General features: G+C 36.2%; 105 protein-coding genes and 1 riboswitch (2 of these 106 cut by a window edge). Of the genes, 58 read left to right on the top strand and 47 right to left on the bottom strand.

Going from position 1 to position 115,343, the window contains the following annotated elements:
* The 5 genes from pgi to WH267_RS07755 all read right to left on the bottom strand — a co-directional run.
* Positions 1 to 498, bottom strand: the 5' portion of a protein-coding gene (gene pgi / locus WH267_RS07775; protein ID WP_340007093.1) for a glucose-6-phosphate isomerase. 1,143 nt of this gene lie to the left of the window's left edge; only the first 498 of its 1,641 coding nucleotides appear in the window; its start codon is at positions 496 to 498; its stop codon lies beyond the left edge, outside the window.
* Positions 499 to 705: 207 nt separating this feature from the next.
* The gene (locus WH267_RS07770; RefSeq protein ID WP_340007090.1) at positions 706 to 1,311 is read right to left on the bottom strand and encodes a hypothetical protein; all 606 of its coding nucleotides are present in this window, start codon (positions 1,309 to 1,311) and stop codon (positions 706 to 708) included.
* Positions 1,301 to 1,810, bottom strand: a complete 510-nt coding sequence (locus tag WH267_RS07765) for an RNA polymerase sigma factor (RefSeq protein WP_123321051.1) — start codon at positions 1,808 to 1,810, stop codon at positions 1,301 to 1,303. Before WH267_RS07765 ends, WH267_RS07770 begins: the two co-directional genes overlap by 11 nt.
* A 24-nt stretch (positions 1,811 to 1,834) precedes the next feature.
* Positions 1,835 to 2,716: a TraB/GumN family protein gene (locus WH267_RS07760; RefSeq protein WP_340007087.1), complete on the bottom strand. Its 882-nt coding sequence runs from the start codon at positions 2,714 to 2,716 to the stop codon at positions 1,835 to 1,837.
* Positions 2,717 to 2,869: 153 nt separating this feature from the next.
* Positions 2,870 to 3,784, bottom strand: coding sequence for a DUF4349 domain-containing protein (locus tag WH267_RS07755; RefSeq protein WP_123321053.1), 915 nt, complete (start codon positions 3,782 to 3,784; stop codon positions 2,870 to 2,872).
* A 210-nt stretch (positions 3,785 to 3,994) separates the two neighbouring features.
* On the opposite strand from WH267_RS07755, the gene WH267_RS07750 reads away from it, so the two are divergent.
* Entirely contained in the window at positions 3,995 to 5,353 is a 1,359-nt protein-coding gene (locus WH267_RS07750; RefSeq protein WP_115969795.1) for an acyl-CoA dehydrogenase family protein, read from the top strand.
* 59 nt (positions 5,354 to 5,412) lie between these two features.
* Here WH267_RS07750 and WH267_RS07745 read toward each other — a convergent pair whose 3' ends face one another.
* Positions 5,413 to 5,790, bottom strand: coding sequence for a MauE/DoxX family redox-associated membrane protein (locus WH267_RS07745; protein ID WP_115969797.1), 378 nt, complete (start codon positions 5,788 to 5,790; stop codon positions 5,413 to 5,415).
* A gap of 154 nt (positions 5,791 to 5,944) precedes the next feature.
* Between WH267_RS07745 and WH267_RS07740 the strand changes: the two genes are divergently transcribed.
* On the top strand, positions 5,945 to 6,199 hold the full coding sequence (locus tag WH267_RS07740) for a bacteriocin-like protein (protein ID WP_340007083.1): 255 nt from the start codon (positions 5,945 to 5,947) through the stop codon (positions 6,197 to 6,199).
* A 91-nt stretch (positions 6,200 to 6,290) separates the two neighbouring features.
* On the opposite strand, the gene WH267_RS07735 is transcribed toward WH267_RS07740, so the two are convergent.
* On the bottom strand, positions 6,291 to 7,403 hold the full coding sequence (locus WH267_RS07735; RefSeq protein WP_115969801.1) for an AI-2E family transporter: 1,113 nt from the start codon (positions 7,401 to 7,403) through the stop codon (positions 6,291 to 6,293).
* 192 nt (positions 7,404 to 7,595) lie between these two features.
* A complete protein-coding gene (gene lon, locus WH267_RS07730; protein ID WP_340007080.1) occupies positions 7,596 to 10,001 on the bottom strand; it encodes an endopeptidase La in 2,406 nt (801 codons plus the stop codon).
* A 260-nt stretch (positions 10,002 to 10,261) separates the two neighbouring features.
* Between lon and WH267_RS07725 the strand changes: the two genes are divergently transcribed.
* The 5 genes from WH267_RS07725 (at position 10,262) to WH267_RS07705 (ending at position 16,300) form a co-directional block, all read left to right on the top strand.
* Positions 10,262 to 12,415 carry a peptidylprolyl isomerase gene (locus tag WH267_RS07725; RefSeq protein WP_340007078.1) on the top strand — a complete coding sequence of 718 codons (2,154 nt, stop codon included), beginning with the start codon at positions 10,262 to 10,264 and terminating at the stop codon, positions 12,413 to 12,415.
* A 128-nt stretch (positions 12,416 to 12,543) separates the two neighbouring features.
* Positions 12,544 to 13,494, top strand: a complete 951-nt coding sequence (locus WH267_RS07720; RefSeq protein ID WP_115969808.1) for an MlaD family protein — start codon at positions 12,544 to 12,546, stop codon at positions 13,492 to 13,494.
* A gap of 8 nt (positions 13,495 to 13,502) precedes the next feature.
* Entirely contained in the window at positions 13,503 to 14,834 is a 1,332-nt protein-coding gene (locus WH267_RS07715; RefSeq protein WP_123321057.1) for a (Fe-S)-binding protein, read from the top strand.
* An 86-nt stretch (positions 14,835 to 14,920) separates the two neighbouring features.
* On the top strand, positions 14,921 to 15,706 hold the full coding sequence (locus tag WH267_RS07710; protein WP_115970023.1) for a (Fe-S)-binding protein: 786 nt from the start codon (positions 14,921 to 14,923) through the stop codon (positions 15,704 to 15,706).
* 102 nt (positions 15,707 to 15,808) lie between these two features.
* Positions 15,809 to 16,300, top strand: a complete 492-nt coding sequence (locus WH267_RS07705) for a hypothetical protein (protein ID WP_340007074.1) — start codon at positions 15,809 to 15,811, stop codon at positions 16,298 to 16,300.
* 80 nt (positions 16,301 to 16,380) lie between these two features.
* Here WH267_RS07705 and WH267_RS07700 read toward each other — a convergent pair whose 3' ends face one another.
* Positions 16,381 to 17,190 carry a class I SAM-dependent methyltransferase gene (locus WH267_RS07700; protein ID WP_340007072.1) on the bottom strand — a complete coding sequence of 270 codons (810 nt, stop codon included), beginning with the start codon at positions 17,188 to 17,190 and terminating at the stop codon, positions 16,381 to 16,383.
* Between the two features lie 60 nt (positions 17,191 to 17,250).
* Here WH267_RS07700 and WH267_RS07695 point away from each other — a divergent pair, with 60 nt between their 5' ends.
* The 5 genes from WH267_RS07695 (at position 17,251) to WH267_RS07675 (ending at position 22,324) form a co-directional block, all read left to right on the top strand.
* On the top strand, positions 17,251 to 18,399 hold the full coding sequence (locus WH267_RS07695; protein WP_340007069.1) for a glycosyltransferase: 1,149 nt from the start codon (positions 17,251 to 17,253) through the stop codon (positions 18,397 to 18,399).
* On the top strand, positions 18,396 to 19,640 hold the full coding sequence (locus WH267_RS07690) for an oligosaccharide flippase family protein (protein WP_340007067.1): 1,245 nt from the start codon (positions 18,396 to 18,398) through the stop codon (positions 19,638 to 19,640). The genes WH267_RS07695 and WH267_RS07690 overlap by 4 nt, the downstream gene beginning before the upstream one ends.
* Before the next feature lie 28 nt (positions 19,641 to 19,668).
* A complete protein-coding gene (locus WH267_RS07685) occupies positions 19,669 to 20,190 on the top strand; it encodes a hypothetical protein (RefSeq protein WP_340007065.1) in 522 nt (173 codons plus the stop codon).
* A gap of 63 nt (positions 20,191 to 20,253) precedes the next feature.
* Positions 20,254 to 21,522: a serine--tRNA ligase gene (gene serS / locus WH267_RS07680; protein WP_340007063.1), complete on the top strand. Its 1,269-nt coding sequence runs from the start codon at positions 20,254 to 20,256 to the stop codon at positions 21,520 to 21,522.
* A gap of 193 nt (positions 21,523 to 21,715) precedes the next feature.
* A complete protein-coding gene (locus WH267_RS07675) occupies positions 21,716 to 22,324 on the top strand; it encodes a hypothetical protein (RefSeq protein ID WP_340007061.1) in 609 nt (202 codons plus the stop codon).
* A gap of 99 nt (positions 22,325 to 22,423) precedes the next feature.
* Here WH267_RS07675 and WH267_RS07670 read toward each other — a convergent pair whose 3' ends face one another.
* The 9 genes from WH267_RS07670 to WH267_RS07630 form a co-directional block, all read right to left on the bottom strand.
* Entirely contained in the window at positions 22,424 to 23,167 is a 744-nt protein-coding gene (locus WH267_RS07670) for a hypothetical protein (protein WP_115969826.1), read from the bottom strand.
* A gap of 19 nt (positions 23,168 to 23,186) precedes the next feature.
* Positions 23,187 to 23,912: a sulfite exporter TauE/SafE family protein gene (locus WH267_RS07665; RefSeq protein WP_115969828.1), complete on the bottom strand. Its 726-nt coding sequence runs from the start codon at positions 23,910 to 23,912 to the stop codon at positions 23,187 to 23,189.
* On the bottom strand, positions 23,903 to 24,355 hold the full coding sequence (locus WH267_RS07660) for a FixH family protein (RefSeq protein WP_115969830.1): 453 nt from the start codon (positions 24,353 to 24,355) through the stop codon (positions 23,903 to 23,905). The genes WH267_RS07665 and WH267_RS07660 overlap by 10 nt, the downstream gene beginning before the upstream one ends.
* Before the next feature lie 9 nt (positions 24,356 to 24,364).
* Positions 24,365 to 25,819: a cytochrome c oxidase accessory protein CcoG gene (ccoG, locus tag WH267_RS07655; RefSeq protein WP_115969832.1), complete on the bottom strand. Its 1,455-nt coding sequence runs from the start codon at positions 25,817 to 25,819 to the stop codon at positions 24,365 to 24,367.
* Between the two features lie 95 nt (positions 25,820 to 25,914).
* Positions 25,915 to 26,796, bottom strand: coding sequence for a cbb3-type cytochrome c oxidase N-terminal domain-containing protein (locus WH267_RS07650; RefSeq protein WP_115969834.1), 882 nt, complete (start codon positions 26,794 to 26,796; stop codon positions 25,915 to 25,917).
* A gap of 10 nt (positions 26,797 to 26,806) precedes the next feature.
* Positions 26,807 to 27,007 (bottom strand): cbb3-type cytochrome oxidase subunit 3, encoded by a 201-nt coding sequence (locus tag WH267_RS07645; protein WP_045501410.1) that lies wholly within the window; start codon positions 27,005 to 27,007, stop codon positions 26,807 to 26,809.
* Positions 27,008 to 27,025: 18 nt separating this feature from the next.
* Positions 27,026 to 29,287, bottom strand: coding sequence for a cytochrome-c oxidase, cbb3-type subunit I (gene ccoN / locus WH267_RS07640; protein ID WP_115969836.1), 2,262 nt, complete (start codon positions 29,285 to 29,287; stop codon positions 27,026 to 27,028).
* 21 nt (positions 29,288 to 29,308) lie between these two features.
* Positions 29,309 to 29,518 (bottom strand): cbb3-type cytochrome oxidase assembly protein CcoS, encoded by a 210-nt coding sequence (ccoS, locus tag WH267_RS07635; RefSeq protein WP_340007050.1) that lies wholly within the window; start codon positions 29,516 to 29,518, stop codon positions 29,309 to 29,311.
* Between the two features lie 109 nt (positions 29,519 to 29,627).
* Positions 29,628 to 32,006, bottom strand: a complete 2,379-nt coding sequence (locus tag WH267_RS07630; protein ID WP_340007048.1) for a heavy metal translocating P-type ATPase — start codon at positions 32,004 to 32,006, stop codon at positions 29,628 to 29,630.
* An 89-nt stretch (positions 32,007 to 32,095) separates the two neighbouring features.
* Here WH267_RS07630 and WH267_RS07625 point away from each other — a divergent pair, with 89 nt between their 5' ends.
* The 13 genes from WH267_RS07625 (at position 32,096) to WH267_RS07565 (ending at position 44,059) form a co-directional block, all read left to right on the top strand.
* Positions 32,096 to 32,809 carry a Crp/Fnr family transcriptional regulator gene (locus tag WH267_RS07625; protein WP_076356973.1) on the top strand — a complete coding sequence of 238 codons (714 nt, stop codon included), beginning with the start codon at positions 32,096 to 32,098 and terminating at the stop codon, positions 32,807 to 32,809.
* Positions 32,810 to 32,872: 63 nt separating this feature from the next.
* Positions 32,873 to 33,688 carry a 3-methyl-2-oxobutanoate hydroxymethyltransferase gene (gene panB, locus WH267_RS07620; RefSeq protein ID WP_115969843.1) on the top strand — a complete coding sequence of 272 codons (816 nt, stop codon included), beginning with the start codon at positions 32,873 to 32,875 and terminating at the stop codon, positions 33,686 to 33,688.
* Between the two features lie 9 nt (positions 33,689 to 33,697).
* Complete coding sequence (locus tag WH267_RS07615) at positions 33,698 to 34,021, top strand: hypothetical protein (protein ID WP_115969845.1); 324 nt, start codon at positions 33,698 to 33,700, stop codon at positions 34,019 to 34,021.
* Positions 34,022 to 34,026: 5 nt separating this feature from the next.
* A complete protein-coding gene (locus WH267_RS07610; protein ID WP_340007041.1) occupies positions 34,027 to 34,704 on the top strand; it encodes an RluA family pseudouridine synthase in 678 nt (225 codons plus the stop codon).
* A gap of 13 nt (positions 34,705 to 34,717) precedes the next feature.
* Complete coding sequence (locus WH267_RS07605; protein ID WP_340007039.1) at positions 34,718 to 35,530, top strand: hypothetical protein; 813 nt, start codon at positions 34,718 to 34,720, stop codon at positions 35,528 to 35,530.
* Between the two features lie 182 nt (positions 35,531 to 35,712).
* Positions 35,713 to 37,749, top strand: coding sequence for an Ig-like domain-containing protein (locus tag WH267_RS07600; protein WP_340007037.1), 2,037 nt, complete (start codon positions 35,713 to 35,715; stop codon positions 37,747 to 37,749).
* A gap of 111 nt (positions 37,750 to 37,860) precedes the next feature.
* Positions 37,861 to 37,956, top strand: a riboswitch (TPP riboswitch).
* A gap of 57 nt (positions 37,957 to 38,013) precedes the next feature.
* Positions 38,014 to 38,220: a sulfur carrier protein ThiS gene (thiS, locus tag WH267_RS07595; protein WP_340007035.1), complete on the top strand. Its 207-nt coding sequence runs from the start codon at positions 38,014 to 38,016 to the stop codon at positions 38,218 to 38,220.
* 24 nt (positions 38,221 to 38,244) lie between these two features.
* Positions 38,245 to 40,056 (top strand): phosphomethylpyrimidine synthase ThiC, encoded by a 1,812-nt coding sequence (gene thiC / locus WH267_RS07590; RefSeq protein ID WP_340007033.1) that lies wholly within the window; start codon positions 38,245 to 38,247, stop codon positions 40,054 to 40,056.
* Positions 40,053 to 40,640 (top strand): thiamine phosphate synthase, encoded by a 588-nt coding sequence (locus WH267_RS07585; RefSeq protein ID WP_340007032.1) that lies wholly within the window; start codon positions 40,053 to 40,055, stop codon positions 40,638 to 40,640. The genes thiC and WH267_RS07585 overlap by 4 nt, the downstream gene beginning before the upstream one ends.
* A 111-nt stretch (positions 40,641 to 40,751) precedes the next feature.
* A complete protein-coding gene (locus WH267_RS07580; protein WP_340007030.1) occupies positions 40,752 to 41,369 on the top strand; it encodes a thiamine phosphate synthase in 618 nt (205 codons plus the stop codon).
* A gap of 50 nt (positions 41,370 to 41,419) precedes the next feature.
* Positions 41,420 to 42,196, top strand: a complete 777-nt coding sequence (locus WH267_RS07575; protein WP_340007027.1) for a thiazole synthase — start codon at positions 41,420 to 41,422, stop codon at positions 42,194 to 42,196.
* Positions 42,197 to 42,207: 11 nt separating this feature from the next.
* Positions 42,208 to 43,326: a 2-iminoacetate synthase ThiH gene (gene thiH / locus WH267_RS07570; RefSeq protein ID WP_340007025.1), complete on the top strand. Its 1,119-nt coding sequence runs from the start codon at positions 42,208 to 42,210 to the stop codon at positions 43,324 to 43,326.
* Between the two features lie 22 nt (positions 43,327 to 43,348).
* Positions 43,349 to 44,059, top strand: coding sequence for a HesA/MoeB/ThiF family protein (locus tag WH267_RS07565; RefSeq protein WP_340007023.1), 711 nt, complete (start codon positions 43,349 to 43,351; stop codon positions 44,057 to 44,059).
* A gap of 192 nt (positions 44,060 to 44,251) precedes the next feature.
* On the opposite strand, the gene WH267_RS07560 is transcribed toward WH267_RS07565, so the two are convergent.
* Positions 44,252 to 46,483, bottom strand: a complete 2,232-nt coding sequence (locus WH267_RS07560; protein WP_340007022.1) for a TonB-dependent receptor domain-containing protein — start codon at positions 46,481 to 46,483, stop codon at positions 44,252 to 44,254.
* 287 nt (positions 46,484 to 46,770) lie between these two features.
* Here WH267_RS07560 and WH267_RS07555 point away from each other — a divergent pair, with 287 nt between their 5' ends.
* Together WH267_RS07555 and WH267_RS07550 are read left to right on the top strand one after the other, a co-directional pair.
* Complete coding sequence (locus tag WH267_RS07555) at positions 46,771 to 47,061, top strand: hypothetical protein (RefSeq protein ID WP_123321080.1); 291 nt, start codon at positions 46,771 to 46,773, stop codon at positions 47,059 to 47,061.
* Between the two features lie 36 nt (positions 47,062 to 47,097).
* Positions 47,098 to 47,568: an Hsp20/alpha crystallin family protein gene (locus tag WH267_RS07550; RefSeq protein WP_340007020.1), complete on the top strand. Its 471-nt coding sequence runs from the start codon at positions 47,098 to 47,100 to the stop codon at positions 47,566 to 47,568.
* A gap of 198 nt (positions 47,569 to 47,766) precedes the next feature.
* Here WH267_RS07550 and WH267_RS07545 read toward each other — a convergent pair whose 3' ends face one another.
* Positions 47,767 to 49,893 (bottom strand): outer membrane beta-barrel family protein, encoded by a 2,127-nt coding sequence (locus WH267_RS07545; protein ID WP_340007018.1) that lies wholly within the window; start codon positions 49,891 to 49,893, stop codon positions 47,767 to 47,769.
* 180 nt (positions 49,894 to 50,073) lie between these two features.
* Between WH267_RS07545 and WH267_RS07540 the strand changes: the two genes are divergently transcribed.
* Together WH267_RS07540 and WH267_RS07535 are read left to right on the top strand one after the other, a co-directional pair.
* Positions 50,074 to 51,081, top strand: a complete 1,008-nt coding sequence (locus WH267_RS07540) for a sensor histidine kinase (RefSeq protein WP_340007015.1) — start codon at positions 50,074 to 50,076, stop codon at positions 51,079 to 51,081.
* A complete protein-coding gene (locus WH267_RS07535; protein ID WP_340007013.1) occupies positions 51,074 to 51,748 on the top strand; it encodes a LytR/AlgR family response regulator transcription factor in 675 nt (224 codons plus the stop codon). Before WH267_RS07540 ends, WH267_RS07535 begins: the two co-directional genes overlap by 8 nt.
* A gap of 72 nt (positions 51,749 to 51,820) precedes the next feature.
* On the opposite strand, the gene WH267_RS07530 is transcribed toward WH267_RS07535, so the two are convergent.
* The 4 genes from WH267_RS07530 to WH267_RS07515 all read right to left on the bottom strand — a co-directional run bounded on the left by WH267_RS07530 (position 51,821) and on the right by WH267_RS07515 (position 59,451).
* Positions 51,821 to 52,249, bottom strand: coding sequence for a nuclear transport factor 2 family protein (locus tag WH267_RS07530; RefSeq protein WP_340007011.1), 429 nt, complete (start codon positions 52,247 to 52,249; stop codon positions 51,821 to 51,823).
* A 308-nt stretch (positions 52,250 to 52,557) separates the two neighbouring features.
* Positions 52,558 to 53,625, bottom strand: coding sequence for a helix-turn-helix domain-containing protein (locus WH267_RS07525; protein ID WP_340007009.1), 1,068 nt, complete (start codon positions 53,623 to 53,625; stop codon positions 52,558 to 52,560).
* 460 nt (positions 53,626 to 54,085) lie between these two features.
* Positions 54,086 to 56,353 (bottom strand): aconitate hydratase, encoded by a 2,268-nt coding sequence (locus tag WH267_RS07520; RefSeq protein ID WP_340007007.1) that lies wholly within the window; start codon positions 56,351 to 56,353, stop codon positions 54,086 to 54,088.
* Positions 56,354 to 56,667: 314 nt separating this feature from the next.
* Positions 56,668 to 59,451 carry a bifunctional aconitate hydratase 2/2-methylisocitrate dehydratase gene (locus WH267_RS07515; RefSeq protein WP_340007185.1) on the bottom strand — a complete coding sequence of 928 codons (2,784 nt, stop codon included), beginning with the start codon at positions 59,449 to 59,451 and terminating at the stop codon, positions 56,668 to 56,670.
* A gap of 291 nt (positions 59,452 to 59,742) precedes the next feature.
* Here WH267_RS07515 and WH267_RS07510 point away from each other — a divergent pair, with 291 nt between their 5' ends.
* The 8 genes from WH267_RS07510 (at position 59,743) to WH267_RS07475 (ending at position 69,234) form a co-directional block, all read left to right on the top strand.
* On the top strand, positions 59,743 to 60,516 hold the full coding sequence (locus WH267_RS07510) for a WG repeat-containing protein (RefSeq protein ID WP_340007005.1): 774 nt from the start codon (positions 59,743 to 59,745) through the stop codon (positions 60,514 to 60,516).
* 310 nt (positions 60,517 to 60,826) lie between these two features.
* Positions 60,827 to 62,962: a TonB-dependent receptor gene (locus WH267_RS07505; protein WP_340007003.1), complete on the top strand. Its 2,136-nt coding sequence runs from the start codon at positions 60,827 to 60,829 to the stop codon at positions 62,960 to 62,962.
* A 180-nt stretch (positions 62,963 to 63,142) separates the two neighbouring features.
* A complete protein-coding gene (locus tag WH267_RS07500; RefSeq protein ID WP_340007001.1) occupies positions 63,143 to 63,895 on the top strand; it encodes an HU domain-containing protein in 753 nt (250 codons plus the stop codon).
* Positions 63,883 to 64,434, top strand: a complete 552-nt coding sequence (locus tag WH267_RS07495; protein WP_340006999.1) for an acyl-CoA thioesterase — start codon at positions 63,883 to 63,885, stop codon at positions 64,432 to 64,434. The genes WH267_RS07500 and WH267_RS07495 overlap by 13 nt, the downstream gene beginning before the upstream one ends.
* A gap of 142 nt (positions 64,435 to 64,576) precedes the next feature.
* Complete coding sequence (locus WH267_RS07490; RefSeq protein WP_340006997.1) at positions 64,577 to 65,506, top strand: 2-hydroxyacid dehydrogenase; 930 nt, start codon at positions 64,577 to 64,579, stop codon at positions 65,504 to 65,506.
* A 197-nt stretch (positions 65,507 to 65,703) separates the two neighbouring features.
* Positions 65,704 to 66,966: a serine hydrolase domain-containing protein gene (locus tag WH267_RS07485; RefSeq protein ID WP_115969893.1), complete on the top strand. Its 1,263-nt coding sequence runs from the start codon at positions 65,704 to 65,706 to the stop codon at positions 66,964 to 66,966.
* Positions 66,967 to 66,991: 25 nt separating this feature from the next.
* Positions 66,992 to 68,770 (top strand): Ig-like domain-containing domain, encoded by a 1,779-nt coding sequence (locus tag WH267_RS07480; protein ID WP_340006994.1) that lies wholly within the window; start codon positions 66,992 to 66,994, stop codon positions 68,768 to 68,770.
* A gap of 5 nt (positions 68,771 to 68,775) precedes the next feature.
* Positions 68,776 to 69,234, top strand: coding sequence for a heme-binding domain-containing protein (locus WH267_RS07475; protein ID WP_340006993.1), 459 nt, complete (start codon positions 68,776 to 68,778; stop codon positions 69,232 to 69,234).
* Between the two features lie 195 nt (positions 69,235 to 69,429).
* Here WH267_RS07475 and WH267_RS07470 read toward each other — a convergent pair whose 3' ends face one another.
* The 5 genes from WH267_RS07470 to WH267_RS07450 form a co-directional block, all read right to left on the bottom strand.
* Entirely contained in the window at positions 69,430 to 69,942 is a 513-nt protein-coding gene (locus WH267_RS07470; protein WP_340006991.1) for an NUDIX hydrolase, read from the bottom strand.
* A 36-nt stretch (positions 69,943 to 69,978) separates the two neighbouring features.
* Entirely contained in the window at positions 69,979 to 70,893 is a 915-nt protein-coding gene (gene xerD / locus WH267_RS07465) for a site-specific tyrosine recombinase XerD (RefSeq protein ID WP_115969901.1), read from the bottom strand.
* Positions 70,894 to 70,899: 6 nt separating this feature from the next.
* On the bottom strand, positions 70,900 to 71,322 hold the full coding sequence (locus WH267_RS07460; RefSeq protein WP_115969903.1) for a deoxycytidylate deaminase: 423 nt from the start codon (positions 71,320 to 71,322) through the stop codon (positions 70,900 to 70,902).
* 52 nt (positions 71,323 to 71,374) lie between these two features.
* Complete coding sequence (locus WH267_RS07455; RefSeq protein ID WP_115969905.1) at positions 71,375 to 72,142, bottom strand: enoyl-CoA hydratase/isomerase family protein; 768 nt, start codon at positions 72,140 to 72,142, stop codon at positions 71,375 to 71,377.
* Between the two features lie 105 nt (positions 72,143 to 72,247).
* Entirely contained in the window at positions 72,248 to 73,735 is a 1,488-nt protein-coding gene (locus WH267_RS07450) for a catalase (RefSeq protein ID WP_340006986.1), read from the bottom strand.
* 133 nt (positions 73,736 to 73,868) lie between these two features.
* Here WH267_RS07450 and WH267_RS07445 point away from each other — a divergent pair, with 133 nt between their 5' ends.
* From WH267_RS07445 to WH267_RS07405, 9 genes are all read left to right on the top strand, one after another.
* Positions 73,869 to 74,819: a LysR substrate-binding domain-containing protein gene (locus tag WH267_RS07445; RefSeq protein WP_115969909.1), complete on the top strand. Its 951-nt coding sequence runs from the start codon at positions 73,869 to 73,871 to the stop codon at positions 74,817 to 74,819.
* Between the two features lie 233 nt (positions 74,820 to 75,052).
* Complete coding sequence (gene metK, locus WH267_RS07440) at positions 75,053 to 76,333, top strand: methionine adenosyltransferase (RefSeq protein WP_115969911.1); 1,281 nt, start codon at positions 75,053 to 75,055, stop codon at positions 76,331 to 76,333.
* Positions 76,334 to 76,418: 85 nt separating this feature from the next.
* Entirely contained in the window at positions 76,419 to 76,910 is a 492-nt protein-coding gene (locus WH267_RS07435; protein ID WP_340006982.1) for a hypothetical protein, read from the top strand.
* A gap of 195 nt (positions 76,911 to 77,105) precedes the next feature.
* Positions 77,106 to 77,696 carry an RNA polymerase sigma factor gene (locus tag WH267_RS07430; protein ID WP_115970026.1) on the top strand — a complete coding sequence of 197 codons (591 nt, stop codon included), beginning with the start codon at positions 77,106 to 77,108 and terminating at the stop codon, positions 77,694 to 77,696.
* A gap of 202 nt (positions 77,697 to 77,898) precedes the next feature.
* Positions 77,899 to 78,594: a YjjG family noncanonical pyrimidine nucleotidase gene (locus tag WH267_RS07425; protein WP_115969915.1), complete on the top strand. Its 696-nt coding sequence runs from the start codon at positions 77,899 to 77,901 to the stop codon at positions 78,592 to 78,594.
* Between the two features lie 196 nt (positions 78,595 to 78,790).
* Complete coding sequence (locus WH267_RS07420; RefSeq protein WP_115970027.1) at positions 78,791 to 79,240, top strand: PepSY-like domain-containing protein; 450 nt, start codon at positions 78,791 to 78,793, stop codon at positions 79,238 to 79,240.
* 33 nt (positions 79,241 to 79,273) lie between these two features.
* Entirely contained in the window at positions 79,274 to 79,480 is a 207-nt protein-coding gene (locus tag WH267_RS07415; protein WP_115969916.1) for a hypothetical protein, read from the top strand.
* A gap of 182 nt (positions 79,481 to 79,662) precedes the next feature.
* Positions 79,663 to 80,334, top strand: a complete 672-nt coding sequence (locus tag WH267_RS07410; protein WP_340006976.1) for a response regulator transcription factor — start codon at positions 79,663 to 79,665, stop codon at positions 80,332 to 80,334.
* Positions 80,334 to 81,617 (top strand): sensor histidine kinase, encoded by a 1,284-nt coding sequence (locus WH267_RS07405; protein ID WP_340006974.1) that lies wholly within the window; start codon positions 80,334 to 80,336, stop codon positions 81,615 to 81,617. The genes WH267_RS07410 and WH267_RS07405 overlap by 1 nt, the downstream gene beginning before the upstream one ends.
* Positions 81,618 to 81,673: 56 nt before the next feature.
* On the opposite strand, the gene trpS is transcribed toward WH267_RS07405, so the two are convergent.
* The 8 genes from trpS to ileS all read right to left on the bottom strand — a co-directional run bounded on the left by trpS (position 81,674) and on the right by ileS (position 89,375).
* Positions 81,674 to 82,642: a tryptophan--tRNA ligase gene (gene trpS / locus WH267_RS07400; RefSeq protein ID WP_115969922.1), complete on the bottom strand. Its 969-nt coding sequence runs from the start codon at positions 82,640 to 82,642 to the stop codon at positions 81,674 to 81,676.
* 50 nt (positions 82,643 to 82,692) lie between these two features.
* On the bottom strand, positions 82,693 to 83,697 hold the full coding sequence (locus WH267_RS07395) for a hypothetical protein (RefSeq protein ID WP_340006972.1): 1,005 nt from the start codon (positions 83,695 to 83,697) through the stop codon (positions 82,693 to 82,695).
* Positions 83,698 to 83,707: 10 nt separating this feature from the next.
* Entirely contained in the window at positions 83,708 to 84,352 is a 645-nt protein-coding gene (locus WH267_RS07390; RefSeq protein WP_340006970.1) for a SanA/YdcF family protein, read from the bottom strand.
* 14 nt (positions 84,353 to 84,366) lie between these two features.
* The gene (locus tag WH267_RS07385) at positions 84,367 to 85,005 is read right to left on the bottom strand and encodes a lipoprotein signal peptidase (RefSeq protein ID WP_340006968.1); all 639 of its coding nucleotides are present in this window, start codon (positions 85,003 to 85,005) and stop codon (positions 84,367 to 84,369) included.
* Positions 85,005 to 85,199, bottom strand: a complete 195-nt coding sequence (locus WH267_RS07380; protein ID WP_115969932.1) for a DUF2683 family protein — start codon at positions 85,197 to 85,199, stop codon at positions 85,005 to 85,007. Before WH267_RS07380 ends, WH267_RS07385 begins: the two co-directional genes overlap by 1 nt.
* Positions 85,200 to 85,216: 17 nt before the next feature.
* Positions 85,217 to 85,462 (bottom strand): DUF6576 domain-containing protein, encoded by a 246-nt coding sequence (locus tag WH267_RS07375; RefSeq protein WP_123321102.1) that lies wholly within the window; start codon positions 85,460 to 85,462, stop codon positions 85,217 to 85,219.
* Positions 85,463 to 85,540: 78 nt separating this feature from the next.
* The gene (locus WH267_RS07370; protein WP_045501318.1) at positions 85,541 to 85,921 is read right to left on the bottom strand and encodes a TraR/DksA family transcriptional regulator; all 381 of its coding nucleotides are present in this window, start codon (positions 85,919 to 85,921) and stop codon (positions 85,541 to 85,543) included.
* Positions 85,922 to 85,979: 58 nt separating this feature from the next.
* The gene (ileS, locus tag WH267_RS07365; RefSeq protein ID WP_340006961.1) at positions 85,980 to 89,375 is read right to left on the bottom strand and encodes an isoleucine--tRNA ligase; all 3,396 of its coding nucleotides are present in this window, start codon (positions 89,373 to 89,375) and stop codon (positions 85,980 to 85,982) included.
* Between the two features lie 451 nt (positions 89,376 to 89,826).
* Between ileS and WH267_RS07360 the strand changes: the two genes are divergently transcribed.
* The 3 genes from WH267_RS07360 to WH267_RS07350 all read left to right on the top strand — a co-directional run bounded on the left by WH267_RS07360 (position 89,827) and on the right by WH267_RS07350 (position 93,573).
* Positions 89,827 to 91,515, top strand: a complete 1,689-nt coding sequence (locus WH267_RS07360) for a M23 family metallopeptidase (RefSeq protein WP_340006959.1) — start codon at positions 89,827 to 89,829, stop codon at positions 91,513 to 91,515.
* Between the two features lie 85 nt (positions 91,516 to 91,600).
* Positions 91,601 to 92,893, top strand: a complete 1,293-nt coding sequence (locus WH267_RS07355; protein ID WP_340006957.1) for a phenylacetate--CoA ligase family protein — start codon at positions 91,601 to 91,603, stop codon at positions 92,891 to 92,893.
* Positions 92,894 to 92,964: 71 nt separating this feature from the next.
* Complete coding sequence (locus WH267_RS07350; RefSeq protein ID WP_340006954.1) at positions 92,965 to 93,573, top strand: hypothetical protein; 609 nt, start codon at positions 92,965 to 92,967, stop codon at positions 93,571 to 93,573.
* Positions 93,574 to 93,610: 37 nt separating this feature from the next.
* Here WH267_RS07350 and WH267_RS07345 read toward each other — a convergent pair whose 3' ends face one another.
* The gene (locus WH267_RS07345; protein ID WP_115969944.1) at positions 93,611 to 94,861 is read right to left on the bottom strand and encodes an NAD(P)/FAD-dependent oxidoreductase; all 1,251 of its coding nucleotides are present in this window, start codon (positions 94,859 to 94,861) and stop codon (positions 93,611 to 93,613) included.
* 98 nt (positions 94,862 to 94,959) lie between these two features.
* Here WH267_RS07345 and WH267_RS07340 point away from each other — a divergent pair, with 98 nt between their 5' ends.
* The 9 genes from WH267_RS07340 to WH267_RS07300 all read left to right on the top strand — a co-directional run bounded on the left by WH267_RS07340 (position 94,960) and on the right by WH267_RS07300 (position 108,944).
* On the top strand, positions 94,960 to 96,480 hold the full coding sequence (locus WH267_RS07340; protein WP_340006951.1) for an HAL/PAL/TAL family ammonia-lyase: 1,521 nt from the start codon (positions 94,960 to 94,962) through the stop codon (positions 96,478 to 96,480).
* Positions 96,481 to 96,553: 73 nt separating this feature from the next.
* Positions 96,554 to 97,285: a 3-oxoacyl-ACP reductase FabG gene (gene fabG / locus WH267_RS07335; protein ID WP_340006949.1), complete on the top strand. Its 732-nt coding sequence runs from the start codon at positions 96,554 to 96,556 to the stop codon at positions 97,283 to 97,285.
* A gap of 76 nt (positions 97,286 to 97,361) precedes the next feature.
* Positions 97,362 to 98,582, top strand: a complete 1,221-nt coding sequence (locus WH267_RS07330) for a beta-ketoacyl-[acyl-carrier-protein] synthase family protein (RefSeq protein ID WP_123321109.1) — start codon at positions 97,362 to 97,364, stop codon at positions 98,580 to 98,582.
* Positions 98,583 to 98,586: 4 nt separating this feature from the next.
* Positions 98,587 to 98,841, top strand: a complete 255-nt coding sequence (locus tag WH267_RS07325) for an acyl carrier protein (RefSeq protein ID WP_047377388.1) — start codon at positions 98,587 to 98,589, stop codon at positions 98,839 to 98,841.
* 102 nt (positions 98,842 to 98,943) lie between these two features.
* Positions 98,944 to 99,828: an LpxL/LpxP family acyltransferase gene (locus tag WH267_RS07320; protein WP_115969952.1), complete on the top strand. Its 885-nt coding sequence runs from the start codon at positions 98,944 to 98,946 to the stop codon at positions 99,826 to 99,828.
* Between the two features lie 177 nt (positions 99,829 to 100,005).
* Positions 100,006 to 101,523, top strand: coding sequence for a phytoene desaturase family protein (locus tag WH267_RS07315; protein WP_115969954.1), 1,518 nt, complete (start codon positions 100,006 to 100,008; stop codon positions 101,521 to 101,523).
* 12 nt (positions 101,524 to 101,535) lie between these two features.
* A complete protein-coding gene (locus tag WH267_RS07310; protein WP_228438554.1) occupies positions 101,536 to 103,227 on the top strand; it encodes a C45 family autoproteolytic acyltransferase/hydolase in 1,692 nt (563 codons plus the stop codon).
* 217 nt (positions 103,228 to 103,444) lie between these two features.
* Positions 103,445 to 106,093, top strand: a complete 2,649-nt coding sequence (locus WH267_RS07305) for a T9SS-dependent M36 family metallopeptidase (protein WP_340006945.1) — start codon at positions 103,445 to 103,447, stop codon at positions 106,091 to 106,093.
* Between the two features lie 193 nt (positions 106,094 to 106,286).
* Positions 106,287 to 108,944: a T9SS-dependent M36 family metallopeptidase gene (locus WH267_RS07300; protein ID WP_340006943.1), complete on the top strand. Its 2,658-nt coding sequence runs from the start codon at positions 106,287 to 106,289 to the stop codon at positions 108,942 to 108,944.
* 79 nt (positions 108,945 to 109,023) lie between these two features.
* Here WH267_RS07300 and WH267_RS07295 read toward each other — a convergent pair whose 3' ends face one another.
* From WH267_RS07295 to WH267_RS07255, 9 genes are all read right to left on the bottom strand, one after another.
* Positions 109,024 to 110,196 carry a DUF2062 domain-containing protein gene (locus WH267_RS07295; protein ID WP_340006941.1) on the bottom strand — a complete coding sequence of 391 codons (1,173 nt, stop codon included), beginning with the start codon at positions 110,194 to 110,196 and terminating at the stop codon, positions 109,024 to 109,026.
* Positions 110,197 to 110,200: 4 nt separating this feature from the next.
* Positions 110,201 to 110,677, bottom strand: a complete 477-nt coding sequence (locus tag WH267_RS07290) for a hypothetical protein (protein ID WP_123321115.1) — start codon at positions 110,675 to 110,677, stop codon at positions 110,201 to 110,203.
* A 4-nt stretch (positions 110,678 to 110,681) separates the two neighbouring features.
* Positions 110,682 to 111,053 carry a 3-hydroxyacyl-ACP dehydratase gene (locus WH267_RS07285; RefSeq protein ID WP_115969963.1) on the bottom strand — a complete coding sequence of 124 codons (372 nt, stop codon included), beginning with the start codon at positions 111,051 to 111,053 and terminating at the stop codon, positions 110,682 to 110,684.
* Positions 111,054 to 111,057: 4 nt separating this feature from the next.
* Positions 111,058 to 111,669 carry an outer membrane beta-barrel protein gene (locus WH267_RS07280; protein ID WP_123321116.1) on the bottom strand — a complete coding sequence of 204 codons (612 nt, stop codon included), beginning with the start codon at positions 111,667 to 111,669 and terminating at the stop codon, positions 111,058 to 111,060.
* Between the two features lie 7 nt (positions 111,670 to 111,676).
* Positions 111,677 to 112,312: a hypothetical protein gene (locus WH267_RS07275; protein WP_115969967.1), complete on the bottom strand. Its 636-nt coding sequence runs from the start codon at positions 112,310 to 112,312 to the stop codon at positions 111,677 to 111,679.
* On the bottom strand, positions 112,278 to 112,904 hold the full coding sequence (locus tag WH267_RS07270; RefSeq protein WP_115970029.1) for a LolA family protein: 627 nt from the start codon (positions 112,902 to 112,904) through the stop codon (positions 112,278 to 112,280). Before WH267_RS07270 ends, WH267_RS07275 begins: the two co-directional genes overlap by 35 nt.
* A complete protein-coding gene (locus tag WH267_RS07265; protein WP_340006934.1) occupies positions 112,901 to 113,653 on the bottom strand; it encodes a polysaccharide deacetylase family protein in 753 nt (250 codons plus the stop codon). Before WH267_RS07265 ends, WH267_RS07270 begins: the two co-directional genes overlap by 4 nt.
* Before the next feature lie 149 nt (positions 113,654 to 113,802).
* A complete protein-coding gene (locus tag WH267_RS07260) occupies positions 113,803 to 114,864 on the bottom strand; it encodes a beta-ketoacyl synthase N-terminal-like domain-containing protein (RefSeq protein WP_340006931.1) in 1,062 nt (353 codons plus the stop codon).
* Positions 114,861 to 115,343, bottom strand: the 3' end of a protein-coding gene (locus WH267_RS07255) for a beta-ketoacyl-[acyl-carrier-protein] synthase family protein (protein WP_115969971.1). The gene runs 717 nt beyond the window's last position; the window shows 483 of its 1,200 coding nt (coding positions 718-1,200); its start codon lies beyond the right edge, outside the window — the gene reads right to left on this strand; it ends in the stop codon at positions 114,861 to 114,863. The genes WH267_RS07260 and WH267_RS07255 overlap by 4 nt, the downstream gene beginning before the upstream one ends.

Here is a 115,343-nt window from a genome sequence, read left to right as displayed (position 1 = left end):
CGAACAAACCATTACTGGTCCTAAATCTGAACCTCCGATTCCTATGTTTACAACATCTGTAATTTCTTTTCCACTGAAACCTTTATGTTCTCCTGAAATGATTTTTTCAGAAAAAGCTTTCATATGATTCAGTACTCTTTTAATCTGCGGCTTAATATTTTCGCCATCAACAAGGATTTCACGGTCAGAGAAATCTCTCAAAGCCGTATGTAATACTGCTCTTCCCTCTGTCTCATTGATCTTATCTCCTGAAAACATTTTGGTAATAGCGTCTTTTAACTGACATTCTTCTGCCAGCTGTAATAAAAGAGTTTTTGTCTTTGCATCGATCAGGTTTTTAGAATAATCAAAAAGGTAATTGTCCTTTTTCAGAGAAAACTCTTCAAAACGGTTCGGATTGTACTGGAAAAGACTTCTTAGTTCAAGATCATTCGATGCGAAATGTTCATCAAGGGCTTTCCAGCTGTTGGTTTGTAGAGGATTTATTTTTGATAGCATGTTGTCGAGAATTTATAGTTCACAGAATAATGTTTCGGATCAAAAAACTTTAGAAATCCATAACGATTTATTTCTGATCTGCAAATTTAAGGAAAAATAAAACCTCAAATAAATTTGAAGATGATAAATAACGTTTTTTTAAAAAACAAAACCCCAGAAATGATCTGAGGTTTACTTTTTATAAGGTTAAAGATACTTTTTTGAATATTATTCATCTATTTCATTCAGAATATTTTCCAATTGCTTAGCATGGCGTCCGTAAATATACTTTGTCCATAAAACAATATTAACTATAATTGCGATGGTTCCAATAAGAACAGAAATAATAAGAGTCTGCTGATAAGAGTTGGTTACACTTTCAAAGGTCATCCCTTTTTTCGCTAATACCTTATAGAATTCGAGTCCTAATGTGATCATGAAGTGGGGGAGGAGCAGGAAGCCGAAAGACTGATATCTTTCCATATTAAGTTTTAATTCGTGGTATATTTTCCAGAGGCTGTTTTTAGTATTGCCAGTATAAAGTTCAGTCTGCTTGTAAAATTTGTAAAAACCAAATAAATAATAAGAAGATATAACGACAAGCATGGCATAAGAGGTATAATAAATAACATATTGTGAAATGGGAAATTTCAGTATTTGAGGAAAGAATGCTATAAGAATAATAGCAATGACCTGCATTGGGAATTCTTTTTTCATACTTTTCTGAATTTTTTCGATAGGATGCTTGCTTTCTTTTAATTGTTTTATGCTGTCAGGAATATGGACATTACTGTCTTCATTATTCCACTGTTCTTTTAATTGATCAAAATTCATAACCTGATTTTTTTATGATTTGCTGTATTTTTTCTTTAGTTCTGTTGAGTTTTACACGGGCATTTCCTTCACTAAGCCCTAGATTGTTTCCGATTTCCTTATGTGACATTCCTTCCATGAAATAAAATATAACAGCTTTTTCAAGAGCATTTAATTCCTGAACGGCAGTGTAAAAAATTTCAAGTTGTTGGTCTTTGTTAGGATTGTAGTCTTCTTGATGTACTTCAAAATGGTGCGGTGTGTCTGTATGATTTTTAGATCGTTGCTTTTCCTTTTTTAAATAAGTGATTGCTGTATTGATAGCAACACGATACATCCATGTAGAAAACTCGCTGTTTCCCTTGAAGTTCTGATAAGATTTCCACAGCTGGATAAGGATTTCCTGTTGGAGGTCTTCCCGGTCTTCTATAGAATCGGCATAGATCCGGGAAGCTTTGTATAAAATGCCTTTGTGCTGATTAACAAGCTTTAAAAAGGCTGCTTCAGTTGGAGTACTCACAATAGTTTCATGGTTGGGTTATTGTTATAAGTTTGATACGGGTTTTACAGTGTATCCTTTTGCCTTCAGGAGATTAATTAATCCATTTTCTCCCCAAAGATGGCCACTTCCAACAGCAAAGAAAGAACTTTGATTTTTCATCATTTCCGGCATTTTTTCTGCCCATTTTTTATTTCTGTCAGTCAAAACCAATTTCTCCTGGCTCTTGTTCATGAACTTTGGATCTTTAATGAGTATATCCAGATTTTTCAGATTTTCATTTTTAAAGGCCTCAGTCATTTTTTGTGCTGCAATAGCATATTCATTACCTAATTTAAGCTGGCTGATTACTTCTTTCAGATTATATGCTTTGCCAATTGCGTAGATCTGATCATCCACTTTTTCCAGGCCGTTTACACTTTTCTTGTTTTTTAGAGCGGTTTTAAGAAGTTCAATTTCATACATTTTCACTTCATTTGCAGGGCAAGGGATGGCTTTGGTAGCAACAAGAGCATATAAAGCTTGTGTGCTTTGACCGTCTACATTTTTTAGATTCGTACCATAGTCAGCAAGTGTTTTGTTTAATTCTGTGGCTTCTGCAGGAGTTAACTGTTCAGAAATTTTTTTATCAGCAGCCATCATTTTTTGCATGGCCATCATTTCATTCTGATCTGTATAGTTGATTTCCATAACAAAATTCTCTGATGCATTGAGAGCGTTCCAAATCTTAGGCTTTATATCAAAATCCTTGTTGCATAAGATATGAAATGTTCCGGTAATATAAGATGGCTTAGAGAGTCCGTTTCCAGATACCTCCCATAGCAGGCTGTTGTCATTGTCTGTGTTTTTGTTTTTGTTCTGTGCCGTAGCAGTCATGAAATGCATTGATAATAGTGCAGTGAATCCAAGTTTTATTACATTTTTCATAGTATTGATTTTTTTGATTTTCTGTTCTTTTAAACAGTAGGTAAGGGTACCGTTACAATCGTTACAGTTTTTTTTTCAAAAAAATAAAAACCTCCTGAAAACAGGAGGCTGTAAAATCTAAAATTATGATGATAACCATTTGGTTAGGAATTTTTATTCCTGGTTTTTAGGAAGCACAGGCTTTGCCATTTTTCTTTTTCTTAGAAAATAGATTACTCCACCTGCAATCAATACAATCGGCCAGATGTTGATAAGCCCTACAATAATTCTCTGAATCAAATAAAATCCATAGACAAATCCATCTTTTGCATCATATATAAAGTTATATCTATACTTATTATCAATGCTGTTTATATTGGTAACTGCGATTTCTGCGATGCGTAATTTGGGTTCTTTGATGAAAATATCAACGGTGCTGTATTTCAGATTATCGGCAATGTTCATATTGGTTAGCTTCTGAAGGTTTCCTTCAGACATATTTTCATCATCAAGAGTAACTTTATCCTTATTAGTCTTTATTTTTTCAATATTTTCAGAAGTTTTCTGGTTTCTTTTTGTCTCCAGCTCAGAATATTTGATGTTAGCTGTTACGTCTTCCGCATTGATAGTTCTTGAGTTAAGAAAAAGCTTATTCGTATTAATGAATGTTAAAAGCTCTCCCAGTTTTTCAGTGGGTACTCTTACCTGCATCGTATTTTCGGTCTTATATTTTTTGATCAGCATAGCTTCAGTATCAGACGTATTATAAGTATCTTCAGAAACCACATTGCTCTGAAGATTGCTTTTTGTAACAAAACCTCCAAGGTCCTGGACAGACTTTTCAATAGCGATAGTAGCATTATACACATCTTTTACTTCCATATTGACATCTGCTGTTTTGATGAATTTTTTGTCCTTTACTTCCATACTCGCAACAGACGAAACACTGTCTTCCGAAACAGCCGCAGAATCTGTTGTTGCTTCATAGCTTTTAAGTTCACTGCTGCTGGTTGCTTCTCCTTTTTTACATGAATAGATTCCCAGTAAAAGAACAGCTGATAATGATAATCTAATGTAAGTCGTTTTCATAGCGTAATATTTTTGAGGTTTTGCTTGAGTCAAAGTTCTGCAAGGATCCTTTGTAATGCTTGAAAATCGAAAGTAAAAAACTTGTAAAGAGAATATTCTGTTTTAAATTACTGAATATTAGTACTTTGTAAAATAACATGAAAGGGTGGGGTTTGCTTTCGGAGTAATTTTTGCTTATCTTTTTACAAACCAAAATCACAATATATCATTATGTCAAATACCTTTTCTAAAATCAGGAATGCAATAGGACTATTCACGTCTATAGATTTTGATCAGCTAAGTGCTATTTCCCAAAAAGTAGATCTACCGAAGTTGATGCACAATTTTTCGAAACTGGATGATAAACAGCTTTCCGGGCTCATGAAAATGCTTGATCCGGATAAGAAAAAGAAAGAACTTCCTCCCATTGATGGAGATTTTTACGATATCTACCATACTTTAACTCCTGAACAGAGGGAAATTCAGCTGAAAGTAAGAGCTTTTATGGAAAAAGAAGTTAAGCCTTTGGTCAATCACTACTGGCTTAGGGATGAGTTTCCTTTCGAACTGATTCCGAAATTTCAAAAGCTGGATATATGCGGAGTGACCTATGAAGGATATGGCTGTCCGGGAATGCCTTTTCTGATGGAAGGGGTTATTGCCATGGAAATGGCAAGGATTGATGCTTCTATTGCAACATTTTTTGGGGTGCAATCAGGGTTGGCAATGGGTTCTATCTATATATGTGGATCAGAAGAACAAAAACAAAAATGGCTTCCGCAGATGCAGAAGTTTGAAAAAATTGGTGCCTTTGGACTGACCGAACCTGAAGTGGGCTCCGGAGCTGCAGGCGGCCTTACCGTAACTTGTAAGAAAACAGATGAAGGTTGGGTTTTAAATGGTCAGAAAAAATGGATCGGAAATGCAACGTTTGCAGATCTTATCATTATTTGGGCAAGAGATTTGGATAGTGGAGAAGTAAAAGGATTTATTGTAGAGAAAGATAATCCGGGATATTCTGTAGAGAAAATCAAGGGAAAGATGGCATTACGTATTGTTCAGAATGGTTTGATTACCCTGAAAGACTGTATTGTTACTGAGGAAAACCGTTTACAGAACGCCAATTCTTTCAAAGATACCGGAAAAGTACTTCGGATGACAAGGGCCGGAGTAGCCTGGATGGCAACCGGATGTGCAAGAGGAGCTTATGAAAGTGCCTTAGCATATACCCGGACAAGAGAGCAGTTTGGGAAACCTATCGCTTCATTTCAGATGATTCAGGGGCATCTGGTGGAAATGTTATCCAATCTTACCGCCATGCAGACCATGGTCTTCAGGCTGTCTGAGATGCAGGATGAAGGAATTTTAAAAGATGAACATGCTTCATTAGCTAAAGTTTTCTGTACCTTAAGAACGCGGGATATTGTTTCCAGAGCAAGAGAAGTGATGGGTGGAAACGGTATTCTCCTGGAATATGACGTTGCCCGTTTTGTAGCAGATGCCGAAGCTATTTACTCTTATGAAGGGACAAAGGAAATCAACTCGCTCATCGTGGGACGATCGATTACGGGATTCAGTGCTTTTATATAAAGTGACGGATAAAAGGCAATGGCTAATATCAACCGCTGTTATCCGTGGGTTTTCATTTACTATCCGACAAGGTTTTTATATTTCTCTCTGTTGTCAATCAATATCCAGATATTAATCAGGAATAGTATTCCGGAAATGCAAATGCCTGTAGTCGAAGGATCTCTGTATACATTATGAATCAAAATCCCCGTCAGTACAGGCAGAATAATGATGGCACCCAGAGCTCTTGTTTTTGGAAAAATAAATAATAGTCCCCCTATTATTTCTACAACTCCTACCAAAGGTAATAGCCAGCCAATTTCTCCGAATGCTGCATACAGCTTCATTTGTGTTTCAGTGAGTTGAGGAACTGGGTTGTAATGAAAGAACTTGTCTAATCCTGCATTGATAAACATGATCCCAAATAAAATACAGATGATGAGTTTAATGATTTTCATAATAAATATTTTATATCAAATGTAGAATAAAAATATAATTCTATTATGATTTTGAGAATTAAAAATAATATTGTTTGTGTTAATGGTAGGTTAATGTGGGATTTTGCATCATTTTATTATTTATATTTGAGTATAATCCAAACTCATAATTATTATGTTGAAAAATCTTAAAAAATTAAACCGCACAGATTTAAAAGAAGTTCAGGGCGGGATTGGTATTGAAAAATGTGATATAGGACCAATAGGTTGTCCATGTAAAATTCCTCCTGGTGATCCGTGTTTAGGAGGAGGCTCCGGAGGAGGTCCGGTTAATCCTAGTTTAGGATACTGTCCGGATAATCAGTCTTATATTCCATGTGAAGAATCCTGTCCAAGTGGAATGAGGCCACTTTGCGCTCTTATTATGTAAAGGAAACAAAAATAAACAAGGCTGCTTTTTAAAGCAGCCTTAGTTTTATTAAGTATTTGATTTTCTATTACTCATTACTTATCACCAATATCTAATCCATCTCCTTCAAAGTAATATTCTTTGAAATCTTGTAGCTTTTCTTCTTTTTGTTCGGTTTTTCCTCCTCTCCGAGTAACCTTCCCCATGGTTTTAGGTCATCCACTCTTTCGCAGATGATTTTAATAATTGCAATAGCCGGGATACACAGAAACATTCCGGCAATTCCCCAAAGATGTTCCCCTAAAAGAATCCCTATAAAAGAAAATAAAGCATTGATCTTTACTTTTGAACCTACTACAAACGGTAAAACAATATTTCCGTCCACTGCATGCACTGCAATATATCCCATGGCTACGTAAATGCAGGTAGACGGAGTAGAAGTGGCAAATGCTATAAAGCAGGAAATTAAAAGGGAAATGAAAATTCCCAAATAAGGGATAACATTTAACAAACCGGTCAGAACAGCTAAAAGGATTGCATATTTTACTCCTAAAACGGTAAGAACAATAGAGGTAAGGACAGATACAATGATAACCTGAAGAAAAAGCCCGAAAATATACTTTTTGGTCATTACCCGGATCTCATTTACCGCTTCCTGAACACTTGCTTTATGTCTTTCACTGAAAACGGTAACAATAAAATTATTTAAAAGCCTTCTGTAATTTAAAATAAAGATAAAAAACAGGGTAAAGAATATAATAAATCCAAATCCCGTTGAAAAGATTCCAAAAGTAAAACCTAGGATCGCTCCCGAAGAAGATAAAAGCTTATTCAGTCCCTGATTGAAATAATCTACCTGTTCATCCACTTTTACGTTGAATGTTTTTGAGATCCAATGCTGTAAATTATTAAAAACGGTGGTAAATTGTTCTCTTAGATGCGGAAGATCCTTGCTGAAATCAGACAATTGATTGGTGAAGAAATAGATGATTCCAGCCAAAATCATCAGCATAATGAAAACTGATGTCATGGTTGATATAGATCTTGGAAGCCTTAGTTTTCTTTCCATGAAAGTAGCTGCCGGTAAAAATAGCATAGCCATCAGGAATGCCAGAAAAAAAGGAGCTAAAATAGTTTGTCCCAATGCTAAAAGGTAACCAAGGCCAATGATGGAAATCACAACAAGGGTAAGCTTGACAAGGAAAGGAAGTCTAAGAAAGTTCATAATCTAAAATCTGCAGTGTGGAATAAAAATAAGAAAAACCCACCGAACTAAAGAACTTTTTATTCAAACAGTGTGGATTTTTCTTTCTGCGTATCAAATTTCATTCCCAAAAGCTGTCTGTAAAAGCAGGAACACGCTCTGGTTACCAGAACGTGTTCCTATTGAGAAGTTGATATATTAATAAATTACTGTTTAATCTTCAATGGCGATGTCAATAACTTCTTCCATTCTGTTGACATAGTGTACTGTCAGATTCTTTAAATAATCTTTCTTGATTTCCTCTACATCTTTTCTGTTCGCTTCGCAAAGAATAACATCTTTTACCCCAGCTCTGGTTGCAGCAAGAAGCTTTTCCTTAATTCCGCCTACAGGAAGTACTTTTCCTCGTAAAGTAATTTCTCCCGTCATAGCCAAGTGAGGTTTTATCTTTTTGTTTTTAAAAGAAGAAACCATTGATGTCAGCATCGCAATACCGGCGGAAGGGCCATCCTTAGGAGTAGCTCCTTCAGGAACGTGAACGTGGATGTTTTTCTTATCCAGATCTTCCTGGGCAATTCCCAATTCATCGTGTTTAGCCTTAATATATTCCAAAGCAATCGTTGCAGATTCTTTCATTACAGTTCCCAGATTTCCGGTCATTGTTAAAGCTCCCTTTCCGTTGCTCAGAATACTTTCAATATATAAAATGTCACCTCCTACACTCGTCCAGGCCAATCCTGTTACTACACCAGGAACCCCGGTGATTTCAGATAAGCTTTTCGGTCTCGGTACACCTAAAATCTCATCTACTTTTTCCAGTGAAATCTTTGGATCATACTCTTTTACCAGAGCGGTCTGCAATGCTACCCATCTGGCAACAGAAGCAATTCTTTTTTCTAAAGTTCTTACACCGCTTTCAGAAGTATGTGCCTCAATAATATGTTTCAGTTCCGGATTTCCAAGTTTGAATGATTTGGTATCCAGACCGTTTTCTTCCTGCTGTTTCTTAATTAGGTGTCTTTTAGCGATCTCAATCTTTTCTTCCAGTGTATATCCTGCAATCTGAATGATTTCTGTTCTGTCCAAAAGCGGTGTCTGAATCGTTGAAAGTGAGTTTGCTGTTGCGATAAACATTACTTTAGACAGGTCATACCCCATTTCAAGGAAGTTGTCATAGAAAGATTTATTCTGTTCAGGATCAAGGACTTCTAGTAATGCGGAGCTTGGGTCCCCGTGAAGTCCCTGTGCGATTTTATCAATCTCATCCAGAACAATCACTGGATTAGAGGTTCCGGACTTTTTGATAGACTGAAGAATTCTCCCAGCCATGGCTCCAATATAGGTCTTTCTGTGTCCACGTATTTCACTTTCATCATGAAGACCACCCAAAGATAACCTTACATATTTTCTTCCTAAAGCATCAGCAATCGATTTACCTAAAGATGTTTTACCTACTCCCGGAGGACCTACCAATAATAGGATAGGAGACTTCATGTTGTTTTTCAGCTTTAAAACAGCCATATGCTCCAGAATTCTTTTCTTAATATCTTCAAGCCCAAAATGTGCTTTATCAAGTACTTTTTCGGCCTTAGCAATATCAAAAACATCTTTGGTATAAGTTTCCCACGGAAGATCTGTAAAGAAATCAAGATAATTTCTCTGTACATTATAGTCCGGAGAATTAGGGTTCTGACGTTGTAATCTGCCTATTTCTTTCTGGAAATGATCTTCCACTTCCTGGTTCCACTTTTTTGTTCTTGCCTTAGCAATAAGATCTGCTATGTCACTTTCAGGTCCGCCCCCAAGCTCTTCCTGTATCGTTCTGATCTGTTGGTTCAGGAAATATTCTCTTTGTTGCTTGTCAAGATCTTTTGAAGTTTTCTGATGGATCTGATTTCTCAATTCCAGTTTTCTGAAATCCTCGTGCATCATTTCATAGCACTTGTTAGCTCTTTCCATCAGGCTTTTCTCCTCAAGTAGCTTTTGCTTTTCCAGGGATGGGAAACTTGCGTTGGTGCAGATGAAATTCAGCAGGTCATCATTATTATTGATGTTTTTGATTGCAAAATTAGCGGCATTGGGAATATTCGGATCCAGCTCAATAATCTTTAAAGCCAGTTCTTTAACGTTTTCTAATAAGGCTTCATATTCCTCCTGATTTTTAGGCTTGTTGTCCTTTAATTTTGTTATTTCAGCTTTAAAATAAGGTTGATTATCAATGATTTTCTTGATTTTAAATCTGTGGAACCCTTTCGTAATTGCCGTAATGTTGCCTTCAGGAAGTTTTATAATTTTAATAATCTTCGCTAATGTACCGGTGGTATAAATATCCTTTTCTGTGGGCTGTTCCAGATCTGAATTCCTCTGGCTTACAATTCCAATGAAATCTCCGTTTTTCTGTGCCTCCTCAAGAAGTTGTATCGATGTTTTTCTCCCAGCAGTAATAGGAATTACCACATTAGGAAACATTACCATATTTCTTACAGGAAGTATCGGGAATATTTTCTGTTCGGAATTCTTTTCAGTCTCCCCAAAGTCGGAAAGATTGATTTCTTCAGTGACAATATCGAAACCGTCGCTGATCATTTCTTCTAAACTTATATCTTCAAATTCTGTCATAATGGATCGAATGACAAATTGTCATTTTCGTTTTTAATCGTTAAATGGATTTTTTATAATATGCGCTGAAAACGTGTGGTATATTATAATGTACTAGAATGCACAATACTTATGCCATTTGTTTTTTGCTAAAAAATATGGTCAAAATTTCCTTTTTTAGATAATCTTTTGGATTTAAAATTAAAATAAAGAACTTCTGCTTCTCTAATTTCTTAAAAATGTGTATTTTCGCAAACTGATAAAAAACTATAATTTATAAAATGGCAATTTTAGGACAGATTAGGAGTAAGCCTTGGCTTTTAATGGGAGTAATAGCCTTAGCGCTTTTGGCGTTCTTGGTGAACCCAGACAGTATCGATAAGGTTTTTGGTAAGAATCCTGACATTTTAGGAAAAGTAAATGGTGAGAAAATCACCCGCGAAGAGTTCAATGATCAGCTTTTCGTGTTGCAGCAACAGGCTGAACAACAGGGTCGTCCAAAGAACGGTCTTGAAGAACAGGCTTGGCAGTTACTTGTTCAATCTAAACTTATCAAGCAGCAGTTTGAGAAATTGGGCTTTGAAATGACTGATGATTATTTCTGGAATCAAATCCAGTATGATCAAATGTTCGCTCAAAATCAACAGTTCTTTGATGAGAAAGGGAACTTTAAAACTAAAGACCTTCAAAAACAAGTTGAAACAATACAGAATACTGACCCTCAGGGATATGCTCAATGGTTGAAAACCAGAAAATCAATTGAGTACAGACTGATGGCAAGACAGGTGTTTACCAATGTTTCAGCGGGTATTACTACCGGTAAGAAAGAAGCTGAAGAATTGATGAAAGAAAGAGATCAGCTTGCTGACATCGACTTTGTAAAGGTAGACTATGCAGCTTACCTTCAGAAAACAAAGATCAATGTTACTACTGAAGATCTTGCTAACTACATCAAGCAGCACCCGGTATTGTTCAAAGCTGAGCCTAGCAGAAACTTAGGTGTTGTGTTTTTCCCTTCTAAACCAAGTGCAGCAGATGATGCAGCCGCTTTAAAGGAAATTACAAAACTATACTCAGGAGGTACAGATGCTAGTGGAGGTACAGAAAACTTCCAGAATACAAAGAATGACTCTATGTTTGTAATGGCAAACTCAGATTCACCTTTCAATCCTCAGTATGTAAAACCTACACAATTGCCTGCTACGATACAAGGTCAGATTACAACAGCTGCGGTAGGACAGACTTTCGGACCATATAAAGAACAAAATTTCTATGTAGTTTCTAAACTTGTAGGGAAGAAAACCTCAGATTCTACATTGTCAAGACATATTCTGATCGCTTTCAAAGGAAGCCCTGCAGGAGAAGGAGTAACAAGATCTAAAGAGCAGGCTAAAAAATTGGCAGACTCTATTGGAGCGATCGTAAAAGCAACACCAGCTAAATTTACAGAGTTCCTTAAGCTTTCTAATGATCCAAGCTCTGCTGCACAGGGAGGTAGCCTTGGTTGGACAACTCCGGAAACGCCTTTTGTTCCAGAATTCCTTACATATCTTGCAAACAATCCTAAAGGAGCAACAGGTGTTGTGGAAACTCAGTTTGGGTACCATATCATCAATATTGAAGATAAAAAGTCCGGATCAATGGGATATAAGGTGGCAAATCTTGTAAAAGAGATCAAACCTTCAGATGCTACAGAAGCTGAAACAGATAAAAACTCTAGAAAATTCATTCAGCAGGTACAAGGGAAATCTTTCAATGATTTTGTGAACATTGCTAAGAAAGGAAACTTCCAGTTTACTAATCCTAAGGCTGCGAAGAGATTCGAAGGACAGCTTCAGGGCTTAGGTACTGAAAAAGACGGTGATATTCTTACTTGGGCTTTTGATAAGAAAAGATCTAAAGGAGATACAGAATTGTTCAATGTAGACGGAACAGGAGACAAAATCGTAGTATTCCTGAACGGAAAACAGGAAGCGGGTCTTGCCGATCCTGAATCTGTAAGAGACCAGATTGAAGTAATTGTTAAAAATAAACTGGCTGCAAAACAAATTTCTGATAAAATTGCAGCAGCAAAAGCGTCAGGTTTAGATCAGATTGCTACTATGTTTGCTGCAACAAAACAATCGGCTCAGGTAAATATGCTGAATCCTTCAGTAGCTGGAGCTATGGAACCTAAAGTTGCCGGTGCTGCATTTGGTGTTGCAAAAGGTAAGCTTTCTAAACCAGTTGAAGGAGGAACAGGAGTTTATGTACTGATTAAAAAATCAGAAACAGTAAACAAACAACCTGGTGATGTTAAGCAGTTCACTGAGTCTATTTCTCAGAGAAATGCAGGAATGTTCGGACAGGCTTGGTTGAAGAGTCTTCAGGATAACGCAGATATCCAGGACTACAGAATTGAGATCTGGGGTAAGCTGGGAAATCAGCAACAATAAGAGATTCACATCTATCAATATAAAAGCGACAATTTTTTTGTCGCTTTTTTTTGTATTTAACGCAGAATAATAAAGGAAAAGATTTATTTAAAATGTACTATATTTGCTTATTAGAAAAAAATTAGCAAGTGAAGTTCAGTAAAGAATTAAAAGCTGGTGTGATTGCACTTCTAGCTATCGTAGGCTTTGTGGTGTTGTTTCAATTTATGAAAGGGAAAAGCCTTTTTACTACCGACAATATATTTTATGCAAAATATGACAATGTAGAAGGTCTTGCACAGTCTTCGGCAGTGTCTATTAACGGTCTTAAAGTAGGACAGGTTGATAAGATTATACCTCAGACAGCGAAAGACGGTAAGATCAGTTTTGTTGTAAAGATTACGGTTGATAATAAATTTGAATTTTCAAAAAACTCAACCCTGGAAATTTTTGAACCGGGATTAATGTCCGGTAAAGAAATGAGAGTAAACCTAATGTATGGCGGAGTTACAGCAAAAGATGGAGATACTCTGAAAGGAGCTTTCAAGCTGGGAACGCTGGGAAGTCTTTCTTCTCAGGTAGGTCCGGTGAAAGATCAATTGCAGGTGGTTCTCCACAGAGTAGATTCTCTAATGGCGAATGCCAATCTGCTTGTTGATGCACAAAACAGAGCTGAAGTAAAAGCTCTATTATCCAACCTTAACAAAACAGTAGGAGCATTACAAACAACTGCAGGAAATGTAAATAATCTTGTAGGTCATAACGATCCAAAATTACAGAAAGTATTGGATGATGCCAGCCTTACTATGCAAAGTGGAAAGGTTACTCTGGATAAATACGGAAATCTTGCACAAAGCATTGACACGAAGCAATTGAACACAACGATTGCCAACCTGGATGCTACTGTAGGAAAACTGAATCAGGTGATTGGCGGAATAGATAAAGGAGAGGGTAGCTTAGGTAAGCTGATGAAGGATGAACAGCTATACAATAATCTGAATTCAGCATCTTCTAATTTGAATTCTTTGATTGAAGATATGAAAGCGAATCCTAAGAGATATATCAATTTCTCAGTTTTCGGTAAAAACAATAAAGACTAATACGCCTTATGCAGTACATCGATAACATTATTTTCCTGATTTTATTAGTGGCCGGATTTGGATTGTTTGCCAAAAGCCTGCTGAAGATCTATAGAAATATCAGACTTGGTCACGAAATCAATAGAAACGACAGAAAATCTGAACGCTGGAGTACCATGGCTAGAGTAGCTATGGGACAGAGTAAGATGGTAAAACGCCCTGTAGCGGGTATTTTACACCTTTTCGTGTATGTTGGTTTTGTTATTATCAATATAGAACTTATTGAGATTATTGTTGATGGACTGTTTGGAACGCACCGTTTCCTGGCTTCAGTTTTCGGGAATGGATTCTATAGTTTCTTTACGGCGACATTAGAAATTCTGGCACTTCTTGTTGTAATTGGGGTAGTCGTGTTTTTCATCAGAAGAAACTTTTATGGTGTGAAGAGATTAACCATGAAAGAACTTTTCGGATGGCCAAAGCAGGATGCCAACTGGATTCTTATCATTGAGTTTGCCTTAATGATGGCCTTCTTTAAAATGAATGCCGCTGATTGGGTACTACAACAGAGAGGTGTATTGGAAGAGCTTGGAAGCTTCCCGATCAGCTCAACGATTCTAGGACCTGTTTTCAGTAATTTCGGTGACGGATTTTTACATTTTACAGAAAAAGGGGCTTGGTGGTTCCACTTTGTAGGGATTCTTTTCTTCATGAATTATCTGTATTATTCAAAACATTTACACATTATTTTAGCTTTCCCAAGTACTTGGTATGCTAATCTTGATAAAAAAGGAAAATTCAATAACCTTGATTCAGTAACAAAGGAAATCAAATTGATGATGGATCCTAATGCTGACCCTTATGCCGCCCCGGCAGAAGGAGCTGAAGCTGATGTTCCTTCTAAATTTGGAGCTGAAGATATTTTTGACCTTAACCAGGTACAGTTACTGAACGCCTATTCCTGTACAGAATGCGGACGCTGTACTTCGGTTTGTCCTGCTAATGTTACAGGTAAAAAACTGTCTCCGAGACTGATCCTGATGAAGACCAGAGACAGATTGGAAGAAGTAGGAAAAAATATCGATAAAAACGGAAAATTTGTAGACGACGGCAAAAAGCTGTTGAATGACTATATCACTAAAGAGGAACTTTGGGCCTGTACCACATGTAATGCATGTACAGAAGCCTGTCCAGTATTATTGGATCCGCTTTCCATCATTTTTGAAATGAGGAGGTTCCTGGTAATGGAACAGTCTGCTGCTCCACAGGAACTGAATCTGATGATGACGAACGTTGAAAATAATGCTGCACCTTGGCAGTATAATCAGGCAGACCGTCTGAACTGGGCTTCAGAAAATTAAAAACTAATCAATTTGAAAATTTGAAAATTGGTTAAAGCTAACTCATTTTCAAATTTCCAGATTCTCACATTTTCAAATTGGAAGAAATGGATTTCAATATAAAAACAATGGCAGAATATGCTGCCGAAGGAAAATCCCCGGAAGTTTTATTTTGGGTTGGATGTGCCGGAAGTTTTGATGACCGTGCCAAAAAAATTACAAAAGCATTTTGCAAGATATTAAATAAAATAGGGGTAGAATTTGCTGTTTTAGGACAGGAAGAAAGCTGCACCGGAGATCCTGCAAAAAGAGCCGGAAACGAATTCGTTTTTCAGATGATGGCGCTTACCAATATTGAAGTATTGAATGCTTACGAGGTAAAAAAGATCGTAACAGCATGTCCACATTGCTTTAATACTCTTAAAAATGAATACCCTAGTCTTGGAGGGCATTTTGATGTAGTTCACCACACTCAGTTCCTTAAAACTTTAATGGAAGAAGGAAGGCTGAAGATTGAAGGCGGAGCGTTCAAAGGAAAGAAAATCACATTCCACGATCCTTGTTACCTTGGACGTGCCAATGATGAATATGAAGCACCAAGAATGCTTCTTGAAAAACTGGATGCTGAGCTTGTAGAAATGAAGCGTTGCAAAACAAACGGCCTTTGTTGTGGAGCAGGTGGAGCACAGATGTTTAAGGAGCCGGAAAAAGGAAATAAAGATATCAATATTGAAAGAACAGAAGAAGCTTTGTCTTTTGAGCCTAAAGTAATTGCTACAGGATGTCCATTCTGTAATACAATGATGACGGATGGTGTGAAGCATTTCAATAAAAATACAGAAGTTGCCGTAAAAGATATTGTGGAACTTCTTGCAGAAGCAGAGGATTTATAAGCTTACATTTAAAATATAAATGGAAACTCAGGCTTTGGCCTGGGTTTTATGCTTTATAAACTCAGGAATATTTCTTAATTTTATACTTTAAATTGAGCAACAATGAAAATTGAAGAATCAACCGTTGTAGAAACGAACGACTATAGAGTCATTATATACCCGGCATCAAGGCCATTTGAAACTAAAGAGGCAAAGGCTATCACAGAAAAACTATTTGATTTTCTGGCTACCTGGGCAGCCCATGGAAAACCACTTTCATCATCCTTTAAAATTGAAAAAAATCAATTTATTATTATATGTGTGGATGAAGAGAAAGAAATGGCTTCAGGATGCAGCATTGATGCTTTAGGTAAGATCATGAGAGAACTTGATGAAGAGTATCAACTGGGATTATTCGATAGAATGAAAGCCAGTTTTGTGGAAAATGGAGAAGTGAAAACCTTGAAACTTCTCGATTTTAAGAACAAATTAAAAAATGGTGAATTGCCAAAAGACATTCAGGTTTTTGACTTTTCTAAAAATACTTATCTGGACTTTTTAAGCCATTTTCTTCTTCCATTGGAGAAAAGCTGGGCTGGAAGTTATATCAGCTAAATATTTTATCAGATTATTAAGGATGGCTTTTGTCATCCTTTTTTATTATATCGAAAAGATAGATGATGATGTATTCCCTGCTAAGAAGAGAATTCTTCCGAATGAATTTTTACATTGAAAACTTTTGAAGGGATGGCCATATCATCAAAAAGAGTTGTAGGAAATTTTCCTTTGATAAAAATAGCACACATAGTATTCTGAGGATGGTAAAGATATCCGTGATTTTCCTTTCCCACCCCATCAAGAATAGCCTGGAAAACCTCATAACGGATTTTTCGCGGACTGTAGGCGTAGTCATGCCAGACAACGATAGAGTTTTCATGCAAAAGGTTTTCAAAAACTTTTTTCGTGTCATTTAAAACCATCTCATAGCTATGATCTCCATCAATAAAAACCAGGTCGTATTTTTTGTTTAAAGCACTGAAATCAAAAAATTTTGTATTGGCTTCAAGGTGGATTATTTGTGGATTCTTTTGTGAAAGAATACCATGTTGATCAGCATATTTTACATTGAGCCCCATTTCTTTCATCTCTTCTTTAGACAAATTGATAGTGGTACAGTCTTCCACATGTTTAGCCACATTATAGACACTTTCTCCACGCCATGTACCAATCTCAATATAAGAATTGATATCATCTCTCATGGAAAGTGTTTTAAGGAGTTGCAAATCAGTGATTAAAGAGCTTCCGTCCAGAATGAAGGTGTCAATATCTCCGGCAATTTCTTTCCCAAGAAGTTTTAAATCTATCTGTGGTAAAGAAGAAATTTCTGTATATTTCTTTTTAAACTTTTTTTCTGATTCAAATGAGCTATCCAGAACAAGGTTGATTAAGCTTGGGGTTTCAAGAATAGTTCGGATAAAAGACAGAAATTTATTAACTTTAGCCATTTGTTTGCGGGGATGTAGATTACATTTAATGATCAAACAAAGATACAACTAAATAAAATTTTGGAAAGAAAAAGAATACTCTTCATCTCATCATGGTTTCCTAATAAAATAGAGCCTACCAACGGCAATTTTGTACAAAGACATGCGGAAGCTGTTTCATTATCATGTGATGTTGAAATACTGCATGCTATCGGTAATTTTGAGCAGGAAGAGCAGTATGTTTATGATGACCGGGTCATTAATAATATCAGAACCTTAATTATTTATTATAAAAATTCAAAAAACCCGGTTCAGAATTTTGTAAGACGAATGAGAGCCTATTTAAAAGGCTTTGAAAAAGTGAGCAGACCTGATTTGGTTCATGCCAATGTTCTGCACAACAATATGCTTTTTGCGGTTTATCTGAAAAAGAAATATAAAATTCCATTCGTTGTTACGGAACACTGGACGGCTTTGCAAAAACAGAATCTATCCAAAACATCTGATAGTATTAAAAGGATCGCTAAGTATATTGCAAAAAATGCAGAATATATTTTACCGGTAAGCTATAATTTGAAAGACAGCTTGAAACAGTTAGGAATTACTACTTCAATGAAAGTGATTTCAAATGTTGTGGATACTGATGTTTTTACCATTAAACCTAAAACAGGAATAGCTGATCATGTGAAATTTCTCCATGTATCAAGTTTAATTCCCCGGAAAAGGCCTCAGGATATTATCAGGGCTGTTCATTTATTACACCAAAATGGCTTTCCGGTAAGTTTGGAAATAGGAGGTGATGGCGATTCTGAATCTTTGGATGCTTTGGTTAAGAATTTAGAGGCTGAAAAATATATCAATGTTTTTGATGCCATAAGCTATGCTGAAGTTGCTGAGAAAATGCAAAACTCTGATTACTTTATCTTATTCAGTGAAAATGAAACTCAGGGATGTGTTATTCTGGAATCGTATGCTTGTGGAAAGCCTGTAATTTCAACTCTGGTTGGAGGTGCTGCCGAATTTATTATAGAAGGCTTGGGGGTAGGAGTTGAAAAAGATAATACAGATCAGCTTTATCAGGTCTTGGAGAAAATATGCAGAAAGGGATATGCTTTTAAAAGTGAATCTGAGATCAGAGGCTTTTCTGTAGACAGATATTCCCGAAAGGCTATTGCTGAGCAGTTTACAGAAGTTTATAATGAAGTTCTTTCTAAAAACAAATTATCGTGAAAAGCCTGCAGGATTTTTTAAGGAATTTTTTCAGCAATAGTGGGCATCATGTTTTCTTTTCCTTCCTTATTGCGAAGGTCTGTAGTTTTCTAGTATCTTTGTTGATTATCAGGTTGTTGCCTGAGAATGAATTTGGGGTTTTAAGTATTGTTCTCTCCGTTGTTACGATTTTTACACCGTTTACAGGATTTGGAAGCAGTCAGAGTTTAATGAGGTTTGGATCCATATCATTGGATAAAGATGAGAAACTGAAAATCTCATCTTACTTTTTTTTCAAAGGGATCCTGTTTGAGCTGATCCTTATTATCCTGTTTTTATTTGTTTCTGTTTTCTATTTTAATAAATATGAAGATATCTTTATGATCTTCCTGTTTTGTGCTGTAAGACTTGGTGGATTTTATTTTCTGAATCATATTCAGGTTTTTTATCGGATTACAGGTCGAAATCAGACATTTGCAAAAATCAATAATGTCGTTAATATTGGTGGGTTGCTGTTGGTTTTGTTTCTGACTTATTTTTTTAAATTTTACGGTTATCTGATAGCCATCAGTATTACGCCGTATTTATCGTTATTATGGCTAAAGAAAGATATATATTCCCATCGGGATGTTATATCCGGAAATTATAAAGAGATGTGGAGATATGGGATATTTACAGCAATGACTTCCCTGACTTCCGATGCTCTGTACTCACTGGATATTTTACTACTAGGCTTTATGCTGAATGAAAATGCAGTAGCTAATTACAGGATCGCGATTCTTATCCCTTCTAACATTATTTTCCTGGCCACCAGTTTTCTGCAAAGTGATTTTCCAGTGCTTTCCAAGAATTTTAAGGATAAAAAGTTCCTTAAATCCTATGTTGTTAATTTTAATAAGTTCTTTTTCCCGATTTGTCTGGGAATACTTGTTTTCTTTTATGCATTCAAAAAGTATATTATTATTTTGTTCTTCGGGGAAACTTATGTGGAGAATACAACTTTATTAATGATCTTATCAATAGGTTTTACGTTGGGAATGCTTACCAGAAACCTCTATGGCAATCTTTTACCGGCAGTAGGAAAAATTGAAATTAATACGTGGCTTAGTATAGGTTCTTTACTATTTCTGGCTGTGCTTGCCTATATATTGGTTCCCGTTTATGGTGTGATCGGGATGGGAATTGCAATGACTGCCACACTGCTTATTTCAGGGCTAGGCTATCTGTTTTTTTTCTTTTCCTATTTAAGGAAATTGCCTTAATGATAAAATCTTTTTTATCTTTGTTAGAATGAAAAATATCTTTCTTTATATCTTATTGATAAGCTTTACGGTTGTCAGTTGTGGAAGTGATGAGGAATCTTTACAAAGGATTGATCAGGTTCTTAATATCTATATGAAAGACACTAACCAACAGGACCTTTTGAACAGTAAGAAAGCAGGTTCCTATACTGGATATTCAGTAAATGATGTGTTTGGAAGCAAGGATATTTCTCCGGTAACCGTTTCTTTGAGAATGAGAACAGATTCTGTATTTTATATGGAGTATATTGGAGGAGCTAAAAGAAGAAAACTGGATTCTACAGGACCTGCCAATCCGGGAAGTGGAAATGCCTATGTTTCTAAAATGGCAATTACTTTTACGAAGACAGTAAATAATACTGTGGAAAGAACCGTTGACCAGCTGGAAATTCATTATCGTAAGAGTCCAACATTATTTCAGGTTTCAGAGGTTTTATACAATGGGAAATCAGAATTTTCCAAAGAAGCTGATGCTCCTACTTCGATAAATAACGTAACTATCACAAAATAGTTTTAAATTTGTAAAATTGTTAGCCTATATTAGGCTAAATTTAATATCTAACATCTAAATAAAATGTTACAAGTCAATTTTTTACGCGACAACAAAGAACGCGTTTTAGAAGGTCTTAAAAAAAGACAATTCAAGAATCTTGAGTTGGTAGACAATGCTATTGCTACTGACGAAGAAAGAAAAAGAATCCAATTTGAATTAGATTCCCAGCTTTCCGAGATCAATAAAATCTCCAAGGAAATTGGACTTTTAATGAAGGAAGGAAAGAAAGAAGAAGCGGAATCAGCAAAATCTAAAACAGCACAGTACAAAGAGTCGAGTTCAGAATTGAAATCTCAGTTGGAAGTAAAAGAAACTGAATTATTGAACATTCTTTACCAACTTCCCAACATTCCGAATGAATTGGTGAAAAGTGGTTCTTCTGCTGAGGATAATGAGAATATTTTCCAGTCTCATACTGTAGAAGGTCTAGGTGAAGGAGCTATTCCTCACTGGGAACTGGCTAAAAAATACAACCTGATTGATTTTGAATTGGGTGTAAAAATCGCTGGAGCAGGATTTCCTGTTTATTTAGGAAAAGGAGCAAGGTTACAAAGAGCCTTGGTTCAGTATTTCCTGGATAAAAACGTTGAGAAAGGATATACAGAAGTAAACCCACCTCACGTAGTGAATGAAGCTTCAGGTTTTGGGACCGGACAGTTACCTGACAAAGAGGGACAAATGTACTATATCAATGAAGATAAATTATACCTGATTCCTACAGCAGAAGTTCCGGTAACGAATCTTTACCGCGATGTATTACTGGATGAAAAAGATCTTCCGATTAAACATACAGCCTTCTCTCAGTGTTACAGAAGAGAAGCTGGTAGTTATGGAGCTCACGTAAGAGGTCTGAACCGTCTTCACCAGTTTGAAAAAGTAGAAATCGTAAGAATTGAAAAACCAGAAAACTCTTATGCTGTTTTAGAAGAAATGGTAGAGCATATCAAGGAAATTCTTACAGATCTTGAACTTCCATTCAGAGTATTAAGACTTTGTGGTGGTGATACAGGTTTTGCTGCTGCGATGACATATGACTTTGAAGTATGGAGTGCTGCACAGGAAATGTGGCTGGAAGTAAGTTCTGTTTCAAACTTTGAAACTTTCCAGGCTAACAGATTAAAATGCCGTTACAAAGCAGATGGTAAATCTCAATTGGTACACACACTGAACGGATCTGCAATGGCATTGCCAAGAATAATGGCCGCTTTATTGGAGAACAATCAGACTGCAGAAGGAATTAAACTTCCTAAAAAGATTGCTGAGTATGCAAGATTTGATATCATCAACTAGAATATTTTACATATAAACAGATCCCCTTTCAGTACTGAAAGGGGATTTTTATTTGTTGAGAGTTTCTTTATTTTTTATATATTCGTGATAAGTCTTGCAGAAAATGTGAACAGAAATAGGCATATACTGACCATTTTATTTGCGAATATTATGATAAAAGAAAATATACTTTGTAACTGTAATCTCTATACTAATGAATGGTTTACTTAAAATTATAGCCGTATTATCTCTGCTTTCACTGATAAGCTGTAAAAATTATTATTATTTCAAAGGACAGGAAAATGTGGAGACTGATCATCCGGACAAGTATAGTAAATTTGTTTTGACCTTTGATAATGGAAATCAGCATATACCATTCTATACTTATGGAGATTATCAGTTTAAAAAAATAAATAAGCAGTATATCTTTTTTAAAAATCCTGAAATGCATAAGCTGCTGCATGATAAGCTTCCTCAAATAAATGGAGAGCAATTTCTATTCATGTATACTAACCAGCCTACATTTTCAAATATTTTAGGTTTTTTTTATAAAGATATGAGCATTGAGGACGTTAAAAAATTATATACGGCAGTCCAACATAGAGAAGATGAAACGCAACTTTTTTCCCGATATAATTTTGGAAAATTTCAAGTTTATGATTTCTACAAAACGATACAGGGGGGAGTTGTAAGATTTATATCTGTCAATAACCCTGACTATTCTAAAGATCCGGATTATAAATGGTTTAACAGAGAAATTAACACTGTTTTTTTTGATATTAATCGTTCTTTATGGGATGGTTATGTTGATCCTATTAATTAATATGATTGGATTATCAATGTCTTGAAACTAATACTTCAGATCATTTTTCGGGCTGTGCTTTAATAAATATCCCACCGTAATTCGGTGGGATAAGTTATTTTATTCAGTGACGATAACGATCTTTTTATCTGTATTTTTCAATTTTGCATCCTTATCATTCATCGCTTTCAAGTCATATACTATCCTTACCGAATAGTCGTCAATCTGTTTCAGCCAGTCATGTTTTCCGGTGATCGATTTTATTTTATTTTCAAACTTTAAAGTCGTTCCGATATTTTTGAAAAACATCATCATCATCCCCTCCATTTTTTCTGTTTGTTCATCTGAACCTTTAGATTTAAGTACCTCTTCAATATTTTTAAGATTAAAAAAATCTGTGTTAATGGTCAGCGTTTTGCCATCCCAGATATTGAGTACATTTTGATCAAAGGGTAGCTTTTCGCCTTTATTGAAGTTTTTAATTATTTCATAATCATTGGGAGTGAAATGATCCATTTTAAAGGAAAATCCTGCAGGGATAGCATTTTTATCATCTTTTGTGGATTTTAAAAAGACTTTTTTCAGTATTCTGATAGTATCCTGATTTTCAGTTTTCAGTTTTCCTTCTTTCTTTATAAGATCATACATGCTTGTCCAGACTGTTGGAAATCGATCTATATCCTTAAATTTTTCCTGTTTCAATGAATCAGGAGTCATAGCTTGCATTTCTGCCATAAATTCTCTGGTATCCACATCAGTAATCATAGATGTAGCTGAGTCTTTATGATAGAGTACTTCAGTATTGATGCTGCAGGATTGTAATGTAAACAGACTTATTAAAAATAAGACGATCGTTTTCTTCATGGTATAGTATAAATTCTAATTAGTGGCAGTTAACGGCTTCATTAGGATCTTTGGAAATAGTCATTGATTCTGCTTTCGGAGAAACATAAGGAATACCTAGTTCCAAGCCTCTGAGAATGAAAAGTCCGCCCAAAATAATCATGATAACAGGAACTGCTTTTAAAATTTTTGCTCTAAAAGCCTGATTCATGAGATTTCCGGCCAGAACGACAGCAAACATGAACGGAAGGGTTCCCAGACCAAATAAAGCCATATATAAGGCTCCCTGCCATATTCCTCCTCCAGCAAGACTTGCTGTAAGAGCCATATAAACCATCCCGCATGGTAAAAATCCGTTGAGAATACCTGTAGTAAATCTTGAACGGTAATCTGCCTTTTGGAGTATCTTTCCTAAATTTGATTTTACCGAATATAAAAATTTGGACAGGAAAGGTATTTTTGAAGCAAAATCCTTTCCACCAAATGAAAATAAAGCCATAACAATTAACAGGACACCAGCTATGATAGTCAGATATTTCTGGAATCCTGCCATCTCAAATCCCTGTCCTATAATTCCAAGAAGTGCGCCTAATAATGAATAGGTAAAGATCCTTCCGAACTGATAGGTAAGGTTCTGAAGATAAAAATTGGCAGCCTGTTTTTTGGTTAATCCCATCGATAAAGCAATAGGACCGCACATTCCGATGCAATGAAAACCGGAAGCAAAGCCTAAGGCAATAGCCGATACCACAAGTCCTATTTCCATATTACATCATAATCCATTCTATAGTCTGTTTTGTCCTTCGTCCAACTTAGTCTTAAAGTATAATTACCCATTTTCAGTACCTGTGCAGGGATAATGAAAGTGTGGTTGGCATCAAGTTCTACAGATTTTTTGATATCTAAATTCTGGTCGTCGGTTCTGTTTAAAACAAATTTAACCGTAGTGTCAGAGTTATTATAATTTTGTGGGAATGTGATTTTAATTCCATTGGTATCCTGTGAGTATACAGGTTTTTCCTGGAGCTCATCCGCTCTTTTTTTAGAATCAATTACATCCTGATATTGTAGCTCTTCTTCATAATAATTATCGGTTACCATTTCTGAGTTTTTCTGCCCGTTCGGGAAAAGAAACATCATGGATAATATAAAAACTATGAATGCAAATAATGCAATTACAACACCGTGTCCCCAACTAAAGTTCTTCATTTTGTCTAATTAAAATTGTAATTTGAATGGTCCTTCAAAATAAGTCTGATAAGAGTCTACGAGTTTACCTTTCATATCATAAACCCCGATTGTAATGTTCTGCTTAGAAAGCTTCATTTCATCTTCAGGGAAGCTTATATTGATGGTTCCTTTGGTAATTTTATCTCTGTCTACCTGAATTTTACTTGATGCACTGTAAGTGATTTCACCATGTGCAGGATTCATTACTTTGATGGTAACGATTTTCTTATCATTGGTTTTATTCAGGAATGTATAATTATAAGTATTGATAATCTTTCCTTCTTTTACAAAGAATGTACTACCTGCCGGTTTAATGAATTTAGCTTCCATTTCACCACGGCTGTACAACAGGTATCCTAAAAATCCTACCAGAAGGAATAAGAATATACTGAATCCTTTCATTCTTCCGGTAAACTTGAATTGAGTTTCTTTCTCAATTTCATTTTCAGAAGCATATCTTACCAGGCCTTTTGGAAGACCTACCTTTTCCATAACCTCGTCACAGGCATCAATACATGCGGTACAGTTGATGCATTCCAGCTGCTGTCCGTCTCTGATGTCAATTCCGGTAGGGCATACCACCACACACTGATGACAGTCAATACAGTCTCCTTTACCTGCTGCTTTTCTGTCTTCTCCTTTTCTCCATTTTGATCGGTTTTCCCCTCTTTTGAAGTCATAGAAAACATTGATCGTATCTTTATCAATTAAAACTCCCTGAAGCCTGCCGTATGGACAAACCAATGTACATACCTGTTCTCTGAACCACGCAAATACAAAATAAAATGCAGCAGTAAGGAGAATCATTACAATGAAATTGGTAGGATGGGTAAACGGGCCTTCAGAAACAATTCTGAATACTTGCTCATACCCCACAATATACATAAACATAAAGTGGGTGATGATGAGTGAAATAATAATATAAACAGACCACTTTAAAGTTCTTTTCCAGATCTTTTCGCTGTTCCACTCCTGTCTGTCCAGCTTCATTTGCCTGTTTCGGTCACCTTCAATCAGATATTCGATTTTACGGAAGATGGATTCCATAAAAATTGTCTGAGGGCAAATCCACCCGCAGAAAATTCTTCCGAATGCAATCGTAAAAACGATAATAAATATTAAAGATGCGATGGCACCCAAAGTAAGGATAAAAAAGTCCTGTGGATAGAAAGGCTGTCCAAAAATGAAAAACTCTCTGTCTATTACATTGAATAATAGTAATGGATTACCATTGATTTTAATGAATGGTAATGAAAAATAAATAATTAATAAAAGATAGCTTACAATGTTTCTATAGTTGGTATATTTTCCTTTTGGTTTTCTTGGAAATACCCATCTTCTTTTACCGGATTGCTCCATTGTCCCGATAGAATCTCTGTAAGTCTCAGGGTCCAGAACCTGTCCCTGTCCGCCGCGTACTTCTATTTCTTCTATGTCTGACATATTGTAATGTGTTTAAAAAAGAAAAAACATAATTCGTTACTATTTTTAAGGTAATAACAAATTATGTTTTTTTCATATGTTTCTAATTTTCTAAATTATTCTTTTTCCCAGTGCGCTTCAGTTCCTTGAGGAGCAGCTCCTCCCTGAGCCTGAGTTACTGGTGGTAATTCCTGGTTGATGTGATATACATAGGCTGCAATTTTTTCAATTTCAGCTCCAGAAACTTCTCCGTTTTTACCAAATGCTCTCATCGCAGGGTTAGTAGGAGAACCATTCCAGTCCATATGGAATACGTTTTTGAATAACGTCTTCTCAGGCATGTTGATCCAGTGGTTATCCGTTAAGTTCGGACCAATACCTCCACTACCGTCTTCTTTGTGACAAGATGCACAGTTTGTTTTGAATAATTCTTTACCTTCTGCAATATTATCAGCTGAATATTTAGCTGTTTCAATCGTTACAGGAGGTTGGGTTGCTTCATAAGCTGCAATACTCGCCAATTGCTCTTTATATTCTTTTTCATATTCGCTTAATGGGTGAGCGAAATCTGTAAATGAATAGGCTGCAATATATACAATACAAAAAGCAGTCCCAAAATAGAATAAACCTACCCACCATTTTGGTAATTGGTTATCCAGCTCCATAATTCCATCGAAACCATGGTCAATAAGGATATCTTTTTCTTCTGTATCAGACTGCTTTTTGAAGGCCGCTTCATACATTCTTTTGAAGAAAGGGATTTTCTTTTCAGCTAAATAAGCCGCTTTCTCTTCCGGAGATAATTTTTTGAATTTGTTATTTTCAATCAAATCTCCAATAGCACTGTGGATAAAGGCAAGGATACCAGCTATCACAACAGTTCCCCAGAAGTAAGGCGAAGCTAGGAACGCGTAGCTCTGCACAAACAAATAATAAAAAACTATTAAAAGTCCAATTATTATCAAGATGTTTACAACAACAGGTGTTCTTTGTTTCATAAAAAATAGTTTAATTTTTTAAATTAAAATCATCGTCTTCATCCTCTCCAAGGGGAGCTTCTTCTTCCTCTTTGTAATATTTCTTAGGTTTGCTAAAAACATAAATTACCAGAGCAACGAAGAACAGCATAAAGAAAATCAGAGCCAGTGTCTGGTAGAAGCCAGCATTTTCTGTATTGGATAATATATCTTTAAAATTCTGAGGAATCATACTGATCTTTTAATGTTTTTAGTTATTACTTGCTGTTTTAATTTCAGTTGTTTTAATATCTGTTCCTAATCTCTGAAGATAAGAAATAAGAGCAATAATTTCTTTTTTCTCTAATTCTCCCTGAGGTCTCTTAGCATAAGCCTCTTTCAAGTCATTTGCTTCAGAGAAGATATCTTTTACAATTTTCTTAGCCTGGTTGTCTGCCCATGCATTTGCAGAATCAATTTGAGGTTTTGTATAAGGTACATCAAACGTATTCTTCATAAGCTTTAATTTGTCTACCATTTTAGATCTGTCTAAATCAGTAGCAATTAACCAAGGATAACGAGGCATGATAGAACCTGCAGAAGTAGATCTTGGGTTATACATGTGTTTGTAGTGCCAAGAACTTGGGTTTTTACCTCCTTCTCTATGTAAATCCGGTCCGGTTCTCTTAGAACCCCACAGGAATGGTCTGTCATATACGAATTCCCCAGCTTTAGAGTACTGTCCGTTTTTACCGTTGAATCTTGTAATCTCATCTCTGAACGGTCTGATCATCTGAGAGTGACAAGCGTTACAACCTTCACGGATATAGATATCTCTACCTTCAAGTTCAAGCGGAGAATAAGGCTTCACAGCTGAAATGGTAGGTACACTTTTCTTAAGAGATAGAGTAGGAATAATTTCTACCATACTTCCTATTGAAATTGTACATAATGATAATACTGTTAAAAGTAATGGCATTCTTTCAAGCCAAAGGTGGAATCCTTCTCCTTCTTTACGTTTGTTTCCGATGTTTGCTAATGCAGGTGCTTCAGCAGGAACTTCTTTCTGGAATGATCCTTTTCTTACCGTAGCAATTACGTTAACAATCATTAGGATAGCTCCTGAAATATAGAAGATACCTCCTAAGAATCTCATTTTGAAGTAAGGAATGATCGCCGTTACAGTATCCAACCAGTTTTTCCATAGTAATGTTCCATCCGGGTTGAATTGCTTCCACATTAATCCTTGTGTGAATCCAGAAATATACATTGGTACTGCATAGAAAATAATTCCTAATGTCCCTAACCAGAAATGCCAGTTAGCTAATTTTACAGACCAGATTTTTGTTCTCCACATGATTGGTACCAAATAATAGATAACCCCAAATGCCATGAAACCATTCCATCCAAGAGCTCCTAAGTGTACGTGACCGATAACCCAGTCTGTAAAGTGACCAATTTTGTTGATGTTTTTAGTTGCTAAAAGCGGACCTTCAAACGTTGCCATACCATAACAGGTAACAGCTACTACGAAGAACTTAAGGATAGGATTTTCTCTTACTTTATCCCAAGCTCCTCTTAAGGTAAGAAGACCATTTAACATTCCTCCCCATGATGGTGCGATAAGCATGATCGAGAAACCAGTTCCTACTGCCTGTGCCCATGCCGGAAGAGCGGTATACTGAAGGTGGTGAGGACCAGCCCAGATATATACGAAGATTAGTGACCAAAAGTGAATAATAGACAGTTTGTATGAGAATACAGGTCTGTCTGCAGCTTTTGGTAAGAAGTAATACATTAAACCTAGAACCGGCGTTGTCAATACGAATGCCACTGCATTGTGACCATACCACCATTGTACGATGGCATCTTTTGCTCCCGCATATGCAGAATAAGATTTCCAGCCAGAGAAAGATAATGGAACTTCAAGGTTGTTGAAGATGTGAAGCATTGCTACTGCTACCCAGGTTCCAAGATAGAACCAAATAGCAACATAAAGGTGTCTTACTCTTCTCTTTGAAATAGTGAGAATCATGTTTGCTCCGAAAATGATCCATGAGAATGCAATCAGAATATCGATCGGCCACTCATGTTCAGCATATTCTTTAGATGTATTAATACCCATAAAGAATGTAATGAACGTAGCAACAATCATAAATTGCCATGTCCAGAAGTGAATCCAAGATAATGTATCACTGTACATTCTTGTCTTCAATAATCTTTGCGTAGAGTAGTATACCCCTACATAAACAATATTACACACGAACGCAAAGATCACGGTGTTGGTGTGCAACATTCTGATTCTACCAAAACCAAACGCTCCATGAGTGTTTATTAACCCTTGAATATTACCCGATGCCAAACTATTAATGGTTGTATCATCTGTACCGAATAAGAATTCAGGTAATTCTGGGTAGAAAAGCATTAATGCCGCCGTAAGCCCGAACGTAAATCCTATGAAACCAAAGATAATGGTCGCATAGAGGAACGCACGGACAATACTATTGTCATAACTAAACTTTTGTGTTTCCATATCAACTATTCACTATTTTTCTCAATTTTTATTATTTTCTCCTATTTCTTTTTCGTCTTTATCCTTGTTGCCAGTTTCATTTTTTTCTTTGACTTCATCATCGAAAAGAATTCTAACAGCCGGAGATTCATCATCTTCGAACTGTCCTTTTCTGGCATACACTATAAATACGACCAGGAAGATCACAGCTAAAGAAACACTGCAGACGATCATTAAATATAGAATATCCATTGGACAACAAAATTAACCTATTTTCGGGGTTCAAATTTAGTGAAAAATAATGACATTCATCACGAAATGCCGATTTCAGCTAATTTAAAATCAGTCTAAATAAGCGCATTTAAGCCTGTTTTTTGAAGTATTTGCGACCCAGTATCCATGTTGAAACTGTTGTAAATGTAACTACCGTAATAGAACTTACAGGCATGATGATAGCTGCAAAAAGCGGATGCATGTGTCCTGTAACTGCGTAACTTAACCCAACGATGTTGTAAAGAAAACTGATTATAAATGTCATTTTCACAATCGTAATAGAACCCTTACAAACGTTCAGGTAGTTGTCTAAAGTAACTACTTTTTCACCGTTCATGATCACATCGGAAGATGGTGTAAAGCTGTTGGTATCATCAGCAATAGCAATTCCTACATTACTTTGTTTTAATGCTCCGGCATCATTCAGTCCATCACCAAGCATGGCTACTTTCATGTGCTGATCCTGAAGGTTTTTGATGTAATTCAGTTTGTCTTCGGGGCTTTGGTTAAAGGCCATTCCTTTGTAGTTTGGAATAAGCTCTTTAAGCTGGGTTTCCTCTGAGGAGTTATCTCCACTTAGGATAAATATTTTGTAGTGGGTGAGTTTGTTAAATAAGTCTTTAAGTCTTGGTCTGTATTCATTCTTAAAGATAAATTTTCCTAAAAATTCGTCGTTTTTGCTGATATAAACAGCGGTTTCAAGATTCTTGGGCTCTTGGTTGTTATAACGTGCAGAGCCGATCTTATAAGCGTTTCCTCTAATGTTGGCAACATATCCTTTTCCTGAAATTTCCTGGAAGTTTTCAACCGGGAAATAGTTGTCATTAAACTCAATGTATTCATAAAGAGATTTAGACAGCGGGTGGTTTGAGTTCTTTAATAAGGTTTTGATATTCAGTTGATCGAATTCATTGATTTCGGTTCCTTCGTATCTGATGTTTGATTTTTTCCGGTGAGTAATAGTTCCTGTTTTATCGAAAACAATCGTATCTAATTTTGCGATTTTTTCAATCGTTAAAGTATCTTTTACGTAAAACTTATTTCGGCCTAAAATTCTCATAATGTGTCCGAAAGTAAATGGTGCGGATAATGCAAGTGCACAAGGGCATGCAATAATCAGAATGGCTGAAATAACCTGGAACATCTTCTCTAAATCAATGAACGCCCAGTAAATTCCGGAAACAAGAGCGATGCCTAAAATAATGAATGTGAAATATTTGCTGATGTTGTTGGTCAGAGTGTCAAGACCTGTTTCGTGTTTCTTGAAAGCTTCTTTATTCCAAAGTTGGGTAAGGTAGCTTTGATCTACATTCTTAATAACCTCCAGTTCTAAAGAGGATCCTATTTGTTTACCACCTGCGAAGATTTTATCACCTGGCTGTTTGCTGATGCTTTCGCTTTCTCCGGTAATGAAGCTGTTGTCAATATTTCCTTCTCCGTTGATAAGAATAGCATCTACCGGAATGATTTCCTGGTTTCTAACTAAAATTCTGTCACCTACTTTTACTTCAGAAAGAAGAATGTTGTCCTGTTTTCCTTCGAAGTCTACTTTTGTTACGGCAATAGGATAGAATGATTTGTAGTCTCTGTCATATGAAAGAGCACTATAGGTTCTCTTCTGGAAAAGTTTACCCATCAGCATGAAAAACAGAAGCCCGCAAAGGGTGTCGAAGTACCCGGGACCGTAATCTGTTGCCACTTCGTAGATGCTTCTTCCGAAAAGAACCAATATTCCTAAGACAATAGGGATGTCAATGTTGACGATTTTATTTTTTAACCCGTACCATGCGGATTTGTAATAGTCTGAAGCGGAATAAAATACAACAGGGCAGGCCAATAGAAACATTAATACTCTGAATAATCCTTTGTAATGTTCCATCCAGTAATCTTCACCTCCTACATATTCGGGGAATGCTAAAAACATCCCGTTTCCAAAAGCAAAACCTGCAATGGCGAATTTTACAAGAAGCGATTTGTCAAGATGATCAACGTTTTTTTCAGCAGTTTCAAGGCTGATAACAGGTTTATATCCTAAATTGGTTAAGAAATTAGCTAGTTCGCTTAATTTCAGATCTTTGTGGTTGAATGAAATCTGTAGGGTCTTTCTTGTGAAGTTAACCTGGGAATATTTGATATAAGGATTCAGGGTATGAAGGCTTTCCAGTAACCAGATGCAAGAAGAACAATGTATTACAGGGATTTTGAAAGTGACAAGACTGGTGTTTCCTTCAGAAAAATCGGTCACTTTCTCGAAAATTTCAGGAGTGTCCAAATAGTCGAAATGGGTAGAATTTTCATCGTTTGGACGAATTCCTGCCCCTTTATTAAGTTCATAGAAATTACTTAAATTATTCGTATTCAGAATTTCATAAACAGACTTACAGCCATTGCAGCAGAAAATCTTTTCATCAAACAAAATTCTCTCTTTTTCTATACCTTGACCACAATGAAAACAGTTCTCGCTCACCTCCCTAAAATATTGAACTACAAAATTATAACAATTTTTTTTGTTTATCGAGTTAAAAAGTTCTATTTTTGTGATAAATATCATATAAAATGCCGCAGGAACAACAGATAGCAATTGAAGAGAGGTTCGCCAGAGTTTTTAATGATAAATCTTTTAAGGAAAGACTTTCTAGCGCAGATTTTGAAAAATATATTAACGGTAAAAAAAGATTGAGTTTTCAGAAACACGATACTATTTTCGAAGATGGGGAAACTCCGAGAGGAGTGTTTGTCCTAGAAAAAGGAGCCGCTAAACTTTCAAAATCCGGAGCGTTCGGGAAAGATCAGATTTTAAGATTTATCAAAGAGGGGGATATCATCGGCTATCGTTCTTTGCTTTGCGGGGAAAATTTCCAAGCCAAAGCAGAAGCTATGACAGACATTGAATGTGTTTTCTTACCAGCAGATATCTTTATGTATCTTCTGGAGGTAGATCCGCAATTGTCTTTCGTAATGCTTCAGAAAATTTCTTACGAATTAGGAGAATCTTCCAATACCATTACTTTCCTTGCCCAGAAAACGGTAAGAGAAAGGCTGGCGGAAATATTACTTCTTTTGGAGCAAAAATTAGGAGTAGATCCAGAAGGGTTTATCAAAATCTCATTAACAAGAGAAGAAATTGCCAACATTATTGGTACTGCCACAGAAAGTGCCATCCGTCTGATCTCAGAATTCAAACAGGATAGCCTGATAGAAGTGGATGGACGAAACATCAAGATTCTAAATCACGACAAACTCATGAAACTCGGTCACGTAGTTTTATAAAAATCATAAAAACTTAAGTCGGCTCAATGGCCGACTTTTTAACTTTTAAAAAATAGATAAATTATGTCTGTTCACTCTGAAATTAAAAAAGTTACGACTGAAACCTTGCGTAAAATGAAATTCGACAAGGAAAAAATAACAATGCTTACTGCTTATGATTTCACCACAGCAAAAATGGTGGATGCAGGTGGTGTAGACGCTATTTTGATTGGAGACTCTGCAGCCAATGTAATGGCAGGTTTTGAAACTACATTACCTATTACATTAGACCAAATGATTTACCATGCTCAAAGTGTAGTGAGAGGTACGGACAGGGCTTTGGTAGTAGCAGATTTGCCATTCGGAACTTATCAGAGTAATCCTGAGAAAGCATTGGAGTCAGCAGTAAGAATGATGAAAGAAGGAGGTGCTCATGCCGTAAAAATTGAAGGAGGGAAAGAGATCTCAAAATCTATTAAAAAAATTATCAACGCCGGAATTCCGGTAATGGGACACTTGGGGTTGACTCCACAGTCTATTTACAAATTCGGAACTTATAAAGTAAGAGCAAAAGAAGAGGCTGAAGCTGAGAAACTGATTGCTGATGCCCAGCTTTTAGAGGAATTAGGATGTTTTTCTGTTGTATTGGAAAAAATTCCTGCAGAACTTGCTAAAAGAGTAACTGAAAGTATTTCTATCCCTACAATTGGAATTGGTGCTGGAGCAGACTGTGACGGTCAGGTCTTAGTATATCATGATATGGTGGGAATGAATAAAGGTTTCAGTCCGAAGTTCTTAAGAAGGTATCTTGATCTTTACACCGAAATTACAGGAGCAGTATCTCAATATGTAAAAGATGTAAAAAGTGTAGATTTCCCCAACCAAAACGAAAGTTATTAAAATTAATTCATGCAAAATCAACAACAATCTATTCAGGGAATTTTATCTATTGCAGCATTGGTATGCCTGGCTATTGGCTGGTTTAACTTATTTTCTCCTGAGATCAATCATTTGCTTTCCAGAAAGGTGTTTTATGTTCTGATAGGAGCCAGTTTCTTTATTCAGGCACCTTTACTTACCAATAAAAACTTTATGTATGCCATGTATGCGGCAGCGGGAGTTTGTGTAATTGGAGCGTTTTTACCAGACAGTTCAAACCTGGCAATGCTTAAAACGATTGGTCTTTTGGCAGGAATTGTTCTTTCAATGACAAATAGAAACAGAAACAGATAGGCTGAATGAAGGAACAGATTGTATATGAAGATAACCATCTTCTGGTGATCAATAAAAAAGTCGGTCAGCTTGTACAGGGTGATAAGACCGGTGATGAGTCACTATTAGAATCTATAAAGAATTTTATCAAAGTAAGAGATACTAAGCCGGGAAATGTTTTTCTCGGCTTGGTTCATCGTATAGACCGTCCTACTTCTGGCTTGGTCATTTATGCTAAAACCTCGAAAGCACTTTCCCGTCTTACTCAGATGGTAAAGAATCGTGAGGTTAAAAAAACGTATTGGGCAGTAGTAGCCAAAGAAATGATCCCACAAAGCCAGCGGCTGGTTCATTATTTAAAAAAGAACGAAAAGAATAACAAGGCAATTGTTTTTCCAAAGGCTACAGAAGGAGCCAAGGAAGCTATTTTGACTTATCATGTTATTAAGACATTGGATAATTATCTTCTTCTTGAAATAGATCTTGAAACAGGAAGGCATCATCAGATCAGAGCACAGTTATCGAAAACAGGAGTTCCGATTAAAGGAGACTTAAAATATGGTGCCCCACGTTCCAATCCGGATGGTGGAATTAACCTTCATGCCAGAAAACTGGAGTTTATTCACCCTGTCACCAAAGAAAAAATTGAAATTATAGCTACTGTTCCGCAGAATGATGCTATTTGGAGGGCTTGTGAAGAATAAAAAACAATAACCAATGAAGCTTAAATTATTTTTTCTAGCCACGATCTTGCTGGCTTTTACATCTTGCTCCAGTAGTAATGATGAAATTGAAACAGAAAAAGAGCAAGAGCTGGGCAATATAACGAAGCTGTCATCGTATTTTCCTTTTTCATACGCCACTACAGAGTTAAGTGATCCTAATTATTATTTTGAATATGATGCTCAGAATAGGGTAATCAAAAAAAATGGGATGAAAATGCGAATTACTGAAGGTGGATTTGATCGCTATTTTATTTCAAATAAAGTTTACACACAGGTTACTTATAATGGTAATTTCATTACTACTTCTAACCATAGCTCGGGGCCAGGAACTGGATTTGTACCACTGCAAAAAAAAGTATTTGAACTTGATAGTAAAGGAAAAATAAAGAAATGTGTGGTATTTCTTGATGAGAATATTGTAGAGAGAGAATTAATTTATCAATACCAGTTGGATAAACTTGTGGCTATAGTGACGGAATTTCCTAAGTATAATTATCCCAATAAAAATGTAAATAGGTTTACTTACTACAGTGATGGAAATTTGAAAAGTGTAAAAACTGTAACTATGCAGAATAATGTTGACATTTATATACAACAGGAAGTACAGTTTAGTAACTATGATAAAGCTCCAAACCCATTAAAAAAGCTATATATTTTTGATGAATATATTCATTCATCATTATCTAAAAATAACTATCAAAAGATTGTTACTTTGAAATATATCGACAATAAATTAGTTTCTCAAGATGAATCATCTTGGTTTAACCAATACAATGCTGATGGAACGATAAAGCTATTTTATTAAAATGCTTATTTTTAAAATATATGAAGACCGACTTAATTAAGTCGGTCTTTTATTATTTAAACTATTTATGTTTTATTTATTGTGATTGCTTTGTTTTTGTGTTTATTATTCATTAATATTTAAATTTTAACAGATTATTATCAAAAAACATTATCTTAGCTAGGAAACAAAATTAACTAGCTATGATGTATTTTTACAAAATTTACAAGAAGTATTTGAAAGCTGCTTTCAGTCTTGCTCTGCTGGTAGGCTCTTCTTCCGCTTTTGCACAGGTAAGTGCCTATAGTTTTGCACAGGAGACGGGTACTTATACCCCGATAACAGGAACCATCCTGGAGGCAGCTACAGATAATACTTCTACAACTAACCTTAACAGTAATGTATATCCTGTAACATTGCCATTTAACTTTATATTTAACGGAACTTCATATAGTTCTCTGAATGTGTCAACGAATGGTTTTATTACATTTGGGACTACAGCTCCTTCTGCAACTAATACTTCACCTTTGTCTACAGCAGCAGCCTATGATGGGGTGATTTCTGTTTTTGGAAGAGACCTGAGCAGTGTGTTTGATGTTAATGGGGTTACCGGAGATATCAGCTGGATAACAACAGGATCAGCTCCCAACAGAGAAATAGTTATCCAATGGAAGGATTTCAGGCCTAATAGTTCTATTTCTGCTACTGCAGCTTATACTTTTGGATTTCAGGCTCGTTTAAAAGAAACTTCTAATGTAGTTCAGATGGTATACAATAGCGGGTCTTACCTGGCTGGAAGTACAAATGTTACAGGAACAGCTCAGATAGGACTAAGAGGAGCTTCAATTATTGATTTTAATAACCGCCTGAACGCAACAACATTGGAGTTTGTAAATTCTACAGCAGGAACAGCAAACAACAGTTCACAGGCCTTTAATGTTAATAATTCTGTTCCGGGAATGCCGGCTGCCGGGTTAACCTATACCTGGACTCCTCCAATATGTTATATTCCATCAGGGTTAGCCGCAGGAGCCGCTACTCATAATAGTGTAGCACTATCATGGATGGCTTCTCCATCATCTCCTGCAGGATATGATATCTATTATAGTAATTCCAATACTGCTCCAACGGCTTCTACTCCTCCAACTATTTCTAATTTTTCAGGAACTTCCACTATATTGTCATCATTGTCTCCTGGTACTGTTTATTATATATGGATCAGATCAAATTGTGGCAGTGGAAATACCAGTGTATGGTCTTTTCAGCCTGTACGGGCTGCGACTTTATGTTTACCGCCAACAATTCTTACTACCGGGGCAACACTTTGTCCCAATACTACAGCTACATTATCTGCTACCACAGATTCAGGGGCTGTTATTACCTGGTATGATGCGGCTACAGGAGGAAATGTTGTAGGTACAGGAAATACTTTTACAACTCCTGTACTTAGTAATACAACGTCTTATTATGCGACCTCTTCAACAGGAGAAACAGCGGTAACGGGATTTTCTGATGCCACATCTGCCTCAGGATATACTTTAATTGCCGGTTTGTTTTTTGATGTTTATTCTACGATGACCATCAAAGGAGTATATGTGTATCCGATGGGAACAGGAAGTGGAACAGTCGAAATCGCTTTACAGGACGGAAGTGTTTCTCCTGCTGTAACATTGCAGACCATTACCGTTAACCTTACGGGGACTTCTGCACCATTTGTAAAGACCTACGTTCCGCTAAACTTTGTAGTAGGACCGGGGAGTAATTATAAGCTGATGATGCTAACCAGATCAGGGGAGGTTACAGGTTTGGTAAGAGAATCGGGTTCAACCTGGGGAACGTATCCATTTACAGTTCCTGGAATAGTTTCTATTACGGGAGGAAATCTTACGGGAAATTCAACAAGTTCATCCTATTATTATTTTTATGATTGGGAGGTAAGCAATAAATGTGAAAGTGAAAGAACTATGGTTACTGCAACGGTAAATTGCCTGGGAACATCGGAAGTGGAGCAAAGAGATCAGATGAAGGTTTATCCGAATCCCTTTAAAGAGACCATTATCATTTCCGATATCGAGAAGGCAAAATCGCTTCAGGTGCTGGATGTGTCAGGAAGAATCATAAAAACAATTGATAACTTAACTAAAGAAATCCACTTAGGAGATCTGAAATCAGGGGTATACATTCTTAATCTGAATATGAAAGATGGAATGCAAAAGCAGACTAAAGTCATAAAACAGTAAATTATTTATTTTTCATTTCAAATATCCATGGCTGGAAACCTTAAGGGTTCCAGCCTTTTTTGTTCCTGTAAAATTTGATTTTGCCTATTCTTAAAAAATAACTAACTTCGTCCCATACTTTAGGGGTGTCTGTTTTTACAGACTGAGACTTTACCCTTTGAACCTGATCTGGATCATACCAGCGTAGGGAAAAGTAGGTGACTTTTGCTGTACATTCTATTGTACAATAATGGCCATTCCTAAAGTATATTTAAATAATTAGGAATGGAACTTATAATCAACCACACCCGAAAAACATTTAATGTACTTCCCGAAAATCTGGAAGCATTACTGGCTATGGAATTACCCGGAAAAAAGAAAGGTATTGCCGTAGCACTCAACAATCGCATTATTCCGCTGTCTGCCTGGGCGGAAACTTTCCTTAACAATCTGGATTCAATTTTAATCATTACTGCCACTCAGGGCGGATAATTCTCATATTTAATACCAATATTTATGGCTCACTCCATTACATGTTCGCCATTTCCGAACTCAAAGAAAATGTATGTTGAAGGAAAAATTCATCCTATCAGCGTAGCAATGCGTGAAATACAGCTTAGCCCTACAAAGCTTAACAACGGAAATTTTGAAGAAAATGCTCCGGTAACCATTTATGATACTTCCGGTCCTTACACGGATGAAAATGCATCCATTGATATTCAGAAAGGGCTTCCAAGAATCAGAGAGCAATGGATTCTGGATAGAGAAGATGTCAATGTTCTGGAAGGAATTACGTCAGAATATGGGAAAGCCCGTCTGGCAGATCCTAAACTTGATGAATTGCGTTTTTCCTACGATCACAAACCTAAAGTAGCACAGGAAGGAAAGGAACTTACCCAGCTTTATTATGCAAAACAGGGAATCATTACTCCTGAAATGGAATATGTGGCAATCAGAGAAAATCAAAGGATAGAACAGCTTGAAACGGTCCCTAAAGAAATGGCTTGCCAGCATATTGGAAACAGTTTTGGTGCCAATACTCCCAAAAGCAAAATTACCCCGGAGTTTGTAAGAGATGAAATTGCTGCCGGAAGAGCGATTATCCCGAATAATATCAATCACCCGGAAAGTGAGCCCATGATTATAGGGCGAAACTTTTTGGTAAAAATCAATGCCAATATAGGAAACAGTGCAGTTTCATCAAGTATTGATGAAGAAGTGGAGAAAGCTGTTTGGGCTTGTCGATGGGGTGCAGATACCATTATGGATCTTTCTACGGGAAAAAATATTCATGAAACCAGAGAATGGATCATCAGAAATAGCCCGGTTCCTATTGGTACCGTTCCGATTTATCAAGCGCTTGAAAAGGTAAAAGGAGTACCGGAAGATTTAACATGGGAAGTTTTTAAAGATACCTTGATTGAGCAGGCCGAACAAGGAGTCTCTTACTTTACCATTCATGCTGGCGTTTTATTGAGATATATTCACCTTACAGCAAACAGAGTAACAGGAATTGTTTCCAGAGGAGGGTCTATTATGGCTAAATGGTGTCTTTATCATCATAAAGAAAACTTTTTATATACTCATTTTGATGAGATTTGCGAGATCATGAAGAAGTATGATGTGGCTTTCTCTTTAGGAGATGGTTTACGTCCGGGTTCTATTGCTGATGCCAATGATGCGGCTCAGTTTGCAGAACTGGAAACCTTAGGTGAACTGACTAAAATTGCTTGGAGGCACAATGTACAGGTGATGATTGAAGGGCCGGGACACGTTCCGATGCATATGATCAAAGAAAATATGAAAAAGCAATTGGAAGTATGTGACGAAGCACCTTTCTATACCTTAGGGCCCTTAACTACAGATATTGCACCGGGTTATGACCATATTACTTCAGGAATTGGGGCCGCAATGATCGGATGGTTCGGATGTGCAATGCTTTGTTATGTAACACCAAAAGAACATTTAGGTCTTCCAAATAAAGACGATGTAAAAGTGGGGGTAATTACCTATAAGCTGGCAGCTCATGCTGCCGATTTAGCAAAAGGACATCCGGGATCGCAATACAGGGATAATGCATTAAGTAAAGCGAGATTTGAATTTAGATGGGAAGACCAGTTCAATCTTTCATTAGATCCGGATACCGCCAGAGCTTACCATGACGAAACACTTCCTGCTGATGGAGCCAAAATTGCCCATTTCTGTTCTATGTGCGGGCCGAAATTCTGCTCTATGAAAATTACTCAGGAAATCCGTGAGTCTGCAGAGAAAGGAATGTTTGACAAATCGCAGGAGTTTATTGAAAACGGAAAGGAAATTTATATATGATTCTCGTCATCACTCCTGAAATCATAGTTCCTAACGAGTCAGAAATCATCAATCAGATGTTTCATGATGGACTGGATTTCCTTCATATCAGAAAACCATGGATCAGCCGGGAAAAAATGACTGAATTTATCAATAGTATTGATGCTTCATTCTATCCTAGGCTGGTACTCCACAGTCATTATGACCTTGGAAAAGATTACGGGATTTCCAGACTTCACTTTAGAGAAGAAGTTCGAAAGGAAGGGAAGTATAAATCTTTGATGAATGGCAATACAATTTCAACCTCTGTTCATGAGATTACCACTTATAATGCTTTAGAAAAAGAATGGGAATATGCTTTCATAAGCCCATTCTTTCCAAGTATTTCCAAAAAAGGGTATGGAGTTGATTCAACAGTAATTGAAAGTTTGATTCAAAGGAATAATCCACATGTAAAACTGATTGCCTTAGGTGGAATTGATTCCAGTCATATTCAGGAAGTTTTTGATCTTGGAGTAGATGGTGTGGCTTTGTTAGGAGCTATTTGGGAGAGTAATGAACCTTTACATGTTTTTAAAAAATGCAGAAAGAACATTCTTTTGTGATTTTATAAAGAGAATTTACAAAAAGAAACAGTCTGTAGAAATGAGAAATTAGATATAGAAATTTTTTTAAAAGTAATCCCTCTTTCTATTGGGAATACATTCCTAGTCAATATGGAAAAATTACAATACATCTCACAAGGAAATACAAAAAATGAACAAGAGCTGAATATCCGTAAAGCCTTGGATAATGGGATAAAATGGGTGCAGATCCGTTGGAAAAATGCCCCTGAAAATGAATTAATAAATCTTTGTGAAACTTCAAAACAGCTTTGCTCAGAATATCAGTCAATGTGTATTATTAATGATCATGTTCAATTGGCAAAAACAATAGATGCTGATGGAGTTCACTTAGGATTAAGTGATGGTTCCATTGAAGAAGCAAGAAGTATTTTAGGTGAAAATAAGATCATCGGTGGAACAGCCAATACGATTTCAGATGTTCTTCAAAGAATGAAGGAATCGTGTGATTATATTGGTTTGGGACCATTAAGATTCACTTTTACAAAAGAAAAACTCAGCCCTGTTCTTGGATTTGAAGGCTATCAGGAAATTGTAAATCAGCTTAATGAAAAGTCGGTTGCTATTCCAAAAATATTTGCGATTGGAGGAGTTGGTCCTGAAGATATTCAGTCTTTACAAAGGATTGGAATTTATGGAGTAGCAGTTTCTGGACAGATTACCAACCAGCCAGCCATTATTAATGAGTTAAAAGCCTTGTCAAGGTTTTAAACCTTGACAAGGCTCAGGCAATAACGTCGAAAAAAAATAAATAATTACCTATGCATAATCAAAAATTAATAATTGCAGGCAGAACCTTTGAATCCAGATTGTTTTTAGGAACAGGAAAGTTCGGAAGCCTTGAAGATATGGCAGCCTCTGTGGTAGCTTCAGAATCCAATATGGTAACGATGGCTTTAAAGAGAATTGATGCACAGTCGACAGGAGATGACCTATTAGATTCCTTAAAAAGCACAAATGTTCATCTTTTGCCCAATACTTCAGGAGCCAGAACAGCAAAAGAAGCGGTTTTAGCAGCACAGTTAGCCAGAGAAGCTTTAGAAACTAACTGGGTAAAGCTTGAAATTCATCCTGATCCGAAATATTTATTACCAGACCCTATTGAAACACTATATGCAACAGAAGAACTGGCAAAATTAGGATTTGTCGTGATGCCTTACATCCATGCTGATCCGGTTTTATGCAAACGTCTTGAAGATGCAGGAACAGCAGTTGTAATGCCTTTAGGAGCACCTATTGGAACGAATAAAGGATTGAGAACATTGGATTTCTTAGAAATTATCATCAGCCAAAGCAATGTTCCTGTTGTTGTAGATGCAGGAATTGGAGCACCGTCTGATGCGGCAAAAGCAATGGAGATGGGAGCAGATGCTGTTTTGGTGAATACAGCCATTGCAGTAGCACGAAACCCTTTAAATATGGCTGTGGCCTTTAAAGAAGGAGTCATTGCCGGAAGAAGAGCCTTTGAATCAGGATTGGGAGCTATAGCGAATCATGCTGAAGCATCAAGTCCATTGACTTCATTTTTGTTTGAATAAAAATCAGAATCATGAATAGTTTTAAGGAGGTTTTCGAACTACACCAATGGGATGAGGTAAAAACCAGACTTGAAAAAGTAACCATTTCCGAGGTCCGAAATAGTCTTCAGAAAAGAAACAGGACACTGGATGATTTTTTGAATCTGCTTTCGCCGGTAGCTTCACAGGAGCTTGAACTCATGGCTAATATGACGAGAACGCTTACCCAGAAACGTTTCGGAAAGACCATCCAATTATACGCGCCATTATATCTCAGCAATGAATGTCAGAATATCTGTACTTACTGTGGATTCAGCCTGGATAATAATTTGAGGCGAAAAACACTTTCTGATACAGAATTGATAATAGAAACTTCAGTGCTGAAGTCTATGGGGGTTAACCATGTTCTTTTGGTAAGCGGAGAAGCTAATAAAATAGTGGGAGTCCCTTATTTTCAGAATGCAGTTCGTTTACTGAGACCTCATTTTTCCAATATTTCCATTGAAGTACAGCCCTTAGAAGAGGAAGAGTATAAACTTCTTCATGAAGAGGGAGTTCATTCGGTGTTGGTATATCAGGAAACTTATCATCAGGAAGTCTATAAAGAATATCACCCGAAAGGTAAAAAATCCAATTTCCATTTTCGCTTAGATACTCCTGACAGAATTGGCAGGGCTGGAATTCATAAAATGGGACTCGGTGTGTTGCTCGGACTGGAAGATTGGCGTGTAGACAGTTTTTTCAATGCTCTTCACATTGATTACCTGCAGAAACAATACTGGAAAAGTAAGTTTTCAGTATCATTTCCAAGGCTTAGACCAGCAGAAGGAATTATTGAACCTAACTTTATCATGGAAGATAAAGACTTGCTGCAGCTGATCTGTGCCTACAGAATATGGAATGAAGATCTTGAAATATCTGTATCTACGAGAGAAAATGAAACCTTTAGAAATCATATTGTTTCACTGGGGGCTACTACTATGAGTGCAGGTTCAAAAACAAATCCTGGGGGATATGCAGTAGATCAGGAATCTTTGGAGCAATTTGAAACCAGCGACGAAAGAAGTATGGAAGAAATTAAAAATATGATTAAAAAATCAGGGTATGATCCGGTGATGAAAGATTGGGATTCTGTTTATAGTGGTGCTTAAGTTTCAAGAATAAATGTTTACTATGCAAAGCGAAGATATTTTTAAAAGATACAGCCGTCAGATCTTTATTGAAGAAATAGGACTGGAAGGACAAAAGAAAATCATGGCTTCAAAAGTTCTTGTCATAGGTGCCGGAGGATTGGGAAGCCCTGTGATTCAATATCTGGTAGCAGCAGGTGTAGGAACTCTAGGCATCGCCGATTTCGATCATGTGGAACTTCACAATCTGAACCGTCAGGTTATTCATAATGAAGACAGAGTAGGGGAGTTGAAGGTGAAAAGTGCTGAAAAATTTGTAACCCATCTTAATTATCAGGTAAAAGTAATTCCTATAGAAGAAAAAATTACTGCATCTAATGCTTTAGAAATCCTTTCCCAATACGATATTATGGTAGATGGTTCAGACAATTTCTCAACAAGATATCTGGTGAATGATACCTGTGTAACATTGGGGAAAGCATTGGTGTATGGAAGTATTTTAAGCTTTACTGGTCAGGTAGCTGTATTTAATCATCAGGGAAGTAAAAACTTACGGGATATCTTTCCTGAACCTCCTTTTGATGAAGAGATGCCGGATTGCGACAGCCTAGGTGTTTTAGGTGCTCTACCGGGAATTGTAGGCAGCATGATGGCGCTTCAGACTTTGAAACTCATCACAGATCTTCCTGTACATCTGAATCAGTTAACATTAATTGATACACTGAACTGGAAGTTTCAGACTTTAGATTTTTAGCCTGCTAAGCGGATGGTTTTTGTTTCTCGCAGATCACACAGATTTCGCAGATCTTATGCAACAGCTTTATTCTTTAAAAGAAAGAATCTGCGGTATCAGCTAAACCTGTGTGAGATATGTAAATCAATAAAAATAAAAAATGAGGCAGTAATACTATTACGGCCTCATTTTCGGTTATTATATCATTTAAATCTATTGCTGTCCCTGCTGCATAACTCCACCATTATCGTCTTTCTTGGTTTGGTTCAGGATATTTGGATCCTCTTTTGCCAGTTTATTTCTTGTTGGAATCTTATAATTAATGGAAATTCCAAAGTTTCTTGAATCATATTTCGTTCTAAGCATTACACTTTCTCCTAATGGTGGATTGGAACGTACCTGCATGATCTGACCATTGAAAATATCATTCGCAAAAACTGACACTGTGAGACGATTGTTCATAAACTTTTTCGTCAGGGTAATATCTAAGTTATTGCTAAATGGTTTTTCCGCAGTGAAGTAAAAATACCCTGCTTTTGGTGTCAGGTAGCTGTAATTTGCTGTAAGCTTAATATCTTTTGGAAGGATCAGCTGAGTCATCAGGTTAAAAATCCAGAATCCTTTATTGTTGAGGTTATCAATCTCATGCTTCTGATATCCTGCATAAATGTACATGAAATTCATTTTGTCAGGATTGAAGTTCGACTTCATAATCTCACCTATGGACTTGGTAAAAATCTGGAACGGCACAGGAAGACCAATATTGAAATTATGAATTTTCATATTAGAGATATTAACCTGTTGATTGTAAAGGTTTTTCCCTTCTTTTTTAATGATCTGTGCCACCTGGTTGCTGGCTGAGCTTACGCTATATCCAATGAACGCATAATCAAAAGCAGAAATTTTCAACTCATAGTTGTCAAAAATGGTCGGCTGAAGATTGGCATTACCTGTAATTTGAGTATTCGGGCCTCCAAATGTGGTATTATTGGGGTTTAGGGCAGAAATACTTGGTAAGCTAATCTTTTTGTTGTAATTCGCAGCCACATATACTTGGTTCATCAGGTTATACTGTATGCTGGCATTCGGAAAGAATTTAAACTTATTAAATGGAAGCAAATCATCCTGAACAAGTTTTCCATCTTTATCAAAATATCTGGTGATTCCTGAAATGTCATAGTTTTCAAAACGTGATCCCAAAGTGAAATCAAACTTTTTCAATTTTGCCTGAAACTCCAGGTAAGTAGAGGCTGTCTGTCTCTGGTATTCTAGATTGGTAAGCCCAAGGCTTTCTGTGTCATAATTTTGTTTTTCATATAATCCTCCGGCACTTACTTTTCCTCCATCAAGAAGCTTGATGGGTTGAGAATAATCAACCTTAAAGTTAGCAATTCTCATATCAGAATTATTACTTAGCACACTTCCCAGGTTCGTTGTTGGAAGAGGTTCTATAGGATTTTCATAAGTCTTGTTAAAGAATATATTATCCTGTCCAAATTTAGTGTAGGCTTTTGTATAACCAAATTGGAAATCTAATTTCTGAGATTTATCAGAGAAGCGTTTCTGATAGGTTACTACAGCTTCCTGTCTTACCGTATTGGTTCTGGCTACATCTGAAGATCCGAAAGTATAGTCCCTTATATAAACCTTATTAGGTGAGTTCTCATCCCGGGTTCTGTCACCTATACCATCACTTAAAGTATAATTATCATTGTTATTGTGATAAATATCGTAGTTCAGTAATAATCTGTCCTGTCCAAGGTCAAAAGTTACTCCTGCCTTAGCAAAATAAGTACGGGCAAATCGATCCGTATTACCGTTCAATAAGTCATCCTGCTTTGTATTCATCATACTTTCACGATAATTCTGTCCCACATTAAGCTGCCATCCAAAATATTTATTTCTTGCATTTAAATTCACAGAGTTTGTGGTTCTGCTTCTGTATTTATCGTAATTGGTGAAGGTGTAATTTCCGGAATACGTAGCGCTTAAGTATTTATTGGCGTTTTTATTCGTAATAATATTCATTACAGCCCCTCCTGATGTAGCAGGAAACTCTGCTCCGGGCTGTGTAACAACTTCAATTCTCTCTACAGAATTGGCCGGCATGCTTTCAAGAAAAGAATTCAATTCATTGGACGTGATATTGAGAGGCCTTCCGTTAAGATATACTTCCAGCATTTTTCCTTGATACATCATTCCTGCAATATCTGTAGCAACAAGACCCGGAAGCTTTTTAATTCCTTCAAGAACATTCCCGTTATTTAGCTGAGGTTGTTCAGAAAAATCAAAAACAGTACGGTCTGCTTTTTGTTCAACGGCTTTTTTAGTTTTAGTGATAACAATGCCGTCAATTTGTTTTTCTTTGTTGCTATTATTGCCTTTTTCCTGGGCAAAAGTAAGTATAGAACTTACCAGCGATATGGCGAATAGAGTTTTTTTCATAATGTTTTTTACTACTATCTGGTTAGACGCCCAAAAAAGAATTTTGTTACAATAGGTCTAATTTATAGTTGATATTTTATTTAAAAAAGAGTGTGCCCATCGACTATTAATGATTGAAAAAATATTTTGTTATTTAAAAAAATAAAAAAGAATAAAGTAAAATTAAATTGATTATCGTCTTGTACCATGTAAGAGGTTTTAGCGCTTAAACAATTGAAAATGAAAAAGTAAATTCGGATTTACTTCATCTTACATCAGAAGAAATTAACATTTAATAAGTAACAAAAATGAACAATAAAATAAAATTTATCCTGCCGAGATTACTAGGAATTACAATAGTAGTAGGTGCAGCAGTGTTAATCTTATCCATAGTTTTTAAACTATTGCTTGCGGGATTGGTATTAACAGGAATCGGAATGTTTGTAGCAAAAATGATGGGAAAAAGACATGAAAAACAAATCGCATATGGAAAAGAGACAATGGAGTTTCTTCCTTATTCAAATACCTTTCAAAAACAGCAAAAAACAGCCTATTCACATATGAGAAAAGAGGATTTAGCTATTATCCCAATTCAATAATTAATCATAACAACACCTAATCAAATAATTAAAATTATGTATACACAACACAACCATACACACAATCCATTTGGAAAACAAGGTCAATGCAATGCATTTGAAAGAAGCGGCTTTGGAAAGAAATTTAAAGAACATTTTATGGGAGGGAATGACCCTTTTAAAGAAATGTTCAATAAAAAGATCAATAACTATAAACCTGTAAATATTACTGAAAATGAAAATAATTTTACAGTACAGCTTTATGCAGCCGGTTTACATAAAGAATCTTTTAAAATAGCCATTAAGAATCAGGCTCTTACAATATCCTATACCCATGAAGAAAAAGATCCAGACTCTAAATTAATTTATCAGGAATTTTATGAAAGTTCTTTTGAGCGTCGCTTCCAATTAACAGATAAAGTTTTTGATGATCAGGTTTCGGCACTTTATGAAAATGGTATTTTAACGGTAACGTTGCCTAAAAATCCGGAAAAGAATAAACCGGAACAAAAAGTAGATATTAAATAATCTTTTTATCAAGTTAATCTCATAGGTTTTAAAACCTATAAGATTTAGACGAGAGATGTCTAAAAAAGCCATTGGGATTGTTATTGATTATGAAAGCGGACCAAAGTCTGCTCCTATTGAATTTTAAGTCTAATATTTCAAGAATAAAAGCCTCACAATCTTTGTGAGGCTTTTATTATATCCGGTATTATTTTTTGATTACTGGGCTCTTTGTTTCTCTTCAAAATTAACAGCTCTGGTATTGGATTTTATTTTCTGATTTCCAAAATTATAAGTCACACTTACATTCAGTCTTCTGGCATCCCAATAATTATTAAATGACTGGGTGTTATCAGCATAATAAGCGTCTCCTATGAATCTGCCTTGTTTAAAAATATCAGTCACAGAAAGATTAATCTGTAAAGCTTTTTCCATAAAGCTCATTTTCACTCCGGCATCCAGGCTACCCATGTTTTTTTGATAGGTATTTCCCTCTCTGGACGGTAATGTTTCCCAATAATTGATGAATAATAAGAATGTTTTAGCCTTATTAAGCTGAAAAGTATTTTTCAAAGAGTAATAAAATGATTGTCCGCTCTTTGGGATAAGGTTGAACTTTGTAATCTGCGTTTCATTATAACTGAAAGAAGTAGAAATATTACTTTCCCAGAATTTAAAAAACGTATCAGTATAGTTGAAGTTAATACCATAAGTATCCTGATTGTAATAATTATAATAGCTGCTGGTTACAGCTTCCTGATCCAGAAACAAAATCTGTCCAAAATTATTGGTTGTTCTTTGATAATATACGTTGGCAGAAAACTTATTTTTAAAAATATAATTAAGCTCAATATTGTCATTGAAAGAAGGCTGTAACTCGGGGTTTCCCGTAGAATAGCTGCGCGGATTGGAATACCATCTGAAAGGATTCAAGGAATGGAAATTCGGACGGTTAATCCTTCTGGAGTAGTTAATACTGAACTGATTGCTGCTATTGGCTTTATAAGACAGATATGCAGAAGGAAAGAACTTTCCATAATTGTTTTCAGTCTGGGATTGTGCAGTAGGAGAGATGCTGCTGGTCTGAACATATTCATAGCGGAGTCCTGCCTTAGCTGACCATTTTTCCCCAAAATCTTTACTGGCACTTATATAGGCAGCATAATTTTTTTCATCATATTCAAACTGATTGGTTTTACCCGGATCAATTTCATAATGATCATTTTTAAGATCAAAATATTGAATGTCTGAATTGTTGGAAAATTGGCTGTATTTTGCTCCGGTTTCCACCTGTGTTTTTTTGAAATTTAAGGTAAGATCTGCCTGTGCAGATGAAATTTTATAATCTACAGCAGACAGATTTCGAACCGTTTCTTTAGACTGATCAGAAAGATCTGTGGTGATAAAGTTGACCTGAGTATCGGGCACATTTCCATAATAATTATACCCAAGGCTCAATTTATGATCGCCAAATTTATGATCGAAATAAGTATTCAACATTTGTGTGGTAAAAGCAGAACGGTGTTTAGAATCCGTTTCCGTAAATAACGTTGGAGTATTTCCGCTGAAATAATTTTGTGTTGAATAGATATCCATATCAATATCACCTTTGGTAATATCATAGATGAATCCTATTGTAGATTTATCAGAAAGAGAATAATCAACATTGGCATTAAGTCCAAGTCCTTTATACATATCTCTTCTTTCGTCTCTACTGAATACTGATTCTTTCCCCATGATCTGAAAGTTTTCTACAGAACGTTTTGCCGTATCAAATCCCTGAAACTTTAGAATGGCTTTTACTTTTTTATTCTGATAATTGATTCCTGTTGCCCCTCCAAAGCTGCCATACGTTCTTTGGGTATAATAAGTATTTAAATAACCGCTCCAGCCAAGATCTACATTCTTTTTTAATACAATGTTGATGATTCCGCTATTTCCCTGAGCATCATATTTTGCCGGTGGAGTAGTGATTACCTCAATCTTCAGGATATTTTCAGAACGGAGATTCTTCAGATAATTAGTAAGTTCTGTTCCTGAAAGATTAAGCATTCTGTCATTTACCATCACTGAAACACCATTTTTTCCGGCAATTGAAATAATCCCTTTGTCTTCATCTATTTTAAGCAGGGGGGTACTTGCCAGTGCTTCAATTCCGCTGCTTCCGTTTGATAGCATAGAATTTTGAATATTATAAACAAGACGGTCTACCTTACGTTCAACTAAAGCTTTTTTGCCGTTTACGGTTACCGTTTCAATTGTTTTTACCTGGTTGGTAGAATCTTTCGTTTGCCCTGCAGCAAACGTACTTAATAAAGCGGTGATAAGAAGAATATGCTGTTTCATTTGAGGATCAGGTTTTGTTTTTGTTATTTTTCTGAAGCAAAGGTATTAGCAATGCTTTTTCCTTGAAATGGCCTTTAGATAAAGGAGAAAATTTAACCTGTGAACTTATTTTCATCGATAAAATGACCCGGTTTATCGAAAATTGAGCTTTTGATTGGGTGGATCAATTATTTTTGTGCTATGAAAAAAAAACAATTGCTTTTTCTGCATGTCTTTTATTGGGCTATGTTTTTAGTAGGAACAATCATTGTTCCTGCTTTTGTGTATAAGAAAGGATATATTGCATTTAAACTAACTTATCTTCTGACCAGTTTTGTGTGTTTCTATTTCAATTACTTTTTTATTGTTCCTAGGTTTTTTGATATCAAGAAATTGTATAAGGCTATTGTTGGTTTTTCTATTAGTGTAACCTGCTTTGTTGTGATTCGCTATTTTACAGAAGAGGTCTTTCTTCCCCTCTTTTTCGGGATCCGGAACTATCCTGAAGGAACAGAGTTTGGCTATTATTTTTTCGATAATATTTATAATAGTGTGACCTCTATTTTCATCAGTACGGTTTTCTGTTTATTTAAAATATACTCTTCTCTCGATGCAGAAAGGCTTCAGCTGGTAGAAGAAAAGAAAAATGCAGAACTGAAAGCCTTAAAAACCCAGATTAATCCTCATTTTATCTTCAATACATTAAATAATATTTATTCATTGGTATATCAGAAATCAGAAAAGGCATTGCCTGCTATAGAAGAGCTCGGACAGCTATTGAGATACAGTACAAAAGACCTTGAAGAAGATTTCATTTCTCTGGATAAGGAAATTGGATATATAGACAGTTTGATTGAACTGGAAAAGCTGAGACTCAGGAATCCGGAGCTTATTCTTGTAGAAAAAGATCTTCAGTATTCTCATTTGAATATTTCACCTATGTTACTGGTACCATTCGTTGAAAATGCTTTTAAACACGGAGATCTTAGGGGTAAAGGATTCGACCTGAAAATTTCCGATCAGAATAAAGTATTGCATTTTTACCTTTTGAACTTTAAAAAAGATAAAATGAAAGACTCCGGTTCTGGGATTGGGATTCAGAATGTGAAAAAAAGACTGGAAATATTATATCCAAAACATGAGCTAAGCATCAAAGATTCGGAAACAGAATTTGTTGTAGATTTAAAAATTGATTTGCGGGATGAATAAAATAAAATGTATCATCGTTGATGACGAGCCTCTGGCTATTTCACTTCTTGAACAGTATGTACAGAAAATTCCTTTTCTTGAGTTGGTCTTCTCTACAGAAAACCCTATTGAAGCGCTAGAATATATTCAGAATAATGATTCGGATCTTATCTTTCTGGACATTCAGATGCCGGAGCTTACAGGAATCAATTTCATGAAAATTGTAGGTGCCAAACAAAAATATATCTTAACAACGGCCTATTCAGAATATGCACTGGAAGGATATGAGCATAATATTGTTGATTATCTTCTGAAACCTGTCTCCTTTGAACGATTTCTGAAAAGTGCAATGAAGGCTCAGGAACGGTTTTCTTTCCAGGAAGAAGATGCTCATTTCTTCGTTAAATCATCAGGGCAGCAGCATCGCATCAACTTTAATGAAATCCTTTATATTGAAAGCATCAAAGACTATGTGAATATTCGAACCGCCGGAGAAGAATATATTGTGCTGGATACGCTTAAATCTATGGAAAATCAGCTTTCTGAAAGCTTTGTAAGAATTCATAAATCCTTTATCGTTAATCTGGACAAGGTCAAAAGTATCGGGGCTAAAAAAATAAGTCTGCACGAATTGGAGATCCCAATAGGAGATAGCTATAGAGCTAATTTGTTGGATAGGCTGAAATAAATCTGGAGAATTCAAACCTTATAGGGTTTTGAAGCCTATAAGGTTTAATATCTTGGAATAAGTCTATAGTTTCTACTTTTCTTTTGATATTTCTTTTCTGGTCGAAATTTTGTCAACAATGTACCATCTGCCTTCTGTATACATGAGGTTAAAGTAATCTATGAAAATATATTTTGCTGTTTTTATCTCACATTTTGCAGCGGCTATATTTCCGGTGACATCAAGGTTCAATATTTTAGACTCTATGTTTTCGACAGTGGCTTTAGGTCTAAACCCACTTAAGTAGGTTTTCCTGTCAAAGACAACTACTTTATCTTCTTTCACGTTTTTAAGTTTGCAAGTACTGTGCATTGCTTTTCCCACCTTCAGGGTGTCTCCTTTCTTCCAGCCGTCAAAGTACATTTCTATAGTTTCTTTGATGAGGGCTTTAGAATTGTTTTGTGAATAAACATTCATAAAACAAAAAAGAGTTAATACGAAAATCAGGTTTTGTTTTTTCATTTTTATAGTTTGTTTAAATTCTATTCAAATATTGTCACATATATCATTTTCAGCTTCTTTTAATGATCTTGAAATTCTGAATTGGGTATGAAATTATACTTTCTTCCCAAAGAAATATTCAGATATTAGGCTTTAGAGAGAGTTTAAATGATTGATGAAAATTTAAATTTTGGACAGACTTACTACCCTCATAAACTTAAATTTTATGAAGCCAAAAGTATAAGAGAATTATAAAAGAAAGGTTCTGAAATTGAAATTAAGAAGTACAGAATTATAAAATAAAACTTATTGGAAACCGGAAGATCGCATTATGATAGTTTACAACGAATCTCCTCATTTTCCTGAAAAGCCTCACGGTAAAGGAGAGGTGTTGTATTTTTTATTTTTTTGAAAGTAGTGAAAAAAGTAGATTTGGAATTGAACCCAACTTCATACCCTATCTCTTCTATTTTAAGATGAGTGTCATTTAATATTCTTTCACAAGCTTCATTGATCCTATACTCGTTAATATATATAGAAAAGTTCTTCCCCAGGTTATCGTTTAGCAGCTGTGAAAGTTGGTGGGATGAGATATTCATTTTAACCGCCAGATCACTCAGTTTTAGATCAGGATTCTTATAAAGCTCTTCGGTTTTCATTAAATTCTCCAGTTTTGAAACAGAACTGTCTGCCTGAGCTTCTGGAATTTTTTTATTAGCATATTTATTTACTTTTCCATTTTTCGATATAACTTCATTTTTCCTGTTGAAAAAGAATAAAAAATTGAGATACAATAAAAATGAAAAAGTAATACTTCCTGCAATATATGCACCTTTTACCCAGCCTATTAAAAAAAATAGATAGGCAAGAAAAATAATTACATTACTGAAATATATAGAAGAGACATGTGTTTGAGATGCCCATTGTTTATTTTTAATATATTTTACATACTCATATCCTGCCCATATAATGAATAATGCCCACTCAATATAGATGAGCTGTACTATATAATGGTTCCACAAATAAGGAAATTCAGCATATGAAATAAAATATCCACCTATAAGGATTATTCCTGTAAGGATTCCGAACACATATTTCCAACTCTGTAGATCAGATTTGTCTCGACTTTCCAATGAGCGGATATAATAATATAAGGCCGGACCTATCAGAAGACATGCTGACAAACCTATTTGCAGGTAGATTTTCGGAAGATCACGATCAAAATATATAAAAACAGATTTTCCGATTCTAATACTCAACATAAGCAAAAGCAGCCCTAAAAACAAATGAGACAGATCTTTCTGTTTTTTTATAAACAATAGATAGACCCCCAACAAAAGACCATTGAAAGCTCCTATTGCACTAAAGAAGAATAATAATTGTTGCCCGAAAGTCATTTGTTTGTAAATTGATTGCTTAGTGTAAAAATACTAATTTCTGGTTTCCATTTTTACATGTTCATTTTTTTATTAAATCTTTTTTCAATACTTCATTAAATTATCGAAGCAGCAGTATTTCCCGTTTAATGAGATCCTTTATATTGAAAATATTAGGATTATATGAATACACGAACGGTATCAGAAGAATATATTGTTCAGGATAAGATAAAATAGTATAGACTGGAGTCCCCAAACCTATAAGATTTAGATTTTCTTTTCCATTACCAATCTGTGTAATCCGCAAGATCTGCGAGAAATCTTAACAAATTATTTTCATGCAGATTTCGGAGATTAAGCAGCTTTTTGATTTTGAGAGCTGACTTTAGTCCGCTCCTATTGAATATAATAGTAATAAAACAAAAAATACGGCTTCTACTGAAGCCGTATTTTTATCATTAATCGATCTAACAATTAATTCTTATTTCTCTTGTTGTTTAATCAAGTTAAGGGCAGAACCTGCTTTGAACCAATCAATCTGTTGATCATTGTAAGTGTGGTTTGCGATAACAATGTCTTTCGTTCCGTCTTTGTGAACGAATTCTAAAGTCAATTGTTTTCCTGGAGCAAACTGGTCAAGATCTAAGAAGTTAACTGTATCATCTTCCTGTATTTTATCATAATCAGCCTCATTAGCGAAAGTGATTCCCAGCATTCCTTGTTTTTTAAGGTTGGTTTCATGGATTCTCGCAAATGATTTTACCAATACAGCTTTTACACCAAGATGTCTTGGTTCCATAGCTGCATGCTCTCGTGAAGATCCTTCACCGTAGTTTTGGTCTCCTACAACAATGGTAGGAACACCTGCAGCTTTGTAAGCTCTTTGTACAGCAGGAACTTCACCATATTCACCTGTTAATTCGTTTTTAACATGGTTGGTTTCCATATTGTAAGCATTAACAGCACCAATCAACATGTTATTGGAAATATTGTCAAGGTGACCTCTGTATTTTAACCATGGTCCAGCCATAGAAATGTGGTCGGTAGTACATTTTCCAAAAGCTTTGATTAATACTTTAGCTCCAGTAATATTTTTACCATCCCATGCAGGGAATTCCTCTAATAACTGAAGTCTGTCTGAAGTAGGGCTTACATTAACCGCAACACTCGATCCGTCTGCAGATGGTGCCTGATATCCATTGTCATCCACAGCAAATCCTTTTTCAGGAAGTTCGAAACCTTTAGGCTCGTTAAGTTTTACCTGTTCACCTGCCTGGTTCGTTAAAGTATCAGTAATCGGGTTGAAATCCAGTCTGCCGGAGATGGCAACAGCAGCTACCATTTCTGGAGAGGCTACGAATGCATGGGTATTTGGATTACCGTCAGCTCTTTTTGCAAAGTTTCTGTTGAAAGAGTGAATAATAGAGTTTTTCTCTCCTTTTTCAGCACCTTCTCTATCCCATTGCCCGATACATGGTCCACAAGCGTTGGTAAAGATTCTTGCATTTTCAAATTTTCTGAAAGAATCTAAGAAACCGTCTCTTTCCGCTGTGAATTTCACCTGCTCAGAACCTGGGTTAATTCCTAAAATAGCTTTAGGTTTTACTCCTTTTGATACTGCATCTTCTACGATAGAAGCTGCTCTTGATAAATCTTCATAAGAAGAGTTGGTGCAAGAACCAATCAATGCCCATTCTACTTCTAATGGCCATCCGTTCGCTTCAGCTTTAGCTCTGAATTCAGAAACTGGAGTGGCTAAGTCCGGAGTGAAAGGTCCGTTTAAGTGTGGAGTCAGTTCAGAAAGATTAATTTCAATTAATTGGTCGAAATATTGTTCCGGGTTAGCATATACTTCAGCATCCCCAGTTAAGTGTTCAGCAATTTTATCCGCTGCATCTACCACATCCTGTCTTCCTGTAGCAGACAGGTATCTTCTCATAGAATCATCATACCCGAAAGTAGATGTTGTAGCTCCGATTTCAGCACCCATGTTACAGATGGTACCTTTACCCGTTGCAGAAAGAGATTCTGCCCCTTCACCGAAATATTCAACAATACATCCGGTACCTCCTTTTACAGTAAGAATTCCTGCTACTTTTAAGATGACATCTTTTGCAGAAGTCCATCCGCTCATTTTACCGGTTAATTTTACCCCGATAAGTTTAGGCATTTTAAGTTCCCAGGCCATTCCTGCCATTACATCTACCGCATCAGCACCTCCTACACCAATGGCAACCATTCCTAGTCCGCCGGCGTTTACGGTATGAGAATCGGTTCCGATCATCATTCCTCCAGGGAAAGCATAATTTTCCAATACAACCTGGTGAATAATCCCTGCTCCCGGCTTCCAGAATCCGATTCCGTATTTATCACATACAGAACTTAAGAAGTTGAATACTTCAGAGTTTTTGTTAATACCTTCCTGTAAATCTTTATCAGCACCTACTTTCGCCTGGATCAAGTGATCCGCGTGAGCTGTTGAAGGAACAGCTACTTTGGTTTTTCCAGCCTGCATGAACTGTAAAAGCGCCATTTGTGCTGTGGCATCCTGCATCGCTACTCTGTCCGGTGCAAAATCTACATAAGAGTTTCCTCTTTCATATGCCTGTGTAGCATTTCCTTCCCAAAGGTGGGTGTAAAGAATTTTTTCTGAAAGGGTAAGAGGTTTTCCCACAATTTGTCTTGCCGCAGCAATTCTTTCAGGGTAACGCTCGTACACCTTTTTGATCATATCAATATCAAAAGTCATATCGTATTTAGTTTTGTTCTTTTTCCATTAATGTTTCCTTTTCTTCTGTTTTGAAAAAGAAAAATCATTTTTTAATACATCAAAAAACGTTCCTATAATCTATGAATAGGGCTGATTATGAATGTAAAACCAAGAGATTTTATCACTTTCAATTTAAGAAAAAATAGATTCTATTTTCCCGATTTTCTCGTAAAAAAATCGTATTTAAGTTAAAATAGAACGATTCTAAACAAAAAAATGAAAGATTTTAAATCCAAAAAGGACTAAAATCTTTCATTTTATATGATTTGACTAGTCTTGCGACTAAAGATCAATTAGTGAGCGCTTGTACTTGTTAATTCCTTAATGGAAGGTACAAAAGTAGTCAGGTCAATACCTTCAACTGCTGCTTTGTATTCCTCAATGCTTGGGATTCTTCCGATGATAGCAGAAAGAACAACAACCGGAGTTGAAGCCAATAGAGATTCACCTTTTTTACGTTCAGAATCTTCTACTACTCTTCCCTGGAAAAGACGTGTTGAAGTAGCTAAAACAGTATCTCCTTTCGCTGCTTTTTCCTGGTTACCCATACAAAGGTTACATCCAGGACGCTCAAGGTACATTACATTTTCGTATTCTGTACGAGCTTCACCTTTAGGCGCATTATCATTAAATTCAAATCCTGAATATTTCTCTAATAATTCCCAGTCACCTTCAGCTTTTAACTCGTCAATAATGTTATAAGTAGGAGCTGCCACTACCAGAGGAGCGCTAAATTCTACTTTACCATTTTTCTTTTCAAGGTTTTTCAACATCTGAGAAACAATCTTAAGGTCTCCTTTGTGAACCATACAAGATCCAACGAAACCAAGATCTACTTTTTTCTCACCACCATAGTAAGAAAGATCTCTGATCGTATCGTGAGTATATCTCTTAGAAACATCGTCATTGTTTACATCCGGGTCAGCAATCATAGGTTCTACAATTACATCAAGATCTACAACAACTTCAGCATAATATTTAGCATTGGAATCTGGAGTCAACGCTGGTTTTTCACCTGATCTGATCTCTTCAATTCTCTTATTTGCTTTATCAATTAATCCCTGAAGAACTTTGTTGTGGTTATCCATTCCTTTGTCGATCATGATCTGGATTCTGCCTTTAGCAATTTCCAATGATTCGATTAGGGTGTTGTCTTCAGAAATGTTGATAGACGCTTTTGCTTTCATTTCAGCAGTCCAGTCTGTAAATGTGAAGGCCTGGTCAGCAGGAAGTGTTCCGATGTGAACCTCAATGATTCTTCCCTGGAATACATTCTCTCCTCCGAATTGCTTCAACATCTGAGCCTGAGTAGCATGAACCACATCACGGAAATCCATGTGAGGTTTCATTTCACCTTTGAATGTTACTTTTACAGATTCAGGAATTGGCATAGAAGCCTCACCCGTAGCTAATGCAAGAGCAACCGTTCCAGAGTCGGCTCCGAAAGCAACTCCTTTAGACATTCTTGTGTGAGAGTCACCACCAATGATGATTGCCCACTCGTCTACAGTGATATCGTTAAGAACTTTGTGAATAACGTCAGTCATTGAGTGGTATTCACCTTTCGGGTCACGAGCTGTGATCAAACCGAAATCGTTCATGAATTTCATTAGCTTAGGAATGTTAGCCTGAGCTTTTTTATCCCAAACTGAAGCAGTGTGACAGCCTGATTGGTAGGCACCGTCAACAACCGGAGAGATTACAGTAGCAGCCATTGATTCAAGCTCCTGAGAAGTCATCAGACCTGTCGTATCCTGTGAACCAACGATATTTACCTGTACACGTACATCAGAACCTGCATGTAATACTTTGCCTGGTGTAGTTCCTACAGCATTTCTGTTGAAGATTTTTTCAACAGCCGTAAGACCTTGCCCTTCGTGAGAGATTTCTTTTGATGGAGCAAAAACAACAGGAGCCTCAACACCTAAAACCTGAGCAGCAAATGTCTGTAGCTTCTTACCAAATACGATCGCATAAGATCCACCAGCCTTGATGAATTCCATCTTTTGTGGTGTGAAAGATTTGGTAAGGTCAATCAGTTCCTGATCTCCGTTATATAATTTCTTTTCTTTTGTATTAATAGTTAACACAGTTCCTGTAGCTACTGAATAAGCTTCTTCAAGAACGATATCACCATTTTCGTTACGAACAGGGTTTCCGTTTTCGTCTACTTTCTTCACCCAGTTCTTAAGGTCAACACCAATACCTCCGGTAACGTCTACTGTAGTAAGGAAGATTGGAGAAATACCGTTTGTCCCTCCAACAATCGGTGCAATATTTACGAATGGTACATAAGGGCTAGCCTGCTTACCTGTCCATAAAGCTACGTTGTTTACGCCTGACATTCTGGATGAACCTACACCCATTGTTCCTTTTTCAGCAATAAGCATAACGCTTGCATCAGGATGTTGTGCCTGTAAAGCTTTGATTTCTTCCTGAGCTGCAGGAGTGATCATACATTTACCGTGAAGTTCACGGTCTGATCTTGAGTGTGCCTGGTTACCCGGAGAAAGTAAATCGGTAGAGATATCTCCTTCACCAGCAATATAAGTAATCACTTTAATTTCTTCAGCCACTTCAGGAAGCTTAGTGAAGAATTCAGCCTGTGCATAGCTTTCTAAAATTTCTTTAGCGATGGCATTTCCGCTGTTGTAAGCATCCTTTAAACGGTTTGTATCTGCTTCATAAAGGAAAACCTGAGTTTTAAGAACGTCTGCAGCTTGTTGAGCAATGGCAGCATCGTTACCTAAAGCTAAGTCTAATAATACTTCGATGGATTTACCTCCTTTCATGTGAGATAATAATTCGAAAGCAAAAGCCTGAGAGATTTCTTCTACTATGGATTCACCCAGAATAATCTCCTTTAAAAATTTAGCTTTTACACCTGCTGCACTTGTTGTTCCCGGCAGGGTGTTATAGATGAAAAATTTAAGAGAATCCGTTCGATCTGCATTACCCAAATCCTTGATTTGTGCGATGATTTCGCTTAGTAATTCAGCACCATCAATTGGCTTTGGATGAAGCCCCTGGTCTTTTCTTTCTTCAATCTCTTTGATGTAATCCTTATAAATATTCATAATAGAAGGTCTTTCAATATTAAAGGTAGAGTATTTCGCTGCTTCTTTAATGGTCTGTATAAAATACAATTAATGACATTTTGAGATCTCGCATGTGATGCAACATTAACCAAAGAAGGTCAGCATAATCTACATTTTTTTAAAAGTTTTTTAAATTATTAAACAATTCAAAATGTTCCCCAAAATTACGAAATTTTACGATTTTATAAGAATGAAATTATTTAGATTCTTTATAAATATGAATTTGATAATTTCTATTTTTGGCCGTAATTTTGCAGACAAAAGGTGAATATGAAAAATATCCTGAATATTTTGTGCGTTTTTATTTCGATTTCTGTTTTTTCACAGACTAAATTGGTGAAGAAACCAACAGTGAAAAACGTTACGAAAACTACCATAAAAAAAGAGAAAAATGCTGTAGTCAAGCACAATCCTGACCTGGTAGTTATTAACAAAGACCTTCCATTGTTGATCCCTAAAAAGAAGGGAGACAGCTTCGGGTACGTTAATCAAAATGGAAAATATATCATTCAGCCGGAATATCATATTGCCGTATTTTTTTATGAAGACTGTAATCTTTTGAATTCTCCCAATGAGAAAGTCAGAAAATTTGGAACCGGAGAGTATGCAACTGTAGAAAAGGATATGATTTCTTACCGTGTAAATCATTCAGGAAAAAGAGTTTATCAGTTTAAGGATTCTGATCTTGGAAAATGCAAGTTTGGAGAGTACAAGCAGCAGCTTTTTCAGGCGTATGTTCTTAATGGGTTCTATGGAATTATTGAAAAATCAAAATTCGTTAATGCAGCCGACTACCGTCAGTATCAGATTTATCCGCAATATCAGTACCTCTACATCATGGAAGGAGATGATGTGGCTGATCCGATGATTGTTGCTTCAAATAATGATAAATTCGGGGTTATTGATGTTAATAATAAAATCATTATTCCTTTCGAATATTCAAATATTAAAAGAAACTTCAGCTGGAAGCTGGGAAAAATGTTTGAAGTGACAAAAGATGGAAAGAACTATTATTACATTGATGCCAATAACAAAACGTATTAGAAAATGAGTGATGAATGATGATCATTCATTACCGATGAAGATTTTTTATAACTCTAATTTCTTCATACAACAAATCTTTTTATAATCAGCTTTCCTATAATCCTGTACCACGCAATCCCGAATCCCATTCATCTCATATATTTTTCGTATTTTCGCGGCTGAAATAAAGGGGTGCTTTAACAGGCTGAGATTATACCCACCGAACCTGGAACAGGTAATGCTGTTTAGGGACATCAACTCTACTGAGGGTTGAACCTGTATAATATCTTATCGATCCCCTTTTATTCATTAAATGTTAAAGATTTATAGAATGAAAGGATTATTTTTTTTAGGGCTTACCATAGGCTCTGTGGCCTTTATTCAGGCTCAAAACAAGGATTCTCTGAAAATCAGGGAAATAGAAGCGGTTAACTTTACCAAAAGACTTCCTGTTGCTAAGGAGATTATTAATGTTCAGAAAGATTTAGACGGAAAAAATATGGGGCAGGATCTTCCTATCCTGTTGAAAAATCAAACTTCGGTTATTTCCACTTCGGACGCCGGAAATGGGGTGGGCTACACTGGAATCAGAATTCGTGGAGTTGCGGGAAGAGGAATTAATGTAATGATGAACGGCGTTCCTTTTAATGACTCAGAAAGTCAGGGTGCTTTTTTTGTGAATGTCCCGGATTTAACGAGCTCAGCCTCCCAGATTGTTATTCAGAGAGGGGTTGGAACTTCAAATAACGGTGCTTCATCATTTGGAGCCAGCATTAATGTCATTTCAAAAGATCCTGAAGAGAAGTTTTATTTCAAAACAGATGACAGTTACGGGTCATTCAATACCTATAAATATTCAGCAGAAGTAGGCACGGGTAAGTTCTGGAAAAACAGGCTTTCTGTGATGGGAAGGTATTCCCATATTCATTCTGATGGTTATATTGACAGAGCATCATCCAATCTGGATTCTTACAACTTTACAGCTTTATTTGAAGAAGGGAAAACGAGATTACGTTTAATGGCATTCGGAGGAAAAGAAAGAACGTATCAGGCATGGAACGGAATCAGCAGAAAAACCTGGGAAACCGATCCGAAGTATAATCCTTCCGGAGAATATATAGATCTTTTTACCGGTGAAAAGAAGTTTTATGATGGTGAAACAGACAACTATCGCCAGAATCATTATCAGTTTCTATGGGAACAAAAGTTCAATGATACCTGGAATTTGGAAACTACTCTGCATTATACAAGAGGAAAGGGATATTATGAGAATTATACCAGAGTGGATGAGAATGATAAGGAGGCAGTGCATTATTCTAATTATAATTTAGCTGTTCCAGTCGTAAATGGACTTCCTGTAGAAACTACAGACTTCATTAGAAAAAAATGGCTGGATAATCATTTTTATGGATTGGTTTCTACCCTTTACGGGAAATTTGAAAATGTAGATCTTAATTTCGGAATAGTAGCCAACCAGTATTATGGGAAGCATTACGGTACAGTAACCGGAGTGTACTTTCCACAAATTGATAACTATGAATATTATAGAGGACGTTCTGTGAAGAATGAAGTGGCAGGGTTTGCAAAAGCACTTGTAAGGGTAAATGATTTTGAATTTTTTGGAGATCTTCAGCTGAGAAATATCAATTATGATACTAAAATACTGCTGGATGGTGATGGCGAAGGAGGAAATATCAAAGAAAAATGGCTGTTTTTCAATCCTAAGGCAGGGGTGAATTATAGAATTGGAAATGGGAAAGTGTATTTGTCTTATGCTCATGCTCACCGTGAACCCAACAGAGATGATCTGATTGCTGATAATAGTGTTAAAGCTGAAAAACTTCATGATTTTGAAGCGGGACTGGAAAAGCAGTTTGGATTTTTATCCGTGACTGCAAATCTGTACTATATGTACTATGTGAATCAATTGGTATTAAACGGAGAACTGAATAATGTAGGAGCTTTTATCAGAACCAATTCAGGGAAAAGCTACAGAAGAGGAATCGAAATTGGTTTGTTGGCAAAACTTTCAAAGCAATGGGAGGTTTCCGGAAATATAAGTTTGAGCCAGAACAGAAATCTGGATTTCAATATGAAAAACAAAAAAGTGGTTAAGAATCTGGGCAATACCCAAATTTCATTCTCTCCGGATGTAGTTGCTAATTTAGGATTGACATTTAAGCCATCTAAAAGTTTCCAGTTTGCTTTAATGAATCAGTATGTAGGAAAACAATACCTTGATAATACAGAGGATAAGAATGTACAGCTAAAAGATTATATCCTGACTGATTTTAATGCACAGTATCAGTTTAAAATTGCTAACAACGATGTCGCTTTGAAATTATTGGTCAATAACCTGTTCAATAAAAAATATGTCAATAATGGAGCTGTATATAGTGGTGCCCCTTATTACTTCTCGCAGGCAGGAACAAATTTTATGTTTGGTATCAGCTGGAAAATTCAATAGATTGAAAGAAAGGAATGACTGTAAATAAGGGGATTGCAAATTTATTCCGAAAGGGATTCGAGATCATGAATAGTCAACCTGTTTTCATATGAAATACTCAAAAGGCTGCTTTGGCAGTCTTTTTTTATATGCGTTAAATATCTTCAAAAAGTCATGAAAAAGTTATAAATTTGCTGCCAAATGAATATTTCAGCATACATTTTAGAATATTTAAAACAATACGGAACTGTCACGGTTCCAGGCTTTGGTGTGTTTTCCCTGAAAAATTCTAAGGCAATTATCAATTCCGAAAACGGAAGTATCCTGCCTCCTGCAAGTCAGATTGAATTTACAATTGACTATGAAGTACAGGCAGAGGACCTTACCATTTTTATTGCCAAGGAAAAACAGATGTCTGTAGAAGCCTCCAGAAGTGATCTGAAGATACAGACTGATTTTTGGAAGAAAAAACTTCAGGCAGAACAGGTTCTTGAAATTCAAAACCTGGGAACCATCTTTATTGAAGAAGGACATACACATTTCAAAGGAAAAAGAGTGGAAGCGGGACGTCCGGATTTTTTCGGATTAGAAGAAATCAGATTTTCTGACATCAATAATGGTGAAAATGTAAACCCCTCAGTAAACCGTGAAAAGGATTATAAATTCAAGAAGACTATTCTTTGGTTCTTCCTGTTGATTATTCCGGTTCTTGGTATTGCATACTTTGCATTTACCCAAAAGGAACTTCTCTTTGGGAAGAAATCCTTTAATAAAGTATCTGTACAGACTTCTACCCACAGAATTGTAAAAGATACGGTGAAGGTAGTGGTACATGGCCCGGAAACTCCTGTTTCAGACTCCCTTAAGAAAGATTCATTGGTAAAACCTGCCGGAAAAACTCCAAAAACAGTTCCGGCTGCTCCCAAAAACACTAAGAATAAATGGCAAAAATAAAAACCGCGTCAGAATCCCTGACGATTATGACCAATATCGTTCTTCCGAACGAAACAAACTCTCTAAGAAACCTTTTTGGTGGCGAACTTTTAGCAAAAATGGACAGATGTGCTTCTATTTCTGCAGCAAGACATTGTGAAAGAAGAGTTGTAACAGCATCTGTAAATCACGTTTCATTCAATCATCCGATTCCTGAAGGCGGCGTTGTGGTCTTGGAATCTAAAGTTTCCAGAGCATTCTCTACTTCTATGGAGGTTTATGTGGATGTGTGGTCAGACGATCCTATTAATCAGAAAAAAGTTCATACCAATTCAGGGATCTATACCTTCGTTGCAGTAGATGAATTCAACCGCCCAATTCCAATTCCGGATATGGTTCCGGAAACAGAAGATGAAAAAGAAAGATATGCTGCAGCCTTCCGTAGAAAAGAACTTTCTTTAATTCTTTCCGGAAGAATGAAGCCTCTGGAATCTGTAGAACTTAAGAAATTATTCCAGGAGCCGGAAGAACCACAATCTTCCAAAAAGGATAAAAAATAAGACTTTAAAATGCTTTTAATACGGAATATCCAGATTAAAAGCATTTTGTTTTTATAGCTATATTGTAAATTACAAACACTTTTCTTTGAAAATGGAGAATATGTTATTTGTGAAACTAATTTGTGTCATTTGTGTTTAAATTATGAAAATTCTCCTTTTAGATAAAAATCATCCGCTCATCACCGAACAGCTTTTAGCTAAAAACTTTATGTTGGAAGAAGACTTTACTTCCACTTATGATGAGGTTTGCCATAAGATCAAAAACTATGACGGTATTATCATTAGAAGCCGTATTCCTTTAGATAAAAACTTTCTTGAACAGGCTCAGAATCTGAAGTTTATTGCAAGAGTAGGAGCGGGGATGGAAAACATTGATATTCCTGTTGCCGAAAAACTGGGAATTCAATTGATCAACTCTCCGGAAGGGAATAGAGACTCTGTTGCAGAACATGTTGTAGGAATGTTGTTAGTCATTATGAACAGGCTTTTTATTGCTTCTCAGGAAGTGAAGAATGGGATTTGGAAACGTGAAGAAAACAGAGGAGATGAATTACTGGGAAAAACGGTAGGATTAATAGGATACGGAAATATGGGAAAAGCTACAGCCAAAAGACTTTCTGGCTTTGGATGTAAAGTGATCTTCCATGATATTCTTCCGGGTCTTTCCGATGAATTTGCCACTCAGGTTACCTTAGATGAATTAAAGCAATCTGCAGAAGTATTGAGCCTGCATATTCCTCTGACTTCAGAAACTCACTATCTTATCGATGAAACGTTTATTTCTGAGATGAAAAATGACTTCTATTTTGTGAATACTGCAAGAGGGAAAAATATAAAAACTAAAAGTTTAGTAGAAGCATTGAAAGCAGGTAAGGTAAAAGGGGCTTGTTTAGATGTTTTAGAATATGAAAAGTCCTCTTTTGAGAATCTTGAAACAGAAAATGAAGACTTACAATATCTTCTGAGATCCGAAAAAGTAATGGTAACTCCTCATATTGCCGGATGGACACATCAGAGCAAAGAGAAATTGGCCCAGTTTATTGTAGATAAGATTATAGCCTCTTATTGCTGATTCGTTATGAATAAAGAATACTGATAAGGCTGAGGAAGCTGGTATAATGAAAGGATTTTCCTTCCTACTATCTGCTTCCTCAGCCTTCTTTGATTTTATCCTTTTTTCTGATTTTATGTTAAATTATTCATAATGTTCCTTTCATATTTACAATTTAATTTTGACTTTTATTAAATTGCCGCTCATTTTTGAATCTTATGAAGATGCGTAATTTAGTACTTGCTACAGCTGTTGTTTTATCCCTTTTTTCCTGTAAAAATAAATCTGAATCCAAAGAGGCTTCAGTTGAAAATATGACCAACCTTCCGAACTATGGGAATGTGGATCTGGGAAATGTTTTTACAAAAGCTGACGGGCAGCTTTCCAATAAAGAATCATTGACAGGCTATATAGATCAATACTATAAAAAAATATGGGAAGGAGGAGACCTTAGTGGCGGTATTTTAGTGGCCAAAGGAGATGAGATTTTATACGAAAACTATAGAGGCTTCGGTAGAGAAGGCAATCAGATGCCGATCGATAAGAATACACCATTACACGTAGCTTCAGTGTCAAAAACATTGACGGCTATGGCCATGATGAAGCTGATAGAAGCCGGTAAAATAAAGCTTACTGATCATCTTACCCAATTCTTTCCAGGATTTCCGTATCCGAATGTAACTGTTCAGACCTTGCTGGATCAAAGAAGCGGATTACCCAAATACGAATACTTTATCACTCAGATAAAGCCTGCCCCGGCAGAACTTTCCAAGCCGTTTATTACCAATCAGGATGTACTGAATATGATTATCAAATATAAACCGGATCTGGCAAGAGATACAGATACCGGATTTATGTACTGTAATACAAATTTTGCCTTATTGGCTCTGCTGATTGAAAAAGTAACCAAGACACCTTTTCCGCAGGCGATGAAAGAAATGGTTTTCATACCATTGAAGATGGATCATACTTATATTTTCCAGGAAAAAGATGTTCCAACAGCTTCTCAGTCTTTCTATTATGGTGCCAATAGATTATATCCTTTAGATCGTCTTGATCTTATCTATGGAGATAAAAATGTGTACACTACACCCAGAGATTTATACAATTTTTCCAAAGCAATGTTCTCTAAGGATTTCTTAAAGCCGGAGCTGATGCAGCTGGTATTTACTCCTTACAGCAATGAAAAGGCAGGAATGAACAATTATGGATTAGGTTTTAGAATGAAAATATTTGATAACGGTGAAAAGCTAACCTACCATAACGGATGGTGGCATGGATCCAATTCCGTATTTGCTCACCTTTTAAAATCTAAAGTAACCATCGTGGCAATCGGAAATAAATATTCAGGTAAAGTTTATACAGCACTTGCATTATCAGGATTATTTGAAAATTTCCCTTTGCAGCAGGAGAAACTTCAGACTGTAATGAATGACAGTAAAGATAGTTTGAATAGTGGACATGAAGTTTTTGGAGAATAATGTTTATTTTTGCTTAAACATTTTCATGAAAAGGTTTCTTTTATTATTCGTTATCTGTTTTCTTGTACACTCCTGTGCAAGGGTAGGATCTCCTGTGGGAGGACCTAAAGATACATTGGCTCCCAAATTTTTAAGTTCAAATATTGATACCACAAGGATTAATGTAAAAAGAGATATCCACGAACTTCGACTGGATTTTGATGAATATGTGACCCTAAAGGATATTAATAAAAACCTTATCATTTCTCCGCCAATTAAAAATATCAAGCGAATTCTTCCATCGAATATTGCCAATAAATTTGTTCTTATCCAGTGGGCTGATACCCTTCAGGCCAATACCACTTATAATTTCAACTTTGGAAATTCAATTGCAGATAATAATGAGTCTAATATTCTTCGGTATTTTAATTTTGCTTTTTCTACAGGAGAAAAGTTGGATGATCTGTATATAAGTGGTGACATAAAAGATGCCATGCAGATTAAGAAGAAAACCGGAACCAATGAAAATAAAATGGTAGTAGGACTGTATCAGGTAAAAGATACTATGAACTATAAGCAAAAGCCCTATTACATTACCAAGGTAGATGATGACGGATACTATGAACTGAATTACCTTTCTCCCGGTAAATATAGAATTATAGCTTTCGAAGATGAAAACGGAAATTCCGTTTATGATCCCGGAAAGGAAAAAATAGGATTTAAAAAAGAAACCGTTGATGTTGAGAAATCCATTTCAGGACTGAATTTAAGTGTTTATCCATCAAAGAAAGCATTGAAGTATTCAGAGATGAAGGAAGCGCCCGGAGGAGTTCTTATGACTTTTGAGGGCCATCCGGATATTGTAAAAGTAGAATCTCTCAATGATAAGCTTAAAGATATAAAAATAACTCACACCCCAAAATCTGATTCAGTTAGAATCTGGTTTGATGCCGTGAAGAATAATATTGGGCAGGAGACAACTGAGAAATTGATGTTCAGCCACAATATCGGACCCAAAAAAGATACTGTGTATTCAGTTTCATTGTTCTACAAGTACAATAAAAAAAATACAATGGACATCTTCAGCGACAACGGGGGAGGTTCACTGGATCCAAAATCTGATTTTAAAATCTCATCCAATTATTTTATTGATAAAATTGATCCATCAAAATGGAGACTTGCTACCAAGGGAGATTCTTTGGCTACTTTACCATTTACAGCTAAGATTTCAGAGGTAAATCCTTATCAGATTCTGGTACAGTCTGATTTTGTTAATGGAAAAGAGTATCAATTGACGATTCCTAAGGAAACTGTTTCCTCTTTCTATGCAAAAAATACCCAATCCAAACGTTTTGATTTCACTGTTGATAAAGTAGAACAGTTTGGAAGTCTGGAGTTCACGCTCTCCAATGCACCTGCATCTAATTACTGGATCCAGTTATTAGATTCTTCTGATAAAGTAGTGTATCAAAAGTATACTAAAGGCGATCGTGTAAAATTTGATATTCTGAAACCTAATGAATACATTGTCCGGATATTGGTAGATAATAATAATGATAAATATTGGGATGAAGCAGACTTCGCAACTGAAACCTTTGCGGAAGATGCTTATGTTTTCTACAAAAAGGCTCTGGTAAAAGCATTATGGGAGACAAGAGAAGAATGGGATCTTACAGATACCAGAACACTTGATAATCCAAAAGGGATCAATACATCTGCAACGGCTGCGACTCCTCCTGCTTTGGAAGAAAAAGAAAAAACAGTAGTACAGGAAATCAAAAAAGAAGTAAAATCTGCTGATGCAGTCATAACTCCGGTTAAATAAAATTTATGAAGACGGCAAAGAAAATAATCTTCTGGACATTGGTAGCGTTTGCTCTTATACAGTTTTTTCCGATTGATACAGTAAATAAACCGGTTGATTCTAAACTGAATTTTATTCAGATGAAAAATGCTCCGGAAAAGGTAAGTACACTTCTTAAAAATGCTTGCTATGACTGTCATTCGAACGAAACAGTGTATCCAAAGTATGCTTACATAGCACCTATTTCATGGTCGGTAAAAAGCCATGTAAATGAAGGGCGTCAGCATCTTAATTTTTCTGTTTGGGGAACCTATAATAAGGAATTAAAAGAGAATATGCTTGATAGGTCTATGGAGGCTCTTAAACACAAGACAATGCCATTACCTGGTTATGTTGTTTATCACGAGGAAGCTAACCTGTCTGAGGCAGAAAGAACCTTGCTTATTCAGTATTTTGATGAAATGCTGAAATCAAAAACATACTGATTTAAAATACAATTCCCACAGATTTCACAGGTCATCCCAGAACTTATATTAAATGTATCTGTGTAAATCGTGAAATCCGTGGGAAAATTGTTTTTATTAATAAAAAAACTCCCGCAGATTTTACAAAATAAGCAGTTGGTAAAACCCAAACATATGCTGTATCTGCAAAATCTGCGGGAGAATATGATACAAAAATTATTTCTTTAAATAACCTTCAAAAAATTTCTTCTGAGAATCAAAAGCAATCTCATCAAGGTCAAGTTCCTGTACAGGAATCCACACCGCTTCTGAAATTTCTGAAATTTCAAGGCTGACCTCAAACTTCTCCGAAACAGTATACTCATAAAACAGATCGATCGTATTGTAATCAATCTCTTTATACTGATAAATGTTGGGAAGACTCGTCAGGTATTTCAGGTTGGAAATATCAATGTCAAGCTGAAGTTCTTCAAAAAGTTCTCTTTTACAGGTTTCCTCTGCACTTTCTTTGGGATCAACAAACCCTCCAGCAAGATCCAGTTTTCCTTTTTTAGGATCTCTGTTTCTTCTTGTAAGATAAATTTCATCACCACATCTGATAACAACCGCTACAGCGCCTGCTACATTGTTGTACAAGGTAAAACCACAGTCAGGGCAGCTCCATTTCTTTTCACCATCCCAATGTAAAGACTCTTTGCCACAACTTGGACAATATTTCAATACTTTCATTCCTCAATAATTATTTTCTAAGGTGGATCTTCAGGTTCACTGAGCAATATTAATATTTCTCGGGTGATAAGTTAAGATAACATCCCTCAGCTCTTCTGTCTTCAGGTGAGTGTAAATTTCCGTTGTAGTAATGCTGGAGTGCCCCAGCATTTCCTGAATATAACGAAGATCTGCACCGTTCTGCAGCAAATGCGTTGCAAAAGAATGTCTGAAGGTATGTGGAGAAATTTTCTTATTAACTCCTGCCTTATCTGTAAGTTCCTTAATAATAAGAAATACGATTACTCTTGACATGGAAGTGCCACGGCTGTTCAAAAAAAGAGTGTCTTCATATTTCTTATTGATTTTCCCTTTAGAGCGTACCTCTTTGATATAGCTTTCCAGCAGTTCAGCTGTGTAATCAGCCAAAGGCACAAAACGAGTTTTGTTCCCTTTTCCGTGTACTTTAATATATTGCTCCCTGAAGTTGATATTCGAAATCTTCAGATCGATCAGCTCAGACACACGGAGTCCGCAACCATAGAGTACCTCAATGATACACTGGTTTCTTTTTCCTAGATCTGTATTGACCTCAATGGCGGCAATAATTTTATTAATATCCGGCAGGCTTAAAGTATCCGGCAGATACAGTCCCAGTTTAGGGCCTTCAAGTAACGCTGCTGGGTTGTCTTCACGATATTCATCTTCCAGCAGAAATTTGAAGAAGGCTTTGATGGATGATATCCACCTTGCCTGTGATCGCTCACTGAATTTCTGTTTAGAAAGATTGAAAATGTATTCCTGCAGGTTTTCGTAACCGATAGAATCTGGACCGACGTTTGCCAGATCTTCTTCTGCGTAATCTTTTAGTTTCTTAATGTCCCGAACGTAAGCGTCGAGCGTGTTGTCTGAAAAATTTCTTTCGAAACGAAGAAATATTTCAAAATCTTTGATCTTTTCATCCCAAGTCATTTGTGCTTATTTTTTTAGTTCACAGTCCGATATTTGTTCTATTTCAATGTTATGGCCTCTCAGGAACGATATCCCATCGTCATCTGAATACTCATTAATATACACCAGTCTTGTAATACCTGCCTGAAGGATCAGCTTACTGCATTCCTTACAAGGGGACAATGTTAAATATAACGTTGCACCTTTTGCAGATTGTGTAGATGCTGCCAACTTCAAAATAGCGTTGGCTTCCGCATGCAGTACATACCAGTGCGTTTTTCCCTCTCCATCTTCACAGCAGTTCTCGAATCCCATAGGAGTTCCGTTGTAGCCATCTGAAATAATCATCCTATCTTTTACGATAAGAGCCCCTACCTGTTTTCTCTTACAGTAGGAGAGTTGTGCCCATTCTTGGGCCATTTTTAGATAAGCTTTATCAAACTTATTCATACCGCAGCATTAGTTTTTTCGAAATAATTTGGATTAAAATCTTTTTGAAAGATTAGAAGTTTGGCTTTCTTTTCTCCAGGAAAGCTGTTACTCCTTCTTTCTTATCTTCCATTTCAAAAAGTTCTCCGAAATACTTGATTTCAGTCTCGAAACCTTTATCCGTGTCCGATAAATTCACGGCGTTAATCGCCTTCGATATTGCCATTGGTGAATTATAGGCAATAGCGTTCGCTAATTCTTTCGTTTTGGTTAATAATTCTTCAATAGGGTATACTTCATTTACCAATCCAATTTCTTTTGCTTTTTGAGCAGGAATCATTTTGGCAGAGAAGATCATTTCGTTGGCAATACCTTTTCCGACAAGTTTAGGAAGCCTTTGAGTTCCTCCGTAACCAGGAATAAGTCCTAAGGTTACTTCAGGAAGCCCCAGTCTGGCGTTCTCCGATGCATATCTGATGTGGCATGCCATAGCAAGCTCTAAACCTCCCCCTAATGCAAAACCATTTACGGCAGCAATGACAGGTTTAGATAGATTTTCAATTTTGTTGAACAATGTATTTTGCCCGTTTCTTGCAAGTTCCTCAGCTTTTTCCTGTCCGAAGTCACTGAATTCCTTGATGTCAGCTCCAGCTACAAATGATTTTTCTCCACTGCCTGTAAGGATAATTACCCTGCAGGAAGTGTCAGAATTAAGCTCATCCAATGCTGTACTGATCTCCTGAATAGTCTTTGCATTCAATGCATTTAAACTTTCAGGTCTGTTTATTGTAATGATAGATAATTTATCTTCCTTATTTAATAATATATTTTCGTAACTCATTTTTCCACTTTAAAATATCATCCCCTGCAAATTATGAATTTTTTACAAAAAAAAGGAAAAAATATTATTTTTTTTTCCTTTTTTTTAATTTATTGTTCAATATGATTATTTTGAATGATTCATCATATTTGCATCGATATTGATGTTTAGTTGTGAAGCTACTTTCATGCCAAGCTCAATGTTGGCGCGGAAAAAGTGACATAATTGTCTGTTGATGATCTCCTCTCTTTTAGGTCCGTTAATTCCCTTCATGCTTTCTACAATGTTTTGGATCAGATTGTTCCTGTCTTCCGCGTTCATGGCTTTTGAATAAAGAAGTCCCGGCTGAGTATAATGATCGCTGTCGTTATCATTTCTGTTATAATTGGCAACATGAGCGCTATCTAATTCATACTCATAGTTTTTGTAAGAAACATCAGGTGTGATATCATCAAAACTATTAGGATGGTAATTCGGTTTATCCTGATATTGGCTGGAATCTGCCATATAGCCATCTCTCTGATAATTATTGACTGCAAAAGGACATCTGTTCACTTCCAATTGATGCGAATTGACACCCACTCTATATCGGTGTGCATCCGGATAAGAAAATAGTCTCCCCTGAAGCATTTTATCCGGAGAGAAACTGATTCCGTTAATTAAGCTGCTTGGTGAGAATGTAGATTGTTCAACATGTGCAAAATAATTGACAGGAACTTCATTCAGTTCCATTTCTCCTACCTCGATCAACGGGTAGTCATCATGAAACCATACTTTTGTAACGTCAAAAGGATTCCATCTGAAATCTTTTGCCTGTTCCTCTGTCATTACCTGAATGTACATGGTCCATTTTGGGAAATCTCCATTTTCAATAGCGTTACAAAGGTCTTCCTGAGCAAAGTCCGGATTTTTTCCAGCCATTTTTCCCGCTTCTTCATCTGTGAAGTTTTTTACTCCCTGCTTTGTTTTAAAGTGAAATTTCACCCATACTCTTTCATTTTTATCATTAATCATGGAGAAAGTATGAGATCCAAAGCCGTGCATATGTCGATAGCCATAAGGGGTTCCCCTGTCTGACATTAGTATAAGGACCTGATGTAATGATTCCGGGTTTAAGCTCCAGAAATCCCACATCATCGTGGCGCTTTTCAGATTTGTTTTTGGAAGTCTTTTTTGGGTATGAATAAAATCCGGGAATTTTTTAGCATCCTTAATAAAGAATACCGGAGTGTTGTTTCCTACAAGGTCCCAGTTTCCGTCTTCCGTATAAAATTTTAAGGCAAATCCTCTCGGATCTCTTGCCGTATCTGCGCTTCCTTTTTCACCGCCAACTGTAGAAAAACGGGCAAACATTCTGCATGAATTTCCTACTCTCGAAAATAATTTTGCCTTAGTGTATTGGCTGATATCATGCGTTACAGTGAAGGTTCCATAGGCTCCGCTTCCCTTAGCATGTACAATTCTTTCAGGAATTCTTTCCCTAACGAAGTGCGCAAGATTTTCCTGAAGAATAAAGTCTTGCAGCAATACCGGGCCTCTTGGTCCTACCGTCTGGGAATCCTGATGCTCAAAATAAGGTGCGCCGTTGCTTAACGTTAATTTTTTAGAATCCATATATTGATGATTTGAATAATTGTTCTCGTATTTTCTAAATCGAACTGTAAAGGTACTAATTATCAAATTTACTTGAATTTTTAATTGCTAATAACAAAAACGTTATATCTTTGTAATAGATAATATTAATCAAATGAACATTCAGCAACTGGAGTATCTTATCGCTGTTGATAAGTATAAACATTTTGGAAAAGCGGCTCAGGCGTGCTTCATTACCCAACCTACCTTAAGTGCCATGATACAGAAATTTGAGGATGAATTGGATGTGAAGGTTTTCGACAGAACTACCCATCCAATCCGTACTACAGATGTAGGTCTTCAGATCATCGATCAGGCCAAGGTGATTATAGAATCTGTCAATGAGCTGAAAAATAAAGCCAATCTGCTGAATAACATTTTAGGGGGAACCATCAACCTTGGAATTATCCCTACTGTTTCTTCATTTATTTTGCCTACTGAAATCTTTAAATTCTTAGAAACAAACCCTAAGATCCAGATGAATGTAAAGGAAATGACAACGGATAATATTATTAAAGCTTTGAAAGCCGGAGAGCTGGATGCGGGGATTATCTCTACTCCTTACGATACGGCAGATGAGTTCTATCAGGATTTCCTTTTCAATGAAGAGCTGATGATCTACAGTTCCAATACTGAAGCCAATAAAAAGAATGCTTATATTATTCCTGAGGAGCTGAATGTAGAAAAAGTATGGCTGCTTGAAGAAGGAAACTGCCTGAGAAATCAGTTTGAAAATATCTGTCACCTTAAAGAAAATACCCTGAAGCCTAAAAATTTAGATTTCTTAGCTTCCAATATCCAGACTTTGGTACATATGGTAGACAAAGTTGGGGGGATCAGTATCCTTCCGGAGCTTGCCTTAAGCCAGCTTTCTGAAGAGCAGAAAAAGAATGTTTTCAGATTCAAGAAGCCTTTCCCTTACAGAGAAATCAGTATTATTTACTATAAGCCAACCTTTAAGCAGAAGATTATTGATGAATTGGCACACTCTATCAAAAATTCTTTAGAACTGAAGCTGAATTACCACGTAAGTCCGAAAGAATTTGTAAGCATAAAGCCTCAGTAACCAACAGGCTTTACAATGATATAAATCATTAATTTAAAGAAAATTATAATTAATAAACAAAAATTTTGAGTATTACAAAAATAGTGCTTAAATTTGCTGACGTTTATTAACGAGGAAAAATTTGACCTGATTGCAACCTCTATAAAAAAATGCTAAAACAGTATTCTTTTTGGGCAATTTTTATTCTTATTTTTCTTCAACACTATTTTTTAATCTAAAAAACAAAGAATAATATGTCTTATTTATTTACATCTGAATCAGTTTCAGAAGGACATCCGGATAAAATTGCCGACCAAATCTCCGATGCATTAATCGACCATTTTTTAGCATACGATAAAACATCAAAAGTAGCATGTGAAACTCTTGTAACTACCGGACAGGTGGTATTGGCAGGAGAAGTGAAATCTGATGCTTACCTTGATGTTCAGACGATTGCCAGAGAAGTAATTAACGGAATTGGGTATACAAAAGGTGAGTATATGTTCAATGGAGATTCATGTGGAGTAATCTCTGCAATTCATGAACAGTCCCCTGATATCAACCAAGGGGTTGACAGAGCGGTAAATGATGAGTCTTTTGAAGCTAAAGCAAACGCTCAGGGAGCTGGTGACCAGGGAATGATGTTTGGATATGCTACGAACGAGACGGCTAATTATATGCCTCTTGCTTTGGACTTAGCACACACGATCCTTAAAGAACTTTCTGCGATCAGAAGAGAAAATAAAGAGATTGCTTACTTACGTCCTGATGCGAAAAGCCAGGTTACGATTGAATACTCTGATGACCATAAGCCAATCAGAATTGATTCTATCGTAGTTTCTACTCAGCATGATGACTTCGGAGCAGAAGAAGAGATGCTGAACAAGATCCGTGAAGATATCAAGAATATCCTTGTTCCCAGAGTTGTTGCTCAGCAGACTGAAGAAATCAAAGCTCTTTTCAACGATCAGATCAAATATCACATCAACCCTACAGGTAAATTTGTAATCGGTGGTCCTCACGGAGATACTGGTCTTACAGGTAGAAAGATCATCGTAGATACTTATGGTGGTAAAGGGGCTCACGGTGGTGGTGCTTTCTCTGGAAAAGATCCTTCAAAAGTAGACAGAAGTGCTGCATATGCAACAAGACACATTGCTAAAAACCTTGTAGCAGCTGGTATTGCTGACGAGGTCCTAGTACAGGTTTCTTATGCGATTGGAGTGGCTGAACCTTGTGGTCTGTACATCAATACCTATGGAACAGCTAAAGTTGATCTTCACGATGGAGATATTGCTAAAAAAGTATCTACCATTTTCGATTTAAGACCTTATGCTATTGAGCAGAACTTAAAACTAAGAAATCCTATCTATCAGGAAACGGCTTCTTACGGACACATGGGGAAAGAACATTATGTGGCTGATAAAACCTTTAACAAAGGGCATAAGAATGAGCTTACATTGGAAGGTCTTGAGTTCTTTACTTGGGAAAAACTAGACAAAGTTGACGAAATTAAAGCCGCTTTCGGAATTTAATTTTTTCTATAAACTAAATATTATGAACTGCTTTATCTTCTGATAAGGCAGTTTTTTTTAATTTTACACCTTAATTAATTGAGAGATGATGAATTTTCGAACTGCAATTGCCATTCTATCCCTGTTTTTACTGAGTAATTTGGTAAAAGCACAATATACCATGCATAAAATGATCAGCGTAGGATATACCTACCAGAATCAAAGCTTTGGAGAAGTGGGAGGAAAGTTGCTTTTTCTTAAAAATGATGATGTAATTTACAGATTGGGTGGTTCTGCCCTGATGGGAGTGGCAGATTCAAAATTTGCTATCATGCCGAAGCTTCAGGCAGATGTTCTGCTTAATTTTGAGAGGAATGTAGATTTTTACCATTCTTATTACTTTTTAATGGGAGCGGAAGGAACCAATAAATATATTGCACCTAAAATCGGAGTTACCTTATTTGGGATGTTAGACCTTACCGGGGGCTATGCTTTTCCTATTGGAGATGCCCGATTAAACGGAAAAGAAATGAAAGGTCTGAATATTAATTTTACATTAAATATCCCTACTGTATTCATTCATGACATGTTTAAATGATTTTTTTTAAATTTTTATAGCGAAAATTTAATAATTGCTTAACAGTTATTAAAAATTTATTATATTTACGCCATAATATAATTGTACCGCCTATCGAAGAGACTCTACTCTGAAGAACTGTTTTGTATATACAGCAAAAACCAGATAATGTATCTGGGCGATAGCTGGGCTGCAAATATTATATTGAGAAGAGTTATGAAATCAAAATCGGATAGTTTATTAATTTCACTTTACCAGAAAGGTGATGAAGAGGCTTTGTCAACCCTTATTCATCGTCACCAGAGAGAACTTTTTACATTCATTTTTTATAAAATTAATGATGAAGATTTAGCCAATGATGTTTTTCAGGATACTTTCATGAAAATTATTGTGATGCTAAAAGAAGGACGTTACAACGAAGAGGGTAAATTTATCCTTTGGGCGAAAAGAATCTCACACAACCTTATTATTGATCATTTCCGATCAAAATCCAAAAATATCAAAGTTTCAGAGACTACATTTGAAACGGATGAATATTCTATTTTTGACCTGATCAGAGAACCATCTGAAAATATTGAAGATCAGCTGGTAACTAATCAGATTCAGGAAGATCTGCTCAGAATGCTGCAATTTCTTCCCCTCAATCAGCAGGAAGTAATCAAATTGAGGTTTTTTGACGGATTGAGTTTTAAGGAAATTGCCGATCATACCGATATGAGTATTAATACTACATTAGGTAGAGTAAGATATGCGCTTATAAACCTGAGAAAAATCATGGATGAAAATAACATAATATTAACCAGATAGATAATATTTTGTAAAATTTCACGTTTTAAGGAAAACATACTTCGCTTATGAAAAAAAATGACTCCTTAAAAGTGAAAACTTTGAAACCTAAAAAACAAACCATCGATTTTCTGCTCAATTTTTCTAAAAGCCTTGAAATTGTGAAAAGCAAGAGCAAGAATTATCCTATTACAAAAAATTAAAATTACTAACTTTGTGCTGTATGAAAATGCAGCATGTTTTTTTTGACCTGGACAATACGCTCTGGGATCATCGCAGAAATGCCTATCTGGCCATCAAAGAACTTTTCGAAAAGCAGGAAATTACTTCGAAGTATAATATAGACTTTGAAGAGTTTCACGCTGTTTACCATGATATCAATGAAGATTTATGGGAAAAGATCAGAGATGGAATTATAGGCAAAGAGTATTTGAGAGAACACCGTTTTTATGATTCCTTCATGCACTTTGGAGTAGACAATAAAGAACTTTCCCTTTATTTTGAAGAGAACTTTCTGGATAATATTGTAAGTCATAATGAATTGGTAGAAGGGGCAGAAGATGTCCTTGAGTATCTGAAGTCGAAGAATTATACACTTCATATTATTTCTAACGGCTTTCAGGATGTAACGGAGAGAAAATGTACCTTGTCGGGAATTGCCCCTTATTTTGAAACCATTACCAGTGCAGATGCTGTAGGGGTAAGGAAACCTAATCCGAAGATTTTTGAATATTCCCTTGGGCTTTCTAATGCAAAGAAAGAAGAAAGCATTATGATTGGTGATGATTGGATCGCTGATGCACTGGGGGGAAGAGATTTCGGGATGGATACGATTTTCTTTGATGTGTATAAGGAAGATAAAAAAGAAGCCGGATTAAAGGCCATTACTCATCTTCAGCAGATTAAAGAGTACTTATAAAATTTAGACAGTTAAGTCACATATGAAAGCCGTTAAGTTTATCTTAATGGCTTTTCTGTTTTAAAAAGATCATATCAACAAAAATGTAAACATCATTTTAAATCTGCTTATTTCTTTGCTCAAATAATTATTCCCAATTCTTTCCCAAATTGATTTGGACCTTTGCTCCATAATAATGACAGAAAAATTTAATATTATGAAAAATGTAAAGAAAATCACAGGAGTATTTGTTTTGATCTTCTTATTGATCGGTGGCCTGATCTCAGCACAGGACAGAGCTATTAGCTCCAATCAATTGCCTAGGGCTGCTAAAACCTTTCTTGCAGGGCACTTTAAAGGAGTTCCGGTATCATCTGCTATTGAAGACAGAGAAATCTATGGGGTAGATGAATATAAGGTATATCTGAACAATGGAATGAAAATAGAATTTGATAGTAATGGAAATTGGAAAGAAGTAGATGGGAACCACCAGAAGATTCCTTACGGTTTTATTCCTGCTTCTATTAAAAATTACAGCAGCAGAAATTTCCCCAATACCTATATCGTTAAGATAGAAAAGAAAAGATGGTCTTATAAAGCAGAGCTTTCCAATGGATTGGAACTGGAGTTTGACCGAAATGGAAATTTCAAAAAAATTGATGACTAACGCATTGAAGAATAACAATAAAATTTTAGTATTATGGTAAACTGGAGCTTAATAAACAGTGATGGAAGAAAATCATCTTCCAGTAAGATTAGAAAGAATATTGTGTCTTTTATGACCAAACATCATCCGTGCAGTGTTGTTCAGTCTATTGAAAAAAAATATGATGCCTACAAGATTCATCTGATGAATGGTCTATGTCTGATCTTTGATGCAGATGGACGCTACATAAAAACGAACTGATTTTTGAGATAAGGGAGCTGGGAATTGGAAGAAGGAAGTTGTATAGGACGCCATTGAAATGGTCTGTTTCTTAAAAAGTAAACAGTTGTAGATGATAGAATAGCAACTTTCAGCCTCCCTCTTCCAACTTCCCGCCTTATAATTTCTTATATTTGATATAACCTATCCAAGCAGCAGAGCCTATGAAGATTTTAATAGTAGAAGATGAACCGGACCTAAAGGATACTGTACAGAAATTTCTGGAAGCAGAGCATTTTATTGTAGAATATGCAGAAAACTACAGTTCCGGACTCGAAAAGATTATTTCCTATGAATACGACTGCATCCTGCTGGATATAATGCTTCCTGACGGTAATGGAATAGATCTCTTACGGGAAATCAAAAAAATGCATAAAAAAGATCCGGTTATTATTTTGTCTGCCAAAGATTCAGTGGATGATAAGGTAACCGGGTTGGAAATAGGAGCTGACGATTATCTGGCTAAACCTTTTCACCTGGCGGAGCTAATGGCTAGAATCCGGTCTGTAATAAGAAGAAAAAACCAGGATGGTGAGAATATCATCAGGTATAAAAATATTAGCATTGACCCGGAAAACAGATATGTTAAAGTAGGAAATGAAGAGCTGGTTCTTAACCGAAAGGAATATGATCTTTTGTATTACTTTGTTATTCACCCTGAAAAAACATTGCAGAAAACGACTCTTGCAGAGGCCATCTGGGGAGATTATATCGATCAGGCAGACAGTCTTGATTTTATTTATTCACAAATTAAAAATCTTCGTAAAAAGCTGAAAACACTTAATGCAGAAGCAGATTTTCAGGCAGTATACGGAATAGGATATAAATTTGTCTGATGAAGGTTTCCTTAAAATATTATACAATAAAGTACCTTATTATGATCCTGCTGGTGATTATTGCAGTCTGGGCCGGACTGTTTTATGCCTATATTCTGGATGAGGTACACGATAACGTAGATGACGGACTGAAAGATAGAAAAATACAGATCATCAAGGCGGTATATCTGAATCCGGAACTCCTGAAGAATAACGATTTTGGATTTAACGAATTTAAGATCATGCCGATTACTGCCGGAGAATACAAAAACAGGAGCAGACTCTATAATAAGATGTATTATATGGAGTATGATGATAAAGACCAGCCTTACAGGGTTCTTGAAGCAGATTTTATCGATCAGTATAAAAATCGGCAAAGGCTTGTCATCAGAACTTCAACAGTAGAGGAGGATGAGCTTATCTATGACCTTACAACGGCATTGATTGTTCTTTATATTCTTTTGGTAATAAGCATTGTTGCAGTGAACGGCTATTTGCTGAATAAAGCAATGCGTCCGTTCTATCTGATTCTGGATAAATTGAAAAAATATCAGTTCGGAATTCCTTTTTCCCAGGAAGACCAAAACTATTCCATCAAGGAATTTGAAGAGCTGAACGTGGAAATTAACGAGATGATAGACCGTAATGAACTTGTTTTTTATCAGCAGAAACAGTTTATTGAAAATGCATCTCATGAGCTTCAGACGCCACTTGCAATTGTTATTAATAAAATAGATCTTCTTATTCAGAATGAGAATCCTGATAAAAAGAGTCTGACCTTTCTCACGGAAGTTAAAAATGATCTGAGAAGGATGGTAGGACTGAATAAATCTCTGTTGATGCTTTCCAAGATTGAAAACAGTCAGTTTAATACAACATCACATGTTGACTTCAATAAGATGATTGATATACTGGTTCAGAATTATGAAGATTTTATAGCATTTAAAAAAGTAGAGGTCAATATTATTGAGAAAGGGCATTTTCGGGCAGATTTTAATCAGGATCTTGCCGATATATTACTGTCTAATCTTCTTAAAAATGCAGTTAAATATAATAATCAGGAAGGTACTTTAAACATTATCATTGAAAATGATAGGATCACTTTTCAAAACAGTGGAACACCTGCTTCATTGGATGAATCCAGAATTTTTAACCGTTTCTATAAACAAGGTTCGGATCATGGCTCCACAGGTTTAGGATTATCTATTATCAGGACCATTATCAAACAATATCCTGGCTGGGATATCCTTTACAAATTTGAAGACAGTATGCACTACTTTATTCTTATAAAAAATATGAGATAGACTCAAATAGAAAAAGCCCTTCAACTGAAGGGCTTTCGTATGTATAAAACTTAGAATTAAAATCCTAAGCTTGTTCTTACTCTTTTTAGAGTTTCCATTGCGATAGGTTTTGTCTTTTCTGCTCCCTGCTGAAGTTTTGCTTCCAATTCATCAAGGTTGTTCATATAATAATTGAACGTTTCTCTTTCTTTTTCAAAACGAACAAGAATCAGATCCAAAAGCTCTTTTTTAGCATGCCCGTATCCGAAGTTACCAGCAAGGTATTTCGTTCTTAATTCCTCGGTCTGTTCAGGAGTAGCAATCAATTCATAAATCTGGAATGTTTTATCTGTGGCAGGATCTTTAGGCTCTTCCAAAGACTTAGAGTCAGATTCAATGCTCATCACTTGTTTCTTCAGTTCTTTTTCAGGTAAGAAGATATTGATGATATTCCCCATAGATTTAGACATTTTACGTCCATCCGTTCCAGGAACATATTTTGTGTCTTCCTGAAGCTCAGATTGTGGCAATACAAAAACTTCGCCCATCTGATTGTTGAATCTTGAAGCAACATCTCTTGCAATTTCCAAATGCTGAAGCTGGTCTTTTCCTACTGGAACAATCTCCGCATCGTATAATAAAATATCTGCAGCCATCAGAATAGGATAGGTAAACAAACCGGCATTGATGTCCTGAAGACGATCAGCCTTATCCTTAAATGAATGTGCTAATGTTAATCTTTGATAAGGAAAAAAACATGATAAATGCCAAGATAATTCACAGGTTTCAGCGATATCACTCTGTCTGTAGAAAAATGTTTTTTCGGTATCTAATCCACAAGCAAGCCAAGCCGCAGCAATCTCGTAGGTATTCTGTCTTAAAGTCTGCGCATCTTTAATCTGGGTAAGCGTATGAAGATTCGCAATAAATAAAAATGATTCGTTTCCTTCCTGCTTAGAAAGTTCGATCGCAGGAATAATGGCCCCTAATAAATTTCCAAGATGGGGGGTTCCGGTGGCTTGAATGCCGGTAAGAATTCTTGACATTTGTTTAAAATTTATATTTAAAAATTAATGAATTACAAATTTACGCAAAATTACTTTCTAATTGCGTTATAGTAATGAATTCCGATTTTTTTCATTAATCCGGCCGGAATCATTTTCGATTGTTTTTTATCATGATCAGTAATCACAATGCTTGTCACATAGATAAAATAAGTATATTTTCCATCATTGACCAGGATAGCATGAAAAGTGGGGCCTCCTATGCTGTAAAGGTTTTGGATAGCTTTGATTTGAGATTCAGATATTCTGTAATGATGGTCTTTATAATAATCCAGACGATCCTGAATGGTATGAGTGGAAATGGGGGATAATATATTTATTGAATCTTTCTTGTGGGTATAAAGAGGTTTGTCATTTTCGGAAACGCTTTTAATACTGAAAGGTTCCTTGTATACCCCATTTCGGTTATAGGTTTGAAATATTTTAATGGCATCCTGAAAAGAAAGAAAATTTAAATTGTAATGTTTTCTGTCTGGATGATCAATTTTGAACTTTGACAAAAAGTCCACCGCATTTTCCTTTATTTTACTGCTATCTGAAGGGACCACTGCAGATGCATAAGTATTAAGATAATCTTCAGGGATTTCTGCTTCGGAATTTGTATTCAAGATACTTCCCAACTTGATTAATTTTTTCATCCCTATCATATTGATCTCATCCCTGTCAAGCTTAACGTTTTTAAATGTGCTGTAGAATTTTACAACTTTTGCGGTTTTGTTATCAACCACTATTATTTTTTCTTTTATCCAGTCATCAAAAAGAGGTCTGTTTTTTGGAATGGAATGATCTTTTGAAGCCAGCTCAAAGACTTTTGTTCTTATGGTATCCAGATTTGTTTTGTAAGAAACAGAATCCAGGGTAGTGTAAATTTTTAAATTCCCTTTCTTGGGGTCAACATCCAGTTTTTTTAATTCTGTATCAACAAAGCGAATGACTGTGCTATCTTTAATTTCTTTATTGTTGGTGTAATAATAAATATTTTCCTTCTTGCAGGAAACAAGAATACAGATCAGTAAAAAAAGCTGAATCGTTTTCATAAGACCTAAATTAAGGAATTATTATCTTCTCTCCACCAAATTTAGGTTCTATTCCAAAGATTAAATCCCAATATACCTTAGCTTTGGCCAGATACTCCCGCAGGTTGGTCTTTAAACCGGCATACTTATTCACATCTTCTGCATTGTAGCCAAAGGCTTGAATTCCATTTTTCTGCGCAAGGAAGACAGCTCTTTCGTTGTGGAACTTTTGAGAAATGATGATCAGTTTCGTTTGTCCGAAGATATCTTTGGCTCTTACTACAGAATCCAATGTCCGGAATCCTGCGTGGTCCAGAATGATTTTATTCTGGGGAATACCCTGTTGTACCAATGCCAACTGCATGTCTTCCGGCTCGTTGTAGTCTTTGCTGCTGTTGTCACCACTTACAATGATGTACTGTATTTTTCCACTTTTATAAAGATCTGTGGCAGCTTTGATTCTATTGTAGAAATAGGCATTGGGCATACCATTGTTTAAGGTTTTCCCGGTTCCCAGCAATAAAGCGGTTTTTGCTGCCGGTATTTCAGCAATATTGTAAGATAGAGAAGCTGCGCTTTCTTTTTTGATGCTGTAATTTGCCCAGGCAATAAAAATAATTCCTGCGACCAGAAGAAGCAGGAAAAATTTAAAAATATTTTTGATTGTTTTTCTCATTTGAGATACATCTTTTAGAATTCAAGTCCGTTTGGAAATGCTTTTTTTCTGAAAATTAACAGGAAAGCTGCTCCTACGGTAATCGCTGAATCGGCAACATTGAAAATATATTTAAAGAATTCAATATGTTTTCCACCAATGATAGGCCAACTGTCCGGAACATACCAGTCTACTAACGGGAAATGAAGCATATCTACTACACATCCTTTCATGAAAGTAGAATATCCCTGACCAAATGGGGCAAACTTGGAAATCCCACCGTAGCCAATCCATCGGTCGATGCGTGAATCATAAACAGTTCCACTATCGAAGAGCATTCCGTAGAACATTCCGTCAATAAGATTTCCAATCGCTCCGGCAAAGATGATAGCCATTGGGATTAGCAGATAGTTAGAAGCTCCTTCCTTCAGCCATTTCTTAAACATATAGACCATTCCTCCAATCAGGAAAATTCTTAAAATCACAAGTAAATACTTTCCGATAATTCCTCCGAAATGAAACCCGTATGCCATTCCCGGATTTTCTACAAAAGTCAGTTTAAAACCTGGTAAAATGGTAATGCTGTCGTCCAGATTAAAATGGGTTTTAATATAAATTTTTGAAGCCTGGTCTATCAATAATACCAAAAAGGTGATAGCTAAGATCTTTTTCATTACTCTCCTTTAGGTTTTGAAGGTTTTGAAGCAGGTCTTACATTTTTATTATCACTTGCTTTCTTAACCACTTTCTGTCCGTTATATGAACTTTTCACATGAGCTTTCTCAAACTTAATGTTCATTTCTTTTAAAACACCTTTTAGAGCGTTCAATTCCATAGAGTTTTTAGGATGTACTATGATAGATTCCATTTCTTAATATTTATTTTTTACATTTTGGACAATTCATCAAGCCTTTTTCTATCTTTTTCAGATAGATCGTTGATCCCGTTTTTGCCCATCTTACTCAACAGTCTGTCTATTTCTTTCTCCCTGTCACGTTTATCAGAATTAAACTGGTCATCAATGGTGTAGTAGGTATGCTTTTTTGGAGAGAATCTGTTTCTTATCCATTCTCTGTTGAAAAAAGCCAGCACTGCTGCCACAATGATTACCAAAATCAATACTTCGCTCATGGGTATACATTAAAAATTAGGTTTATAAAGTATCCGGAAATACTATATAAACCCAATATTATTTTACAAACCTTACGGCTATTTCTGCATGTTTTTCGCTTCAATGCTTAATGTAGCATGAGGAACGGCTAAAAGTCTTTCCTTAGGAATAAGCTTCCCTGTTACTCTACAAACACCGTAAGTCTTGTTTTCGATTCTGATTAAAGCATTCTTAAGATCACGGACGAATTTTTCCTGTCTTCCTGCAAGAATAGAGTTCTGCTCTTTGCTCAAAGTCTCTGCACCTTCCTCAAATGCTTTAAAGGTAGGTGAAGTATCATCAGTTCCATTATTCTGGTCATTGATGAAACTTTCTCTGATTAGCTGAAGATCTTTCTCCGCCTTTTCTATTTTTTCTTTTATGATCGCTCTAAATTCCTGTAAATCAGCATCGCTGTATCTAACTCTTTCGTCTGACATATTCTTTCTCTTTTTTAATAAAATTATGAAATGGAATTTGAAATACTATAACTACATGTTAATTTTTTTCGACATTTATCTTAAAATTAACTTCATCTATTTCGATTTCGTTAAAATTTGAAAGTGAAGATACAATTTCTATTTTATTTGACAAGACCTCAGAAGAAATATATTCCTCATTTTTCTTAATATCTTCAAGGAATGGTGAGTTCTCTTCAATGGAGATATTAATTCTGTCTGTAAGTTCGAAATCTTTCTCTTTTCGCAGGTTTTGAATTCTGTTAATGAATTCTCTTGCAATACCTTCAGATTTTAATTCATCGGTTAACGTCAAATCTAATGCCACAGTTGTTTTACCATCGGAAGTTACGGTCCATCCCGGGATATCTTTAGTAGAGATTTCCACGTCGTCAAGCGTGATCTCATAGCCCTGAACATCCAGTTTTCCTTCTTTTTCAAGAGCAGCAATCTGTTCTGTGGTAAGATTCGTAATCTCTGCACCTACTACCTTCATGTCTTTTCCTAATTTAGGACCTAGCGCTTTGAAGTTTGGTTTTATTTGTTTTACAATTAAGTGAGAGGCTTCTTCAGCATTAATTAACTGTAATTCTTTCACATTGACTTCCTGCTTGATCAGATCTGCAACAGCAAGAATCTGCTCTTCTGTCTTAGAATCCAATACAGGAACCAATACTTTTTGTAACGGCTGACGAACTTTCACGTTTTCTTTCTTTCTTAAAGAGAAAACCATACTCGTAATGTTCTGAGCCAGGTGAGTTTTTTCAACCAGATCCTGATCGATTAAGCTTTCATCAGCAACCGGGAAATCTGTTAAGTGTACAGATTCACAGTTTTCTTTACCTGTTACTTTATTCAGATCCTGATATAGCTGATCCATAAAGAACGGAGCAATAGGAGCAGATAATTTTGCTACTACTTCAAGACAAGTATACAAAGTTTGGTAAGCAGAGATCTTATCATCAGAATAATCTCCTTTCCAGAAACGTCTTCTGCACAATCTTACATACCAGTTGCTCAGGTTATCATTCACAAATGTACTGATTGCTCTTGCTACTCTTGTAGGTTCGTAATCTTCATAGAATGCTTTTACATCCTTGATTAATAAGTTCAGTTCAGAAAGAATCCATCTGTCGATTTCAGGACGGTTTTCAACTTCTTTTTCTGAATAATTGAATCCATCAACATTCGCATATAAAGAGAAGAATGAGTACGTATTGTAAAGAGTTCCGAAGAATTTTCTTCTTACCTCATCAATTCCTTCAATATCAAACTTCAGGTTTTCCCAAGGATTGGCATTGGAGATCATGTACCAACGTGTAGCATCCGGTCCGTATACGGAAAGAGTTTCAAATGGATCTACTGCATTTCCTAAACGTTTAGACATCTTCTGTCCGTTTTTATCCAAAACAAGACCGTTACTCATTACATTTTTATAAGCAACAGAGTCAAAAACAGCAGTTCCGATCGCGTGAAGAGTATAGAACCAACCACGAGTCTGGTCAACACCTTCCGCAATGAAATCAGCAGGGAATGCTTTGTTACTGTCAATCATTTCCTTATTCTCAAAAGGATAATGTAATTGTGCATATGGCATAGAACCTGAATCGAACCAAACATCGATCAAATCACTTTCACGCTTCATTGCTTTTCCGGAATCAGAAACCAATACCACTTTGTCTACCACATTTTTATGAAGATCAACCAGTTCATAGTTAGATTCAGACATATTTCCAATCACAAAACCTTTGAATGGGTTTTCAGTCATGAATCCAGCAGTAATTGATTTTTCAATCTCATTGTAAAGCTCTTCTACAGAACCGATGATCTTTTCTTCTTTCAGATCATCTGTTCTCCAGATTGGCAACGGAATACCCCAGTATCTTGAGCGGGATAAGTTCCAGTCGTTTACATTTTCCAACCAGTTGGCAAAACGTCCTTCTCCGGTAGCTTTAGGTTTCCAGTTGATTTCTTTGTTCAGATTAACCAATCTGTCTTTTACAGCAGTCATCTTTACAAACCATGAATCCAAAGGATAATACAATACCGGTTTGTCAGTTCTCCAGCAGTGTGGATAAGAGTGGACATATTTCTCTACTTTGAAGGCTTTGTTCTCTGTTTTCAACAAGATCGCAAGCTCTACATCCCAAGATTTCTCAGGCGCAGTTCCTTCGTCATAATATTCGTTTTTAATATACTTTCCTGAGAATACTTCAGGAACATTTTCTCCCTGGATAAATTTACCCTGTAAATCTACCAATGGAACAAGGTTATCGTTGTCATCCTTTACCAACATTGGAGGGATCTCAGGTTGAGCCATTTTAGACACTCTCGCATCATCGGCACCAAAAGTAGGCGCTGTATGTACGATACCTGTACCATCCTCAGTCGTTACAAAATCACCTAAGATCACTCTGAATGCATTTTCAGGATTATCGTTTGGCGTAAACCAAGGAACTAATTGCTCATATCTTGTATCAACAAGTTTTTCTCCAGTAAATTCTTTTAAAATTCTGAATGGAATTACTTTGGTTTCCGGAGTATAGTTGGCAAAATCCTCATCTGTACCTTCAGCATATTTCTTACCGAATACTTTAGGTAAAAGAACGCTGGATAATACAACTGTTACCGGTTCAAATGTATATTGGTTGAATGTTTTAACTACAATATATTCAATATCTCTACCTACTGTCAGTGCAGTGTTGGAAGGCAACGTCCAGGGAGTTGTCGTCCATGCAAGGATATGTACATCTCCGTCAACATCGTTGAATAAAGCAGATGAATCTTTCTTTACTTTAAACTGAGCGACAACCGTTGTATCTGACACATCACGATACGTTCCAGGCTGGTTCAGTTCGTGAGAAGAAAGTCCTGTTCCTGCTTTTGGAGAGTAAGGCTGGATCGTATATCCTTTATACAACAAGCTTTTGTCATATAACTGCTTCAACAGCCACCAAACCGTTTCCATATATTTTGACTTGTACGTAATATACGGATCATCAAGGTCTACCCAATATCCGATTTTCTCAGTAAGGTTATTCCATACATCAGTATAACGCATTACCGCTTCACGACAAGCTTTATTATAATCTTCAATAGAGATTTTTTTGCCAATATCTTCTTTTGTAATTCCTAATTCTTTTTCTACACCCAGCTCCACAGGAAGACCATGCGTATCCCAGCCTGCTTTACGGAAAACCTGTTTTCCATTTTGAGTCTGGTAACGGCAGAAAATATCCTTCAATGCTCTTGCCATTACGTGGTGAATTCCAGGCATACCGTTTGCTGAAGGTGGACCTTCATAAAAAACAAACTCAGGATTTCCCTGACGAATCTCAACACTCTTATTGAAAGTTTTATTTTGTTTCCAAAATTCCGCTACATTCTCTGCTACGTCAATAAGGTTGAGGTTTTTGTATTCTTTAAATTGGCTCATTGTAATATCTCAATATTCGTTGATTAATTAAGTCTGCAAATTTACTAAAATTTGTCGGTTTATAATATATGTTTTATGTAGGTAATTTCTATTAAAAACTTCAATCTCAGAAATATAAATAGAGAAACAGCTAAAAAGGGAATAATGAACCTTAAATAAGCGAGTATTTTACCTAATGTTATCTTCAACTTTGCTGAGTGTTTTCAATGAAAAATTTAATAGAAGCGGGCTTTAGCCCGCTTTAAAAATGAAAAAACATTCCAATGGCTTTAGTCAAAACTTAATATAACCTCTCGAAGATCAGACAGATTTAACAGATGTTAGAGCAATCATCTGTGAAAATCCGTGCCATCTGTGGTTAAACAAAAAGATCTTTCAACTGGGAGAAGCAAAATAGCACGATCATTGCTTGAAATCTCGTATATTTAAGTAAACTAAACCCAAATGCTGTATGAAAACCTTCTCCAAACTGATGGTTGTTATTTGTTTTATCAATATCATCATCACACAGGCTCAAAATAACTATCCTCAAAACTATTTCCGTAACCCACTGAATATTCCCATGCAGTTGGCCGCTAATTTTGGGGCAGTAAGAACCAATCATTTTCACATGGGACTGGATCTGAGGACAAACAGTCAGGAGAATTTATCTGTATTGGCTGCTGCAGATGGCTATGTAAGCAGAATAAAAGTGGAGCGTTATGGTTTCGGAAATGCTGTATACATCACCCATCCGAATGGCTTTACAACAGTGTATGCACATTTGAATAAATATTTTGATAAACTTGATGAATATGTAAAGCAGCAGCAGTACAAAGACGAAAAATGGGAACAGGATATTACTTTCCAGCCGGGACAATTTCCGGTTACAAAGGGGCAGCTCATTGCTTTGAGCGGTAATACCGGAGGATCAGCTGGGCCACACCTCCATTTTGAGATAAGAGATACCAAAACAGAAGAATGTCTTAATCCCTTATTATTTGGTTTTAATATTCCGGATTCTGTAGCACCTATCATCAGTGGATTGTATTGGTATGACCGTAGGTTCAGTACCTATGAGCCAGGGGCCAATGGGATTGCTGTCAGAAAAGTAGGGAATACCTATACCACAGATGTTGTAAGAGTCAATTCTCCAATGATAAGCTTTGGAATTAAAGCAGTAGATAAAGCCAACCAGGGATTTAATCTTGGAATTTATAAAGCAGAATTACTGATGGATGGAAAACTGATCTATGGTTTTAGCATTGACAAAGTGAGCTATGATGATACCCGCTATCTGAATGGTTGTATAGATTACACCAAATTCATCAGAGATAAAGTAGGAATTCAGCATCTGTCTGTATTGCCGGGAATGAAGTTGGCGAATTACAGTACTCCCAATCTTTCCGGAATGATCAATCTTCAGGATGAAGGTGTTCACAATATTGAAATTGTTTTAAAAGATGTAAAAGGAAATACCAGCAGGTTAACCACAAGAGTTCAGTTAGCTAGTACAGGCAATGGAGTTTCTCCTTCCGGAAAAGTGATTTTGCCTAGTGAAGGGAAAACTTTAACCACTGAAAGTGCAGAGATCAACTTCAGTAAAAATGCTGTATATGATGCAGTGAACTTTAGTCTGTACGAAAAAAACAGCAGTGATGGAAATGCCGTTTCCAATACCATTGTTTTACAGAATCCATACCTTCCGGTTCAAGATAGTTATACTTTGAAAGTAAAACCCAACAGAAAACTTAGCAAAGACGAGAAAGATAAAGTAGTGGTTTTGTTTAATTATGGAAGTGATAAGGATGCTGTAAAAGCAAAATGGAACGGCGATCAGGCAGAAGCACAGTTTAATAGACTGGGGACTGCAGAACTTATACTGGATAACAGTTTACCATCAGTTTCTTCAGGTTGGAAAGAAGGAGCGGTTGTAAACAGTAGTGCTTTACGCTTAAAAGGCAGTACAAAAGTTGGCGATATTGTTTCTTTCCGCGCAGAACTGGATGGAAAATGGCTGCGATTTGCCCGTGCGAAAAATGATTTTGTATATATTTTTGATGAAAAGTGTCCAAAAGGTTCAGGTTCGCATACTTTAAAAGTGACTACGATTAATAGTGCGGGAAATACCAATGTACAGACCTTTACATTTCAAAGATAAATGATTGGGAAGGTATAATCTTTTGGGCTTTTACTGTTTCAATCCTTTAATTTTAAATAAATTTGTCCTTTAAAAATTAAAATCATTGGAATTTCACCCGTTCATCGAAAAATCGAGCACACAGGAAATAAAGGCATTTCAGGAAGAAAAACTTCAACAGCTTCTGGCTTATCTTGAAGGAAATTCACCTTTTTATCAGAGGATGTTTAAGGAAAAAAAGATTAATGTTGGAGAGCTCCGTACATTGGAAGATCTGCAAAAAATTCCTGTCACAACCAAGAATGATCTGCAGCAGCATAATCATGATTTTTTCTGTATTCCACCCGATAAGATTGTAGACTACAGCACAACTTCCGGAACATTGGGAGATCCGGTAACCTTTGGCTTGTCTGATGGAGATCTTGAAAGACTTGCCTATAATGAAGCGATATCTTTTGCCTGTGCCGGAATTCAGAAAGGAGATGTAGTGCAGATGATTACTACCATTGATAAACGCTTCATGGCAGGGCTTGCTTATTTTTTAGGATTAAGAAAAATGGGTGCAAGTGTTGTCAGAATGGGTCCTGGAATTCCTGAATTGCAGTGGGATTCCATTTTCAGATACAAACCCAAATACCTCATTACAGTTCCGTCATTTTTACTGAAGATGATTGATTATGCTGAAAAACATGGCCTGGATTATAAAAATTCAAGTGTTTATGGAGCGGTATGTATCGGGGAGAGTATCAAAAATCAGGATTTTACAGATAATATTCTTTCCCAGAAGATCAAAGAGAAATGGGATATCAAACTTTTTTCTACTTATGCCTCTACAGAAATGAGCACCGCTTTTACAGAATGCGAGTTCCAGATCGGAGGGCATCATCACCCTGAGCTGATCATTACCGAAATTCTGGATGATGAAGGAAATATAGTAAAAGAAGGTGAAAGTGGAGAACTTACCATTACTACGTTAGGAGTAGAAGCCATTCCTTTGCTGAGGTTTAAAACCGGAGATATTGTAAAAGCACATTACGAGGCTTGTCAATGTGGAAGAAATACGATGCGGCTTGGACCGGTGATCGGAAGAAAGCAGCAGATGATCAAATATAAAGGGACAACATTGTATCCGCCAGCAATGAATGATATTCTGAACGATTTTAATAATATTCTCTGTTATCAGATCGTGATTCAGGCCAACGAAATCGGACTGGATGAGATCATCATCAAATTAAGTACAGATCAGGAACATGAAAGCTTCGTGAATGAAGTAAGAGACCATTTCCGTGCAAAACTAAGAGTAAGTCCGAAAATTGAAATCATCGATTTTGAGATTCTGTCTAAATCTGTTTTTAATCCAAACAGCAGAAAGCCAATTACCTTTATCGATTTAAGATAAAGTTATAAGCAAAAATGAATAAAAATCCCTTTTTATAATATCTTTGTGCACCTAAAAAAAACTAATAAATTATGAGAAAATTATTATTGTTGGTCTTCATGGTGATGATGACAACAGTTTTCGGACAGGAAAAGATGAAACTTGTTTCGGGAGATTTCGAAGTATTGAGGGATCAGGCGGATGTGAATGTGGAGGTCAAGTTTGAGGATGTGTTATTCATGAAGGAAAATATTACGGAAGCTCAATATCTTGAAAACAGAAAGAAGCAGGTAATGGATAATCCTAAAAGGGGAGAATCTGCCTGGAATGAGTGGATTGGAGAATGGGAAAAGTATAAAAAAGAAAATTATGTAGAGCGTCTTCTGAAAGGGCTGAATGCATCCGGTAAAAAGGAAATATTCAAAAAAGATAGCTCCGCAAAGTATACATTAATCCTGAATACGAAATGGGTATTCCCGGGTTGGCATGCCGGATTGATTGCAATGCCTACGGAAATGAGCGGAAATATACAATTGGTAGAAACAAACAATCCTTCAGTGGTTTTGGCTACAGTGGAACTTAACAAATACGACAGGTTTTCCGGTATGGATGTAACTATCATGGAATATGGAAGGCTTGCTGCAGCATATGAATCTATAGGGAAGGTTTTATCAAGACAAATCAAAAGAAATTTAAAATAAAATAACAAAAAACGGTCTGAATTTTCAGACCGTTTTTTTATTCTTGAGTTTGTTCTTTTTCCAGCTTGATGAGGTTGGCCAGATTCTTAATTACAGTATCATGCTTTCTCACAAAAGGATTGTCTTTATTCCAGACATATCCAGCCAATACAGCACATATCTTTTTCTTTACATCCGGGTTTTCCGGTTGGTGGAAGAATAATTCCTGAAGGTTTCCGGTGTACCATTCCTTTACATAAGTGGTGAAAACGTCTACACCATATAAGATATAATCTGTGTATTCTGTTTGCCAGTCAATTTTTTCGCCATTCAGCTGTCTTAATGCCAGTTTGGCAGCAAGCATTCCTGATTCTGTAGCGAAAGCCATTCCTGATGAAAATACAGGGTCCAGGAATTCAGAAGCATTACCGGTTAAGGCAAATCCGTCCCCGAATAGTTTCTTTACAGAACATGAATAGTCTTTCAGATGTCTTGGCTCGAAAAGAAACTCCACATCACCAAAACGTTTTACGTAATAATCAGAAAGGGAAATTGCTTTTCTTAGAGCTTCAGCAGTATCTCCGTTTTCAGATAGTTTTTCAATATATTCAGTAGGGCCTACAATTCCTAAGCTTGTATTTCCGTTGGAAAAAGGAATTACCCAAAGCCATACTTCAGTTTCAATAATGTCAAAAGAAATCAAAGTTCCTTCTTCTCCGGGCTCTCTGTTAATATCATTTACATGAGAAAAAATGGCAGAGTGCGGAGCTAATTTTGAAGGTTTTTCAAGATCTAAAAGACGAGGTAATACTCTTCCATAGCCACTTGAATCAATTACGAACTTTGCATGGATTTCTTTAGTTTCTCCATCTTTCGTTTTTACTGTTGTGATAGAGTCTGTTCCGTCGAATTTAATATCAATTACTTCCGTTTCAAATTCAAGATCTACTCCTTTGTTAATCACTTCCTGAGCCAAGGTATTATCAAAATCAGCTCTCGGAACCTGCCAGGTCCAGTTCCAGCCTTCTCCGAATTTGTTGCTGAAATCAAAGATGCAGACTTCGTCACCACGAAGGAAACGGGCACCCAGTTTTTTTTCAAAGCCCATTTTATCCAGTGCAGGGAAAAGTCCGGCTTCATCAAAGTGGTCCATTACCCTTGGGATTAAGCTTTCACCGACTACCAGTCTTGGGAATTTTGTCTTTTCGACAACTTTTACGCTGACATTATTCTTCTTTAAGTAGGAAGAAGACACGCATCCGGAAGGCCCGGCTCCGATTACAAGAACGTCAACAAATTCTTTGCTCATCTTTGATTTTTTATTTTAATAATAACTTTTATCTTTGCCGCAAAATTAGTGACAAATAATTAATATTTTACAAAATTATCAACTATTACTTTTAATTGATGAAAATAAATAACTTTTTAGAACTGAAAGACTTTCAAAAAATTATCATTGAAAATGAAAAAATAGAACTGGATGAATCACTTTTATCAAGAGTGAATACAAGTTTTCAGTTTTTAAAGGAATTTTCAAAAAATAAAGTAATATATGGTGTAAATACTGGTTTTGGGCCTATGGCGCAATTTAAAATCAGTGATGAAGATACACACCAGCTTCAGTATAACCTGATCAGAAGCCACTCTTCCGGAATCGGAAACCCTTTGCCTGCTCAGGAAGTGAAAGCTTGCATGCTGGCAAGAATGAATACCTTGTCGCTAGGGAATTCCGGAGTGCATGAGTCCGTTATTTACCTTCTTCAGGAACTGATCAACAGAGATATTATCCCATTGATCTTTGAACATGGAGGAGTAGGAGCAAGCGGAGACCTTGTTCAGTTGGCTCACCTTGCTTTAGTCCTGATTGGAGAAGGGGAAGTTTTCTATAAAGGAGAAAGAAAATCTACCAAAGAAGTTTTTGAATCTGAAGGACTAAAACCTATACAGGTTGAGATCCGTGAAGGGCTTGCCTTAATGAACGGTACTTCTGTAATGTCAGGAATTGGTATTGTAAATGCTTATAAAGCGAATCAGTTAACAGATATTTCCATTAAGCTTTCCTGTGCTATCAACGAAATTGTTCAGGCTTATGACGATCATTTCTCAGAAACCTTAAATGGAACAAAAAGACACTATGGTCAGCAGAAAGTGGCAGAAAGGATGCGTGCACATCTTGCAGACAGTAAGCTGATCAGAAAAAGAGAAGACCATTTATATACCCACTTTGAAGAACAGGAAAAAGTATTCAAAGAAAAAGTTCAGGAATATTATTCTTTAAGATGTGTTCCTCAGATTTTAGGTCCGGTATTGGATACATTGGAGTATACAGAGAAGGTTCTTGAAAATGAAATCAACTCTGCGAATGATAACCCGATCATCAATGTTGAAGATCAGCATGTTTACCATGGCGGAAATTTCCACGGAGACTATATCTCTCTGGAAATGGACAAGCTGAAAATTGTAGTGACAAAGCTTACTATGCTTGCAGAAAGACAGCTGAACTATCTTTTAAATGCTAAGATCAACGAAATTTTGCCTCCTTTTGTGAATTTAGGTAAATTAGGTTTCAATTTCGGGATGCAGGGTGTACAGTTTACAGCAACTTCCACTACAGCGGAAAGCCAGATGTTGTCGAACCCTATGTATGTTCACAGTATTCCGAATAATAACGATAATCAGGATATTGTAAGCATGGGAACCAACGCTGCGGTAATCTGCAGAAAAGTGATTGAAAATGCTTTTGAAGTATTGGCGATTGAAGCCATTACCATCATTCAGGCTATTGAATATCTTGGTTTTCAGAATGAAATTTCATCATCTACAAAAGAACTGTATGATGAGATCAGAAAAATAATTCCTGCCTTCTCAGATGATATGGTAATGTATCCGTATCTGGAGGAAGTAAAGAAATATTTAAAGACAATGTAATTATATGCTCAGATAAATTGTCTTAAAAAAACAAGGTAACTTAAAAAAACTAAAACAAAATAAACACTAACGCATGAAATGTGCAATTATAACAGGAGGCTCCAGAGGAATCGGGAGGGCAATCTGTATAAAACTAGCTGAAGAGAAGAACTATCATATACTGATCAATTACACTTCCAATGAAGATGCAGCAAAGGAAACTTTGGCGAAAGTAGAAGAATTGGGCGCTACAGGAGAAATACTTAAATTTGATGTAGGGAATGCCGAAGAAGTACAGGAAGTATTAACCGCATGGCAGGAAAACAATCCTGAAGCTATGGTTGAGGTTATTGTTAATAACGCCGGAATTACAAGAGATGGCCTATTTATGTGGATGCAGAAAGAAGACTGGAACAGTGTAATCAATACCAGTTTAGACGGTTTCTTCAATGTTACTAATTTCTTTATTCAAAAGCTGCTTCGTAACAAATATGGTAGAATCATTAATATGGTTTCTGTATCCGGAGTAAAAGGAACAGCCGGTCAGACCAATTATTCAGCTGCTAAGGGAGCATTGGTAGGAGCAACAAAAGCTCTTGCTCAGGAAGTTGCCAAGAGAAATGTTACAGTGAATGCAGTAGCCCCTGGTTTTATCAGAACAGATATGACCCAGGAATTCAATGAGGATGAACTGAAGGCAATGATTCCTGCCAACAGGTTTGGAGAAGCAGAAGAAGTAGCAGATCTTGTAGCGTTCTTAGCTTCTAAAAAATCTTCATACATTACTGGAGAGGTGATTAATATTAACGGCGGAATTTACTCGTAAATAATCTAACAACATATCAATGTACCAATCCTGTATAAAAGTTAGACTGCTACATTGTTAAATTCAATATATATAAATGGAAAATAGGGTTGTAATTACCGGAATGGGAATTTATTCCTGCATCGGGACATCTTTAGAAGAGGTCAGGGAATCCCTATATCAAGGAAAATCCGGTATTGTTTTAGATCAGGACAGGAAAGAATTCGGTTTCAGATCAGGTCTTACAGGAACAGTTCCAAAACCTGATTTAAAGAATCTTTTGAACAGACGCCAGCGTGTAAGCATGGGTGAAGAAAGTGAATATGCTTATCTTGCTACCCTTGATGCTCTGAAACAGGCCAATCTTGATGAAACCTTTTTAGATACTCATGAAGTTGGGATCCTATACGGAAATGACAGTGTTTCTCAGGCAGTCGTAGAATCTATCGATATTGCAAGAGAAAAGAAAGATACTACATTGATGGGGTCGGGAGCGATCTTTAAATCAATGAATTCAACGGTTACCATGAACCTTTCTACCATATTTAAGCTGAAAGGTATTAATCTTACAATTAGTGCAGCCTGTGCAAGTGGCTCACATTCCTTAGGGCTTGCTTATATGATGATCAAAAACGGTTTTCAGGAGATGATTATCTGTGGTGGGGCTCAGGAAACCAATAAGTATTCTATGGCGAGTTTTGATGGATTGGGTGTTTTCTCTGCAAGAGAAGATGAACCTACCAAAGCATCAAGACCTTTTGACTCAGAACGGGATGGACTGATTCCAAGTGGAGGCGCAGCTTCTTTAATCGTTGAAAGCCTTGAATCTGCCCAAAGAAGAGGAGTTCCTATTATTGCTGAAATCATAGGTTATGGCTTCTCATCCAACGGAGGCCATATTTCAACCCCGAATGTGGATGGACCGGCTTTGGCAATGGACCGAGCTTTGAAACAGTCAGGTTTGAAAGCTTCAGATATCGATTATATCAATGCTCACGCCACTTCTACTCCCATTGGAGATGCCAATGAAGCAAAAGCGATTCATGAGATCTTTGGAAGTGAGGTTCCGGTGAGTTCTACCAAATCCATGACCGGACACGAGTGCTGGATGGCTGGCGCAAGTGAAGTTATTTACTCAATTCTGATGATGCAGAATGATTTTGTAGCACCGAATATTAATCTTGAAAATCCTGATAGTGAGGCACAAAAGATAAATTTAGTCTCTAAAACAAAAAATCAAAAAATTGATGTATTTTTGTCGAATTCTTTTGGGTTCGGGGGAACCAATTCTGCACTAATAGTTAAAAAATTTGATTAAAAACATGGAAAGGGAAAAAATTGTTGCTATTGTTAATGATTTTCTGGTTAACGAATTTGAAGTTGACGGAGATGAAATCAGTAATGATGCCAACCTTAAAAATACACTGGGGCTAGACAGTTTAGACTATATTGACATGGTCGTAGTAATCGAATCCAATTTCGGAGTGAAATTAGGAGAAGCAGACTTCAAGAAAATGGTGACATTTGATGATTTCTACACAACGATTGAAAATAAGATCGCTGAAAAAAACGCATAGTTATTAAGTAATCTATATTCCTTACAATGTACCAATGTAATAATAGAAGAGGATACTCAGAGATATTATTACATTGGTACACTCTTATATTGGTAAATTGTTATGAACAAATGGAAAGGTAAATCTAAAGGGACGGTTCTCGGTTACAGGATATTCGTCTGGTGTATTAGAAATATCGGAATCAGAAGTTCATATTGGGTACTATACTTTGTGGCTGCTTATTATGTTCTATTCCAAAAAAAAAGCAACCAATACATTCTAAACTATTTTCAGAAAAGGCTGAATTACAGTTACTGGAAAGCTAAACGTTCAATTTTCAAAAGCTATTTCACTTTTGGGCAGGTTCTGATCGATAAAACGGCTATTTCCGCAGGGTTGAGAGAAAAGTATACCTATGAATTTGATGGGATTGAAAATCTGAGAGATCTTTTGGCAGCCAAAAAAGGAGGAGTTCTGATCAGTGCCCATATTGGCAACTTTGAGGTAGCAGAGCATTTCTTTGCAGACATCGATTTTGACTGTCAGATCAATCTGGTGACAACAGATCAGGAAGTAACCGTGATCAAGGAATACCTGGAAAGTGTTTCTGTTAAAAAGAGTAATATCAAGTTTATTTATGTAAAAGAAGATATGTCGCATATCTTTGAGATCAATCAGGCTTTGTCCAATAATGAGCTGATCTGCTTTACAGGTGACCGTTATTTTGAAGGTTCAAAATTTCTGGAAGCCGATTTACTGGGGAAAAGCGCCAAGTTTCCGGCAGGCCCGTTTCTTATTGCATCCCGATTGGGAGTACCTGTGGTATATGTCTATGTGATGAAGGAAAACAATCTTCATTACCATCTGTATGCAAGAGTAGCAAAGAATATTAAAAACCGGGATTCTCAGGGACTTCTGCAATCTTATGTTCAGAATCTTGAAACGATGGTGAAAAAATATCCGCTCCAATGGTTTAATTATTTTGACTTTTGGGATGATATTGATTAATTTTTCTATTTTTATTCCTTCAAAAACTAATAAAAAAACCGGAACCTATTAAAATCTATTAAGAACCTGAATTTTTAAAAGGATATTGTTCAAATAGGACTTTCCTGTTTAGAAATGACAAAATAATATCTGAATTTCTTAATTTTCCAATCTCTAATTTAAAAAGCACATTCTCCTTTGAAAAAAGAATATGACATACTTGTTATCGGCAGTGGATTGGGAGGTCTTGTTTCGGCTCTTATTTTGGCGAAAGAAGGCCTGAAAGTTTGCGTGCTGGAGAAAAATAACCAGTATGGCGGAAATCTGCAGACTTTTTCAAGGGATAAACTTATTTTTGATACTGGTGTCCATTATTTGGGAGGTCTTTCAGAAGGGCAGAATCTAAACCGTTTTTTCTCTTATCTGGAGATTATGGATGAACTGGAGCTGCAGAAGATGGATGAAGATGGATATGATAGAATTTCCTTTGGAGATGGTACGGTTGAATATCCACATGCCCAGGGGTATCAGAATTTTGTAGAGCAATTATCCGCTTATTTTCCCGATGAAAAAGAAAATCTTGAAAACTATTGTGAAGAGATCCAGTATGTATGCAGTCAGTTTCCGAGATATCATGTGGTGGGAAAGGAAAATTACAATGAAGAAATCCTGCATTTAAATACCAAGAGGTTTATAGAATCCGTAACACAGAATAAGACCCTTCAATCCGTTTTATTAGGTTCTAATTTTCTGTATGCAGGGGATTCTGAAAACATTCCGTTTTACATTCATGCTTTAACGGTAAATTCCTATATGCAAAGCGCTTATAAATGTGTGAAAGGAGGAAGTCAGATCTCTAAGCTATTGATCAGGAAGCTTCGGCAATATGGCGCTGAAGTTCACAAGCATTCAGAAGTTTCCGGGTTTATTTTTAATGAAAATAATATACTGACATCTGTAAAAACAAAGACGGGAAAAGAATATACTGCCAAGCAGTTTATATCAAATATTGAAATACATTCTACTATTAAATTAATTGGAGATGAAAGACTGAAAAAATCTTTCCTGAACAGGGTTTTAAGTTGGCAGCCGGTTTCATCCTGCTTCAGCGTTTACCTTGTTTTACATCCTCAGTGTTTACCGAATTTTAATTATAATATTTATCATTATTCAACAGAAGAACAGGTCTGGAATGCCTACCGCTATAATAAAGAAAGCTGGCCGGAAACCTATATGCTGTCATCCACCCCTTCAAAGCATCATCCTGAGTTTGCAGAAAGTCTGACTGCGATTTCTTATATGGATTTTGATGAGGTTAAACAATGGGAAAGTACAGTAAATACAGTAACAGATGAGCATGAAAGAGGAGAGCAGTATGAAAAGTTCAAGCTGGTAAAGATTGAGAAAATGCTTAATGCCCTCGAAAAGAAGATTCCTAATCTGAGACATGCCATTAAACGGATATATACCTCTTCACCTTTATCATATCGCGACTATATCGGAAGCTTTGAAGGAAATATGTACGGTTACATGAAAAACTCTGATAATCCACTTAAAACAATGGTCTCTCCCCGTACAAAAATTGACAATCTGTTTCTGACAGGTCAATCTGTAAATATGCATGGAGTTCTGGGGGTAACTATAGGCGCATTTAATACCTGTGCCGAAATTCTTGGGAAAGAAACTATTGACAGCCGCTTGGATTCAATGACTTAATAAAAACCAACAGTGAAAAAAGCTAATATCCAATATCTGTCATATAAAAGGGTCCTTATTTACTTCCTTTTTTCTTTTCTCCTTATTTCATGTGGAGTATCAAAATCTGTAAATCATATTCCTGATGTAAAACAATATGCTCTGGAAATTCCTAAGGTTCATAGGATTAATGATAGTACCTTTAGCTATAATCAAAATTTCCTCACCAAAAATAAACAGCAGCTTTGGGAACTTTATATTAAAGGAAACCCTTTGCAGCTAGGCTATAATAATGGTGCATTAACCCAGGATCTGATGCAGAAACAGGAAGGTATTTTCTTTTCCAAAGTAGAGGGCTTTGTTCCCTCAAAGTTTAAACAGAAACTTTTAAATGCTTTCTTAAAGTGGTATAACCGTAAAATGTATCTCAATGTAAGAGAAGATTATCAGGCAGAATTATTGGGATTGTCACAATATTCATCAGATAAGTATGATTTTATAGCACCAAAGTATTTGAGAAATCTTTATCTGCACGGAGCTCATGATATAGGACATGCGATGCAGGATCTGGCGATGGTTGGCTGTACTTCTTTGGCTGTTTGGAACGAAAATACGGAAGATGGTGACATGCTGATTGGAAGAAACTTTGATTTCTATGTAGGAGATGACTTTGCCAGAAATAAATTGGTAGAGTTCGTAGAGTCGGAAGACGGAATTCCTTATATGTCTGTAAGCTGGCCGGGAATGATTGGAGTAGTTTCCGGGATGAACAAAGAAGGAGTTACAGTAACGATCAATGCCGGAAAATCCAGAATTCCTTTGACTGCAAAGACACCAATTTCGCTGGTCACAAGAGAAATATTACAATACGCTAAAAATATTGAAGAAGCCATCGCTATTGCCAGGAAAAGGAATGTTTTTGTCTCAGAATCAATCTTAGTGGGAAGTGCTCATGACAAAAATGCAGTAATCATTGAAGTTTCACCGAAAAATTTCGGAGTGTACAGGATTCAGAATACAAGTAAAGTATTTTGTACAAATCATTTTCAGTCTGATGTGTATAAAGATGATGTAAGAAATCAGAAACAGATTGAAGAAAGTCATTCCGCCTATCGCTATGAAAAGCTTCAGGAACTTTTGCAGGAAGAGAAAAAATTAAATCCTGAGAAAATGGCTTCCATCTTAAGAAACCGTTCAGGGATAAAGGATAAAAGCATCGGCAATGGAAACGAAAAGGCATTAAACCAGCTCCTGGCTCATCATGCTGTTATTTTCTCACCCGAAAAGAAGCTGGCCTGGGTATCTTCCAATCCTTATCAACTGGGAGAATTTGTATGCTATGATCTCAATGAAATATTTTCCGGAAAGGGTTTACAACGTAATGATTTTTCAAAATCACAGCTGAATATTGGCAGAGATCCTTTTGCTGACTCACAGGAGTTTAAGAATTATGAAGAATACAGACATTTAAGTTTAAAGATCAGTAATGCTATTCATCAAAAAGAAGAACTTACAGACGGTTTTTTTGCTCATTATACATCTTTAAATCCTGATTTTTGGAAAGGATATTTCTTAGTTGGTAAATATTATTATCACAAAAGAGAATATTTAAAAGCAAAAATTCAGTTTGAAAAGACTCTTACCAAAGAAATAACCACCGTTCCTGATCAGAAATCAGTTGAAAAATATCTTAATAAAACGGATAAAAAATTCAAAAAGTATTAGAAATTGTTTAAACAATTGATTGATTTTTATTTATTTAATCATTTTTTGTTTAGTGGTAAAAGTGTATAAAAAACTAATTTGTCATGTGTTTTAACGAAAAAATTAAACTATACTTTGTTTACTGACTCTATTATTTGATTGTTTTTTTGAATACATTAGCATTGTGTTGCGTTTTTTGTTGTGAATTTATAAGTTCGTTGCAATAAAAACGTGTAATATGATAAAAATTAAATTCTCTGTTAAATTCCTGCTTCTTTCTTCCTTTTTCAGTGCAGGGATGGTTTTCGCTCAAAATCAGGAGCAGGTTATAAAAGACTATATGAGTTCTTCAAAAGGACAGTTTCAAAGAATAAACTCTGACCTGAAATCTTTTAAAATTGTCAATATCGATCATTCAGAAAGCTTAAAAGGAGATGTTGTAGGAATACAGCAAACGATCAATGGAATCCCTGTATTCGGTAGCTCTGCCAATGTTCTGATAAGGGAAGACAAAGTATTAAGCTTTTCAGATACCTTTATAAAAATTTCACCAGCTTCGGTTAAAGGTAAAGAAACACCGAATAAGGAATCTCTGATTGCGGGTGCTATTGAAAAGCTCAATGGAAATACAGCTGCTAAAAACAAAAATGGAAAAGAAGATACTATTAAGTCAACTACTGTTTATTTTGCAAAAAATGGGACTCTGATTCTTGGATATGAATTTTATATTGAAGAAAAAGAATCCAATAATACCTTGATGGTGATTATCAGTGCTGAAGATGGTTCTGTCTTATACAAGGAAAACCTTACCATTTCCTGTAATTTCCATTCAGAAGCTTATGAGCATTCTCATGCAGAACATTCAACGCAAAACCTATTTCCACAATTACAGCATACAATGCCGCAGGGTACCAACTTTGTTTTAGCTCCGGATAATGCTTCCTATAATGTATTTCCTTTACCTGTGGAAGCTCCCACTTTTGGAAGCAGATCATTGATTACGAATCCATGGGATTTGGTAGCCTCACCGGAAGGGTGGCATTCTGATGGAACCACTCACTATACAAACACAAGAGGAAATAATGTGTATGCCTATACAGATGAAAATGCTACCAATATTCCCCAGTTTTCCCCTGATGGTGGAGCTGCCAGAGCTTTTGATTTTCCATTGGATATAACATTGCCACCACAAAATTATACATCTGCATCAGTCACTAACTTATTTTATCTGAATAATAAGATTCATGATGTATTTTATAAGTTTGGATTTACAGAATCTGCTAAAAATTTTCAAACCAATAACTTTGGAAACGGAGGTTCTGGAAATGATGCTGTATTAGCTGAGGCGAGAGATGGCAAAGGATATAATAATGCTAATTTTGCAACGCCTAACGATGGTTTTGCACCAAGAATGCAAATGTATTTGTATGAACCTAAAAATATGCAGAACCTTTTTTATAATTCACCTGCCGCATTTGTATCAAGGACTCCTACTACTAGAACAGCCGTATTTGGCCCGGCATTAACATCAACAGGAGTTACCGCTGATATTGCTGTTACTACACCTATTGATGGATGTACTGCCATTTCGGAAGATCTTACTGGGAAAATAGCTTTGATACAACGAGGTGGGGCTAATAATTGTGGTTTTGCCCTAAAAGTTAAAAATGCTCAGTTAAAAGGAGCTGTAGGAGCGATTGTTTATAATGCGCCAACTTCTGCAATTCTTACTGGTCAAATGGGAGGAACAGATGCTACAATTACGATTCCATCGGTTAACATAGAAAATGCTGAGGGGACTACCATTATCAATCAACTTACATCTACAGCAGTCAACGCAACATTGAAGTATGATAAACTCAATTATATCTATAAGGACGGAAGTTTAGACAACGGTATTGTTACCCACGAATATGGACATGGTATTTCTTCGCGTCTTACCGGGACAAGTGTCGGGTGTTTAAATTATACAAATGATAATGAACAAATGGGCGAGGGATGGTCAGATTTCTTTGCTTTAATGTTAACTAACAGACCTGGTGATAACGCTTCTGTACCAAGAGGTATGGGAACTTTTGCTGAAGGAGATCCTACAGATGCTGTTGGAATAAGACCTAAGAGATATTCTCCGGACTTCACAATCAATGATTATACATATGGTAAAACCAACGGAATGAAATATAACGATACTGAAACCGATGGAACTCAGATTACCCGGGTTAATTCTCATAGTGTGGGGTTTGTATGGGCTACTATGCTTTGGGATCTTCATTGGAATTATGTTGAAAAATATGGGTATAGCAGCAATGTTTTGGATAATCCTAACAGTGGAAGTGCAAGGGTATTGCAGCTTGTTGTAGATGCTTTGAAATTGCAACCATGTCTTCCTACTTTTGTAACAGGCAGAAATGCAATCTTAGCTGCCGAGCAGGCAAAGACAGAAGGAGCAGATAAATGTATGATCTGGAAAACATTTGCAAAAAGAGGATTGGGGGTCAATGCAGCTCCGGGTGGGTTGAAAGGAAGATGGTTGGGACATGATCAGGCAACACCGGATTTAAGTGACCAGGTAGAAGACTTTACAGTTCCAGCTGAATGTGCTACATTAGCAGTAAGTGAAGCCGCAGAAAATACAAAAGGAATTTCTATCTATCCGAACCCTGTGAAAAATGAGTTTACGATAAAAACTCCTTCAGGAATTAATTTATCAGGAATTACCACCGTGTCTATCTATGATTTGACAGGGAAGCTTATTTCCCAGGAAAATATTAATCTTAACAGGCAGACAACAGTTAATGCTAATCATCTGATCAACGGAGTGTATATTGTGAAGATTAAAAATAATTCTTCAATCGACTATAGCCAAAAGATCATTGTTTCTAAATAGAAATTTTTAAATAAATAAGTGTAATGCTCTGGAATAGCTTCCAGAGCATTATTTTTTCAATAATCGTTTTGTTTTTATGGTGTTTTGTGAATAAATATTCACTTTTTTTTAATTTTTATAATAAAATATGTAACATTTCTGTTTATTTCCCTACTAACTGAATTGGATATTAATATTTGTTAAAAGAAAACTTATGAAGAAAATTCGACTTAGTGTTAAGCTATTGTTATTTTGTTCTCTTTTCAGTGCGGGGATTGTCTCTGCTCAAAAGTATGAACAAGTCATTAGAGATTATGTGAACTCTGCAGGATCTTTTCAAAGATCTAATTCTGAGTTAAAAGGTTTTAAAATTATCAACATAGACCCTTCAACAAGTTTAAAGGGAGATGTGGTAGGAATACAGCAAACCATTGATGGTATTCCGGTATTTGGTAGCTCTGCCAATGTTTTGATCAGAGATGGAAAAGTATTGAGTTTTGCTGATACATTTATTAAAACCTATCCTAATACCATTAAAGGGAAGGAAAGTGGCAGAAAAGATGCATTGGTTGCACAAACTGTTAAAAGATTGAACGGTTTATCCACATCTAAGAATATTGATGGTCATGAGGAACCGATAAAAACGAACACCGTTTATTTTGCAAAGGGAGGAGATTTCATTCTTGGTTATCAGTTTAATATTGAAGAAAAAGGGACCAGCAACGTATGGAATACTATTGTAAGCACCGAAGATGGTTCTATTCTATATCAGGAAAATACAACACTTTCCTGTGATTTTCACCCTGAAAGTTACGAAAGATCTTCTGGAGAATTGTTAACAGGTCTGAATATTGAGCCTTCTGCTCTTCCCAATAATTTAGAAGTGGCAGACTTACATAAGAATACAAATTTTGTTCTATCTCCGGATAACGCTTCTTATAATGTTTTTGCATTCCCTGTAGAGGCCCCATCATTTGGAAGCAGAACACTGCTTACCAATCCTTGGGATCTGACAGCTTCACCTGAAGGCTGGCATTCTGACGGTACTACAAGCTATACCATAACAAGAGGAAATAATGCCTTTGCATATACCGATGAGGCTAATACCAATGTTGCACAATTCTCTCCTGATGGTGGTGCAAACAGAGTTTTTGATTTTCCTTTGGATGTGACACAAATGCAGCAAACTTATACTTCGGCAGCTGTAACCAATTTATTCTATACAACGAATAAAATGCATGATGTGTTTTATAAGTTCGGATTTACAGAATCTGCAAGGAACTATCAAAAAAATAATTTTGGAAAAGGCGGCGTAGAGAATGACCCTGTTCTTGCTGAATCAAGAGATGGAAGTGGTCTTAATAATGCTAATTTTAACCCTGGTGCTGATGGAACAAGCGGAAGAATGCAAATGTTCCTTTTTGTACCTAACGATGCAAGATATCTTTATTATAATGCTCCGTCAAATTATGTAGCAAGAGCTCCAAAAGCGGGAACTGCTAATTTTGGTCCACAACTTATTGGAGGAACTCCTGTCACAGGAGATCTGGCTCTTCCAACACCAGCTGATGCATGTACTGCTGTTGCTGCCGGAAGTCTTACTGGGAAAATAGCGGTATTAAATGCAGCAGGGCCTACAGGATGTGGTTTTGCTCTTAAAACCAAGAATCTTCAAAATGCCGGAGCTGTAGGAGTTATACAGTATCATCCGAATAGTGATATTCCAGTAGGACTTGGAGGAGCAGATGCTACGATTACCATTCCTACAATTATGGTTGGTAAATCAGAAGGAGAGTTCCTTGTAAGTGAATTAACCAATGGTGTTGTTGCAAATGCTACATTAAAAACTGATGCTGTTTATAGAGATGCCAGCTTAGATAATGGTATTATAAGCCATGAATATGGGCACGGGATTTCTAATCGTCTTACCGGAACAGGAAGCTCTTGTTTATCCTACATCACATCTAATGAGCAAATGGGAGAAGGTTGGTCTGATTTCTTTGCTTTAATGCTGACTACCAGACCGGGAGATAATGCCTCTATTGCCAGAGGAATAGGAACTTTTGCTTCAGGAGAAGCCGCAACAGGAGCAGGAATTAGACCAGCAAAATATTCACCTGATTTTGGCGTAAATAATTTTACTTATGGTAGAACCAATGGAATGAAAGTAAATGCATCTATATCAGGAATTGCAGTTACTATACCTGACGCTCACAGTATTGGTTTTATCTGGGCTTCGATGCTTTGGGATCTTAACTGGAAGTATGTAGAAAAATACGGTTATAGCAGTAATGTTTTGGATAATCCTAACAGCGGGAGCGCAAAAATTTTACAGCTGGTAATGGATGCTCTTAAATTACAGCCGTGTAATCCTACATTTGCACAGGGAAGAGATGCTATTCTTGCCGCTGATCAAGCTTCTAATAATGGAGAAAATAAGTGTATGATCTGGAAGACATTCGCTAAAAGAGGATTAGGGGTAAATGCAGCAGCAGGACAGCTTAATGGTTTGGCATTTGGGTCAAATCAGCCTTTACCAGGAATGAGTGACCAGGTAGAAGACTTTACAGTTCCGGCTGAATGTGCTACATTGGCCGTAAGTGAAGCTGCAGAAAATACAAAAGGAATTTCTATCTATCCGAACCCTGTGAAAAATGAGTTTACGATTAAGACACCTTCAGGAATGAACTTATCAGGAATTACCACCATATCCATCTATGATTTTACCGGAAAGTTAATTTCTCAGGAAAGTATCAATCTTAACAGGCAAACGACAGTTAATGCAAGTAATCTGATCAACGGGACCTATATTGTAAAGATTAAGAACAATTCTTCAATCGACTATAGCCAAAAGATCATTGTTTCCAAATAGAAACATTAAAATAAATAAGTGTAAAAGCTTCGGGATTTTTTCCGGAGCTTTTCTTTTTAGTTATAATATCAGAGCGGGTTTAATTATTTTCAGGGTTAAGTTTATTCAGAAAAAGAAAGGTGCTTATTCCCGCAATAGCAGATAATGTGGTACTCAGGATAAAGCTTCCGATCACATATTGAAGCAGATTATTCTTGATCAGCTCAAAATTAAGATCCTGGCTAAGGAAGTTACTGTCTCCATGTACAAATGGAGCACCCAGAAATAAGGAGGCTGCAATGATGAAAGGAATAAAAGGAGGTAAACTCACATTGGATGCCACAAAGGCAAGCACTTTATTCAGCTTAAAAAGAACGGATAAGCTGATGGCAAGCAGGGTCTGGAATCCCCAAAAAGGAGAAAGACCGATAAAGACTCCAAGTGCAATGGAAAATGCTTTTGTCCGGTTGCTTCCGTCACTTTCCAGTACATCTTCCTTTATGAATCTTTTAAAGCTTTTTTTTTTAAAATTATTCACAAAGTTTCTCGGAATAATGTAGAAAAGGGTAATGGTCACCAAAATTGTATTCAGAATACTGATTCTGGTGAAATCCTTGAATGGTCTGAAATGGGAAACGCGTTCTGCAGGATCATACAATACTTTTATCGGAATATTTTTTACAGGAACATGCCTCCATGCAGTTCTTACAATGATCTCAATTTCAAATTCAAACTTAGGGGTAAAATATTTCTTTGGAATTTTATGTAAAGGGTAAAGTCTGTAACCGGACTGAGTATCTTCCAGCCTGATCCCGGTTTCAAACCAGAACCAAAAATTGGAAAACCGGTTTCCGAAGCTGCTCTTTTTTGGAATTCCGTCCTGAGACATATTCCTGTTTCCAATCAGAAGAACATCTTTATTCTCCTGAAGAAGAGCTTCTACAAATACCGGGATATCATCCGGATAATGTTGTCCATCGGAATCAATGGTTATAGCGTGGTTATATCCCAGTTCCTTTGCCTTTCTGAAGCCTGTTTTAAGTCCGTTTCCTTTTCCTTTATTGTGCGGTAAGGAAATGACTGTGATCTGAGGATATTGGTTCAGAATCTGAAGGGTGGAGTCTGTGGAACCATCATTGACCACAATAATACTTTCGGTGTAATTTAAAACACCGTCAATTACCCTTTTCAGAGTCTTTTCATTATTGTAGGTAGGTATTAAAACGCAGATCTTCCTTTCAGAAATTGCATTTTGTATTTCAGCAAGGGACATTGTTCTATTTTAAAGTGGCTCTTTCTGCCTCGGTAATGGTTTTAGACTGCCCTGCAAACCTTTTGATATAGTTTTTCAAAGCAGCATTCTGTTTACTGTAATTATTCAGGAGGAATGCTTTATCATCTTTTAAACTTCCTCTGTATCCCACGATTTTAGGAATGTTTTCCTGAACACTTAATCTGATCAGACGAAGTTCTGCATTATTAGGATTACTTTTGATAATGCCCTCAAGGTTGGTGGCACCTGTTTTTACAAGCGCTTTTCTGTTTCCTTTGGATACTTTGGCTTCCATGATTTTGGCCGCTGCTTTATATCCTAAAGTTACAGGATCAGAACCGGATTGTTTTTCTGCAGCTTCAATAAAGTTTGTTGTATTAGTGCTGGAGTCATTAGCCTTGGCATAGCTGTTTCTCAGTATTTCAAGGTCAGACTGAAAGAAAAATAAAAATGCCGCTACGAAGGATAAAATAAGTTTCATGATGTTATTTTTTATAGCTTACAGACAATTTTAATGCAATAGTCTCGCCAAAGGAAGTTACATTTTTTACTTTAACATCTTCCTCGTTTTCAGTAATGTCCAGTTGAAGTTTCAGGTCAGGAGTCTCAAAAGGATTGATAATAGCCATAAATTTTACATTCGAAGCTGTTTTTAAAAATAATTTTGACCCTGTAAATTCTTCTGTAAGTTCTTTTATGATCTGCATCATACAAACTCCTGGCGTCACAGGATTTCCTGGAAAGTGGCCCTTGAAAATATCGTGATCTTTATTCAAATGGATATTGGCAATAAAGCTTCCGTTTTCTGTCTTTTCGTATGATGTTAAACTATAAAAATCTGTAAGAATGGTTTGCATGATCTTATTTTTTAAGATTAAATGTATAATATACTCCAGCCTGGAAAACTACATTGGCATGTTTTCCCTGGTAGTTATTTATGGTATGTAAAAAGCCGTGTTTTATTCTGGCTTCCACTCCAAAGTTCTTGGTAATGTCATAACCTGCCCCTGCAGTAATTCCTAAATCGAAATTATAGGATGGATCAAAGTCTTTTTCCACAACTACATCAATGGTAGGGCCTATAAGCACATTGAAATTTTTAAAATAAAACTTATTGACTAACTGGGTTCCAAAATAAGAAATTTTATATTCATCTCTGTCATTTCTTCCAATACTTTCTACTTTTGCACCTTGTCTTGAATAATTAAATTCAGGTTGCAAAGCATAAAATTTAGTAAGTCTTATATTTCCAAAAAAACCAATATAAAAATCTGTACGGGTCTTAAATTTATAAGATCCTTTTATTTCATCGTAGGAATGAGTGTTTTCATCATAAATTAAGTATTTTTCAACCCCATTGCCTTGTGTGAAATGTGAAAAATTGGCGCCTCCTCTTACTCCAAGGCTGAAAGTTACCTGTGCAAAAGAAAGTCCGGAGATGAGAGCAAAAAGCAGAAAATATATTTTCTTCATGTATAAGTTATTCAGTTTCGGTTATTTGAAATAGTTTTATATTGATCTTAAAATCCTTATGATCTAAGTGTAAGCTGTCCGCGAAGATATGTTTTTTCGCATCAAAAGTAAAATCGATCTTTTCTCTGTTATTTTTAGTATAAATAATCTGTTTCAGTAGATTATTTTCTTTGTTAAAGAACAAATAATAGCTTTTATTGTCAATTTTGGAGAGATAGATGTTAGCATTTTCATTTTCAAAGCTTTCGCTCACCGGATATTGTCTTTTTAGAAGTTGCTGAAAGTCATTCTTCAGAAAATTGATGACAATTTTTTTATCCAGATCAGGAAGTACGTAATTGAGTTTGAAGTTATTCTCCGAAATCTCAAAATCAATCAGTTTATTGCCAAAATCAGAAGTTAATGCGACCCGATGTGTCTTATCATTCAGTTTTTTGATGATGAGAATACCGCTTACATGATTTTTATAAATATCCATCTGGCATTTATAAACATAATCTTCGGCAGACGAAAAATAAAGATTTTCTACTGTCTTTTCATTTATCGGAACCGGTTTTACGTCTGTAAGCTGATAGGTTTTACAGGAAACAGCCGATAACAGGATCAGGCTATAAAGTAAATTCTGACGCAGGAATCGAAGCATTGATCTTTGTATTTTTAAAAACAATATTCGTAGTATCTCCGGAAGCTTCCGTCATATTTACCTGCGAAACGGTAGATTGATTTTTAGGGAAATAAAGTTCAATCTGTTTGATATATTTTAAAAGCTGGGACGTCTTCGGTACAAATTTCGCCACATTGTAATTCCCGTTTTTGAAATAGGTCACCGTAAACTCAGGGTCGTTGAACATTGTCCCGTTGGAGCTTCCGACAATCAGTTTATTGATCTTTTCAAAAGTTTTGCTTTTTGCATCTACGGAAGATTTTTTTCCCTGATCGTTGATGTAGATTTTATTGCTTTTGAAAACAATGCTGTACTGATAAGGTTTGGTATATTTCCAGCTCAGCATATTAGGGGTCTGCAATGACATTTTTCCGTAGGTAACAATACTTTTATCCAGAAAGTCCAGTTTCTTGGTTTGGGTAAAATCACTTTGCAGGGTCTTGATTTCTTTGGTGTCCGCCGAAACCTTAGATACGAATGCCTTAGCCTCCGCTCCTGACATTGCCGTATTTTGGGCAAAAAAGAAACCGGAAACCAGTAAAAATGCTCCGAAAGCAATATTTTTAATCATTTTTTTCTTGAATTTGTAATAGAATCAACTGTAAAGGTTGAGTACTTTTTATCTGCCAAAAATACTAATAAATCCGCCAGCACATGATACGTTTTTTCTGAAGTGTCGTGAAGAAGGATAATGCTTCCTTTTTTCAGGCCTTTAGTTACTCTTTGATAGATTTTCTTTTCATCATCAATGATCGTGTCCAGAGAGCGGACATTCCAGCCAATACTTGTTTTATGAGTCCGTAGTATCGCTTTGGCAATACTGGGATTGGTAACTCCGAAAGGAGGTCTGTATAAGTCTGTTTGTATATTCCCAACCTTCTTTATAACCTCGTCACAGTTTTCGATCTCTGCGGTCATTTTTGAAGCAGATAAAAAACCTGTTGAATTGGAATGGGATAGGGTATGATTTCCGATGGAGTGTCCTTCAGCAATGATTCTTTGAAAAGTTTCAGGATATTTCTCAATCTGTTTTCCGATGCAGAAAAAGGTAGCTTTTATTTTATGCTCTTTAAGAAGATCCAAAAACTTCGGTGTAAATTCAGTAGGGCCATCATCAAAAGTAAGGGCTACTTCCTTGATTTTTGTCCTCTTATGGGTAATACTTTTGACAAAATATCCCAGTTCAATAGCAAATGATCCCCAAACCATCACGGCAGAAAAAGCAAGAAAACAGGCAACATATACCCAAAGGCTTCCCTGAAACGCATAAATAAAAACGTTACAGAAAAGATAAAATAGGATAAATGAATAATGTCTCATCGTCTTTAAAGTTTGTGAATCTAAGTTGTCATTTTGAGAGCCGCAGAGCAAAATGACGAATCTGAAATAATATAAAATAGAGATTCTTCCTTCGTCAGAATGACAATACTGCTTTACTTTATAAACTAGTCCTTTTGTCTTTCGGTCAATTAAGCTTTTTCCAGTAATACCAAACTATGATCGCTACCTGCCAAATGATTGTAAAGAAGAATATTCTTCACTTTTTCTTTTCTCTCTGTATTAATCATCATTACTTCCGGGATCTGCTGATCCTTAAGAATATGACATGCTATAAATGTAGAAAAACCACTTGCAGTATTGAATTCCCCACTCAAATGTTTGTAATACAATAAAGCAGAATCCTGAAAAAGATCCATAGCTTTAGTATAATAGGCATCAGAGTTTGCATCACCACTATAACCTAAAATGACAGCATCAATATCTTTTGCTGAAAGGTTGTTCTTCGTCAAAAATTTCTGTATAAAATCTGAAGTTTCTTCCAGATCTAATCCATTGCTGATTTTAATATCTGTAAGTTTTGCATAGGCGTTTTCTGTTTTATCTTTCCCCAAAACAAAAAAGCTTGCGCCTTCACCCCAAATAACTCCATTGGTTGTGGAATTCAAATAATCTGCGGGAAGGTCTGCCTCCTTTTTAACGGTATTATTCAGGCAGTAGAGTTCCATTGTTCTGTCAGTTTGTTCATCGGTAGAACCTACCAGAACATTTTCAGCTTCACCATCTTTGATCTGAACCAGTGCATCCAGGAATGAAAATTCCAGCGATGAAGACGTATTTACATAGGTGAAGTTGTAGCCATGGCACTGTAATCCCAGCGCAATCTGACCTGCAACAGTATTATGGGTAGACTGAATGAAAAATGTAGGAGTTAGAAATTCCTCATGGTTATCAATCACATTTTTCAGAAACTTTTCAGAATCCTGTGAACATCCCATTCCGGTTCCTACAATAATAGCATCCGGCTGTTCAATTTCCGCTTCTTTTAAAGCATAGTGTGAAGCTACAGAACTCATTTTTACCGTTTTGGACATTCTCCTGATCATGGCAGGTGGAATGAATTCCTTGTAATTAGGTTCTATGGCTTTAATAATCTTTACCGAGTTTTCCGGCTTAAGATTCTGAAGAATATTTTCGCTTAAAGTGTCCTGAACGGAGATACAGGATGCACTGTTGATGTATACTGTACTCATGACTTTGAGAAAATTAAGGTTGAACAGTTTCCTCCAAACCCAAATGAATTGGAAAGAACATGATTGATATTCTTCTCCTTCAGCTCAGTAACCGGAGTTAAATCAAACTCTTCCATTTTTGTTTTAAAATTCAGGTTTGGGAAGATAAGGTTATGCTGCATTGCTAAAATTGAAAATACAGCTTCAATTCCGGCAGCGGCAGCCAGTGTATGTCCTGTAAATGCTTTTGTGGAACTGAATTCAGGAACGTTATTTTCTCCAAATATCCTGATCATAGCAATTCCTTCTGATAAATCATTATTGGGAGTTGCTGTTCCATGAACATTGATATAGTCGATCTCTTCTTTTTTTAATCCTGAAGTTTTCAGTGCTTGCTGCATGGCTAAAAAGGCTCCCTGTCCGTTTTCAGAAGACGCAGTTTGGTGATGCGCATCGTTGGCATTTCCGTAACCGGAAAGATAGGCCAGCACCTTTTTGTT

The organism is Chryseobacterium sp. MYb328 (assembly GCF_037572595.1).
Classification (GTDB): Bacteria; Bacteroidota; Bacteroidia; order Flavobacteriales; family Weeksellaceae; genus Chryseobacterium; species Chryseobacterium pennae.
The sequence above is the reverse complement of the archived record's forward strand: the minus strand, read 5'-3'. Positions and strand labels throughout refer to the sequence as shown.

Coding starts and splice junctions, on each gene's coding strand:
- WH267_RS07770 (WP_340007090.1), bottom strand. CDS start 1,311: ATGAATTTTGATCAATTAAAAGAACAGTGGAATAATGAAGACAGTAAT.
- WH267_RS07760 (WP_340007087.1), bottom strand. CDS start 2,716: ATGAAAAATGTAATAAAACTTGGATTCACTGCACTATTATCAATGCAT.
- WH267_RS07755 (WP_123321053.1), bottom strand. CDS start 3,784: ATGAAAACGACTTACATTAGATTATCATTATCAGCTGTTCTTTTACTG.
- WH267_RS07750 (WP_115969795.1), top strand. CDS start 3,995: ATGTCAAATACCTTTTCTAAAATCAGGAATGCAATAGGACTATTCACG.
- WH267_RS07745 (WP_115969797.1), bottom strand. CDS start 5,790: ATGAAAATCATTAAACTCATCATCTGTATTTTATTTGGGATCATGTTT.
- WH267_RS07740 (WP_340007083.1), top strand. CDS start 5,945: ATGTTGAAAAATCTTAAAAAATTAAACCGCACAGATTTAAAAGAAGTT.
- WH267_RS07735 (WP_115969801.1), bottom strand. CDS start 7,403: ATGAACTTTCTTAGACTTCCTTTCCTTGTCAAGCTTACCCTTGTTGTG.
- lon (WP_340007080.1), bottom strand. CDS start 10,001: ATGACAGAATTTGAAGATATAAGTTTAGAAGAAATGATCAGCGACGGT.
- WH267_RS07725 (WP_340007078.1), top strand. CDS start 10,262: ATGGCAATTTTAGGACAGATTAGGAGTAAGCCTTGGCTTTTAATGGGA.
- WH267_RS07715 (WP_123321057.1), top strand. CDS start 13,503: ATGCAGTACATCGATAACATTATTTTCCTGATTTTATTAGTGGCCGGA.
- WH267_RS07710 (WP_115970023.1), top strand. CDS start 14,921: ATGGATTTCAATATAAAAACAATGGCAGAATATGCTGCCGAAGGAAAA.
- WH267_RS07705 (WP_340007074.1), top strand. CDS start 15,809: ATGAAAATTGAAGAATCAACCGTTGTAGAAACGAACGACTATAGAGTC.
- WH267_RS07700 (WP_340007072.1), bottom strand. CDS start 17,190: ATGGCTAAAGTTAATAAATTTCTGTCTTTTATCCGAACTATTCTTGAA.
- WH267_RS07685 (WP_340007065.1), top strand. CDS start 19,669: ATGAAAAATATCTTTCTTTATATCTTATTGATAAGCTTTACGGTTGTC.
- serS (WP_340007063.1), top strand. CDS start 20,254: ATGTTACAAGTCAATTTTTTACGCGACAACAAAGAACGCGTTTTAGAA.
- WH267_RS07675 (WP_340007061.1), top strand. CDS start 21,716: ATGAATGGTTTACTTAAAATTATAGCCGTATTATCTCTGCTTTCACTG.
- WH267_RS07670 (WP_115969826.1), bottom strand. CDS start 23,167: ATGAAGAAAACGATCGTCTTATTTTTAATAAGTCTGTTTACATTACAA.
- WH267_RS07665 (WP_115969828.1), bottom strand. CDS start 23,912: ATGGAAATAGGACTTGTGGTATCGGCTATTGCCTTAGGCTTTGCTTCC.
- WH267_RS07660 (WP_115969830.1), bottom strand. CDS start 24,355: ATGAAGAACTTTAGTTGGGGACACGGTGTTGTAATTGCATTATTTGCA.
- ccoG (WP_115969832.1), bottom strand. CDS start 25,819: ATGTCAGACATAGAAGAAATAGAAGTACGCGGCGGACAGGGACAGGTT.
- WH267_RS07650 (WP_115969834.1), bottom strand. CDS start 26,796: ATGAAACAAAGAACACCTGTTGTTGTAAACATCTTGATAATAATTGGA.
- WH267_RS07645 (WP_045501410.1), bottom strand. CDS start 27,007: ATGATTCCTCAGAATTTTAAAGATATATTATCCAATACAGAAAATGCT.
- ccoN (WP_115969836.1), bottom strand. CDS start 29,287: ATGGAAACACAAAAGTTTAGTTATGACAATAGTATTGTCCGTGCGTTC.
- ccoS (WP_340007050.1), bottom strand. CDS start 29,518: ATGGATATTCTATATTTAATGATCGTCTGCAGTGTTTCTTTAGCTGTG.
- WH267_RS07625 (WP_076356973.1), top strand. CDS start 32,096: ATGCCGCAGGAACAACAGATAGCAATTGAAGAGAGGTTCGCCAGAGTT.
- panB (WP_115969843.1), top strand. CDS start 32,873: ATGTCTGTTCACTCTGAAATTAAAAAAGTTACGACTGAAACCTTGCGT.
- WH267_RS07615 (WP_115969845.1), top strand. CDS start 33,698: ATGCAAAATCAACAACAATCTATTCAGGGAATTTTATCTATTGCAGCA.
- WH267_RS07610 (WP_340007041.1), top strand. CDS start 34,027: ATGAAGGAACAGATTGTATATGAAGATAACCATCTTCTGGTGATCAAT.
- WH267_RS07605 (WP_340007039.1), top strand. CDS start 34,718: ATGAAGCTTAAATTATTTTTTCTAGCCACGATCTTGCTGGCTTTTACA.
- WH267_RS07600 (WP_340007037.1), top strand. CDS start 35,713: ATGATGTATTTTTACAAAATTTACAAGAAGTATTTGAAAGCTGCTTTC.
- thiS (WP_340007035.1), top strand. CDS start 38,014: ATGGAACTTATAATCAACCACACCCGAAAAACATTTAATGTACTTCCC.
- thiC (WP_340007033.1), top strand. CDS start 38,245: ATGGCTCACTCCATTACATGTTCGCCATTTCCGAACTCAAAGAAAATG.
- WH267_RS07585 (WP_340007032.1), top strand. CDS start 40,053: ATGATTCTCGTCATCACTCCTGAAATCATAGTTCCTAACGAGTCAGAA.
- WH267_RS07580 (WP_340007030.1), top strand. CDS start 40,752: ATGGAAAAATTACAATACATCTCACAAGGAAATACAAAAAATGAACAA.
- WH267_RS07575 (WP_340007027.1), top strand. CDS start 41,420: ATGCATAATCAAAAATTAATAATTGCAGGCAGAACCTTTGAATCCAGA.
- thiH (WP_340007025.1), top strand. CDS start 42,208: ATGAATAGTTTTAAGGAGGTTTTCGAACTACACCAATGGGATGAGGTA.
- WH267_RS07565 (WP_340007023.1), top strand. CDS start 43,349: ATGCAAAGCGAAGATATTTTTAAAAGATACAGCCGTCAGATCTTTATT.
- WH267_RS07560 (WP_340007022.1), bottom strand. CDS start 46,483: ATGAAAAAAACTCTATTCGCCATATCGCTGGTAAGTTCTATACTTACT.
- WH267_RS07555 (WP_123321080.1), top strand. CDS start 46,771: ATGAACAATAAAATAAAATTTATCCTGCCGAGATTACTAGGAATTACA.
- WH267_RS07550 (WP_340007020.1), top strand. CDS start 47,098: ATGTATACACAACACAACCATACACACAATCCATTTGGAAAACAAGGT.
- WH267_RS07545 (WP_340007018.1), bottom strand. CDS start 49,893: ATGAAACAGCATATTCTTCTTATCACCGCTTTATTAAGTACGTTTGCT.
- WH267_RS07540 (WP_340007015.1), top strand. CDS start 50,074: ATGAAAAAAAAACAATTGCTTTTTCTGCATGTCTTTTATTGGGCTATG.
- WH267_RS07535 (WP_340007013.1), top strand. CDS start 51,074: ATGAATAAAATAAAATGTATCATCGTTGATGACGAGCCTCTGGCTATT.
- WH267_RS07530 (WP_340007011.1), bottom strand. CDS start 52,249: ATGAAAAAACAAAACCTGATTTTCGTATTAACTCTTTTTTGTTTTATG.
- WH267_RS07525 (WP_340007009.1), bottom strand. CDS start 53,625: ATGACTTTCGGGCAACAATTATTATTCTTCTTTAGTGCAATAGGAGCT.
- WH267_RS07520 (WP_340007007.1), bottom strand. CDS start 56,353: ATGACTTTTGATATTGATATGATCAAAAAGGTGTACGAGCGTTACCCT.
- WH267_RS07515 (WP_340007185.1), bottom strand. CDS start 59,451: ATGAATATTTATAAGGATTACATCAAAGAGATTGAAGAAAGAAAAGAC.
- WH267_RS07510 (WP_340007005.1), top strand. CDS start 59,743: ATGAAAAATATCCTGAATATTTTGTGCGTTTTTATTTCGATTTCTGTT.
- WH267_RS07505 (WP_340007003.1), top strand. CDS start 60,827: ATGAAAGGATTATTTTTTTTAGGGCTTACCATAGGCTCTGTGGCCTTT.
- WH267_RS07500 (WP_340007001.1), top strand. CDS start 63,143: ATGAATATTTCAGCATACATTTTAGAATATTTAAAACAATACGGAACT.
- WH267_RS07495 (WP_340006999.1), top strand. CDS start 63,883: ATGGCAAAAATAAAAACCGCGTCAGAATCCCTGACGATTATGACCAAT.
- WH267_RS07490 (WP_340006997.1), top strand. CDS start 64,577: ATGAAAATTCTCCTTTTAGATAAAAATCATCCGCTCATCACCGAACAG.
- WH267_RS07485 (WP_115969893.1), top strand. CDS start 65,704: ATGAAGATGCGTAATTTAGTACTTGCTACAGCTGTTGTTTTATCCCTT.
- WH267_RS07480 (WP_340006994.1), top strand. CDS start 66,992: ATGAAAAGGTTTCTTTTATTATTCGTTATCTGTTTTCTTGTACACTCC.
- WH267_RS07475 (WP_340006993.1), top strand. CDS start 68,776: ATGAAGACGGCAAAGAAAATAATCTTCTGGACATTGGTAGCGTTTGCT.
- WH267_RS07470 (WP_340006991.1), bottom strand. CDS start 69,942: ATGAAAGTATTGAAATATTGTCCAAGTTGTGGCAAAGAGTCTTTACAT.
- xerD (WP_115969901.1), bottom strand. CDS start 70,893: ATGACTTGGGATGAAAAGATCAAAGATTTTGAAATATTTCTTCGTTTC.
- WH267_RS07460 (WP_115969903.1), bottom strand. CDS start 71,322: ATGAATAAGTTTGATAAAGCTTATCTAAAAATGGCCCAAGAATGGGCA.
- WH267_RS07455 (WP_115969905.1), bottom strand. CDS start 72,142: ATGAGTTACGAAAATATATTATTAAATAAGGAAGATAAATTATCTATC.
- WH267_RS07450 (WP_340006986.1), bottom strand. CDS start 73,735: ATGGATTCTAAAAAATTAACGTTAAGCAACGGCGCACCTTATTTTGAG.
- WH267_RS07445 (WP_115969909.1), top strand. CDS start 73,869: ATGAACATTCAGCAACTGGAGTATCTTATCGCTGTTGATAAGTATAAA.
- metK (WP_115969911.1), top strand. CDS start 75,053: ATGTCTTATTTATTTACATCTGAATCAGTTTCAGAAGGACATCCGGAT.
- WH267_RS07435 (WP_340006982.1), top strand. CDS start 76,419: ATGATGAATTTTCGAACTGCAATTGCCATTCTATCCCTGTTTTTACTG.
- WH267_RS07430 (WP_115970026.1), top strand. CDS start 77,106: ATGAAATCAAAATCGGATAGTTTATTAATTTCACTTTACCAGAAAGGT.
- WH267_RS07425 (WP_115969915.1), top strand. CDS start 77,899: ATGAAAATGCAGCATGTTTTTTTTGACCTGGACAATACGCTCTGGGAT.
- WH267_RS07420 (WP_115970027.1), top strand. CDS start 78,791: ATGAAAAATGTAAAGAAAATCACAGGAGTATTTGTTTTGATCTTCTTA.
- WH267_RS07415 (WP_115969916.1), top strand. CDS start 79,274: ATGGTAAACTGGAGCTTAATAAACAGTGATGGAAGAAAATCATCTTCC.
- WH267_RS07410 (WP_340006976.1), top strand. CDS start 79,663: ATGAAGATTTTAATAGTAGAAGATGAACCGGACCTAAAGGATACTGTA.
- WH267_RS07405 (WP_340006974.1), top strand. CDS start 80,334: ATGAAGGTTTCCTTAAAATATTATACAATAAAGTACCTTATTATGATC.
- trpS (WP_115969922.1), bottom strand. CDS start 82,642: ATGTCAAGAATTCTTACCGGCATTCAAGCCACCGGAACCCCCCATCTT.
- WH267_RS07395 (WP_340006972.1), bottom strand. CDS start 83,697: ATGAAAACGATTCAGCTTTTTTTACTGATCTGTATTCTTGTTTCCTGC.
- WH267_RS07390 (WP_340006970.1), bottom strand. CDS start 84,352: ATGAGAAAAACAATCAAAAATATTTTTAAATTTTTCCTGCTTCTTCTG.
- WH267_RS07385 (WP_340006968.1), bottom strand. CDS start 85,005: ATGAAAAAGATCTTAGCTATCACCTTTTTGGTATTATTGATAGACCAG.
- WH267_RS07380 (WP_115969932.1), bottom strand. CDS start 85,199: ATGGAATCTATCATAGTACATCCTAAAAACTCTATGGAATTGAACGCT.
- WH267_RS07375 (WP_123321102.1), bottom strand. CDS start 85,462: ATGAGCGAAGTATTGATTTTGGTAATCATTGTGGCAGCAGTGCTGGCT.
- WH267_RS07370 (WP_045501318.1), bottom strand. CDS start 85,921: ATGTCAGACGAAAGAGTTAGATACAGCGATGCTGATTTACAGGAATTT.
- ileS (WP_340006961.1), bottom strand. CDS start 89,375: ATGAGCCAATTTAAAGAATACAAAAACCTCAACCTTATTGACGTAGCA.
- WH267_RS07360 (WP_340006959.1), top strand. CDS start 89,827: ATGAAAACCTTCTCCAAACTGATGGTTGTTATTTGTTTTATCAATATC.
- WH267_RS07350 (WP_340006954.1), top strand. CDS start 92,965: ATGAGAAAATTATTATTGTTGGTCTTCATGGTGATGATGACAACAGTT.
- WH267_RS07345 (WP_115969944.1), bottom strand. CDS start 94,861: ATGAGCAAAGAATTTGTTGACGTTCTTGTAATCGGAGCCGGGCCTTCC.
- WH267_RS07340 (WP_340006951.1), top strand. CDS start 94,960: ATGAAAATAAATAACTTTTTAGAACTGAAAGACTTTCAAAAAATTATC.
- fabG (WP_340006949.1), top strand. CDS start 96,554: ATGAAATGTGCAATTATAACAGGAGGCTCCAGAGGAATCGGGAGGGCA.
- WH267_RS07330 (WP_123321109.1), top strand. CDS start 97,362: ATGGAAAATAGGGTTGTAATTACCGGAATGGGAATTTATTCCTGCATC.
- WH267_RS07325 (WP_047377388.1), top strand. CDS start 98,587: ATGGAAAGGGAAAAAATTGTTGCTATTGTTAATGATTTTCTGGTTAAC.
- WH267_RS07320 (WP_115969952.1), top strand. CDS start 98,944: ATGAACAAATGGAAAGGTAAATCTAAAGGGACGGTTCTCGGTTACAGG.
- WH267_RS07305 (WP_340006945.1), top strand. CDS start 103,445: ATGATAAAAATTAAATTCTCTGTTAAATTCCTGCTTCTTTCTTCCTTT.
- WH267_RS07300 (WP_340006943.1), top strand. CDS start 106,287: ATGAAGAAAATTCGACTTAGTGTTAAGCTATTGTTATTTTGTTCTCTT.
- WH267_RS07295 (WP_340006941.1), bottom strand. CDS start 110,196: ATGTCCCTTGCTGAAATACAAAATGCAATTTCTGAAAGGAAGATCTGC.
- WH267_RS07290 (WP_123321115.1), bottom strand. CDS start 110,677: ATGAAACTTATTTTATCCTTCGTAGCGGCATTTTTATTTTTCTTTCAG.
- WH267_RS07285 (WP_115969963.1), bottom strand. CDS start 111,053: ATGCAAACCATTCTTACAGATTTTTATAGTTTAACATCATACGAAAAG.
- WH267_RS07280 (WP_123321116.1), bottom strand. CDS start 111,669: ATGAAGAAAATATATTTTCTGCTTTTTGCTCTCATCTCCGGACTTTCT.
- WH267_RS07275 (WP_115969967.1), bottom strand. CDS start 112,312: ATGCTTCGATTCCTGCGTCAGAATTTACTTTATAGCCTGATCCTGTTA.
- WH267_RS07270 (WP_115970029.1), bottom strand. CDS start 112,904: ATGATTAAAAATATTGCTTTCGGAGCATTTTTACTGGTTTCCGGTTTC.
- WH267_RS07265 (WP_340006934.1), bottom strand. CDS start 113,653: ATGAGACATTATTCATTTATCCTATTTTATCTTTTCTGTAACGTTTTT.
- WH267_RS07260 (WP_340006931.1), bottom strand. CDS start 114,864: ATGAGTACAGTATACATCAACAGTGCATCCTGTATCTCCGTTCAGGAC.